General features: G+C 56.1%; 95 protein-coding genes, 6 tRNA genes and 3 rRNA genes (2 of these 104 only partly in view). 78 read left to right on the top strand and 26 right to left on the bottom strand.

The annotated features are described in order from the left end of the window. Positions 1–589, bottom strand: the 5' portion of a protein-coding gene (hdfR, locus tag L370_RS15815; protein ID WP_023333834.1) for an HTH-type transcriptional regulator HdfR. The gene continues 233 nt to the left of window position 1, outside the view; only the first 589 of its 822 coding nucleotides appear in the window; its start codon is at positions 587–589; its stop codon lies beyond the left edge, outside the window. A gap of 118 nt (positions 590–707) precedes the next feature. Here hdfR and L370_RS15820 point away from each other — a divergent pair, with 118 nt between their 5' ends. Continuing rightward, on the top strand, positions 708–1,046 hold the full coding sequence (locus L370_RS15820; RefSeq protein ID WP_023309658.1) for a MaoP family protein: 339 nt from the start codon (positions 708–710) through the stop codon (positions 1,044–1,046). A 29-nt stretch (positions 1,047–1,075) separates the two neighbouring features. Here L370_RS15820 and L370_RS15825 read toward each other — a convergent pair whose 3' ends face one another. Beyond that, entirely contained in the window at positions 1,076–2,596 is a 1,521-nt protein-coding gene (locus L370_RS15825; RefSeq protein ID WP_023333833.1) for a YifB family Mg chelatase-like AAA ATPase, read from the bottom strand. 341 nt (positions 2,597–2,937) lie between these two features. Between L370_RS15825 and ilvL the strand changes: the two genes are divergently transcribed. From ilvL to ilvA, 7 genes are all read left to right on the top strand, one after another. Next, positions 2,938–3,036, top strand: a complete 99-nt coding sequence (gene ilvL / locus L370_RS22590) for an ilv operon leader peptide (protein WP_001311244.1) — start codon at positions 2,938–2,940, stop codon at positions 3,034–3,036. Positions 3,037–3,122: 86 nt separating this feature from the next. After that, a complete protein-coding gene (ilvX, locus tag L370_RS23605; protein WP_166792073.1) occupies positions 3,123–3,173 on the top strand; it encodes a peptide IlvX in 51 nt (16 codons plus the stop codon). Positions 3,174–3,175: 2 nt separating this feature from the next. Further along, complete coding sequence (gene ilvG / locus L370_RS15830; RefSeq protein WP_023333832.1) at positions 3,176–4,822, top strand: acetolactate synthase 2 catalytic subunit; 1,647 nt, start codon at positions 3,176–3,178, stop codon at positions 4,820–4,822. Next, a complete protein-coding gene (ilvM, locus tag L370_RS15835) occupies positions 4,819–5,082 on the top strand; it encodes an acetolactate synthase 2 small subunit (RefSeq protein WP_006179206.1) in 264 nt (87 codons plus the stop codon). Before ilvG ends, ilvM begins: the two co-directional genes overlap by 4 nt. An 18-nt stretch (positions 5,083–5,100) precedes the next feature. Then, the gene (ilvE, locus tag L370_RS15840; RefSeq protein ID WP_023309654.1) at positions 5,101–6,030 is read left to right on the top strand and encodes a branched-chain-amino-acid transaminase; all 930 of its coding nucleotides are present in this window, start codon (positions 5,101–5,103) and stop codon (positions 6,028–6,030) included. Positions 6,031–6,090: 60 nt separating this feature from the next. Next, the gene (ilvD, locus tag L370_RS15845; protein ID WP_023333831.1) at positions 6,091–7,941 is read left to right on the top strand and encodes a dihydroxy-acid dehydratase; all 1,851 of its coding nucleotides are present in this window, start codon (positions 6,091–6,093) and stop codon (positions 7,939–7,941) included. Between the two features lie 2 nt (positions 7,942–7,943). Next, entirely contained in the window at positions 7,944–9,488 is a 1,545-nt protein-coding gene (gene ilvA / locus L370_RS15850) for a threonine ammonia-lyase, biosynthetic (protein WP_155858068.1), read from the top strand. A 45-nt stretch (positions 9,489–9,533) separates the two neighbouring features. On the opposite strand, the gene ilvY is transcribed toward ilvA, so the two are convergent. After that, positions 9,534–10,424, bottom strand: a complete 891-nt coding sequence (gene ilvY, locus L370_RS15855) for an HTH-type transcriptional activator IlvY (protein WP_023333829.1) — start codon at positions 10,422–10,424, stop codon at positions 9,534–9,536. Between the two features lie 152 nt (positions 10,425–10,576). Between ilvY and ilvC the strand changes: the two genes are divergently transcribed. Next, complete coding sequence (gene ilvC / locus L370_RS15860; protein ID WP_023333828.1) at positions 10,577–12,052, top strand: ketol-acid reductoisomerase; 1,476 nt, start codon at positions 10,577–10,579, stop codon at positions 12,050–12,052. A gap of 86 nt (positions 12,053–12,138) precedes the next feature. Here the strand turns inward: ilvC and ppiC (L370_RS15865) are convergent, their stop codons facing one another. Continuing rightward, positions 12,139–12,420, bottom strand: coding sequence for a peptidylprolyl isomerase PpiC (gene ppiC / locus L370_RS15865; RefSeq protein ID WP_003017999.1), 282 nt, complete (start codon positions 12,418–12,420; stop codon positions 12,139–12,141). Positions 12,421–12,470: 50 nt separating this feature from the next. Continuing rightward, positions 12,471–12,752 carry a peptidylprolyl isomerase PpiC gene (gene ppiC, locus L370_RS15870; RefSeq protein WP_023333827.1) on the bottom strand — a complete coding sequence of 94 codons (282 nt, stop codon included), beginning with the start codon at positions 12,750–12,752 and terminating at the stop codon, positions 12,471–12,473. Positions 12,753–12,864: 112 nt separating this feature from the next. Here ppiC (L370_RS15870) and rep point away from each other — a divergent pair, with 112 nt between their 5' ends. After that, a complete protein-coding gene (gene rep / locus L370_RS15875) occupies positions 12,865–14,889 on the top strand; it encodes a DNA helicase Rep (RefSeq protein WP_023333826.1) in 2,025 nt (674 codons plus the stop codon). A 114-nt stretch (positions 14,890–15,003) separates the two neighbouring features. Beyond that, entirely contained in the window at positions 15,004–16,161 is a 1,158-nt protein-coding gene (locus L370_RS15880; RefSeq protein ID WP_023332995.1) for a DDE-type integrase/transposase/recombinase, read from the top strand. Positions 16,162–16,243: 82 nt separating this feature from the next. Here L370_RS15880 and gppA read toward each other — a convergent pair whose 3' ends face one another. Next, the gene (gppA, locus tag L370_RS15885) at positions 16,244–17,728 is read right to left on the bottom strand and encodes a guanosine-5'-triphosphate,3'-diphosphate diphosphatase (protein ID WP_032641430.1); all 1,485 of its coding nucleotides are present in this window, start codon (positions 17,726–17,728) and stop codon (positions 16,244–16,246) included. A 7-nt stretch (positions 17,729–17,735) separates the two neighbouring features. Continuing rightward, positions 17,736–19,004: an ATP-dependent RNA helicase RhlB gene (rhlB, locus tag L370_RS15890; RefSeq protein WP_023309646.1), complete on the bottom strand. Its 1,269-nt coding sequence runs from the start codon at positions 19,002–19,004 to the stop codon at positions 17,736–17,738. Between the two features lie 144 nt (positions 19,005–19,148). On the opposite strand from rhlB, the gene trxA reads away from it, so the two are divergent. From trxA to L370_RS15975, 17 genes are all read left to right on the top strand, one after another. After that, positions 19,149–19,478, top strand: coding sequence for a thioredoxin TrxA (gene trxA, locus L370_RS15895; RefSeq protein ID WP_006179218.1), 330 nt, complete (start codon positions 19,149–19,151; stop codon positions 19,476–19,478). Positions 19,479–19,823: 345 nt separating this feature from the next. Beyond that, positions 19,824–21,083, top strand: coding sequence for a transcription termination factor Rho (rho, locus tag L370_RS15900; protein ID WP_008501566.1), 1,260 nt, complete (start codon positions 19,824–19,826; stop codon positions 21,081–21,083). 241 nt (positions 21,084–21,324) lie between these two features. Further along, complete coding sequence (gene wecA, locus L370_RS15905; RefSeq protein ID WP_023333824.1) at positions 21,325–22,428, top strand: UDP-N-acetylglucosamine--undecaprenyl-phosphate N-acetylglucosaminephosphotransferase; 1,104 nt, start codon at positions 21,325–21,327, stop codon at positions 22,426–22,428. Between the two features lie 13 nt (positions 22,429–22,441). Further along, positions 22,442–23,488 (top strand): ECA polysaccharide chain length modulation protein, encoded by a 1,047-nt coding sequence (gene wzzE, locus L370_RS15910; RefSeq protein WP_023333823.1) that lies wholly within the window; start codon positions 22,442–22,444, stop codon positions 23,486–23,488. Between the two features lie 56 nt (positions 23,489–23,544). Continuing rightward, positions 23,545–24,675, top strand: coding sequence for a non-hydrolyzing UDP-N-acetylglucosamine 2-epimerase (gene wecB / locus L370_RS15915; RefSeq protein ID WP_032641409.1), 1,131 nt, complete (start codon positions 23,545–23,547; stop codon positions 24,673–24,675). Further along, positions 24,672–25,934, top strand: a complete 1,263-nt coding sequence (gene wecC / locus L370_RS15920; protein WP_023333821.1) for a UDP-N-acetyl-D-mannosamine dehydrogenase — start codon at positions 24,672–24,674, stop codon at positions 25,932–25,934. Before wecB ends, wecC begins: the two co-directional genes overlap by 4 nt. Beyond that, a complete protein-coding gene (gene rffC, locus L370_RS15925) occupies positions 25,931–26,608 on the top strand; it encodes a dTDP-4-amino-4,6-dideoxy-D-galactose acyltransferase (RefSeq protein WP_023333820.1) in 678 nt (225 codons plus the stop codon). The genes wecC and rffC overlap by 4 nt, the downstream gene beginning before the upstream one ends. Before the next feature lie 4 nt (positions 26,609–26,612). Next, positions 26,613–27,743 (top strand): dTDP-4-amino-4,6-dideoxygalactose transaminase, encoded by a 1,131-nt coding sequence (gene rffA / locus L370_RS15930; protein WP_023333819.1) that lies wholly within the window; start codon positions 26,613–26,615, stop codon positions 27,741–27,743. A gap of 1 nt (position 27,744) precedes the next feature. Next, entirely contained in the window at positions 27,745–28,995 is a 1,251-nt protein-coding gene (gene wzxE, locus L370_RS15935; protein WP_023333818.1) for a lipid III flippase WzxE, read from the top strand. Next, the gene (locus L370_RS15940) at positions 28,992–30,071 is read left to right on the top strand and encodes a TDP-N-acetylfucosamine:lipid II N-acetylfucosaminyltransferase (RefSeq protein ID WP_023333817.1); all 1,080 of its coding nucleotides are present in this window, start codon (positions 28,992–28,994) and stop codon (positions 30,069–30,071) included. The genes wzxE and L370_RS15940 overlap by 4 nt, the downstream gene beginning before the upstream one ends. Beyond that, complete coding sequence (wzyE, locus tag L370_RS15945) at positions 30,068–31,420, top strand: ECA oligosaccharide polymerase (RefSeq protein ID WP_023333816.1); 1,353 nt, start codon at positions 30,068–30,070, stop codon at positions 31,418–31,420. The genes L370_RS15940 and wzyE overlap by 4 nt, the downstream gene beginning before the upstream one ends. A 12-nt stretch (positions 31,421–31,432) precedes the next feature. Continuing rightward, on the top strand, positions 31,433–32,173 hold the full coding sequence (gene wecG, locus L370_RS15950) for a lipopolysaccharide N-acetylmannosaminouronosyltransferase (RefSeq protein ID WP_023333815.1): 741 nt from the start codon (positions 31,433–31,435) through the stop codon (positions 32,171–32,173). 197 nt (positions 32,174–32,370) lie between these two features. Then, positions 32,371–33,756 carry a bifunctional threonine/serine APC transporter ThrP gene (locus tag L370_RS15955; RefSeq protein WP_023333814.1) on the top strand — a complete coding sequence of 462 codons (1,386 nt, stop codon included), beginning with the start codon at positions 32,371–32,373 and terminating at the stop codon, positions 33,754–33,756. A 102-nt stretch (positions 33,757–33,858) separates the two neighbouring features. Further along, positions 33,859–33,935, top strand: a tRNA-Arg gene (locus L370_RS15960). A 67-nt stretch (positions 33,936–34,002) separates the two neighbouring features. After that, positions 34,003–34,078 (top strand) — tRNA-His (locus L370_RS15965). Between the two features lie 22 nt (positions 34,079–34,100). Continuing rightward, positions 34,101–34,186, top strand: a tRNA-Leu gene (locus tag L370_RS15970). A gap of 46 nt (positions 34,187–34,232) precedes the next feature. Continuing rightward, positions 34,233–34,309 (top strand) — tRNA-Pro (locus tag L370_RS15975). Positions 34,310–34,814: 505 nt separating this feature from the next. On the opposite strand, the gene L370_RS15980 is transcribed toward L370_RS15975, so the two are convergent. The 5 genes from L370_RS15980 to hemC form a co-directional block, all read right to left on the bottom strand. Then, on the bottom strand, positions 34,815–36,026 hold the full coding sequence (locus L370_RS15980) for an MFS transporter (protein ID WP_023333813.1): 1,212 nt from the start codon (positions 36,024–36,026) through the stop codon (positions 34,815–34,817). 172 nt (positions 36,027–36,198) lie between these two features. Continuing rightward, positions 36,199–37,398 carry a protoheme IX biogenesis protein HemY gene (hemY, locus tag L370_RS15985; RefSeq protein WP_023333812.1) on the bottom strand — a complete coding sequence of 400 codons (1,200 nt, stop codon included), beginning with the start codon at positions 37,396–37,398 and terminating at the stop codon, positions 36,199–36,201. A 2-nt stretch (positions 37,399–37,400) separates the two neighbouring features. Continuing rightward, on the bottom strand, positions 37,401–38,597 hold the full coding sequence (gene hemX / locus L370_RS15990; RefSeq protein WP_023333811.1) for a uroporphyrinogen-III C-methyltransferase: 1,197 nt from the start codon (positions 38,595–38,597) through the stop codon (positions 37,401–37,403). Positions 38,598–38,617: 20 nt separating this feature from the next. Further along, positions 38,618–39,358: a uroporphyrinogen-III synthase gene (gene hemD, locus L370_RS15995; RefSeq protein ID WP_023333810.1), complete on the bottom strand. Its 741-nt coding sequence runs from the start codon at positions 39,356–39,358 to the stop codon at positions 38,618–38,620. Then, complete coding sequence (gene hemC, locus L370_RS16000; RefSeq protein ID WP_032666554.1) at positions 39,355–40,296, bottom strand: hydroxymethylbilane synthase; 942 nt, start codon at positions 40,294–40,296, stop codon at positions 39,355–39,357. Before hemC ends, hemD begins: the two co-directional genes overlap by 4 nt. Before the next feature lie 350 nt (positions 40,297–40,646). On the opposite strand from hemC, the gene cyaA reads away from it, so the two are divergent. After that, positions 40,647–43,190: a class I adenylate cyclase gene (cyaA, locus tag L370_RS16005; RefSeq protein WP_023333808.1), complete on the top strand. Its 2,544-nt coding sequence runs from the start codon at positions 40,647–40,649 to the stop codon at positions 43,188–43,190. 95 nt (positions 43,191–43,285) lie between these two features. Here cyaA and cyaY read toward each other — a convergent pair whose 3' ends face one another. Continuing rightward, a complete protein-coding gene (cyaY, locus tag L370_RS16010; protein ID WP_023333807.1) occupies positions 43,286–43,606 on the bottom strand; it encodes an iron donor protein CyaY in 321 nt (106 codons plus the stop codon). Positions 43,607–43,741: 135 nt separating this feature from the next. On the opposite strand from cyaY, the gene L370_RS0121825 reads away from it, so the two are divergent. The 8 genes from L370_RS0121825 to corA all read left to right on the top strand — a co-directional run bounded on the left by L370_RS0121825 (position 43,742) and on the right by corA (position 50,702). Continuing rightward, the gene (locus tag L370_RS0121825) at positions 43,742–43,945 is read left to right on the top strand and encodes an LPS translocon maturation chaperone LptM (protein ID WP_032641437.1); all 204 of its coding nucleotides are present in this window, start codon (positions 43,742–43,744) and stop codon (positions 43,943–43,945) included. Between the two features lie 35 nt (positions 43,946–43,980). Then, positions 43,981–44,805, top strand: a complete 825-nt coding sequence (gene dapF, locus L370_RS16015) for a diaminopimelate epimerase (RefSeq protein WP_008501545.1) — start codon at positions 43,981–43,983, stop codon at positions 44,803–44,805. Next, a complete protein-coding gene (locus L370_RS16020) occupies positions 44,802–45,509 on the top strand; it encodes a DUF484 domain-containing protein (protein ID WP_023309626.1) in 708 nt (235 codons plus the stop codon). The genes dapF and L370_RS16020 overlap by 4 nt, the downstream gene beginning before the upstream one ends. Then, the gene (xerC, locus tag L370_RS16025) at positions 45,506–46,408 is read left to right on the top strand and encodes a tyrosine recombinase XerC (RefSeq protein ID WP_023309625.1); all 903 of its coding nucleotides are present in this window, start codon (positions 45,506–45,508) and stop codon (positions 46,406–46,408) included. Before L370_RS16020 ends, xerC begins: the two co-directional genes overlap by 4 nt. After that, positions 46,408–47,124 carry a 5-amino-6-(5-phospho-D-ribitylamino)uracil phosphatase YigB gene (gene yigB, locus L370_RS16030; protein WP_023333806.1) on the top strand — a complete coding sequence of 239 codons (717 nt, stop codon included), beginning with the start codon at positions 46,408–46,410 and terminating at the stop codon, positions 47,122–47,124. The genes xerC and yigB overlap by 1 nt, the downstream gene beginning before the upstream one ends. 107 nt (positions 47,125–47,231) lie before the next feature. Next, on the top strand, positions 47,232–49,394 hold the full coding sequence (gene uvrD / locus L370_RS16035; RefSeq protein ID WP_023333805.1) for a DNA helicase II: 2,163 nt from the start codon (positions 47,232–47,234) through the stop codon (positions 49,392–49,394). Positions 49,395–49,543: 149 nt separating this feature from the next. Then, a complete protein-coding gene (gene ysgD / locus L370_RS23600) occupies positions 49,544–49,600 on the top strand; it encodes a YsgD/CorL family protein (RefSeq protein ID WP_212743980.1) in 57 nt (18 codons plus the stop codon). Between the two features lie 151 nt (positions 49,601–49,751). Further along, the gene (gene corA, locus L370_RS16040) at positions 49,752–50,702 is read left to right on the top strand and encodes a magnesium/cobalt transporter CorA (protein WP_008501540.1); all 951 of its coding nucleotides are present in this window, start codon (positions 49,752–49,754) and stop codon (positions 50,700–50,702) included. 84 nt (positions 50,703–50,786) lie between these two features. Here corA and rarD read toward each other — a convergent pair whose 3' ends face one another. Together rarD and yigI are read right to left on the bottom strand one after the other, a co-directional pair. Next, positions 50,787–51,683: an EamA family transporter RarD gene (rarD, locus tag L370_RS16045; protein ID WP_023333804.1), complete on the bottom strand. Its 897-nt coding sequence runs from the start codon at positions 51,681–51,683 to the stop codon at positions 50,787–50,789. A gap of 51 nt (positions 51,684–51,734) precedes the next feature. Then, entirely contained in the window at positions 51,735–52,202 is a 468-nt protein-coding gene (gene yigI, locus L370_RS16050) for an acyl-CoA thioesterase YigI (protein ID WP_008501538.1), read from the bottom strand. A 163-nt stretch (positions 52,203–52,365) separates the two neighbouring features. On the opposite strand from yigI, the gene pldA reads away from it, so the two are divergent. The 3 genes from pldA (at position 52,366) to rhtC (ending at position 55,837) form a co-directional block, all read left to right on the top strand. Further along, entirely contained in the window at positions 52,366–53,235 is an 870-nt protein-coding gene (pldA, locus tag L370_RS16055; RefSeq protein WP_023333803.1) for a phospholipase A, read from the top strand. A gap of 90 nt (positions 53,236–53,325) precedes the next feature. Beyond that, entirely contained in the window at positions 53,326–55,155 is a 1,830-nt protein-coding gene (gene recQ, locus L370_RS16060; RefSeq protein WP_032666553.1) for an ATP-dependent DNA helicase RecQ, read from the top strand. Between the two features lie 61 nt (positions 55,156–55,216). Beyond that, positions 55,217–55,837: a threonine export protein RhtC gene (rhtC, locus tag L370_RS16065; protein ID WP_023333801.1), complete on the top strand. Its 621-nt coding sequence runs from the start codon at positions 55,217–55,219 to the stop codon at positions 55,835–55,837. Here the strand turns inward: rhtC and rhtB are convergent. Beyond that, positions 55,834–56,454, bottom strand: coding sequence for a homoserine/homoserine lactone efflux protein (gene rhtB / locus L370_RS16070; protein WP_008501533.1), 621 nt, complete (start codon positions 56,452–56,454; stop codon positions 55,834–55,836). The genes rhtC and rhtB overlap by 4 nt on opposite strands. Positions 56,455–56,564: 110 nt before the next feature. On the opposite strand from rhtB, the gene pldB reads away from it, so the two are divergent. The 3 genes from pldB (at position 56,565) to L370_RS16085 (ending at position 59,371) form a co-directional block, all read left to right on the top strand. After that, positions 56,565–57,557 carry a lysophospholipase L2 gene (gene pldB, locus L370_RS16075; protein WP_023333800.1) on the top strand — a complete coding sequence of 331 codons (993 nt, stop codon included), beginning with the start codon at positions 56,565–56,567 and terminating at the stop codon, positions 57,555–57,557. 31 nt (positions 57,558–57,588) lie between these two features. Then, the gene (yigL, locus tag L370_RS16080; RefSeq protein ID WP_023333799.1) at positions 57,589–58,389 is read left to right on the top strand and encodes a sugar/pyridoxal phosphate phosphatase YigL; all 801 of its coding nucleotides are present in this window, start codon (positions 57,589–57,591) and stop codon (positions 58,387–58,389) included. Between the two features lie 82 nt (positions 58,390–58,471). Further along, the gene (locus tag L370_RS16085; protein ID WP_023333798.1) at positions 58,472–59,371 is read left to right on the top strand and encodes a carboxylate/amino acid/amine transporter; all 900 of its coding nucleotides are present in this window, start codon (positions 58,472–58,474) and stop codon (positions 59,369–59,371) included. Here the strand turns inward: L370_RS16085 and metR are convergent. Then, complete coding sequence (gene metR, locus L370_RS16090; RefSeq protein WP_023333797.1) at positions 59,259–60,212, bottom strand: HTH-type transcriptional regulator MetR; 954 nt, start codon at positions 60,210–60,212, stop codon at positions 59,259–59,261. The two genes, L370_RS16085 and metR, sit on opposite strands and share 113 nt — an antisense overlap. 115 nt (positions 60,213–60,327) lie before the next feature. Here metR and metE point away from each other — a divergent pair, with 115 nt between their 5' ends. Continuing rightward, positions 60,328–62,589, top strand: coding sequence for a 5-methyltetrahydropteroyltriglutamate--homocysteine S-methyltransferase (gene metE / locus L370_RS16095; RefSeq protein WP_023333796.1), 2,262 nt, complete (start codon positions 60,328–60,330; stop codon positions 62,587–62,589). A 46-nt stretch (positions 62,590–62,635) separates the two neighbouring features. Here the strand turns inward: metE and L370_RS16100 are convergent, their stop codons facing one another. Then, on the bottom strand, positions 62,636–63,442 hold the full coding sequence (locus L370_RS16100; RefSeq protein ID WP_023333795.1) for a dienelactone hydrolase family protein: 807 nt from the start codon (positions 63,440–63,442) through the stop codon (positions 62,636–62,638). Positions 63,443–63,697: 255 nt separating this feature from the next. Between L370_RS16100 and udp the strand changes: the two genes are divergently transcribed. The 9 genes from udp to tatD all read left to right on the top strand — a co-directional run bounded on the left by udp (position 63,698) and on the right by tatD (position 71,608). Then, a complete protein-coding gene (udp, locus tag L370_RS16105; protein ID WP_023333794.1) occupies positions 63,698–64,459 on the top strand; it encodes a uridine phosphorylase in 762 nt (253 codons plus the stop codon). A gap of 139 nt (positions 64,460–64,598) precedes the next feature. After that, a complete protein-coding gene (gene rmuC, locus L370_RS16110; protein ID WP_023333793.1) occupies positions 64,599–66,056 on the top strand; it encodes a DNA recombination protein RmuC in 1,458 nt (485 codons plus the stop codon). Positions 66,057–66,122: 66 nt separating this feature from the next. After that, complete coding sequence (gene ubiE / locus L370_RS16115) at positions 66,123–66,878, top strand: bifunctional demethylmenaquinone methyltransferase/2-methoxy-6-polyprenyl-1,4-benzoquinol methylase UbiE (protein ID WP_023309612.1); 756 nt, start codon at positions 66,123–66,125, stop codon at positions 66,876–66,878. A gap of 13 nt (positions 66,879–66,891) precedes the next feature. Next, positions 66,892–67,497 (top strand): ubiquinone biosynthesis protein UbiJ, encoded by a 606-nt coding sequence (gene ubiJ / locus L370_RS16120; RefSeq protein WP_023333792.1) that lies wholly within the window; start codon positions 66,892–66,894, stop codon positions 67,495–67,497. Continuing rightward, complete coding sequence (ubiB, locus tag L370_RS16125) at positions 67,494–69,134, top strand: ubiquinone biosynthesis regulatory protein kinase UbiB (protein ID WP_023333791.1); 1,641 nt, start codon at positions 67,494–67,496, stop codon at positions 69,132–69,134. The genes ubiJ and ubiB overlap by 4 nt, the downstream gene beginning before the upstream one ends. A 76-nt stretch (positions 69,135–69,210) precedes the next feature. After that, on the top strand, positions 69,211–69,465 hold the full coding sequence (gene tatA / locus L370_RS16130; RefSeq protein ID WP_023309609.1) for a Sec-independent protein translocase subunit TatA: 255 nt from the start codon (positions 69,211–69,213) through the stop codon (positions 69,463–69,465). 3 nt (positions 69,466–69,468) lie between these two features. Beyond that, entirely contained in the window at positions 69,469–70,011 is a 543-nt protein-coding gene (tatB, locus tag L370_RS16135) for a Sec-independent protein translocase protein TatB (RefSeq protein ID WP_023333790.1), read from the top strand. 2 nt (positions 70,012–70,013) lie between these two features. Then, positions 70,014–70,784, top strand: a complete 771-nt coding sequence (gene tatC / locus L370_RS16140) for a Sec-independent protein translocase subunit TatC (RefSeq protein ID WP_023309607.1) — start codon at positions 70,014–70,016, stop codon at positions 70,782–70,784. A 41-nt stretch (positions 70,785–70,825) separates the two neighbouring features. Continuing rightward, entirely contained in the window at positions 70,826–71,608 is a 783-nt protein-coding gene (gene tatD / locus L370_RS16145) for a 3'-5' ssDNA/RNA exonuclease TatD (protein ID WP_023333789.1), read from the top strand. Here the strand turns inward: tatD and rfaH are convergent. Continuing rightward, complete coding sequence (gene rfaH, locus L370_RS16150) at positions 71,605–72,096, bottom strand: transcription/translation regulatory transformer protein RfaH (RefSeq protein ID WP_023333788.1); 492 nt, start codon at positions 72,094–72,096, stop codon at positions 71,605–71,607. The two genes, tatD and rfaH, sit on opposite strands and share 4 nt — an antisense overlap. 173 nt (positions 72,097–72,269) lie before the next feature. Between rfaH and ubiD the strand changes: the two genes are divergently transcribed. Together ubiD and fre are read left to right on the top strand one after the other, a co-directional pair. Next, positions 72,270–73,760, top strand: coding sequence for a 4-hydroxy-3-polyprenylbenzoate decarboxylase (ubiD, locus tag L370_RS16155; protein WP_162269347.1), 1,491 nt, complete (start codon positions 72,270–72,272; stop codon positions 73,758–73,760). 42 nt (positions 73,761–73,802) lie between these two features. After that, positions 73,803–74,504 carry an NAD(P)H-flavin reductase gene (gene fre / locus L370_RS16160; protein WP_023333786.1) on the top strand — a complete coding sequence of 234 codons (702 nt, stop codon included), beginning with the start codon at positions 73,803–73,805 and terminating at the stop codon, positions 74,502–74,504. A gap of 161 nt (positions 74,505–74,665) precedes the next feature. On the opposite strand, the gene fadA is transcribed toward fre, so the two are convergent. Together fadA and fadB are read right to left on the bottom strand one after the other, a co-directional pair. Then, on the bottom strand, positions 74,666–75,829 hold the full coding sequence (gene fadA / locus L370_RS16165) for an acetyl-CoA C-acyltransferase FadA (RefSeq protein WP_023333785.1): 1,164 nt from the start codon (positions 75,827–75,829) through the stop codon (positions 74,666–74,668). A 9-nt stretch (positions 75,830–75,838) separates the two neighbouring features. Beyond that, positions 75,839–78,028 carry a fatty acid oxidation complex subunit alpha FadB gene (fadB, locus tag L370_RS16170; protein WP_023333784.1) on the bottom strand — a complete coding sequence of 730 codons (2,190 nt, stop codon included), beginning with the start codon at positions 78,026–78,028 and terminating at the stop codon, positions 75,839–75,841. Between the two features lie 190 nt (positions 78,029–78,218). Here fadB and pepQ point away from each other — a divergent pair, with 190 nt between their 5' ends. From pepQ to L370_RS16230, 12 genes are all read left to right on the top strand, one after another. Then, entirely contained in the window at positions 78,219–79,550 is a 1,332-nt protein-coding gene (gene pepQ / locus L370_RS16175) for a Xaa-Pro dipeptidase (protein WP_023333783.1), read from the top strand. Beyond that, complete coding sequence (locus tag L370_RS16180; protein ID WP_023333782.1) at positions 79,550–80,164, top strand: IMPACT family protein; 615 nt, start codon at positions 79,550–79,552, stop codon at positions 80,162–80,164. Before pepQ ends, L370_RS16180 begins: the two co-directional genes overlap by 1 nt. A 39-nt stretch (positions 80,165–80,203) precedes the next feature. Then, positions 80,204–81,655, top strand: coding sequence for a Trk system potassium transporter TrkH (gene trkH / locus L370_RS16185; RefSeq protein ID WP_023333781.1), 1,452 nt, complete (start codon positions 80,204–80,206; stop codon positions 81,653–81,655). A 10-nt stretch (positions 81,656–81,665) separates the two neighbouring features. Beyond that, positions 81,666–82,211 (top strand): menaquinone-dependent protoporphyrinogen IX dehydrogenase, encoded by a 546-nt coding sequence (hemG, locus tag L370_RS16190; protein ID WP_023333780.1) that lies wholly within the window; start codon positions 81,666–81,668, stop codon positions 82,209–82,211. Between the two features lie 377 nt (positions 82,212–82,588). Next, positions 82,589–84,128: ribosomal RNA gene (locus L370_RS16195) — 16S ribosomal RNA — on the top strand. 69 nt (positions 84,129–84,197) lie between these two features. Then, positions 84,198–84,274, top strand: a tRNA-Ile gene (locus L370_RS16200). Between the two features lie 108 nt (positions 84,275–84,382). Further along, positions 84,383–84,458: transfer RNA gene (locus L370_RS16205), tRNA-Ala, on the top strand. 180 nt (positions 84,459–84,638) lie between these two features. After that, positions 84,639–87,544 (top strand): 23S ribosomal RNA (locus L370_RS16210). A gap of 72 nt (positions 87,545–87,616) precedes the next feature. Continuing rightward, positions 87,617–87,732, top strand: a 5S ribosomal RNA gene (rrf, locus tag L370_RS16215). The 16S, 23S and 5S rRNA genes sit together here with 2 tRNA genes alongside, the layout of an rRNA operon. A 124-nt stretch (positions 87,733–87,856) precedes the next feature. Next, positions 87,857–88,885 carry a UDP-N-acetylmuramate dehydrogenase gene (murB, locus tag L370_RS16220; protein ID WP_023333779.1) on the top strand — a complete coding sequence of 343 codons (1,029 nt, stop codon included), beginning with the start codon at positions 87,857–87,859 and terminating at the stop codon, positions 88,883–88,885. Then, positions 88,882–89,844 carry a bifunctional biotin--[acetyl-CoA-carboxylase] ligase/biotin operon repressor BirA gene (gene birA / locus L370_RS16225; protein ID WP_023333778.1) on the top strand — a complete coding sequence of 321 codons (963 nt, stop codon included), beginning with the start codon at positions 88,882–88,884 and terminating at the stop codon, positions 89,842–89,844. The genes murB and birA overlap by 4 nt, the downstream gene beginning before the upstream one ends. 16 nt (positions 89,845–89,860) lie before the next feature. Further along, the gene (locus L370_RS16230) at positions 89,861–90,853 is read left to right on the top strand and encodes a glycosyl hydrolase family 8 (protein ID WP_023333777.1); all 993 of its coding nucleotides are present in this window, start codon (positions 89,861–89,863) and stop codon (positions 90,851–90,853) included. Between the two features lie 48 nt (positions 90,854–90,901). Here the strand turns inward: L370_RS16230 and bcsG are convergent, their stop codons facing one another. Genes bcsG through bcsE form a run of 3 tightly spaced genes read right to left on the bottom strand, consistent with a single transcriptional unit; the run spans position 90,902 to position 94,327 of the window. Further along, the gene (gene bcsG / locus L370_RS16235; protein ID WP_023333776.1) at positions 90,902–92,581 is read right to left on the bottom strand and encodes a cellulose biosynthesis protein BcsG; all 1,680 of its coding nucleotides are present in this window, start codon (positions 92,579–92,581) and stop codon (positions 90,902–90,904) included. Next, positions 92,574–92,771, bottom strand: coding sequence for a cellulose biosynthesis protein BcsF (bcsF, locus tag L370_RS16240; RefSeq protein WP_024908822.1), 198 nt, complete (start codon positions 92,769–92,771; stop codon positions 92,574–92,576). The genes bcsG and bcsF overlap by 8 nt, the downstream gene beginning before the upstream one ends. Further along, on the bottom strand, positions 92,765–94,327 hold the full coding sequence (gene bcsE, locus L370_RS16245) for a cellulose biosynthesis c-di-GMP-binding protein BcsE (RefSeq protein ID WP_023333775.1): 1,563 nt from the start codon (positions 94,325–94,327) through the stop codon (positions 92,765–92,767). Before bcsE ends, bcsF begins: the two co-directional genes overlap by 7 nt. A gap of 174 nt (positions 94,328–94,501) precedes the next feature. On the opposite strand from bcsE, the gene bcsR reads away from it, so the two are divergent. The 9 genes from bcsR to L370_RS16290 all read left to right on the top strand — a co-directional run bounded on the left by bcsR (position 94,502) and on the right by L370_RS16290 (position 110,367). After that, a complete protein-coding gene (bcsR, locus tag L370_RS16250) occupies positions 94,502–94,690 on the top strand; it encodes a cellulose biosynthesis protein BcsR (protein ID WP_008503237.1) in 189 nt (62 codons plus the stop codon). 11 nt (positions 94,691–94,701) lie between these two features. Beyond that, positions 94,702–95,454, top strand: a complete 753-nt coding sequence (bcsQ, locus tag L370_RS16255; protein ID WP_023333774.1) for a cellulose biosynthesis protein BcsQ — start codon at positions 94,702–94,704, stop codon at positions 95,452–95,454. Beyond that, positions 95,451–98,066, top strand: coding sequence for a UDP-forming cellulose synthase catalytic subunit (bcsA, locus tag L370_RS16260; RefSeq protein ID WP_023333773.1), 2,616 nt, complete (start codon positions 95,451–95,453; stop codon positions 98,064–98,066). Before bcsQ ends, bcsA begins: the two co-directional genes overlap by 4 nt. A gap of 10 nt (positions 98,067–98,076) precedes the next feature. Beyond that, positions 98,077–100,497, top strand: a complete 2,421-nt coding sequence (gene bcsB / locus L370_RS16265; protein ID WP_050582363.1) for a cellulose biosynthesis cyclic di-GMP-binding regulatory protein BcsB — start codon at positions 98,077–98,079, stop codon at positions 100,495–100,497. Between the two features lie 6 nt (positions 100,498–100,503). Further along, a complete protein-coding gene (gene bcsZ, locus L370_RS16270; protein ID WP_023333771.1) occupies positions 100,504–101,610 on the top strand; it encodes a cellulose synthase complex periplasmic endoglucanase BcsZ in 1,107 nt (368 codons plus the stop codon). After that, positions 101,592–105,074 carry a cellulose synthase complex outer membrane protein BcsC gene (gene bcsC, locus L370_RS16275; protein WP_023333770.1) on the top strand — a complete coding sequence of 1,161 codons (3,483 nt, stop codon included), beginning with the start codon at positions 101,592–101,594 and terminating at the stop codon, positions 105,072–105,074. Before bcsZ ends, bcsC begins: the two co-directional genes overlap by 19 nt. A gap of 119 nt (positions 105,075–105,193) precedes the next feature. After that, positions 105,194–107,200, top strand: coding sequence for a biofilm formation regulator HmsP (hmsP, locus tag L370_RS16280; RefSeq protein ID WP_023333769.1), 2,007 nt, complete (start codon positions 105,194–105,196; stop codon positions 107,198–107,200). 159 nt (positions 107,201–107,359) lie between these two features. Then, on the top strand, positions 107,360–108,646 hold the full coding sequence (locus L370_RS16285) for a dicarboxylate/amino acid:cation symporter (protein WP_023333768.1): 1,287 nt from the start codon (positions 107,360–107,362) through the stop codon (positions 108,644–108,646). A 227-nt stretch (positions 108,647–108,873) separates the two neighbouring features. Continuing rightward, the gene (locus L370_RS16290; protein WP_023333767.1) at positions 108,874–110,367 is read left to right on the top strand and encodes a M16 family metallopeptidase; all 1,494 of its coding nucleotides are present in this window, start codon (positions 108,874–108,876) and stop codon (positions 110,365–110,367) included. 63 nt (positions 110,368–110,430) lie between these two features. Here the strand turns inward: L370_RS16290 and L370_RS16295 are convergent, their stop codons facing one another. Then, positions 110,431–111,360: a 2-dehydro-3-deoxygluconokinase gene (locus tag L370_RS16295; protein WP_023333766.1), complete on the bottom strand. Its 930-nt coding sequence runs from the start codon at positions 111,358–111,360 to the stop codon at positions 110,431–110,433. 229 nt (positions 111,361–111,589) lie between these two features. Between L370_RS16295 and pdeH the strand changes: the two genes are divergently transcribed. Both pdeH and L370_RS16305 read left to right on the top strand, forming a co-directional pair. Further along, positions 111,590–112,363, top strand: a complete 774-nt coding sequence (pdeH, locus tag L370_RS16300; RefSeq protein ID WP_023333765.1) for a cyclic-guanylate-specific phosphodiesterase — start codon at positions 111,590–111,592, stop codon at positions 112,361–112,363. A 65-nt stretch (positions 112,364–112,428) separates the two neighbouring features. Beyond that, a complete protein-coding gene (locus L370_RS16305) occupies positions 112,429–114,471 on the top strand; it encodes an AsmA family protein (protein ID WP_023333764.1) in 2,043 nt (680 codons plus the stop codon). A 60-nt stretch (positions 114,472–114,531) separates the two neighbouring features. On the opposite strand, the gene L370_RS16310 is transcribed toward L370_RS16305, so the two are convergent. Further along, on the bottom strand, positions 114,532–115,343 hold the 3' portion of the coding sequence (locus L370_RS16310; RefSeq protein WP_023333763.1) for an MFS transporter. 511 nt of this gene lie beyond the right edge of the window; only the last 812 of its 1,323 coding nucleotides appear in the window; the start codon falls outside the window, past its right edge; it ends in the stop codon at positions 114,532–114,534.

Below are 115,343 nucleotides of genomic sequence, written 5' to 3'. Positions count from 1 at the left end.
CAATCAATCCCGTCTCATGCTGCTGGAAATCCGGCCCCCATTCCAGGCGTAAATAGGTCAGGTCAGCCTTCATCATCGAAGGTTCAGAGGCATAAAGCGCAAGGCCAAACTGCCCCACAATCTGGCTGCTAAATTCGTCCATCTTGGGTGCTTCGGTGGTGATCAGAAGATCAAGTTGACGCTCATGAAGTTGCTTAACCAGAGACTGCCGCTGTGCAATCCTGGCCTCAAATTGCAGGTGCCCGTGTGAGTGATATAGCCGGGTAAGCCACTGACTTAGCATGCATTCCCACAGAGAAGCGCTGGCCCCTATCGAGAACTCATTATGCCTCGAAGTATGTGCCACCTCTTTACGTGCCGCCTGCCAGGTATTCATCAGCGTTTCTGCGTACGGCAGCAGTTTCTCGCCGGCAGGCGTTAAGCGAATATTGTTGCGATGGCGGGTAAAAAGATTCACACCCAATTGATTTTCCAGCTGTCGAATACGAAAACTGACTGCTGACTGCGTCAGGTAAAGGGCTTCAGCTGCTCGCCCAAAGTGGCGTGTTCTGCTCACTTCAAGGAAAGTTTTAAGCAATTCCGTATCCACATCTTTCTCCGCAAAATTATTTGTCGTTATGATTTAAATGTTTTGTTTTACACTCTGTCAAGCGTAACTAATACTCCGCGCCATAAATAGCTCGGCCAAAGAATTAGGAGCGTGTAGGATGGCGGAAAGCTTTACGACGACTAATCGTTTTTTCGACAATAAACATTATCCGCGCGGGTTCTCTCGTCACGGCGATTTCACCATCAAAGAGGCGCAGCTGCTTGAGCGCCATGGTTATGCCTTTAACGAGCTGGATCTGGGTAAGCGTGAACCTGCTACCGAAGACGAAAAACAGTTTGTTTCTGTTTGCCGTGGTGAGCGTGAGCCGGAGTCTGAAGCGGAACGTGTATGGATCAAGTACATGGCGCGCATTAAGCGTCCAAAGCGCTTCCATACGCTGTCTGGCGGTAAGCCGCAGATGGAAGGTGCAGAAGACTACACCGAGTCTGATGATTAAAATGAAGAGAAGGGGCTACGGCCCCTTTTTTATGCCAGCAATTTCTGCAAATGCAGCAGTAAACGATCGATAGCGCGGTAGCTCAGCGCCTCCTGCAAATGTTTCCTCTCAATGTCAGTGCACCCCTCGACGTCAGCAATGGTTCTGGCCACTTTCAACAAACGCTGCCACGCACGTATGGACAGCCCGAACCGCGTCAACGTCTCCTCCAGCCATCCCGCATCCTCAACGTTAAGAGAACAAAACTGCCGGATCCCGGCATTATCCAGCCGTGCATTCAGCCTGTTCTGGCGGGCGTACTGGCGTGTCTGGGCTGCAATCACCCGCTCGCGTACATCCGCTGAGCTTTCACCTGTTATGCCTGTTTGCCTGAGCAGACCCGGCGGGGGAAGGGGTATTTCGAGGGATAAATCGAAACGGTCGAGGAACGGACCGGATAACTTACCCAGATAGCGCAACGTCTGCTCTGGCGTACAGCGGTTATGGTTGCCCTGGTAGTGACCCGTCGGGCTGGGATTCATCGCCGCAACCAGCTGAAACTGCGCGGGATAGCTTATTTTGGCCCGCGTGCGTGAGATATGTATCTCACCAGATTCAATGGGTTCCCTCAGTGCATCCAGCACGCGGCGCTCAAACTCAGGCAGCTCATCAAGAAACAGAATGCCATGGTGTGCCAGCGAGATCTCTCCCGGCCCGGGGATAGACCCTCCGCCGACCATTGCCGTTAGTGAAGCGCTATGATGCGGAGAACGAAAAGGACGGCGGCGCCACTGTTTTTGCAACGACGTAGAACTGATAAGGCTGTATATGGCGGCGCTTTCCAGCGCTTCATGATTATTGAGCGGTGGAAGCAACCCGCTCAACCTGCTTGCCAGCATCGTTTTACCCGTACCCGGCGGACCAATTAACAGAAGATTGTGTCCACCTGCAGCCGTAATCTCTAGCGCCCGTTTCCCTTGCTCCTGTCCCATAATCTCGCTGAGATCCTCTGGTGCATCCGCTATAACATCATCACACTCCTCCGGCTCGGACAGTTCATGTCGCCCTTCCAGCCAGGCACAAACTTCCTGTAAATGCCCCGCGATGAGACACCCCTTCTCGGCGATAAGACTCACTTCTGATGCGTTTTCATTGGCGACAATGATTTGCCGCCCTGCACGTATGGCTTCCAGCGCTCCCGATATCGCACCGGGAACGCCTCTTAACGCGCCTGTGAGCGCGAGTTCGCCAACGAACTCATACGAGCCTAGCCGTGTCGTATTAAGCTGCTCAGAAGCCGCGAGAAGGGCAATTGCGATAGGTAAATCGTATCGTCCCCCCTCTTTAGGCAGATCGGCAGGGGCAAGGTTGATGGTGATCTTCTTCGCGGGGAAGGTATAACCGCTATTTATTATTGCGCTGCGAACGCGATCCCTGGCCTCCTTAACCGTCGTTTCAGGTAACCCGACAAGCGTGAGGCCGGGTAGTCCATTACTCAAATGAACCTCGACGGAAATAAGCGGTGCCTTTACCCCGAGAGCCGCACGCGTATAAACAACTGACAGTGACATTTGCACTACCTCCTGGTGTGACTATGCCAGCGCCTGCTTTGTCTTTTTAGCGTCATTTTGCGGATTTACGCTGCCTGTTCAGAGATTTTAAGCGCGTAATGAAACTATTGCATAACCGTGGAAGCCTCCTCGCAGAATGCAAAAAGCCCCGTTTTGATGGTTGGAACCTCAGTAAAAAAATGAAAAATATTCATTTTCTAATTTCCGTATGTAAAACAACGGTTTTAAGAAATATGATTCGCTGCCTAATCAAATCCGTCATAAATAAATCTTGTGTTTGATTTGAAAACTGTGATAACTCTTTAGGTATTCCTTCGAACAAGATGCAAAAAGAACTGAAAATGACAGCCCTTCTACGAGTGATTAGCCTGGTCGTGATTAGCGTGGTGGTGATTATTATCCCACCGTGCGGGGCTGCACTTGGACGAGGAAAGGCTTAGAAATCAAGCCTTAACGAACTAAGACCCCCGCACCGAAAGGTCCGGGGGTTTTTTTATGACTAAAAAACGTAAATGAGGAGCAGAGAATGACGACTAGCACAAAATTCTGTTTCTCCCGATTTATGACGGGGAACTAACTATGAATGGGGCACAGTGGGTAGTACATGCGTTGCGCGCGCAGGGAGTCGAAACAGTCTTCGGTTATCCGGGTGGCGCAATTATGCCGATTTACGATGCACTGTATGACGGCGGCGTGGAACATCTCTTGTGCCGACACGAGCAGGGCGCAGCGATGGCTGCCATCGGCTATGCCAGAGCGACCGGTAAAACCGGCGTGTGTATGGCAACTTCAGGCCCGGGCGCAACGAACCTCATCACCGGCCTGGCTGACGCGTTGCTGGATTCCGTTCCCGTTGTCGCCATCACCGGGCAGGTGGCGTCTCCGTTTATCGGTACCGATGCTTTTCAGGAAGTCGACGTCCTCGGTTTATCGCTGGCCTGCACCAAACACAGCTTCCTCGTCCAGTCTCTGGAAGAGCTGCCGCGCGTAATGGCAGAAGCGTTCGAAGTGGCAAACTCAGGTCGTCCTGGTCCGGTTCTGGTCGATATCCCGAAAGATATCCAGGTTGCACTCGGCGATCTGGAGCCGCACTTCTCGACCGTTGAAAGCGACAATGCGTTTCCGGATGCGGAGGTTGAAGAGGCCCGTCAGATGCTGGCGCAGGCAAAACAGCCGATGCTGTACGTCGGCGGTGGCGTCGGCATGGCGCAGGCCGTTCCAGCTCTGCGCGAATTTATCGCAACAACGCAGATGCCAGCGACCTGCACGCTGAAAGGTCTCGGTGCTGTCGATGCGGATTACCCATACTATCTGAGCATGCTGGGGATGCACGGCACCAAAGCGGCAAACCTGGCGGTGCAGGAGTGCGACTTGCTTATCGCCGTAGGTGCCCGTTTTGACGACCGCGTCACCGGCAAGCTGAATACCTTTGCGCCAAACGCCAAAGTCATTCATATGGATATCGACCCGGCGGAGATGAACAAGCTGCGTCAGGCGCACGTTGCGCTGCAGGGCGATCTCAACGCGCTGTTACCCGCATTGCAGCAGCCGCTGGATATCAACCCATGGCGTCAGCACGCCGCAGACATGCGCGCCGAGCACGCCTGGCGTTACGACCACCCCGGCGAGGCCATCTACGCGCCGCTGCTGTTGAAGCAGTTGTCCGACCGTAAACCGGCTGACAGCGTCGTCACCACCGACGTAGGCCAGCACCAGATGTGGTCCGCGCAGCACATGACCTACACCCGCCCGGAAAACTTCATCACCTCCAGCGGGTTAGGGACGATGGGCTTCGGTCTGCCAGCTGCCGTTGGTGCGCAGGTTGCCCGCCCGAACGATACCGTTATCTGTATCTCCGGTGACGGCTCCTTCATGATGAACGTTCAGGAGCTCGGCACCGTTAAGCGTAAGCAGTTGCCGCTGAAGATCGTGTTGCTCGACAACCAGCGTTTAGGGATGGTTCGCCAGTGGCAACAGCTGTTCTTCCAGGAGCGCTACAGCGAAACGACGCTCACCGATAACCCCGACTTCCTCACCCTGGCCAGCGCCTTCGGCATCCCTGGTCAGCACATTACCCGTAAAGATCAGGTTGAAGCGGCGCTCGACACCCTGTTGAACAGCGATGGGCCTTACCTGCTTCATGTCTCAATCGACGAACTCGAGAACGTCTGGCCGTTGGTACCGCCAGGTGCCAGTAACTCACAAATGATGGAGAAATTATCATGATGCAGCATCAGGTCGCCGTACAGGCTCGCTTCAACCCGGAAACCTTAGAACGCGTTTTGCGCGTGGTGCGTCATCGTGGTTTTCAGATTTGCTCTATGAATATGGAGACGGCCACTGACGCCCAAAATATCAGTATCGAATTAACCGTTGCCAGCCCGCGGTCGGTCGACTTACTGTTTAGTCAATTATCAAAGCTGGTAGACGTTGCCCATGTTGCCATCTGCCAGAGCACAACCACATCACAACAAATCCGCGCTTAAGCGTGACAGGACGAAAAAATGACGACAAAAAAAGCTGATTACATTTGGTTCAACGGTGAGATGGTTCGCTGGGAGGACGCGAAGGTCCACGTGATGTCCCACGCGCTGCACTACGGTACCTCCGTATTTGAAGGCATCCGCTGCTACGATTCTCACAAAGGGCCAGTGGTGTTCCGCCATCGCGAACACATGCAGCGTCTGCATGACTCAGCCAAAATTTATCGTTTCCCGGTTTCTCAAAGCGTCGACGAGCTGATGGAAGCCTGCCGCGACGTGATCCGTAAAAACAACCTGACCAGCGCCTATATCCGTCCGCTGGTGTTCGTGGGCGACGTCGGTATGGGCGTGAACCCGCCTGCTGGCTATACCACCGATGTGATCATTGCCGCGTTCCCGTGGGGTGCTTATTTGGGTGCTGAAGCCCTGGAGCAGGGGATCGACGCAATGGTCTCTTCCTGGAATCGCGTGGCGCCAAACACCATCCCGACAGCCGCGAAAGCAGGCGGTAACTACCTCTCTTCACTACTGGTCGGTAGCGAAGCGCGCCGTCACGGCTATCAGGAAGGTATCGCCCTGGACGTGAATGGCTACATCTCTGAAGGTGCGGGCGAAAACCTGTTTGAAGTGAAAGACGGCATCCTCTTCACGCCGCCGTTCACCTCGTCCGCGCTGCCGGGAATTACCCGTGACGCCATCATCAAGCTGGCGAAAGATCTGGGTATCGAAGTGCGCGAGCAGGTGCTGTCCCGTGAATCCCTGTATCTGGCCGATGAAGTGTTCATGTCCGGTACCGCGGCTGAAATTACGCCGGTACGCAGCGTAGACGGCATTCAGGTGGGCGAAGGCCGCTGCGGTCCGGTCACCAAACGCATTCAGCAAGCCTTCTTTGGCCTCTTCACCGGCGAAACAGAAGATAAATACGGCTGGTTGGATCAGGTTAATCACTAAGCATAAATTTGGGACGGCACGCACCGTCCCATTAAATAGTCAGACGGGAGTCAATAAAGCATGCCTAAGTATCGTTCAGCCACCACCACCCACGGCCGTAACATGGCGGGAGCCCGCGCGCTGTGGCGCGCCACCGGAATGACCGACGCCGATTTCGGCAAGCCGATTATCGCCGTGGTGAACTCCTTCACCCAGTTTGTACCGGGCCACGTGCACCTGCGCGATCTCGGTAAGCTAGTTGCCGAGCAAATCGAAGCCTCTGGCGGCGTGGCGAAAGAGTTCAACACCATTGCGGTGGATGACGGTATCGCGATGGGTCACGGGGGCATGCTCTATTCACTGCCGTCGCGCGAGCTGATCGCCGACTCGGTTGAGTACATGGTTAATGCCCACTGCGCCGATGCGATGGTCTGCATCTCCAACTGCGACAAAATCACCCCGGGGATGCTGATGGCCTCCCTGCGCCTGAACATTCCGGTGATCTTCGTCTCCGGTGGTCCAATGGAAGCGGGGAAAACCAAGCTCTCCGACAAAATCATCAAGCTCGACCTGGTCGATGCGATGATCCAGGGCGCGGACCCGAAAGTCTCTGACGAGCAGAGCGATCAGGTGGAACGCTCCGCGTGTCCGACCTGCGGCTCCTGTTCCGGTATGTTCACCGCCAACTCCATGAACTGCCTGACCGAAGCGCTGGGTCTTTCTCAGCCGGGTAACGGCTCGCTGCTGGCGACCCACGCCGACCGTAAGCAGCTGTTCCTCAACGCCGGTAAGCGCATCGTTGAGCTGACCAAACGCTACTACGAGCAGGACGACGCCAGCGCGCTGCCGCGCAACATTGCCAGCAAAGCTGCGTTCGAAAACGCGATGACGCTGGATATCGCCATGGGCGGCTCCACTAACACCGTTCTGCACCTGCTGGCCGCCGCACAGGAAGCCGAAATCGACTTCACCATGAGCGATATCGACAAGCTGTCCCGCAAAGTCCCGCAGCTGTGTAAAGTCGCGCCGAGCACCCAGAAGTACCATATGGAAGACGTACACCGCGCGGGCGGCGTGCTGGGCATTCTGGGCGAGCTGGATCGCGCCGGGCTGCTGAACCGTGACGTGAAAAACGTGCTTGGCCTGACGCTGCCTGAGTCGCTGGACCAGTACGACGTCATGCTGACCAAAGACGACGCGGTGAAAAAAATGTTCCGCGCCGGTCCAGCGGGTATTCGCACCACCCAGGCATTCTCGCAGGATTGTCGCTGGGATACCCTGGACGATGACCGCGCCGAAGGCTGCATCCGCTCGCTGGAACACGCCTACAGCAAAGACGGCGGTCTGGCCGTGCTGTACGGTAACTTTGCGGAAAACGGCTGCATCGTGAAAACCGCAGGCGTGGACGACAGCATCCTGAAATTCACCGGTCCGGCGAAAGTGTACGAAAGCCAGGATGAAGCGGTAGAGGCAATTCTCGGCGGCAAAGTGGTGGAAGGCGACGTGGTTGTCATTCGCTACGAAGGGCCGAAAGGCGGTCCCGGCATGCAGGAGATGCTCTACCCAACCACCTTCCTGAAATCCATGGGACTCGGTAAGGCGTGTGCGCTGATCACCGACGGGCGTTTCTCCGGCGGCACCTCCGGCCTCTCTATCGGCCACGTTTCCCCGGAAGCGGCAAGCGGCGGCAATATCGCCATCATCGAAGACGGCGACCTGATCGAAATCGACATTCCGAATCGCGGCATTCAGCTCAAGCTGAGCGACCAGGAAATTGCGGCCCGTCGTGAAGCGCAGGAAGCCCGCGGTGACAAAGCCTGGACGCCGAAAGACCGCCAGCGTGAAGTCTCCTTCGCCCTGCGCGCCTACGCGAGCCTTGCCACCAGTGCAGATAAAGGCGCGGTGCGCGATAAATCTAAACTTGGGGGCTAATGATGGCCGAGTCACAACCCTTATCCGCCGCCCCTGAGGGGGCGGAATACCTGAGAGCGGTGCTGCGTGCCCCGGTCTATGAAGCCGTGCAGGTTACGCCCCTGCAGAAAATGGAAAAACTCTCTTCGCGCCTCGACAACGTAATCCTGGTGAAGCGCGAAGACCGTCAGCCGGTGCACAGCTTTAAGCTACGCGGCGCCTACGCGATGATGGCCGGGCTGACCGATGAGCAAAAAGCGCGCGGCGTGATTACCGCCTCGGCAGGTAACCATGCGCAAGGCGTGGCGTTCTCGTCTGCCCGTCTGGGACTGAAGGCACTGATCGTGATGCCGGTCGCTACCGCAGACATCAAAGTCGACGCGGTGCGCGGTTTCGGCGGCGAAGTGCTGCTCCACGGGGCTAACTTCGACGAAGCCAAAGCCAAAGCGATCGAGCTGGCGCAGCAGCAGGGTTTCACCTGGGTGCCGCCGTTTGATCATCCGATGGTGATTGCCGGGCAGGGCACGCTGGCGCTTGAACTGCTGCAGCAGGATGCCCATCTCGACCGCGTTTTCGTTCCCGTTGGCGGCGGTGGCTTAGCCGCGGGCGTGGCGGTGCTGATCAAACAGCTGATGCCGCAGATCAAAGTCATCGCCGTTGAGGCGGAAGACTCTGCCTGCCTGAAGGCGGCGCTGGATGCGGGTCATCCGGTAGACCTGCCGCGCGTCGGGCTGTTTGCCGAGGGCGTGGCGGTGAAGCGCATTGGAGATGAAACCTTCCGCCTGTGCCAGGAGTATCTCGACGATATCGTCACGGTTGATAGCGATGCTATCTGCGCGGCGATGAAAGATCTCTTCGAGGATGTACGCGCGGTGGCGGAACCTTCCGGCGCGCTGGCGCTGGCGGGGATGAAAAAATACGTCGCGCAGCACAACATTCGCGGCGAGCGTCTGGCGCACGTGCTGTCTGGTGCCAACGTGAATTTCCACGGTCTGCGCTACGTTTCCGAGCGCTGCGAGCTGGGGGAACAGCGGGAAGCGCTGCTGGCGGTGACCATTCCGGAAGAGAAGGGCAGCTTCCTGAAGTTCTGTCAGCTGCTGGGCGGTCGTTCGGTGACGGAATTTAACTACCGTTTTGCCGATGCCAAAGACGCCTGCATTTTTGTCGGCGTGCGTCTGAGCCGCGGCGTGGAGGAGCGCAAAGAGATCCTCAACCTGCTGCATGAGGGCGGCTACAGCGTGGTCGATCTCTCTGACGATGAGATGGCGAAGCTGCACGTGCGCTACATGGTCGGCGGGCGTCCATCGAAGCCGCTCAGGGAACGTCTGTTCAGCTTCGAGTTCCCGGAATCGCCGGGCGCGCTGCTCAAGTTCCTGCACACGCTGGGCACGCACTGGAACATCTCTCTGTTCCACTACCGCAGCCACGGCACCGACTACGGCCGCGTGCTGGCGGCGTTCGAACTGGGCGAGCACGAGCCCGATTTCGAAACGCGGCTGAACGAGCTGGGCTATGAGTGTCACGACGAAACTCATAACCCGGCGTTCAGGTTCTTCCTTGCGGGCTAAGGGTTGAGCTGCGTGTAGGCCGGGTAAGCGCAGCGCCACCCGGCTTTAGTGGTTCGGCAATATCGTCCAGAACGCATCAATAAGCGGCTCATGCAGCCGCTTTTTTTGTGCGCACACGCCAAGCTCAAACGGCGTCTTCTCGTCGCTGCGCTCCAGAATCATCACGCGATTGCGCACCGGCTCCGGGCTGTTCTCCAGCACCACTTCCGGCAGCAGTGCCACGCCGCAGCCCAGCGCTACCATCGACACCATCGCCTCATGGCCGCTGACCGTGGCGTAAATCGACGGGTTGCTGATTTTCTGACGGCGGAACCACAGCTCAATGCGGCGGCGCACCGGCCCCTGATCGGCCATGATAAACGGCACCGTGGACCAGTCCGGCTTTTCCACCGACACCTGGTTACGCACCGGGCAGGGCAGCGCCGGGGCAATCAGCACCACAGCAAGATTCTCCAGCATTGAGAATGCCACCGCGCCCGGCAGGGTTTCAGGTTTCCCGGCAATGGCGAGATCCGCTTCGCCCGTCACCACTTTTTCCATTGCGTCGGAGGCATCGCCGGTGGTGAGCTTAATTTCAACCGACGGATGCGCCGCGCGGAAGCGGTCGAGAATGGGCGGCAGATGGCTATAGGCGGCGGTCACGGAGCAGAAAATATGCAGTTCGCCGGAAAGTGACGGCCCCTGCTGGTCAATCGAGTGCCGCAGCTGCTGGTACTGCAACAGCGTCTGCTGGGCAAAAATGCGCAGCTCTTCACCCGCTTCCGTGAGGGTGACGGTGCGGTTATCGCGCACGAACAGCGGCTGGCCGAGGTCTTCCTCAAGGCGCTGGATCTGGCGTGAAAGCGTGGAGGGGCTAACGTGCATCGCCCGGGCGCTGCGGCCAAAATGGCGGCTTTCCGCCAGGTGCAGGAACATTTTTAGATCGCGTAAATCCACCGATTCCACTCCCTCTTTTTATATTGCAAAAATTGCAACATGACGTTGTGAATATATCAATTTCCGCAATAAATTTCCTGTTGTAATGTGGGTACATTCTCGCTGAAACGCGAACCGAACAATAAGACACACAACATCACGAGGTATCACCCATGGCTAACTACTTTAATACACTGAACTTGCGCCAGCAGCTGGCGCAGCTGGGCAAATGCCGCTTCATGGCGCGCGACGAATTTGCCGATGGTGCGAGCTACCTTCAGGGTAAAAAAGTGGTCATCGTCGGCTGTGGCGCACAGGGTCTGAACCAGGGCCTGAACATGCGTGACTCCGGTCTGGATATCTCCTACGCCCTGCGTAAAGAAGCGATTGCTGAGAAGCGTGCTTCCTGGCGCAAAGCGACCGAAAACGGCTTCAAAGTGGGTACCTACGAAGAGCTGATCCCGCAGGCGGATCTGGTGGTTAACCTGACGCCAGACAAGCAGCACTCTGACGTTGTGCGTTCCGTACAGCCGCTGATGAAAGACGGCGCCGCGCTGGGTTACTCCCACGGCTTCAACATCGTTGAAGTGGGCGAGCAGATCCGTAAAGACATCACCGTAGTGATGGTGGCACCGAAGTGTCCGGGTACAGAAGTGCGTGAAGAGTACAAACGTGGCTTCGGCGTGCCGACCCTGATCGCGGTTCACCCGGAAAACGATCCGAAAGGCGAAGGCATGGCGATTGCCAAAGCATGGGCAGCGGCGACCGGCGGCCACCGTGCAGGCGTTCTGGAATCGTCCTTCGTTGCGGAAGTGAAATCTGACCTGATGGGCGAGCAGACCATTCTGTGCGGCATGCTGCAGGCCGGTTCTCTGCTGTGCTTCGACAAGCTGGTGGAAGAAGGCACCGACCCGGCCTACGCGGAAAAACTGATTCAGTTTGGCTGGGAAACCATCACCGAAGCGCTGAAGCAGGGCGGTATTACGCTGATGATGGACCGTCTGTCCAACCCGGCCAAACTGCGTGCTTACGCGCTGTCTGAACAGCTGAAAACCATCATGGCACCGCTGTTCCAGAAACACATGGACGACATCATCTCCGGTGAATTCTCTTCCGGCATGATGGCGGACTGGGCGAACGACGATAAAAACCTGCTGACCTGGCGTGAAGAGACCGGTAAAACCGCGTTCGAAACCGCACCACAGTATGAAGGTAAAATCGGCGAGCAGGAGTACTTCGATAAAGGCGTACTGATGATCGCGATGGTGAAAGCAGGCGTTGAGCTGGCGTTCGAAACCATGGTGGATTCCGGCATCATCGAAGAGTCTGCGTACTACGAATCTCTGCACGAGCTGCCGCTGATTGCCAACACCATCGCCCGTAAGCGTCTGTACGAAATGAACGTGGTTATCTCTGATACCGCAGAATACGGTAACTACCTGTTCTCTTACGCCTGCGTACCGCTGCTGAAAGAGTTTATGACCACTCTGCAGACGGGCGATCTGGGCAAAGCGATTGCGGAAGGTGCCGTGGATAACGCGCAGCTGCGCGATGTGAACGAAGCGATTCGCAGCCACCAGATCGAGAAAGTGGGTCACAAACTGCGTGGCTACATGACCGATATGAAGCGTATTGCGGTAGCGGGTTAACAACCTTGTCGGGTGGCGCTTCGCTTACCCGACCTACAAAACCGTAAGATGTAGGCCGGGTAAGGCGTAGCCGCCACCCGGCTTTTTTAATTGCGATACAGTACCTTAATAATGTGATACCCGAACTGAGTATGCAGCGGGCCGGTTGGCTCCAGCACCGGGCAGGAGAACACCACTTTATCGAACGCCGGTACCATCTGGCCCTGACGGAACTCACCCAGATCGCCGCCGCGTTTGCCTGACGGGCAGATAGAGTGCTTCTTAGCCAGCTTGCCGAAGTCGGCTCCATTTTTAATCTGCTCCAGAAGATCTAAAGCCAGTTTCTCTTCTTTAACGAGGATGTGCACTGCTGCTGCTGTTTTTGCCATGATCTTGCCTTGAATAGGTTGAAATAAATCGGGGCGCAATATACCACGCGTCAGCGGCGATAAAGCACCTTAATGATATGGTAGCCAAATTTGGTTTTTACCGGGCCGTAGGGCTTCAGAAGGGGGCAGCTAAAGACCGCCTGATCGAACGGGCCGACCATCGCACCTTGTTGAAACTCGCCGAGATCCCCGCCATTGCGGCCGGATGGGCATTTAGAATAACGCTTCGCCAGATGATCAAAGCTGATGCCGCGCGCCAGCTTGGTCAGGATCTCCTGGGCCAGTTTCTCTTCTTTTACCAGAATATGCAGGGCTGCTGCGGTCTTTTTCATGGTTCTGCTCTACGGGTTAAACGCGATTTCTCCACTTTATCATTAGCCGGTAAATCTGCGCCCGGCTTTCTGCTACAATCCACACCCCGTTCGAAGATTGAGCAACACTCCCATGCGTTTAAACCCTGGACAACAACAAGCGGTCGAATTCGTTACTGGACCATGCCTGGTGCTGGCAGGGGCCGGTTCGGGTAAAACCCGCGTGATCACCAACAAAATCGCCCATCTGATCCACAACTGCGGGTATCAGGCGCGACACATTGCGGCGGTCACCTTTACCAATAAAGCGGCGCGCGAGATGAAAGAGCGTGTCGCTCAGACGCTGGGCCGTAAAGAGGCGCGCGGCCTGATGATCTCCACCTTCCACACGCTGGGGCTGGATATCATCAAACGCGAGTATGCGGCGCTGGGAATGAAGTCCAACTTCTCGCTCTTCGATGACACCGATCAGGTGGCGCTGCTCAAAGAGCTCACCGAGGGGCTGATCGAAGATGATAAGGTGCTGTTGCAGCAGCTGATCTCGACGATCTCGAACTGGAAAAACGATCTAATGACGCCGGCCCAGGCCGCGGCGATCGCCAAAGGCGAACGGGATCGGATCTTCGCCCACTGCTACGGTCTGTACGATGCGCATATGAAAGCGTGCAACGTGCTGGATTTTGACGACCTGATCCTGCTGCCGACGCTGCTGCTGCAGCGCAATGAAGAGGTGCGCGAGCGCTGGCAGAATAAAATCCGCTACCTGCTGGTGGATGAATATCAGGATACCAACACCAGCCAGTACGAACTGGTGAAGCTGCTGGTGGGGCAGCGCGCGCGTTTCACCGTGGTAGGCGACGACGACCAGTCGATTTACTCCTGGCGCGGTGCACGCCCACAAAATCTGGTGCTGCTGAGCAAAGATTTCCCCGCCCTGCAGGTGATTAAGCTGGAGCAGAACTACCGCTCCTCCGGGCGTATCCTGAAAGCGGCAAACATCCTGATTGCCAATAACCCGCACGTATTTGAGAAGCGTCTCTTCTCCGAGCTGGGCTACGGCACGGAGCTGAAAGTGCTCAGCGCCAACAATGAAGATCATGAAGCGGAGCGCGTGACGGGCGAACTCATCGCTCACCACTTCGTCAACAAAACCGAATATAAGGATTACGCGATCCTCTATCGCGGCAATCACCAGTCGCGCGTCTTTGAAAAGATGCTGATGCAGAACCGCATTCCGTACAAAATCTCGGGCGGCACGTCGTTCTTCTCACGACCAGAAATCAAAGATCTGCTGGCCTATCTGCGCGTGCTCACTAACCCGGATGATGACAGCGCGTTTCTGCGCATCGTGAATACGCCAAAACGCGAGATTGGCCCGGCGACGCTGCAAAAGCTTGGCGAGTGGGCGATGACCCGCAACAAAAGTATGTTTACCGCCAGCTTCGACATGGGGCTGAGCCAGACGTTAACCGGACGCGGGTATGACTCGTTAACCCGCTTCACCCACTGGCTCGGCGAAGTGCAGCGTCTCGCGGAGCGCGAGCCGGTGGCGGCAGTGCGCGATCTCATTCACGGCATCGACTATGAGTCCTGGCTGTATGAAACCTCAGCCAGCCCGAAAGCGGCTGAGATGCGCATGAAAAACGTTAACCAGCTCTTCAGCTGGATGACCGAAATGCTGGAGGGCTCTGAAATCGACGAGCCGATGACCCTGACGCAGGTGGTCACCCGCTTTACCCTGCGCGACATGATGGAGCGCGGCGAGAGCGAAGAAGAGGCCGATCAGGTTCAGCTGATGACGCTGCATGCGTCAAAAGGTCTGGAGTTCCCGTATGTGTATCTGGTCGGCATGGAGGAGGGGTTGTTGCCGCACCAGAGCAGCATTGATGAAGACAACGTCGACGAGGAGCGCCGTCTGGCCTACGTGGGGATCACCCGTGCGCAGAAAGAGCTGACGTTCACGCTGTGTAAAGAGCGCCGCCAGTATGGTGAACTGGTCCGCCCGGAGCCGAGTCGTTTCCTGCTGGAACTGCCGCAGGATGACCTGATCTGGGAACAGGAGCGTAAAGTGATTACCGCAGAAGAGCGGATGCATAAGGGACAGGCTAACGTGGCAAACATTCGCGCCATGCTGGCAAAAGCCAAAGAGAAAGGATAAGTCCGAAGGGCTTGTAGGCCGGGTAAGCGCAGGGTATGAACCGGAAACATGGGTAACACTTTAGACCGGATACATGGGTAACAGTTATAACTGGCATAGAAGAGGAGACTCGCTATGCCCTGGACTGAGACCCGACCTATGCAACGCCTTGATTTTATCCGTGCCTGCCATGCAGGTACGGATTCTTTTTCAGCCCTCTGCCGTCTCTTCGGCATCAGCCGAAAAACCGGTTACAAATGGCTTCAGCGTTTTGACCCCTCTGACCTGTCATCTCTCTCTGACCGGTCGCGTGCTCCGCACTCCCACTCCCGGACGGTTCCTGATGATATCGCCGGGCAGCTTACGGCCCTGAGGCAAAAACACCCTGACTGGGGGCCGAAAAAACTGCGGATGTGGCTGCTCAATCATCACGTCGATTTTACCGTCCCTGCTGCCAGCACTATCGGCGATATCCTCAAGCGTGAAGGCCTGGTTCCGGATAAAAAGCGAAAACGCCGAACCCCGGGCAATCGCCAGCCCCTGACCATCATCAGTGAGAACAATCAGGTCTGGAGCGCTGATTTTAAAGGCAAGTTCAGGCTGCTGAGCAGAGAGTACTGCCATCCCTTCACCCTGACCGACAATCACAGCCGGTATCTTCTGAGCTGCCGGGGAACCGACCGGGAGAGCGAGCCCTTCGTCAGACAGTGCCTGACGGATGCGTTCCTGGAGTACGGTCTGCCGGAAGTGCTCAGAACCGATAACGGGCAGCCCTTCGCGGGAACAGGGATAGGCGGACTAAGTCGTCTTGCCGTCTGGCTAATCAAGCTGGGCATCAGGCCAGAGCGTATCAGAAAGGGTCATCCGGAAGAAAACGGCCGTCATGAGCGAATGCACCGCTCCCTGAAAAGTGCGGTGAAACAGGGCAACACCTTCATGACGATGGAAGAACAACAGCGGTGGTTCAGTGACTACCGGGAGGAGTTTAACCACGAAAGGCCGCATGAAGCCCTGGCGGGTGCAACGCCCGGAACGGTGTGGAAACCCTCGAACCGGCACTGGGATGGCAGTGTTCCTGAATACGCGTATCCGGAAGGCGGTACGGTCTACAGGGTGAAATCGCGGGGGACACTTTATATGGGGAAAAAGGGGACGGTGTTCCTGAGTGAAGCGCTGACTGATGAGTACATCATGCTGGAAGAACAAGATGATGGCCTTGAGGCCATCATCTTTAACGGAATAACGCTTGCGTACTACGACCGAAAAACCCAGAGTGTGCTCCGGATAGACTAAAAAGTGTTACCTATGTTCCCGGTCTGATCTGTCACCTATGTATCCGGTCATACAGCAGCGCCACCCGGCATTTTTCACGCTCTTATTTTACTTCCAACGCCCAGTGCACATAGCTCTGCCACTGGCACTCCTGCTCGATCATCTCGGCCCCTAACGGGTGACGATCAATCCAGTTCTCCGGCAGCGTCAGTGAAAGCTTCTCGTCATCGGCCACCAGATTAATGGCAGGCAGCAAATCATCGCGGCGGCGACTGGCAAACAGGATCGCCAGACGCAGCAGGCGGCACAGATGCTCGGCTACGCGCGGCGGTACGGCGTTTTGCTGATGCAAAGAGGAGAGATCAACGGCATTCGTCTGGTTCAGAAGCAGCGTTGCCAGCAGCTTTTTCTGTGCTGGCGTGTAGCCCGGTAAATCCAGGTTTCGCACCAGATACGCTGCATGAGTTGGTGCCTGCTTAAAATCAATGCTCAGCCCCACTTCATGTAGCGCACAGGCGCTCAGCAGTAAATCCCGGCTCAGATGATCAAGATCCCAGACGTTAGCGACCTGATCGGCGAAGCGTGACGCCAGCTGCGATACGCGTCCGGCCTGATCGATATCAACCAGAAAACGACGCTGCACGTTGCGCAGAGTACGGCTGCGGATATCCTGATCGACCGACAGATGCAACATCCCGTAAACCAGACCTTCGCGCAGCGCGCCGCCGGCCAGGGTCATACACTGGATGTTCAATTCGGTGAAAATGGCGATAAGAATGGCCAGCCCGCTCGGGAAGACCAGCGCACGTTCCAGCGTCAGGCCTTCAATTTCCAGCTCTTCCAGGCGTCCGCACTGAATGGCGCGCTGTTTCAGCTGCTGAAGTTTGGCAAGCGTAATCCGCTCGTCCATTCCCTGCGCCATCATGATTTCCTGCAGAGCCTGCACGGTACCCGAGGCACCCACGCAGACTTTCCAGCCGTGATAGCGCAGCTCGTCCATCACCGGGCGTAATACCTCGCGCGCGGCGTTTTCTGCCTCGTCGAAGTTCTCTTTCCCCAGGTTGCGGTCGGTAAAGTAGCGCTCAAGCCAGGTCACGCAGCCCATTGACAGGCTGAACAGCGACGTTGCCTGCGCGCCGGTGCCGGTCACCAGTTCGGTACTGGCACCGCCGATATCCACTACCAGGCGGCGATCGTCACCCCCCGTGGTGTGTGCAACACCCTGATAAATCAGGCGAGCTTCTTCTTCACCGCTGATAACCTGAACCGGACAACCGAGAATTTCCTGCGCTCTGGCAATAAAATCCACGGCGTTAACTGCCAGACGGAGCGTCGCAGTGGCGACCACGGTGATTTGGGCATGCGGGATATCCTGCAGACGCTCGGCAAAGAGTCGCAGACACTGCCAGCCACGTTCCATGGCTTCAGGTGAGAGGTGATTGTCACTGCTCAGGCCCGCCGCGAGGCGGACCTTGCGCTTAATACGCGTCAGCGTTTGTATGCTTCCCGCCACCTCGCGCACAACCAGCATATGAAAACTATTCGAACCGAGATCGATTGCTGCATAAAGCGAGGTGGAGCTGAGCATATTTTTTTTAACCTGAACGACGACGATTACGCGGCGCGCCGCCTGAACGACGCGGACCATTGCCGGAGCGTGGGCGGGTTAGACGCTTAGGCGGCGGCAGTTCGCTTAATAGCGCTTCCGGATTGTATTTGCTCTGCGGAATAGAGTGACCGATATACGTCTCAATGGCTGGAAGATTCAGCGCATACTCTTCGCACGCAAGGCTAATCGAGTGACCGCTTGCGCCCGCACGACCGGTACGACCGATACGGTGTACGTAGTCTTCGCAGTCGTCTGGCAGATCGTAGTTAAAGACGTGCGTCACGGCTGGAATGTGCAGACCACGAGCAGCAACGTCGGTTGCGACCAGAATATCGAGATCGCCACGGGTAAACTCTTCAAGAATACGCAGGCGTTTTTTCTGCGCTACGTCGCCGGTCAACAGGCCAACACGGTGACCATCGGCAGCCAGATGGCCCCAAATGTCCTCACAACGGTGTTTGGTGTTCGCAAAGATAATGGCGCGATCTGGCCACTCTTCTTCGATCAGCGTTTGCAGCAGACGCATTTTCTCTTCATTGGAAGGATAGAAGAGCTCTTCTTTAATGCGGTGACCCGTTTTCTGCTCAGGTTCCACTTCTACATATTCGGCGTTGTTCATCTGTTCGAACGCCAGTTCGCGAACGCGGTAGGAGAGGGTTGCAGAGAACAGCATATTCAGACGCTGATTGGCCGGAGGCATACGGCGGAACAGCCAGCGAATGTCTTTAATGAAGCCCAGATCGTACATGCGATCAGCTTCATCGAGCACCACAACCTGGATTGCGCCGAGGTTAATGTGGTTCTGTTTGGCGTAGTCGATAAGGCGGCCGGTGGTACCGATCAGGATATCCACACCGCTTTCCAGCACTTTCAGCTGTTTATCGTAGCCGTCGCCACCATAGGCCAGGCCAAGCTTCAGGCCAGTAGACTGCGCCAGGGGTTCAGCGTCTGCGTGGATCTGTACCGCCAGTTCTCGCGTCGGGGCCATAATTAGCGCGCGCGGCTGGTTAACTTTGCGGTCTGCAATCGCTGGGTGAGAAAGTAAATAATGAAACGTTGACGTTAAAAACGCCATCGTTTTGCCGGTACCGGTTTGCGCCTGCCCGGCAACATCGCGACCGGCCAGCGTCAGCGGCAGCGCGAGGGCCTGAATGGGCGTGCAGTTATGAAACCCTTTATTTTCAAGGGCTTCAATCACTTTCGGGTGCAGCGCGAAGTCGGAAAACTTCTGTTCAGTTAAATGTGTTTTGCTCATAGTGTGGTAGAATATCAGCTTACTATTGCTTTACGAAAGCGTATCCGGTGAAATAAAGTCAACCTTTAGTTGGTTAATGCGACATCAACACGTCGTTGGTGGAGACAAAACCAACGTACCAGGCTTATTCCTGTGGAGTTATATATGAGCGATAAAATTATTCACCTGACTGACGACAGTTTTGACACGGACGTACTTAAAGCTGACGGGCTGATCCTCGTCGATTTCTGGGCTGAATGGTGTGGTCCTTGCAAAATGATCGCCCCGATTCTGGATGAGATCGCCGACGAATATCAGGGCAAACTGACCGTTGCCAAGCTGAACATCGACCAGAACCCGGGCACCGCACCAAAATACGGTATCCGTGGCATCCCAACCCTTCTGCTGTTCAAAAACGGCGAAGTGGCAGCGACCAAAGTGGGCGCGCTGTCCAAAGGTCAACTGAAAGAGTTCCTGGACGCTAACCTGGCGTAAGGTTTCTCCGCTGTGCGTTCAGAGCTCCCGGCTAAATGATGTGGAACTCTGGACGCCCGGCTGAAGTCGTGCTAAGTTAGCTATGACTTCGTTTTAAACATATCTTGTTGTTTGAATCTTGTTTTACCCGATACTTCCCGTTGTTGACATGAACAGTGCGTGAAGTGGCTAAATTCCGGGCTTGTCACTCAATCCGTCTTGTCGTTTCAGTTCTGCGTTCTTTCCCTGTGACCAGACAGCGAACAGACATGAGTTGATGGCCGCTAAACAGGCATGGATGACCCTGCCATACCATTCACAACATTAAGTTCGAGAATCACCCCGAGTTTAAGAACCCACACCATTATGAATCTTACCGAATTAAAGAATACGCCGGTTTCTGAGCTGATCACTCTCGGCGAAAATATGGGGCTGGAAAACCAGGCTCGTATGCGCAAGCAGGACATCATTTTCGCCATCCTGAAGCAGCACGCTAAGAGTGGCGAAGATATCTTTGGCGACGGTGTGCTGGAGATATTGCAAGACGGATTTGGTTTCCTCCGCTCTGCAGACAGCTCCTACCTCGCCGGCCCTGACGACATCTACGTATCCCCCAGCCAAATCCGCCGTTTCAACCTCCGCACTGGTGACACCATTTCAGGTAAGATTCGTCCTCCTAAAGAGGGTGAACGCTACTTTGCGCTGTTGAAAGTCAATGAAGTTAACTTCGACAAACCAGAAAACTCGCGTAACAAGATCCTCTTTGAGAACTTAACGCCGCTGCACGCGAACTCTCGCCTGCGCATGGAGCGTGGTAACGGTTCTACCGAAGACTTAACCGCGCGTGTTCTGGATCTGGCATCACCTATTGGCCGTGGCCAGCGTGGTCTGATTGTGGCACCGCCGAAAGCGGGTAAAACCATGCTGCTGCAGAACATTGCGCAGAGCATCGCTTATAACCACCCAGACTGCGTGCTGATGGTGCTGCTGATTGACGAACGTCCGGAAGAAGTGACCGAGATGCAGCGTCTGGTTAAAGGTGAAGTGGTTGCTTCTACCTTCGACGAGCCAGCATCTCGCCACGTTCAGGTTGCGGAAATGGTTATCGAGAAGGCGAAACGCCTGGTTGAGCACAAGAAAGACGTGATCATCCTGCTCGACTCCATCACCCGTCTGGCGCGTGCGTACAACACCGTGGTGCCAGCTTCCGGTAAAGTATTGACCGGTGGTGTGGATGCCAACGCCCTGCATCGTCCGAAGCGCTTCTTCGGTGCGGCACGTAACGTGGAAGAGGGCGGCAGCCTGACCATCATTGCGACCGCGCTGATTGATACCGGCTCCAAAATGGACGAAGTTATCTACGAAGAGTTTAAAGGTACAGGCAACATGGAACTGCACCTTTCTCGTAAAATCGCAGAAAAACGCGTCTTCCCGGCTATCGACTACAACCGTTCCGGTACCCGTAAAGAAGAGCTGCTTACCACTCAGGAAGAGCTGCAGAAAATGTGGATCCTGCGCAAAATCATTCATCCAATGGGTGAAATCGACGCAATGGAATTCCTCATTAACAAACTGGCGATGACCAAAACGAACGACGATTTCTTCGACATGATGAAACGCTCGTAACGCAAATAAAGCCAGCAAACGCCACGTTTTGACGTGGCGTTTTTCTTTTATGGACTATACGCTAGTACCACCAACTCCCATTTTTGACTGGTCAGTGCGACAATAAGATAATTCGCACAGTAAAAACATTAATAGCTTGAATAATAAACAAATGGAATTGAAAGAGGTTTGCTTTATAACTTCAGGCTCAGCGTCTTGATGGTTATACTTCCTTGACTAACATTTGTTGAGAACATCCATTGTGAACCTACTTGATACGTTTACTGAACTAACCAGTATTTTCTTGTTTACCACCTGCTTTTTGTTTCTGGCACGTAAGGTGGCGAAATATCTGGGGTTAGTGGATAAACCCAACTTCCGTAAGCGTCATCAAGGCATGATCCCTTTGGTCGGAGGCATCTCTGTTTTCGCGGGGATCTGCTTCACGTTCGCCATCGCGGATTACTATATTCCGCATGCCAGACTGTACCTGACCTGCGCGACGGTGCTTGTGGTAGTTGGCGCTCTTGACGATCGTTATGATATCAGCGTCAAAATCCGCGCCTTCGTTCAGGCTGCTGTGGCTATTGCTATGATGGTGTTCGCTAAGCTGCACTTGAGTAGCCTGGGCTATATTTTTGGCTCCTGGGAGATGGAACTCGGTCCGTTCGGCTATTTCCTGACGCTTTTTGCCGTGTGGGTGGCGATTAACGCGTTCAACATGGTTGACGGTATTGATGGTTTGCTGGGAGGCCTGTCCTGCGTCTCATTTGCCGCAATTGGTTTCATTTTATGGTTCGATGGGCAATACAGCCTTGCTATGTGGTGTTTTGCCATGATTGCGGCCATCCTGCCTTATATCCTGCTAAATCTCGGCGCCTTGGGCCGACGCTATAAAGTATTCATGGGTGATGCGGGTAGCACGCTTATCGGCTTTACTATCATTTGGATCTTGCTGGAAACGACTCAGGGTGATGTACACCCCATTAGCCCAGTAACGGCATTATGGATTATCGCTATCCCGTTAATGGATATGGTTGCGATTATGTATCGCCGCCTGCGTAAAGGGATGAGCCCTTTCTCTGCTGACCGTCAGCACATTCATCATTTGATCATGCGAGCCGGATTCACTTCCCGGCAGGCATTTGTGCTTATTACGCTGGCGGCTGCTATTCTAGCGGCGATTGGCGTGACGGCGGAATATACACATTTTGTACCTGAATGGGCTATGTTGGTATTGTTCTTGCTAGCTTTTTCTCTCTACGGCTACTGCATTAAGCGCGCATGGAAGGTAGCACGCTTCATTAAACGTATTAAGCGCAGGATGCGTCGTAACAGTGGCAAACATACAACATTAACTAAGTAAAACCGGGACTATGATGACTCAACCGTTGGCGGGAGCGAAATCAGTGGTAACTGAGAATGAGCTGGATATTCGGGGTTTGTTTCGCGTGTTATGGGCAGGCAAACTTTGGATTGCGGGGATCGCGCTGGGGTTTGCACTGTTAGCGCTGGCCTATACGTTCTTTGCAAAACAAGAGTGGAGCGCCACGGCAATCACGGACAGGCCAACGGTTAACATGCTCGGGGGGTACTATTCCCAGCAGCAATTCCTGCGAAATCTGGATATCAAAGCCAATCTTGCCACACCTGACCAGGCTTCCGTTATGGATGAAGCCTATAAAGAGTTTGTAATGCAGCTGGCTTCGTGGGATACGCGTCGCGACTTCTGGTCCCAGACGGATTACTACAAGCAGCGTCGGGTTGATAACACCAAGGCCGATGCCGCGATGCTGGACGATCTGATTAACAATATTCAGTTTATGCCGGGCGACGCGCTGCGTAACGTCAACGACAGCGTCAAGCTGATTGCAGAAACTGCGCCGGACGCCAACAACCTGTTGCGCCAGTACGTCGCGTTTGCCAGCCAGCGTGCCGCCAGCCATCTGAATGAAGAGCTTAAAGGTGCCTGGGCTGCTCGCACCATCCAGATGAAAGCGCAGGTGAAACGTCAGGAAGAGGTGGCGAAAACCATTTTCGGTCGCCGCGTGCATAACATTGAGCAGGCGCTGAAAATTGCGGAACAGCACAATATTTCCCGTACTGAGACGGACGTGCCGGCTGATGAACTGCCTGACTCTGAAATGTTCCTTCTTGGTCGCCCTATGCTGCAGGCGCGTCTGGAAAACCTGAAGGCCGTAGGGCCTGATTTTGACCTCGATTACGATCAAAATCGCGCGATGCTTAATACGCTTAATGTCGGCCCATCACTGGATCCGCGTTTTCAGACCTATCGTTATTTGAGAACGCCTGAAGAACCTGTAAAACGCGACAGTCCGCGCCGCGCATTCCTGATGATCATGTGGGGGATTGTGGGCGCACTCGTTGGTGCTGGCGTGGCGTTAACGCGTCGTCGTACAAACTAAGAACGCCGTTTACGATGAAGGCTACGGCCTTCATCGCCTAATCGAAGAGAATCGATGTGAAAGTACTAACCGTATTTGGCACCAGACCGGAGGCCATTAAGATGGCGCCTCTGGTTCATGCGCTGGCCAGCGATCCTGATATTGAAGCGAAAGTCTGCGTCACGGCCCAGCACCGTGAAATGCTCGACCAGGTTTTAACGCTCTTTTCCATCGTCCCGGATTACGATCTGAATATTATGAAACCGGGACAAGGTTTGACGGAAATAACCTGCCGTATACTGCAAGGACTCAAGCCCATCCTGGAGTCATTCAAGCCCGACGTCGTGCTGGTGCATGGTGATACCACAACAACGATGGCAACAAGTCTGGCCGCGTTTTACCAGCGTATTCCCGTCGGCCATGTTGAGGCGGGTCTGCGTACCGGCAACCTTTATTCTCCGTGGCCGGAAGAGGCCAACCGTACGCTGACCGGCCATCTGGCAATGTACCACTTTGCGCCAACCGAGAACTCGCGTCAGAACCTGCTGCGCGAAAATATTGTCGATAACAAAATCTTTGTGACCGGCAATACGGTCATTGATGCGTTGATTTGGGTACGTGACCGCGTCCTGGCAAACAGCGAACTGCAGGAACAACTTGCCGCCCGCTATCCATTCCTGAATAACGGCAAAAAAACCATTCTGGTTACTGGCCACCGTCGCGAAAGCTTTGGCCGGGGTTTTGAGCAAATCTGTCACGCGCTGGCTGAAATTGCCGCGCAGAACGACGATGTGCAAATTGTCTATCCGGTACACCTTAACCCTAATGTCAGCGAGCCGGTGAACCGCATCCTGGGCCATGTCGAAAATGTCCTTTTGATTGAACCTCAGGACTACATGCCGTTTGTCTGGCTGATGAACCATGCCTGGCTGATCCTCACCGATTCCGGCGGCATTCAGGAAGAAGCTCCCTCTCTTGGCAAACCGGTACTGGTGATGCGTGAAACCACTGAACGTCCGGAAGCGGTGAAAGCGGGGACGGTGCGTCTGGTTGGCACCAACGCACAGCTCATCGTCGAAGAGGTCACGCGCCTGTTGCACGACGATGAAGCGTATCAGGCGATGAGCCGGGCCCATAATCCGTATGGAGACGGGCAGGCTTGTGGTCGTATTTTGCATGCACTTAAACACAATCGGGTATTGCTATGAGTTTTACTACCATCTCTGTCATTGGTCTTGGCTATATTGGCTTGCCCACCGCAGCGGCGTTTGCCTCTCGTCAAAAACAGGTTGTCGGTGTGGATATCAACGCACGTGCGGTGGAAACCATTAACCGTGGCGAAATTCATATTGTGGAGCCCGATCTTGACCGCGTGGTGAAAGAGGCGGTGGAGGGCGGCTTCCTGCGTGCCAGCACAACCCCAGTTGAAGCGGATGCCTACCTGATTGCCGTCCCTACCCCGTTTAAAGGCGACCACGAGCCCGATATGGTTTACGTCGAGGCTGCGGCAAAATCCATTGCCCCTGTGCTGAAGAAAGGGGCGCTGGTGATCCTTGAATCGACCTCTCCGGTTGGTGCTACCGAGCAGATGGCACAGTGGCTGGCCGAGGCGCGCCCTGATTTACGTTTCCCGCAGCAGGCGGGTGAGCAGGCGGATATCAACATCGCCTACTGTCCGGAGCGCGTGCTACCGGGCCAGGTCATGGTCGAATTGATTAAAAACGACCGCGTGATTGGCGGTATGACGCCCGTCTGTTCCGAACGTGCCAGCGCGCTCTATAAGATTTTCCTCGAAGGCGAGTGTGTGGTGACCAACTCCCGCACCGCCGAGATGTGCAAGCTGACGGAAAACAGCTTCCGCGACGTCAATATCGCCTTTGCGAACGAACTGTCGCTGATTTGCGCCGATCAGGGGATTAACGTCTGGGAACTGATTAGCCTGGCGAATCGCCATCCGCGCGTCAACATTCTCCAGCCCGGCCCGGGCGTGGGCGGACACTGTATTGCCGTCGATCCGTGGTTTATCGTGGCGCAGAATCCGGCGCAGGCACGCCTGATCCGTACCGCGCGTGAAGTGAACGACAGCAAGCCTCACTGGGTGCTCAGTCAGGTTAAAGCGACGGTTGCGGATTGTCTGGCAGAGAGCGGCAAGCGCGCCAGCGAGCTGAAAATTGCCTGCTTTGGTCTGGCATTTAAACCGAACATTGACGATCTGCGTGAAAGCCCGGCGATGGAAATTGCTGAGATGATTGCCGAATGGCACAAGGGCGAAACGCTGGTGGTTGAGCCGAATATCCATGAATTACCGGCAAAACTGGCGGGGCACTGCACGCTGACTGCGCTGGAAGACTCGCTGGCGACGGCGGACGTGCTGGTACTGCTGGTGGATCATAAAGAGTTTAAAGCGACGTCCGGTGATACTGTTCGTCAGCAGTATATTGTGGATACCAAAGGTGTCTGGCGTTGAACAGCCTGAATGGGGTGCTCGAGTCCCTGCAGTGGGAGAGTGCCTTTTTCGGCCTGCCGTCAGCCATCGTGCGTCTGCGCGATGACGCGCCGGTACTGGCTGAATCGGATTTTATCGCCTGGCATCGGGTACAGGCTAAGATCCCGGCGGAGCGTGCCGATCTGCTTGACGCGCTCCAGCAACACGGTTTTCAGCTGGTTGAAGGTGAGGTAGACCTTTCCATTACCCTTACCCGGCACGATGCGTGCGGTGCGGAAACGGCAACGGAGCAGGATATCCCCGTACTGCGTCAGATGGCGGCTCAGGCGTTTGCGCAGAGCCGGTTTCGCGCGCCCTGGTATGCGCCTGACGATAGCGGACGTTTCTATGCCCAGTGGATAGAGAATGCGGTCAAAGGCACCTTTGATCACGTCTGCCTGGTTTTCCGTGCAGGTGACGGTCAGATCCAGGGGTTCGTCTCGCTGCGTAAGCTCAACGAGCGCGAGGCGCGTATTGGCTTATTAGCCGGGCGCGGTATTGGTGAAAAACTGATGCAGGCGGCGTTGCACTGGGCGCAGCAGCAGCAGCTTGTGATGCTGCGGGTCGCGACCCAACTGGGCAACACCGCCGCGCTTAAACGTTATATTGCGAGTGGTGCCAACGTCGACGCCACCGCCTACTGGTTATACAGGTGACAAGATGATTCCATTTAACGCCCCACCCGTTGTCGGCACTGAACTCGACTATATGCAGTCTGCCATGGGCAGCGGCAAACTCTGCGGTGACGGCGGTTTTACCCGTCGCTGTCAGCAGTGGATGGAACAGCGTTTCCACAGCGCCAAAGTGCTGCTAACCCCGTCCTGTACGGCATCGCTGGAAATGGCGGCGCTGCTGCTGGATATCCAGCCCGGCGATGAAGTGATCATGCCGAGCTACACCTTCGTTTCCACGGCGAATGCGTTTGTGCTGCGCGGGGCGAAAATCGTCTTTGTGGATATCCGCCCGGATACCATGAACATTGATGAGACGCTGATTGAAGCGGCGATTACCGACAAAACGCGCGCGATCGTACCGGTTCACTATGCGGGCGTGGCCTGTGAAATGGACACCATCATGGCGATCGCCAAAAAGCATAACCTGTTCGTGGTGGAAGATGCCGCACAGGGCGTGATGTCTACCTACAAGGGACGCGCGCTGGGCACGATTGGCCACATCGGCTGCTTTAGCTTCCACGAAACCAAAAACTACACGGCGGGCGGAGAAGGTGGCGCGACGCTGATTAACGACCGGGCTCTCGTGGAGCGTGCGGAAGTGATCCGCGAAAAAGGCACCAACCGCAGCCAGTTCTTCCGCGGTCAGGTAGACAAATACACCTGGCGCGATATTGGCTCAAGCTATCTGATGGCCGACCTGCAGGCCGCATACCTGTGGGCGCAGCTGGAAGCGGCGGAACGTATCAACCTGCAGCGTCTTTCCCTGTGGCAAACGTATTACGATGCGCTTGAGCCTCTGGCCAAAGCCGGGCGTATTGAACTGCCAACCATCCCGGCAGATTGCGTCCACAATGCGCATATGTTCTACATCAAGCTGCGCGATAACGACGACCGCAGCGAGCTCATCGCCTGTCTGAAAGAGGCCGACATTATGGCGGTGTTCCACTATATCCCGCTGCACTCCAGCCCGGCCGGAGAAGCGTTTGGCACGTTTGCGGGTGAAGACCGCTACACGACCAAAGAAAGTGAGCGTTTGCTTCGTCTGCCACTGTTCTACAACCTCGCGCCTGTTAACCAGCGTACGGTGATAAATACTCTTCTGAGTTATTTCGGCTGATATGTCTCTGGCAAAAGCATCGGTGTGGACCGCCGCGTCCACGCTTGTAAAAATTGGCGCCGGGCTGCTGGTCGTCAAACTGCTGGCCGTCTCATTTGGCCCCTCTGGCGTGGGGCTGGCGGGTAATTTCCGCCAGCTTGTCACCGTCCTTGGGGTTCTGGCCGGTGCCGGTATCTTCAACGGCGTGACCAAATACGTTGCGCAGTATCACGATGATGCGGCTCAGCTACGCAGGGTGGTGGGTACCTCTTCGGCGATGGTCACGGGTTTTTCGACCCTGATGGCGATTATTTTTCTGCTGGCGGCGGCACCCATCAGCCAGGGGTTGTTCGGGCACACCCATTACCAGGGGCTGGTGCGTCTGGTCGCGTTGGTTCAGATGGGTATTGCCTGGGCTAACCTGCTGCTGGCGCTGATGAAAGGATTTCGTGATGCTGCCGGTAACGCGCTTGCCTTAATCCTGGGCAGCGTCATCGGCGTGATTGCCTATTACTTTTGCTATCGTCTGGGCGGCTATGAAGGCGCACTGCTGGGGCTGGCGCTGGTCCCGGCGCTGGTTGTTGTGCCTGCGGCGTTTATGCTGATGCGTCGGGGCGTCATCCCTCTGAGCTACCTGAAACCGCAATGGGATAAGGTGCTTGCCAGCCAGCTGGGTAAATTTACCCTGATGGCGCTTATCACCTCCGTCACGCTGCCCGTGGCCTACGTGATGATGCGAAACCTGCTGGCGGCGCATTATAGCTGGGATGAAGTCGGGATCTGGCAGGGCGTGAGCAGCATTTCCGACGCCTACCTCCAGTTTATTACGGCTTCCTTTAGCGTTTATTTGCTGCCAACATTATCGCGTCTGACGTCCAGGCAGGATATTACCCGTGAGATTTTCCGATCGCTGCGCTTTGTATTGCCCGCTGTGGCGGCTGCCAGTTTGACCGTCTGGTTATTGCGCGATGTCGCCATCTGGCTGCTGTTCTCGGCGAAGTTCATTGCCATGCGCGATCTCTTTGCCTGGCAGCTGGTGGGTGATGTGCTGAAAGTGGGTGCTTACGTTTTCGGTTATCTGGTGATTGCAAAAGCGTCCCTGCGGCTGTATATCCTGGCGGAAATTAGCCAGTTTGCGTTACTGACAGCATTTTCACACTGGCTGATACCCGTGCACGGTGCGCTGGGTGCGGCTCAGGCCTACATGGCAACCTATATCGTTTATTTCGCTGCCTGTTGCGGCGTATTTTTATTGTGGCGTAAACGCGCATGACTGCACTGATTCACATCCTGGGATCGGATATCCCACACCATAACCAGACCGTTTTGCGGTTCTTCAACGACGAGCTGGCATCGGGTAATCCCGATGCGCGCGAGTTTATGGTTGCAGGTCAGGATAAGGGCCTGAGCGAGGCGTTTCCGGCGCTAACTGTTCGCTTCTGGCCGGATAAGGCCGCGCTGGCGAAGGCGGTCATTGGCAAAGCCAAAGCGGATCGTAAGCAACGTTTCTTTTTCCACGGGCAGTTCAATACCGGCCTCTGGCTGGCACTGCTCAGCGGGGGGATTAAACCCTCCCAGTGCTGCTGGCATATCTGGGGGGCCGATCTCTACGAAGTCTCCCGCGGCTGGAAATTCCGTCTTTTCTATCCGCTGCGCCGCATGGCGCAGGGGCGCGTAGGCTGTGTGTTTGCCACCCGTGGCGACCTCAACTATTTTGCTAAACAGCACCCGAACGTGCGCGGTGAGCTACTCTATTTCCCAACCCGCATGGATCCTGCGCTGAACACCATGGCGAATGACACGGTGCGTGAAGGCAAGCTGACGATCCTGGTGGGGAATTCCGGCGATCGCAGTAACGAACACGTTGCGGCGCTCAGGGCGGTGCATCAGCAGTTCGGCGACACGGTGAACGTGGTGGTGCCGATGGGCTATCCCGCCAACAACGACGCCTATATTGATGATGTTCGCCAGCAGGGACTTGCGCTGTTTAGTGCAGAAAATCTGCACATCCTGAGCGATAAACTGGAATTTGATGAATATCTTGCGCTGCTGAGAAAATGCGATCTCGGCTATTTCATCTTTGCCCGACAGCAGGGAATTGGCACACTGTGTCTGCTGATTCAGGCGGGTGTACCGTGCGTGCTCAACCGCGACAACCCGTTCTGGCAGGACATGGCCGAGCAGCACATTCCGGTGTTGTTTACCTCAGACACGCTGAATGTCGAGGTGGTACGGGAAGCTCAACGCCAGCTCACGCTGGTGGATAAAAATAGCATCGATTTTTTCAGCCCGAATTATCTCACGCCGTGGCACCGCGCGCTGCGTATCGCTTCAGGAGACAAAGCATGAGTCAGTTGCAATTCAGCGGCTTACTGGTTGTCTGGCTTCTGAGCACCCTGTTTATCGCCACGCTTACCTGGTTTGAGTTCCGCCGGGTGCGCTTCAACTTTAACGTGTTCTTCTCGTTACTGTTTCTGCTGACCTTCTTTTTCGGCTTCCCGCTCACCAGCATTCTGGTGTTCCGTTTTGACGTGAGCGTCGCGCCGCCGGAAATCCTGCTCCAGGCGCTTCTGGCGGCGACCTGCTTCTATGCGGTTTACTACGTCACCTATAAAACGCGTCTGCGTTCAGCGCAGGCTGCTGCCCCGCGTCGGCCGCTTTTTACCATGAATCGGGTGGAAACCCACCTGACGTGGGTGATGCTGATGACCATCGCCCTGGTCAGCGTCGGCATCTTCTTCATGCATAACGGCTTTCTGCTGTTTAAGCTCCACTCCTACAGCCAGATTTTTTCGGCCGAGGTTTCGGGCGTGGCGCTTAAGCGTTTCTTCTACTTCTTCATCCCGGCGATGCTGGTGATCTTCTTCCTGCGCCAGGACAGCAAAGCGTGGCTGTTCTTCCTGGTCAGTACCGTCGCGTTTGGCATCCTGACCTACATGATTGTGGGCGGTACGCGCGCGAACATTATCATCGCCTTCGCCATCTTCCTGTTTATCGGCATCATCCGCGGCTGGATCTCGCTGTGGATGCTGGTTGCGGCAGGCGTGTTTGGCATCGTGGGGATGTTCTGGCTGGCGCTAAAGCGCTACGGAATGAACGTGGCGGGTGATGAGGCGTTTTATACGTTCCTCTACCTCACGCGCGATACATTCTCGCCGTGGGAAAACCTGGCATTGCTGCTGCAAAACTACGACAAGATTGATTTCCAGGGGCTGGCGCCGATTGTTCGCGACTTCTACGTCTTTATCCCTTCCTGGCTATGGCCGGACCGGCCTGGCGTGGTGCTCAATACCGCGAACTATTTTACCTGGGAAGTGCTGAACAATCATTCCGGTCTGGCAATCTCGCCAACGCTGATTGGTTCCCTGGTGGTGATGGGAGGGGCGTGGTTCATTCTGCCCGGAGCGGTTGCCGTGGGGCTGATTATCAAGTGGTTCGACTGGCTTTACGTGCGTGGCAACGAAGAGACCAACCGCTATCAAGCGGCCATTTTGCACAGTTTCTGCTTTGGTGCCATTTTCAATATGATCGTTCTGGCGCGCGAAGGACTGGACTCGTTCGTATCGCGCGTGGTGTTCTTCATGGTCGTTTTCGGCCTCTGTCTGTTACTGGCCAAGCTGTTGTACTGGCTGTTTGACAGCGCAGGGCTTGTGCACAAGCGCGAGCGGCAGGGCAGCACAACGCTGTCGCAAGTCTGAGTAAGGATAGTAATGACTGATAAAGTTTCTGCACCGCGCTATGCGCTACGTGGGCTGCAGCTTATTGGGTGGCGCGACATGCAGCACGCGCTGGACTTTCTGTTCGCCGACGGCCAGATGAAATCCGGTACGCTGGTGGCCATCAACGCGGAAAAAATGCTGGCGGTTGAGGATAATGCGGAAGTCAAAAGCCTGATTGAAGCGGCTGAATTTAAATACGCGGATGGGATCAGCGTGGTCCGCTCTATCCGTAAAAAGTATCCTGACGCTAATGTTTCCCGCGTGGCGGGTGCCGATCTCTGGGAGCAGCTTATGGCCCGCGCCGGTGCGCAGGGCACGCCCGTGTTCCTGATTGGCGGGAAGCCAGAGATACTGGCCCAGACGGAGGAGAAACTGCGTCGTCAATGGAATGTTAATATTGTCGGCAGCCAGGACGGTTACTTCAAACCGGAAGATCGGCAGGCTCTGTTTGAGCGCGTTCGTGACAGCGGGGCGAAAATTGTCACCGTGGCGATGGGCTCCCCGCGCCAGGAGATCCTGATGCGTGACTGCCGGCTGGTCTGTCCGGATGCCCTCTACATGGGCGTTGGCGGTACGTACGACGTCTTTACCGGCCACGTTAAGCGTGCGCCAAAGGTCTGGCAAAATCTGGGGCTGGAGTGGCTGTACCGCCTGCTATCGCAACCGACGCGCATTAAACGACAGATCCGTCTGCTTCGCTACCTCGCCTGGCATTACACCGGGAAAATGTAATCAAAATGTAGCGCGATATGCTATTCGCGCTGCAACTCGCCTGCAAAACTGCTGATAATCTGTGCAATGCATTCATTTTTTTAATGCATCGTTTGCCATTTGGCAGATTTTAGGAAACCATTCGCTCCGTATTTTAGTACCCCTAAAAAACAATACCCGGTATTAAGCCGGGAAACAGCAAACACAATCGAGGATCTATGGCAGAGAAACAACCGGAGCTACAGCGTGGGCTGGAAGCTCGTCATATTGAACTGATAGCGCTGGGCGGCACTATCGGCGTGGGCCTGTTTATGGGCTCCGCAAGCACGCTCAAATGGGCAGGCCCTTCCGTATTACTGGCATATATTATCGCCGGGCTGTTTGTTTTCTTCATTATGCGTTCCATGGGCGAAATGCTCTTCCTGGAGCCGGTAACCGGCTCCTTCGCCGTTTACGCGCACCGTTATATGAGCCCGTTCTTCGGCTACCTGACGGCCTGGTCATACTGGTTTATGTGGATGGCGGTGGGCATCTCAGAGATCACCGCGATAGGGGTCTACGTCCAGTTCTGGTTCCCGGACATGGTCCAGTGGATCCCCGCGCTCATTGCCGTGGGGCTGGTGGCGCTGGCAAACCTGGCCGCCGTGCGCCTTTACGGTGAAATTGAATTCTGGTTCGCAATGATCAAAGTCACCACGATTATCGTGATGATTGTCGTCGGCCTGGGCGTGATTTTCTTCGGCTTTGGCAACGGTGGACACGCTATCGGCTTTGGCAACCTGACCGAAAACGGCGGCTTCTTCGCCGGCGGCTGGAAGGGCTTCCTGACGGCGCTGTGTATCGTTGTGGCCTCGTATCAGGGCGTGGAGCTGATCGGTATTACCGCCGGTGAAGCGAAAAACCCGCAGGTCACGCTGCGTAGCGCGGTAGGCAAAGTGCTGTGGCGTATCCTGATTTTCTATGTGGGCGCGATCTTCGTCATCGTGACCATCTTCCCGTGGAACGAAATTGGCACGACGGGTAGCCCGTTTGTATTAACCTTCGCCAAAATTGGTATCACGGCGGCGGCGGGTATCATCAACTTTGTGGTCCTGACGGCAGCGTTGTCAGGCTGTAACAGTGGGATGTACAGCTGCGGGCGTATGCTCTATGCGCTCTCGAAGAACAACCAGCTGCCTGCGGCGATGAGCAAAGTCTCACGTGCCGGGGTGCCGGTGGCGGGGGTGGCGGTCTCCATCGCGATCCTGCTGATTGGCTCTTGCCTGAATTACATCATTCCTAACCCGCAGCGCGTGTTCGTTTACGTCTACAGCGCCAGCGTACTGCCGGGCATGGTGCCGTGGTTTGTTATCCTCATCAGCCAGCTGCGTTTCCGCCATGCGCATAAAAAGGCAATTGAAAGCCATCCGTTCCGCTCAATTCTGTTCCCCTATGCGAACTATTTGACGATGGCGTTCCTTATTTGCGTATTAATCGGCATGTACTTTAATGAAGATACCCGCATGTCGCTGTTTGTCGGGATGATCTTCCTGGCGGCTGTAACGGCTGCCTATAAGCTTTTTGGCCTGGGTCGCCGTGCCACTACGCAGAAAGTGGAGGAATAAGCGGCAAAATGTGCAAACCATAACCAAACGCGCATTTTTTTCAAAAAAGCACTAGACAGCGGGGACGGAGGTACGTAATATCCAGCCCCGCAACGGCGCTAAGCGCCCGTAGCTCAGCTGGATAGAGCGCTGCCCTCCGGAGGCAGAGGTCTCAGGTTCGAATCCTGTCGGGCGCACCATTTACCCGGTGCTGGAGCTGCGGTGGTCTGAGAAGTAGTCAGTACCGCGTGAGTTAAGAATACAGTGGTGGCTATAGCTCAGTTGGTAGAGCCCTGGATTGTGATTCCAGTTGTCGTGGGTTCGAATCCCATTAGCCACCCCATTATTTGAAAGAGTTGTGAATTGCGAAGGTGGCGGAATTGGTAGACGCGCTAGCTTCAGGTGTTAGTGTCCTTTGGATGTGGGGGTTCGAGTCCCCCCCCTCGCACCACGACTTTTTAAATGAATTGAACTAAAAATTCAAAAAAGCAGTACATCGGCGAGTAGCGCAGCTTGGTAGCGCAACTGGTTTGGGACCAGTGGGTCGGAGGTTCGAATCCTCTCTCGCCGACCAATTTTGAACCCCGCTTCGGCGGGGTTTTTTGTTTTCTGCGGCTTTCCACTCCTGTAGCGATTCCCCGACAGCATCCTTTTTCATTGTCGCAATCCAGCGACATGCAACTCTTTGAAATTTAAATAAATAACTATTTATGGGTTTTGCTGTCTCCTCCTGACGACATATTTCTGCGTTTACCGATATGTTGTAGAGATTAAGACGACGCTCAACAGCATAATTTCCTTTTATCTTAAAATGTTGCGTCATGTAAAACTTCTGGATGTCATGTTGGCACGTTACGTGCAATAATATACGCGTAGATGCTCATTCCATCTCTTATGTTCGCCTTAGTGCCTCATAAACTCAGGAATGACGCAGAGCCATTTACGGTGCTTATCGTCCACTGACAGATGTCGCTTCGGCCTCATCAGACACCATGGACATAACGTTGAGTGAAGCACCAAATATGTTGTCTTACAGACCTGTTTAACGCCTGCTTTTATAGCAGGCGTTTTTTTATGCCTTATTCCCGATACAAGCACATGATCAGGGCAACCATCAGCAGGGCCGATGCAGAGACAGCATAGAGCGCCTGTACTGAGCCAAACCCTGAAGCCACCGCCGCTGCAATGCCGGTGAAAAGAGAGGCGCTGAGCGTTTGCCAGCGCCAGGCTTTACCGCTGGCAGAAGCGGTTTGCGTGAGAGGAAAACTACTGAGTACGCCAAACGTGCCCGCTGCGAAGAGAACATTCGAGGCCAGATGCGCGATAAAGATCATCCCCAGCGCATATACCGTCCACCCGGACAAAAACGGCAGCATGCCATAAGCGGCCAGAAAGATGCTCAGACAAACGATTATTCGCGGCGTGTGGGCCGCAAAGCGCGTCAGGTTCTCTTTCTTTAGCAGCAGGGGGCCACAAAGCTGCCCCAGACTCCTCGCGAAAAGCAGGGGCAAAGCAAGACCCGCCGCATCCTGAGGACGGAGCTGCTGGGCCAGTGCAGGAAGAAGCGCCATGGCCGGTGAGCCGACGGCGGCCAGCGCCGGCAGGATGAGCAGGCTGCGTTTCTGCCGAACGGTCAACGCCTGCCAGCGTAATGTTGCAGAATCCCCCTTTTCCATAGTAGTAGGGCCTGGTGCCGGAGAAAACCGGCGTCCAGCCATCCATAGCAGTAACAGTGACCCGAAAAAGCTCGCGGCATCAAGGGCCAGCAGGGTAAACACGGATGTCTTCTGAAACAGCACCACGCCGAGGCCGCTTCCTAACAACACCTGAGAAGCAAAAATCACATTTTCCAGACAGGTCGCAGCAGGCAGCTCTGCTTCGCTAAGTCCGCGCTTAAAGAGCAATGTCAGTGCGGGCCAACTCATCCCGCTGAGCAGCGCTTCGGTGGATTGCACGGCGAGCAATGCGGCAACGCTGTGGTAACCCACGCCAAGCAGGGGAAAGAGCAGGGCGAGCAAGCCCAGCCCCTCGGTCAGTATCAGCAGCGATATCGGAGAACAGCGCGAGCACAGTTTTTCGCCTAAGATGCTGCCGATGAATCCGGGTACCGTAGCGAAAAGAAAAGCGAGAGTCAGCAGAGCGGGCGGGGCTGACCATGCTAAGAGCAAACCGAAGACCACAACCTGGGTTAGACCATTCCCCAGCGAAGAAAAGATAAAAGCGCAGGCAAGCAGGCGCAGCCAGCGGTGGCAGCGCAGCGCCTGAATAAGCGCATACAAAAGCGAGTTCATTGAGATTTCCTTTCAAAAACGATTTAGTCCACGCTGCAAAATGTGCGCGTGTGTGAAAAAAGGTTAATGAAAAGACATCGTTACATTGGCGGATTCGTTTGCGGATGTGGGTGCAAAGAATGTAGCAGGAGAAAGGCGATAAAAAAAGGAGACCCGCTGGCCTCCTTTTTATTTACTGCTGCGTACCGTTATTTTGCAGCGTTAGCAGCAACCCATCACGACGCATGGCGGCTGCCTCTTCCGGCTTATGCTGCTTGTCCAGCGTATCGGCAAGCCATGCGTAATCAAAGGCATCCGGACGCTGCTTCAGCGCCGCGCGGAAGGCGAGGCTCGCCTCCTGCCATTCTCCGTGCTTCATCAGCGACTGACCGAGCGTGCTCCACAGCAGTGGGCGATCGCCGACGGTTTTAATCTGCTGACGCAGCACTTTCTCGACTTGCTCAGGGTTGTTGGTTTTCAGGCGCGGGATCACCATCACCAGACGATCGTCGTACTGGCGCTTCAGACCATCGAGGAGTATCTCCTGTGCGGTGTCGTGGTCGTCACATTCAATCAGATGTTCCGCCATTGCCACCTGCAGAGGGATCTGCTGGCGCGTTTTACGGCTCTGATTCTTCCACCACGTTTTCAGTCCGTCGCTGCCCAGGTCGGCGCGCGCCTGATCCATCAGGCCAATCCATGCCAGACGCTGAAGCTCATCACGATGTTCATCATCGCCCACCTCGGCCTTCGCCATTGACGGAATGATGTCCAGCAGTGAACCCCAGGCGCCGGTACGAATATAGGCCTGCTCGGCAAGACGCAGCACTTCCGGATGGCGTGGCGCAACTTCCAGCAGGCGGTCAATACCGTGGCGAGCCGCGTGATCCTCATTGCGCGCCAGCTGCAGACGAACGCGCGTGATTTCCACAGGAATCGGGTCGCCGTGAGCCAGCTCCGCCGCCCGCTCAAGGTGCTGATTGGCGCGGGCTTCGTCACCGCGCTGCTGCGCCGCTTCGGCAGCCAGCAGATAGTTCACCACCGGCTGTTCGGCGTGGTCGGCGTTTTTCGACATCAGCTTTTCAACCTGCTGATAATCACCCTCGGCAAGCTTAAGCAGCGCCTGTTCGGTCTGTTTACGGGCACGGCGGCGTTTACGGCCAACGAACCAGCCGCGCGTGTGGGCACCGGTGCGGAAAATACGGCGCAGGATCCACTCGATCGCAAACAGCACCACCACGCCGAGGATCAGAACGATCGTCAGGCCCGTTACGCTGGTTTCGATGTTGTAGTTATCGGTCTGGATCAGGACGTAGCCCTGATGACCCGCAAGCATCGGCCCTAGGACGATCCCGGCGATCAGCAGGATAAAGAGTAAGAGAACTTTTAGCATCATTACTCTCCCTGCGGTGCGCTTTCAGGCGCAGGAGCCGTAGCTGGAGCCGCTCCGCCCGTTTGCTCAGCCGGAACGCCCGGCTGCGCCAGCAGGTTGCGTACGCGCGTCTGCATCAGTTTTTCCAGAATCGGCTGGCTGGCCAGCTTATCCGGCACGTTCATGGTGATATTCTGCTGGCTCAGCTTATCAATGTCTTCGAGGAAGGCAGTGGTCGTCGCATCATCGGTGTTGTAGTAGGCGCGTACCCACGTTGAGACGTTATCCAGCGCCTGTTTGTAGGTCTCTTCCTGATGACGCGGCACGGCCTGAGCCGCCACCAGCAGGCGGGAACGAATGTTCTCGCGCAGATAGATATCCTGGTTCGGCGCCAGCAGCGGCACGGCGGTTTCGTCGCGACGGCGGATAGTGATGAAGCTGTCCATAAAGTTCTGCCAGCTTTTCTGCAGGTTTATGCGCCATTCGCTCAGGGAGGTGGAAAGCTCGGTCCCGTCGGAATCCATCGGGGAGTCGTCGTCGTTATTATCCGCCAGCTGCAGGTTATCAATCTGATTCGAAAGCTGGTTCACCTTGAGGATGATACCGTCGTAATCCACCTGCGAGACGGCGGAGAGGCTGGCAATATCTTCGGTGATCGCGCGACGTGCGGTAATGAGGCTCGGGTCGTTCATGTCTGCCAGGCTCGCATCGGCGCTTTTCAGCAGCGCGGCGGCAGTGGTGACATCCTGATCGCTCCAGAGCTTACGTCCGGCGAGCTTCACCAGGAAGTCCGCCTGCGAGAGCAGCCAGGTTTTGGCATCGGTGCCGGAAATCGTGGCGACTTTCTGCTGCACGTCGCCCAGCTGTTTGGTCAGCTCTTCCTGTTTGCTGTTTGCCTCGGCAAGCGCGGCGGCCTGCTGCTTAATCACCGTTTCCAGCTCGGTTTTCTGCGTCTCCTGCGCTTTTTGCAGGGCGGTGAGCTGAGTCACCAGCGCATCGCTGGTGGACGTCTGGTTAGCACCCTGTTGCTTCACCAGACCGTACAGGCCCACCCCTGCTGCCAGCGCAATGGCGATGGCAATCGCGCTCAGCGTGAGGCTCGTTTTGTTGCTGCCGTTTTTCTTCTCAGCGGTTTTCTCTGTCGTCTCTGGCTGTGGCGTCGTCTCCACAGTCTCCCTGGTCTCTTCAACCACGGCGAAGGATTTGTCGTGTTCCGTCATTATGGCTTCCCATTTGAGAGTTATTGTAATGCGCGCAGCAGCGCATCGTTGTCGGCGTTATCAGCGATCCGAATATCCTGCCAGCCCAGTTCCCGGGCCTGGTTCGCCAGACGCTCACTGACGACCAGAAGCCGACAGCGGAGTAACCAGTTTTCGCGATACCAAAGCGGTATCAGCGACCAAAGCTGTTGTAACATTTCACCGCTGGTGACCACCAGCGTATTAATGCCGCGCGCGTGCCAGCGCATCGCCTCTTCCGCGCCATCGTAATGTTTTGCACAGCGCTGATAGCACTCAACGAACGTCACGTCTGCACCACGTTCACGCAGCGTTTCGCCCAACAGTTCGCGGCCACCATTACCGCGCAAAATGAGCGCACGCTTTCCGGCAATAGTTTGTAATTCAGGTAATTGTAGCAAGACTTCGCTGATTTCCCGATCTAACGGATAACGAACGTCCGCGCTGCTTACGGTATGCAGCGCCAGTGCCGTTGTGCGGCCAATCGCGAAATAGCGGGGAGCAACTGGCCAGGTCAAACCCTGCTGTTGCAGCTGCGCGTGGGCAAATTCCACGGCATGTTGCGACAGCGCAAACAGCAGGTCGCCTTCCTGAAGGGTATTCATCTGGTCGGCGAGCGCAGAGAGCTCCCGACCGGGGGAGAATTCAATGAGCGGAAAACTCCAGGCCACCTGCCCCAGTGCGCGCAGACGGCTCACTAACTGCTCTCCTGCGGGAGAAGGGCGGGTGACGAGAATACTCATGCAGGGGGCTCTCCATTATAAACGTCAGCCAGAATCTCGCGGGCGCCGTTATCCAGCAGCTCTTCAGCCAGCGACACGCCAAGCAGCTCGGCATCTTGCGCTTTACCGCGACGTTCGCCGCGTACCATCTGCGAACCGTCCGGGGCGCCCACAAGCGCGCGCAGCCACAGTTCGCCATCTGTTAATTCAGCATAGCTGCCAATCGGTACCTGGCATCCCCCTTCGAGGCGGGTATTCATCGCACGCTCGGCTTTTACGCGAATAGCGGTCTCATCATGGTTCAGCGGCGCGAGCAGTTCGCGGGTACGCGCATCGTCCAGACGGCACTCAATGCCGACGGCACCCTGGCCCACGGCCGGCAGCGACAGCTCTGGCGGCAACGCCACGCGAATGCGCGACTCCAGCCCCAGACGCTTCAGACCGGCAACGGCAAGGATAATGGCATCGTAATCGCCGTTATCCAGCTTGCCCAGACGCGTGCCGACGTTACCGCGCAGCGAGCGAATGATCAGGTCAGGACGGCGTTCCGCCAGCTGACACTGACGGCGTAAACTGGACGTGCCAACCACGCTACCTTCGGGCAGCGCGTCGAGGGAGTCATAGTGGTTAGAGACAAACGCATCGCGCGGATCTTCGCGCTCGCAGATGGTCACCAGCCCCAGCCCTTCCGGGAACTCGACGGGCACGTCTTTCATCGAATGTACGGCGATATCGGCGCGGTTCTCAAGCAATGCCAGTTCCAGTTCTTTGACAAACAGGCCTTTACCGCCCACTTTCGCCAGAGGCGTATCGAGGATCACGTCACCGCGCGTGACCATCGGCACCAGCTCGACGCGCAATCCACTGTGGCAGGCTTCAAGGCGCTGCTTCACATAATGTGCCTGCCAGAGCGCAAGAGGGCTTTGGCGTGTGGCAATTCTCAAAACATTGTCTAACATGCTTGTTACCGTCATTATCAATCGCTAACCATCCTAACATTGTTGACTCTGGGATGGCAGTTTTACGGTTGATGAAGCGTGAGAGGGACAAGGCGGCGTATTCGTCAGCCATAGCCGTATTCAGGAATTTACACGTACAGAACGGTGCTACACTTGTATGTAGCGCATCTTTCTTTACGGTCAACCGGCAAGGTGTTAAATTGATCACGTTTTAGACCATTTTTTCGTCGCTACCACCAAAAATGATAAGGGCGAAAAAGGGTAACGGTTATCTTTTTGAAATACTGCGGGCCCGCTGTTATTCGTGTTTTGAATAGCTTGCGCCACCCGGAAACATCAGGCGATACGTCTTGTACCTCTATATTGAGACTCTGAAACAGAGACTGGATGCCATAAATCAACTGCGTGTGGATCGCGCGCTTGCTGCCATGGGCCCTGCTTTCCAGCAGGTATACAGTCTGCTGCCGACATTATTGCACTATCACCATCCGCTGATGCCTGGCTACCTTGACGGTAACGTTCCCCAGGGCATTTGCCTTTTCACGCCTGATGAAACCCAACAGCATTATCTGAACGAGCTTGAGCTCTATCGCGGCATGCCGCCACAGGAGTCTCCGAAAGGTGAACTGCCGATTACCGGCGTTTACTCTATGGGGAGCACCTCATCGGTAGGGCAAAGCTGTTCTTCGGACCTGGACATCTGGGTCTGTCATCAGTCCTGGCTCGATAACGACGAGCGTCAGCTGCTGCAGCGCAAGTGTAGCCTGCTGGAGAGCTGGGCGGCTTCGCTCGGTGTGGAAGTAAGCTTCTTCCTGATTGATGAAAACCGTTTCCGCCATAACGAAAGCGGCAGTCTGGGTGGTGAGGACTGCGGCTCGACTCAGCACATCTTACTGCTGGATGAATTTTACCGTACTGCCGTGCGTCTGGCCGGGAAGCGTATTCTGTGGAATATGGTCCCGTGCGAAGAAGAAGAGCATTACGATGACTACGTCATGTCGCTTTACGCGCAGGGCGTACTGACGCCAAACGAATGGTTGGATCTCGGCGGCCTAAGCTCTCTGTCCGCAGAAGAGTACTTTGGCGCAAGCCTCTGGCAGCTCTATAAGAGTATCGACTCGCCGTATAAAGCGGTGCTGAAAACGCTGCTGCTGGAAGCCTATTCCTGGGAATACCCCACGCCTCGCCTGCTGGCGAAAGATATCAAGCAGCGCTTGCACGACGGGGAGATCGTCTCCTTCGGGCTGGACGCCTACTGCATGATGCTGGAGCGCGTGACCGAATACCTTAAAGCCATTGATGACACCACGCGTCTGGACCTGGTGCGTCGATGTTTCTATCTCAAAGTCTGTGAGAAATTGAGCCGCGAGCGCGCCTGCGTGGGCTGGCGTCGTGAAGTGGTCAGTCAGTTAGTGAAAGAGTGGGGATGGGACGAAGCGCGTCTGTCCATGCTCGACAACCGGGCCAACTGGAAAATCGATCAGGTACGTGAAGCGCACAACGAACTGCTCGATGCGATGATGCAAAGCTATCGTAACCTGATCCGCTTTGCGCGCCGTAACAACCTCAGCGTTTCCGCCAGCCCGCAGGATATCGGTGTCTTGACCCGTAAGCTGTACGCCGCGTTTGAGGCGCTGCCGGGTAAAGTCACCCTGGTTAACCCGCAGATTTCGCCAGACCTGTCAGAACCGAACCTGACCTTTATCTATGTGCCGCCGGGCCGCGCAAACCGCACCGGGTGGTATCTGTATAACCGTGCGCCAAGCATGGATTCAATCATCAGCCATCAGCCGCTGGAATATAACCGCTACCTGAACAAGCTGGTGGCCTGGGCCTGGTTCAACGGCCTGCTGACCTCGCGCACGCGCCTGTTTATCAAAGGCAACGAGGTGGTTGATCTCGCTAAGCTGCAGGAGATGGTCGCGGATGTGTCGCACCACTTCCCGCTGCGCCTGCCTGCCCCAACGCCGAAAGCGCTCTACAGCCCGTGCGAGATTCGCCATCTGGCGATTATCGTCAACCTGGAATACGACCCGACGGCGGCCTTCCGCAATCAGGTGGTCCATTTTGACTTCCGCAAGCTGGACGTCTTTAGCTTTGGCGAGCAGCAAAACTGTCTGGTGGGCAGCGTGGATCTGCTGTACCGCAACTCGTGGAACGAAGTGCGTACCCTGCATTTCAACGGCGAGCAGGCGATGATCGAAGCGTTGAAAACCATTCTCGGCAAGATGCACCAGGATGCCGCGCCGCCGGACAGCGTTGAGGTATTTTGCTACAGCCAGCACCTGCGCGGTTTAATTCGTACCCGCGTGCAGCAGCTGGTCTCTGAGTGTATCGAACTGCGTCTCTCCAGCACCCGTCAGGAAACCGGGCGCTTTAAAGCGCTGCGCGTCTCCGGCCAGACCTGGGGCCTGTTCTTCGAGCGCCTGAACGTGTCGGTACAGAAGCTGGAAAACGCTATCGAGTTCTACGGCGCGATTTCGCACAACAAGCTGCATGGCCTGTCGGTGCAGGTGGAAACCAACCACGTTAAGCTGCCGCAGGTGGTGGACGGCTTTGCCAGCGAAGGGATTATTCAGTTCTTCTTTGAAGAGTCGGGCGAGGATGCCGGGTTCAACATCTACATTCTGGATGAAACCAACCGCGCCGAGGTATATCACCACTGTGAAGGCAGTAAAGAGGAGCTGGTGCGCGACGTCAGCCGCTTCTACTCCTCTTCGCATGACCGTTTCACCTACGGCTCAAGCTTTATCAACTTTAACCTGCCGCAGTTCTACCAGATTGTGAACGTCGACGGTCGTACGCAGGTGATCCCGTTCCGGACCCAGGCCGTAACGCCTGCCGCGCCTGCCAGTCAGGACACCGCGCCGCTGTTGCAGCAGTATTTCTCCTGAGTCTTTTCGCTCGCCCGGTGGCGGCTACGCCTTACCGGGCCTACAACAGCTCGAACCCGTAGGCCGGGTAAGCGCTGCGCCACCCGGCAACAAAACTACCTGAAACTCACAGCCTCACCCGCCTGCGCGGTCGCCGCCTGTTCCAGCAAATCCCAGAACGGTACGCCGCTGCGGTCGCAAACCCACTCCCCGTCTTTCAGATCGAAATGATAGCCACCCTGTTTCGCGGCCAGCCAGACCTGGTGAAGCGGCTCCTGGCGGTTAATAATAATTTTGCTGCCATTTTCGAAGCTCAGGGTCAGAATGCCGCCGTTGATTTCACAATCGATATCGCTGTCGCCGTCCCAGTCGTCAAGACGCTCTTCGATGGTCATCCACAGGTTGTCGGCAAGGCGATGGAATTCACTGTCGTTCATGGTTTTGTTCCTGTTTTTCGTGATGCCGGCAGTATAACCCTAAATAATTCCCGTTGCAGGAAAGCGGCAAACTCTTGCTTTTGTGTCTTCTCCTGCGATGATAGAAACAGATTTGAACTTACGGGCAACTTTATAATGAAAAACGCTTTCCGAACGCTTGCCGTTCTCATCACGCTGTTTAGCCTGACTGGCTGCGGACTGAAGGGACCACTTTATTTCCCACCTGAGGATAAAACTGCGCCGCCGCCGACAAAACCTGTGCAAAGCGGTATTGAGTCTACCACGCCAAATACTAACGATCGTGGCGACAGCGGTGGCCCGACTCAGGTTAATCTCTGACGACAACGTTCTGTACCCGCGCAATGGAGCAAATGATGCAGTTCTCTAAAATGCATGGCCTTGGCAACGATTTTATGGTCGTCGACGCGGTAACGCAGAATGTGTTTTTCTCCCCGGAACTGATCCGTCGCCTGGCGGATCGGCACCTGGGCGTGGGGTTCGATCAGCTGCTGGTGGTCGAGCCACCGTACGATCCCGACCTCGATTTTCACTACCGTATTTTTAACGCGGACGGCAGCGAAGTTAACCAGTGCGGCAACGGCGCGCGCTGTTTTGCCCGCTTTGTCCGCCTGAAAGGGCTGACCAACAAGCGTGATATTCGCGTCAGCACCGCCAATGGTCGCATGGTGCTCAGCGTCACCGATGATGAACTGGTGCGCGTGAACATGGGCGAGCCTAACTTCGAGCCCTCCGTCGTGCCGTTTCGCGCAAACAAAGCGGAAAAGACCTATATTATGCGTGCGGCCGAGCAGACAGTATTGTGCGGCGTCGTCTCAATGGGTAACCCACACTGCGTGATTCAGGTTGATGATGTGGAAACTGCCGCGGTCGAAACGCTCGGCCCGGTGCTGGAAAGCCACGAACGTTTCCCGGAGCGCGCGAACATCGGCTTTATGCAGGTGGTGAAACGCGAGCACATTCGCCTGCGGGTTTACGAGCGCGGCGCGGGCGAGACTCAGGCCTGCGGAAGCGGCGCCTGTGCTGCGGTGGCCGTGGGCATCTCCCAGGGGTTACTGGCAGAAGAGGTTCGCGTGGAATTACCGGGCGGTCGGCTTGATATCGCCTGGAAAGGACCGGGTCATCCACTGTATATGACTGGCCCGGCGGCACATGTCTATGACGGGTTTATCCATCTATGAAGCAACCAGGGGAAGAACTGCAGGAAACAGTGACGGAACTGGACGACAGAGCTGTTGTTGATTATCTGCTGCGCAATCCTGAGTTTTTTATTCGCAATGCACGCGTCGTCGAAGAGATGCGCGTGCCGCATCCGGTTCGCGGGACCGTGTCGCTGGTCGAATGGCACATGGCGCGCTCGCGCAACCACATCAATCAGCTTGAAGAGAACATGACGCTGCTGATGGAGCAGGCCAGCACCAACGAAAGCCTGTTCTATCGACTGCTGCATCTGCAGGCGCGTCTGGCGTCGGCGCACAGTCTCGACGAGTTCCTCAGCCGCTTCCACCGCTGGGCCCGGGAGCTGGGGCTGGCAGGCGCAACGATTCGTCTGTTCCCTGACCGCTGGCGCATTGGGGCACCGTCGGGGTTTACCCATCTGGCGCTCAGCCGCCAGGCGTTTGAACCGCTGCGCATTCAGCGTCTGGGCCATGAGCACCACTATCTGGGGCCGCTGAACGGACCTGAGCTGCTGGTGGTATTGCCGGAAGCCAAAGCGATTGGCTCGGTAGCGATGTCGCTGATGGGGCGCGATGGCGATCTGGGGGTCATGTTATTTACCAGTCGCGACGCGCATCACTATGAGCAGGGGCAGGCCACGCACCTGCTGCAGGAGATCGCCCTGATGCTGCCCGAGCTGCTGGAGCGCTGGATTGAGCGCGTATGACGGACGGACTGCTCGCCACTGACGTCTCGCGCTTTCTGCGCTATCTGGGCGTGGAGCGTCAGCTTAGCCCCATTACCCTGCTCAACTACCAGCGTCAGCTTGATGCCATCATGCAGATTGCCGACGAAATCGGCCTGAAAAGCTGGCAGCAATGTGACGCTGCGACGGTGCGCGGGTTCGTTGTGCGTAGCCGAAAAAAAAATCTCAGCCCGGCGAGCCTGGCACTCAGGCTCTCAGCGCTGCGCAGTTTCTTCGACTGGCTGGTCAGCCAGGGGGGCTTAAAAGCCAACCCGGCAAAAGGGATCGCCACGCCAAAAGCGCCGCGCCATCTGCCTAAAAATATCGACGTCGACGACGTAAACCGCCTGCTGGATATCGATCTTAACGATCCGCTGGCCGTGCGCGACCGCGCGATGCTGGAGGTGATGTACGGTGCCGGGCTGCGTCTCTCTGAGCTGGTTAATCTTGATATCAAACACCTCGATCTGGAGTCCGGTGAAGTGTGGGTGATGGGCAAGGGCAGCAAAGAGCGCCGCCTGCCTATTGGCCGCAACGCGGTCTCCTGGATTGAGCACTGGCTTGACCTGCGCGGGCTGTTTGGCAGCGAAGAGGATGCGTTGTTCCTGTCGAAGCTCGGCAAACGGATCTCGGCGCGTAACGTGCAGAAACGCTTTGCGGAGTGGGGCATTAAGCAGGGGCTGAACAGCCACGTTCACCCGCACAAGCTGCGCCACTCCTTTGCGACACACATGCTTGAGTCAAGCGGCGATCTGCGCGGCGTGCAGGAACTGCTTGGCCACGCGAATCTGTCGACCACTCAAATCTATACCCACTTAGACTTCCAACACCTTGCCTCGGTGTATGACGCGGCGCATCCACGCGCCAAACGGGGGAAATAATGCGTTTTTACCGCCCACTCGGTCAGATCTCAGCCCTGACGTTTGACCTTGATGACACCCTTTACGACAACCGCGAGGTGATCCTGCGTACCGAGCAGGAGTCGCTGGCGTTTGTGCAGAACTACCATCCCGCGCTGAAAGCGATGCAGAACAAAGATTTTCAGCAGCTGCGTCAGTCCCTGCGGGAGACCGAGCCGGACATCTACCACGACGTGACCGAATGGCGTCGCCGTGCGGTTGAACAGGCGATGCTCAATGCCGGCCTGAGCGCGCAGGACGCGGCCATCGGTGCCGAAGCGTCCATGGAAAACTTCGCCAAATGGCGCAGCCGTATCGACGTGCCGCAGGAGACCCACGACACGCTGGCGAAGCTTGCCGAAAAGTGGCCGCTGGTGGCGATCACCAACGGCAATGCCCAGCCCGAGCTGTTTGGCCTTAGCGATTACTTTGAATTTGTGCTGCGCGCAGGCCCGCACGGGCGCGCGAAGCCGTTCAGCGACATGTACCATCTGGCGGCGGATAAGCTTAACCTGCCGCTCGGTAAGATCCTGCACGTCGGGGACGACCTCACCACGGACGTGGCCGGGGCTATCCGCTGCGGCATGCAGGCCTGCTGGATCAAGCCGGAAAACGCCGACCTGATGACCACGCTGGACAGCCGTCTTCTGCCGCACGTGGAAATTTCACGGTTGGCATCCCTCACGACGCTGATATAATCACCAGTAATATTGTATAAATTACCAGGGTTTTGCAGTTGTAGGCCCGGTAAGCGAAGCGCCACCGGGCGTTTCGCTGTGTTCCTGAATACTATGTGACGGTGCCAATGGACGTTTCTTACCTGCTCGACAGCCTTAATGACAAACAGCGTGACGCGGTTGCCGCCTCGCGCACCAACCTGCTGGTGCTGGCTGGAGCGGGCAGTGGTAAGACGCGCGTGCTGGTTCACCGTATCGCCTGGCTGCAGAGCGTGGAAAACTGCTCACCGTACTCCATCATGGCGGTCACGTTCACCAACAAGGCGGCGGCGGAGATGCGCCACCGCATCGCGCAGCTGATGGGTACCAGCCAGGGCGGCATGTGGGTCGGTACCTTCCACGGTCTGGCGCACCGCCTGCTGCGCGCACACCATATGGACGCCAACCTGCCGCAGGATTTCCAGATCCTCGACAGCGAAGATCAGCTCCGTCTGCTGAAGCGCCTGATTAAGGCGATGAACCTCGACGAGAAGCAGTGGCCGCCGCGTCAGGCGATGTGGTACATCAACGGCCAGAAGGACGAGGGGCTGCGCCCGCACCATATCCAGAGCTTCGGCAACCCGGTCGAGCAGACCTGGCAGAACGTCTACAAGGCCTATCAGGAAGCATGCGATCGCGCCGGTCTGGTGGATTTCGCCGAGCTGCTGCTGCGCGCCCACGAGCTGTGGCTCAACAAGCCGCACATCCTGCAGCACTACCGTGAACGCTTTACCAATATCCTGGTGGACGAGTTCCAGGATACCAACAACATCCAGTACGCGTGGATACGCCTGCTGGCCGGTGATACCGGCAAGGTGATGATCGTAGGCGATGATGACCAGTCGATCTACGGCTGGCGCGGGGCGCAGGTGGAGAACATCCAGCGCTTCCTCAACGATTTCCCTGGCGCACAGACCATCCGTCTGGAGCAGAACTACCGCTCAACCAGCAACATTCTGAGTGCGGCCAACGCCCTGATTGAAAACAACAACGGGCGTCTGGGTAAAAAGCTGTGGACCGACGGCGTCGACGGCGAACCGATTTCGATTTACTGCGCCTTCAACGAGCTCGACGAAGCCCGCTTCGTGGTGAACCGCATCAAAACCTGGCAGGACAACGGCGGCGCGCTGGAGCAGTGCGCCATTCTCTACCGCAGCAACGCCCAGTCGCGCGTGCTGGAAGAGGCGCTGCTGCAGGTGAGCATGCCGTACCGCATTTATGGCGGCATGCGATTCTTCGAACGTCAGGAAATCAAAGATGCGCTTTCATATCTGCGCCTGATCGCCAACCGCAACGACGATGCGGCGTTTGAGCGCGTGGTCAACACGCCGACCCGCGGCATCGGTGACCGCACTCTGGACGTGGTGCGTCAGGCCTCGCGCGATCGCCAGCTTACGCTCTGGCAGGCATGCCGCGAGCTGCTGCAGGAAAAAGCCCTCGCCGGACGTGCCGCCAGCGCATTACAGCGCTTCCTTGAGCTGATTGACGCCCTGGCGCAGGAAACCGCCGACATGCCGCTGCACGTGCAGACCGACCGGGTGATTAAAGACTCCGGCCTGCGTACCATGTACGAGCAGGAGAAAGGCGAGAAGGGTCAGACCCGTATCGAGAACTTAGAGGAACTGGTGACGGCGACGCGCCAGTTCAGCTACAACGAAGAAGACGAAGACCTGATGCCGCTCCAGGCGTTCCTCTCTCACGCCGCGCTGGAAGCGGGGGAAGGGCAGGCGGATACCTGGCAGGATGCGGTTCAGCTCATGACCCTGCACTCTGCCAAAGGCCTCGAGTTCCCGCAGGTATTTATCGTCGGGATGGAAGAGGGGATGTTCCCGAGCCAGATGTCGCTGGATGAGGGCGGTCGGCTGGAAGAGGAGCGTCGTCTGGCCTACGTGGGCGTGACGCGCGCGATGCAAAAGCTGACGCTGACCTACGCCGAAACCCGCCGTCTGTACGGTAAAGAGGTTTATCACCGTCCGTCGCGCTTTATCGGCGAGCTGCCGGAAGAGTGCGTGGAAGAGGTGCGTCTGCGGGCGAGCATCAGCCGTCCGGTCAGTCATCAGCGCATGGGCTCGCCGATTGCGGAAACCGACACCGGCTACAAGCTGGGTCAGCGCGTGCGCCATTCGAAATTTGGCGAAGGCACCATTGTGAATCTGGAAGGCAGCGGCGAGCACAGCCGTCTGCAGGTGGCGTTCCAGGGGCAGGGGATTAAATGGCTGGTGGCGGCCTATGCGAAGCTGGAAACGGTCTAACATTCAGAAAAATATCATTATTTTGTAATAATCTGCTAGCCTTATACAGTGAAGGTCAATTAATGCCCTTCAGCGTTCCGTTGCGTGTTGACGCCACAGTTATAGCTGGCGTAACATGCGCGCACGATTACGCTAAGAGGACATTCGCCTTGGACACACCCAGTAGATACTGGCTCAATTCCCTGTCATCCAGGAACAACTCCTAAGGCTATCTCCTCTTGCTGATGGCCTTAGTGGTTGTCAGCGACCTGCATTATTCCCGTCGCGCTGAGTCAGGCTGTTTAATGGTCTGAAACCCAATTTGTTTCTGTGTGCCCACCGAACTGTCCGATATTTTTTGCATTGGGAGTCCCGGTCATGTTGAGCGCATTTCAACTCGAAAATAACCGACTGACTCGGCTTGAAGCCGAAGAGTCACAGCCCCTCATTGATGCTGTATGGGTGGATCTGGTCGAGCCGGACGACGATGAGCGCCTTCGCGTACAATCTGAGCTGGGGCAAAGCCTGGCAACCCGCCCGGAACTGGAAGACATCGAAGCATCCGCGCGTTTTTTTGAAGACGAAGACGGCCTGCACATTCACTCCTTCTTCTTCTTTGAAGATGCGGAAGATCACGCGGGTAACTCCACCGTGGCGTTTACCATTCGCGACGGCCGCCTGTTTACCCTGCGCGAGCGCGAGCTGCCGGCATTCCGCCTCTACCGCATGCGCGCCCGCAGCCAGGCGATGGTGGACGGTAACGCTTACGAGCTGCTGCTCGATCTGTTCGAGACCAAAATTGAACAGCTGGCGGACGAAATTGAAAACATCTACAGCGATCTGGAAAAGCTGAGCCGCGTGATCATGGAAGGCCATCAGGGCGATGAGTACGACGAAGCGCTCTCCACGCTGGCGGAGCTGGAAGATATCGGCTGGAAGGTGCGTTTGTGTCTTATGGATACCCAGCGCGCGCTGAACTTCCTGGTGCGCAAGGCGCGTCTGCCGGGCGGTCAGCTGGAGCAGGCGCGTGAGATCTTACGAGATATCGAATCCCTGCTGCCGCACAACGAATCTCTGTTCCAGAAGGTGAACTTCCTGATGCAGGCGGCGATGGGCTTTATCAACATCGAGCAGAACCGCATCATCAAGATCTTCTCGGTGGTGTCCGTGGTGTTCCTGCCGCCGACGCTGGTGGCGTCCAGCTATGGGATGAACTTTGAGTTTATGCCGGAACTGAAGTGGAGCTTTGGCTACCCGGGGGCGATTATCTTTATGATCCTCGCGGGGCTGGCGCCGTATCTGTACTTTAAGCGTCGTAACTGGCTTTGAGAATCCGCCCGGTGGCGCTACGCTTACCGGGCCTACAGATCTTGTAGGCCGGATAAGGCGCAGCCGCCATCCGGCAAAAAGGCACTACAGGCCTTTGCGCACCCTGCGCTGGGTATAAATCGCATCCGCAACGAAAATCGCCAGCGCCACCCAGATAAAGGCGAACGTCACCATCTTATCCGCACCCGGCACTTCGCCGTAAAACACCACTGCCAGCAGGAACATCAGCGTCGGGCCAATGTACTGGAAGAAGCCCAGCGTGGAGAGACGCAGACGCGTCGCTGCACCGGTGAAGCACAGCAGAGGAATGGTGGTCACCACGCCCGCCGCCATCAGCATCAGGTTCAGCGACCACGGGTTGCTGCCCATATGGCTGGTGGCGCTGTCGGCGATGCCGAAGAGATAAATCGCCGCCACGGGCAGCAGCCACAGGGTTTCAAACAGCATCCCCGTCTGCGCTTCCACCGCAATCTTCTTACGCACCAGACCATAGAAGGCAAAGCTAAACGCCAGGCCGAGGGCAATAATCGGCAACGAGCCGAAGGTCCATAGCTGCACCAGCACGCCGCAGAAGGCCAGAATCACCGCCACCCACTGCATCCGGCGGAAGCGTTCGCCGAGGAAAATCATCCCCAGCACGATGTTCACCAGCGGGTTAATGAAGTACCCCAGGCTCGCTTCGAGCATGTGATGGTTATTCACCGCCCAGATGAACAGCAGCCAGTTGCCGCCAATCAGCACCGCTGAGAGCGCCAGCAGGAAGACCTTTTTAGGGGTTTTGAACAGCGTTTTGACGCCCGACCACTGACGGCTGAGGCTCATCAGCGCAATCATAAAGAAGAATGACCAGATAACGCGGTGAGTCAGGATCTCATCGGCCGGAACGTAGGCGATAAGCTTGAAATACGCCGGGGCAATACCCCAAATAAAATAAGCGGCAAGGGCGAGTAAAACGCCCTGCCGCGTCTGTTTAGCATCCATCGGGAAAATCCGTTACAAATAAGTGAATTAATTTTACCCGATTTTGCCGCCTCAACCCACCATATAAGTGGCGGTTGCGCTGGCGATATACACCTGTTCTTCGTTGTGTAATTCAACGCGCGCCACAGCAACTTTGTTGCCCGCACGCAGCAGGCTGCTGGTACAGGTAAAGCGATTTCCGCGCCCCGGGCGAAGATAGTCGACGCGCAGATCAATGGTGCCCATGCGTGCCAGACGCTGGCGAAGTTCGTCTTCGTTGATGGTGTCATGGCGGGTCAGCGTACTGCCCACGCAGACCAGACCTGCCGCGACGTCCAGCGCGGAGGCAATCACGCCGCCGTGCAAAATACTTTGCGCCCAGTTACCCACCATCATCGGCTGATTGTTGAAGCTCAGCTGGGCAAAGTCTTTCTCGTAACGCTCCAGCTCCAGTCCCAGCGCACGGTTAAACGGCATATGGTAAACAAAAATCTCGCCCACGAGTTTTAACACTTCTTCGGCGGTAAGCATGGCTGACATGAGGCATCACATCCTTATTGTTAATGAAATGTTGATTTTATGCCTCGGCAACAAGGAATTCCACTTTCAGAAACGAGGATGCAGCAGTTGTCGCAGAAGTCTGTAGAATGTCCGCCACATAACTATTCAGGTAATTTTACTCTTTTGCAGGAGAACACCACCGATGCGGACGTATCTGGCCTGGTTACTGGCGGCGGTTGCGCTGCCCCTCACAGCATATGCGCAGGAAGCGACGATCAAAGAGGTGCATGATAAACCTGCCGTTCACGGCAGCATTATCGCGAACCTTCTTCAGGAGCATGACAATCCGTTCACGCTCTATCCGTATGACACCAACTACGTGATTTACACCCAGACCAGCGATCTCAACAAAGAAGCGATAAGCTCCTATAACTGGTCTGATAATGCGCGTAAAGATGAGGTGAAGTTCCAGCTCAGCCTCGCGTTCCCGTTCTGGCGCGGTATTCTGGGGCCGAACTCGGTGCTCGGGGCGTCTTACACGCAGAAATCCTGGTGGCAGCTCTCTAACAGCGGAGAGTCCTCACCGTTCCGCGAAACCAACTATGAGCCGCAGCTGTTCCTCGGTTTTGCAACGGATTATGAATTTGCGGGCTGGACGCTGCGTGACGTCGAGGTGGGCTTTAACCACGATTCCAACGGTCGTTCTGACCCTACCTCGCGCAGCTGGAACCGTGCCTATACGCGTCTGATGGCGCAGAACGGTAACTGGATGGTGGAAGTGAAGCCGTGGTATGTGGTGGGCGAAACCGATGACAACCCGGATATCACCAAATATATGGGCTATTACCAGCTCAAAGTCGGCTACCAGTTGGGTGATGCCGTGCTCAGCGCCAAAGGCCAGTACAACTGGAACACCGGCTACGGCGGTGCGGAAGTGGGCTTAAGCTATCCAATGACGAAGCATGTCCGCATCTATACTCAGGTGTACAGCGGTTACGGCGAGTCGCTTATCGATTACAACTTCAACCAGACCCGCGTCGGCGTGGGCGTGATGCTGAACGATATTCTCTAGGCTGTTCGAATGTTTTTGCGTTAAACGTTGAAGTTTCTCTCTCAGGCGCTGAAAATAGCGCCTGTTTCATTTCTGGCATATGGGGTTAACGTGGCGCAGGCGGAAGTATTGAATCAGGAGTCGCTGGCTAAACAGGTTTTGCATGAAACCTTTGGCTACCAGCAGTTCCGCCCCGGCCAGGAAACCATCATTGAAACGGTGCTGGAAGGTCGTGATTGCCTGGTGGTGATGCCAACCGGCGGCGGTAAGTCCCTCTGTTATCAGGTACCCGCGCTGGTACTTAACGGCCTGACGGTCGTGGTATCCCCTCTCATTTCTCTGATGAAAGACCAGGTTGACCAGCTGCTCGCCAACGGCGTGGCGGCAGCCTGCCTTAACTCCACGCAAACCCGGGAGCAGCAGCAAGAGGTGATGGCCGGGTGCCGCACGGGACAGATCCGCCTGCTGTATATCGCCCCGGAACGCCTGATGCTGGATAACTTCCTCGACCACCTGGCGCACTGGAACCCGGTGCTGCTGGCGGTAGATGAAGCGCACTGTATCTCTCAGTGGGGACACGATTTCCGCCCGGAATATGCCGCCCTCGGCCAGCTGCGTCAGCGCTTCCCCGAGCTGCCGTTTATGGCGCTCACCGCCACGGCGGATGATACCACGCGGCTGGATATCGTTCGTCTACTCGGGCTGAACGACCCCTATATTCAGGTCAGCAGCTTCGACCGCCCTAACATCCGCTATATGCTGATGGAAAAGTTCAAGCCGCTGGATCAGCTCCTGCGCTACGTCCAGGAGCAGCGCGGCAAGTCCGGCATCATTTACTGCAACAGCCGTGCGAAGGTCGAAGACACCGCCGCGCGTCTGCAAAATCGCGGCTTTAGCGCCGCCGCGTATCATGCCGGGTTAGAGAACCACATCCGCGCCGACGTGCAGGAAAAATTCCAGCGCGACGACCTGCAAATCGTGGTCGCGACGGTGGCGTTCGGAATGGGCATTAACAAGCCGAACGTGCGCTTTGTGGTGCATTTCGACATCCCGCGCAATATCGAATCCTACTATCAGGAAACCGGCCGCGCCGGGCGTGACGGCCTGCCTGCGGAAGCGATGCTGTTTTACGATCCGGCCGATATGGCGTGGCTGCGCCGCTGTCTGGAAGAGAAGCCGCAGGGACCGCTGCAGGATATCGAGCGCCACAAGCTCAACGCGATGGGCGCGTTTGCCGAAGCGCAAACCTGCCGCCGTCTTGTGCTGCTCAACTACTTTGGTGAAGGGCGACAGGAGCCGTGCGGCAACTGCGATATCTGCCTTGATCCGCCGAAACAGTACGATGGCCTGATGGATGCGCGTAAGGCGCTCTCGACCATTTACCGTGTGAATCAGCGCTTCGGGATGGGCTACGTGGTGGAGGTGCTGCGCGGTGCCAACAGCCAGCGTATCCGCGACATGGGCCACGACAAGCTGCCGGTCTACGGTATTGGCAAAGAGCAGAGCCACGAGCACTGGGTGAGTATCATTCGCCAGCTGATTCACCTCGGCTTTGCCACGCAGAACATTGCCCAGCACTCCGCCCTGCAGCTGACCGAAGCGGCGCGTCCGGTCCTGCGCGGTGACGTTGAACTGAAGCTCGCCGTGCCGCGCGTCATCGCCCTGAAGCCGCGCGTAATGCAAAAATCGTACGGCGGCAACTATGACCGCAAGCTGTTCGCCAAACTGCGCAAGCTGCGTAAAGCTATCGCTGACGAAGAGAACATCCCGCCGTACGTGGTGTTCAACGATGCGACGCTGATTGAGATGGCCGAGCAGATGCCGCTCAGCGCAAGTGAGATGCTCAGCGTCAACGGCGTGGGGACACGCAAGCTGGAGCGCTTCGGTAAAGAGTTTATGGCGCTCATCCGCTCTCACGCCGATGGTGATGATGAGGAGTAGTCAGCCGGGCGAAAAAGTGCCAGGATGATGACTCACTGAATTATTTCCCCGCGAGTTAATTATGTTGATGCTATTTCTCACCGTGGCGTTAGTGCACATCGTTGCGCTGATGAGCCCCGGCCCGGACTTTTTCTTCGTATCACAAACGGCCGTCAGCCGCTCCCGCAAAGAGGCGATGATGGGCGTGCTTGGTATCACCATGGGCGTTATGGTCTGGGCGGCCGTTGCGCTGCTCGGTTTGAACCTTATCCTGGCGAAGATGGCCTGGCTGCATAACATCATTATGGTCGGCGGCGGCCTGTACCTGTGCTGGATGGGCTACCAGATGCTGCGTGGGGCGCTGAAGAAAGAAGAGAAAAAGCCGGAAGAGCCAAAGGTGGAGCTGGCAACGGGCGGCCGCAGCTTTGTAAAAGGGCTGCTGACCAATCTGGCAAACCCGAAAGCCATTATCTATTTCGGCTCGGTGTTCTCGCTGTTTGTCGGGGATAACGTCGGTGCGGGCGCGCGCTGGGGCATCTTCCTGCTGATTGTCATTGAAACCTTTGCCTGGTTTACCATCGTGGCCAGCCTGTTCGCTTTACCGGCAATGCGCCGCGGCTACCAGCGTATCGCGAAGTGGATTGACGGCTTCGCCGGCGCGCTGTTCGCCGGCTTCGGTATTCATCTCATCATTTCTCGCTAAGCATGACGCGCTGACGCAAGCAGCGCGCCAACCAGCATAAACAGCGAGCCAAAGACTTTATTCAGGGCCTTCATCTGCTTAGGCCCTTTAATCCACGCCGCAATTCGCTGCGCCAGCGTCGCGTAACCAATCATCACAATGATATCGACGATAATGGTGGTCGCGCCCAGCACCACGTACTGCATCACCTGCGGCTGGTGCGGAACGATAAACTGCGGGAACAGCGCGGCGAGGAAAACGATGCTCTTCGGGTTGGTCAGATTGACGAACACCGCGCGCTTAAACAGATGGCCGCGATTTTGCGTCTGAGCCAGCGTATTCAGGTTGATGGAGCCTGCCGCGCGCCACTGCTGGATACCGAGCCAAATCAGATACGCCGCACCGGCCCATTTCAGCACCTCAAAGGCCAGCACGGAGCGGGAGAACAGGGTCCCCAGACCGATCCCGACCAGTACAATATGAATGCCCAGCCCGGTCTGCAAACCGGCAATCGACGCCGCCGCACCGCGGTAGCCGTGATTGATAGAGGTGGTCATGGTGTTAATAGCACCCGAACCTGGAGAAAGGCTGAGGATAATGGATGTCAGCAGGTAGGCGAACCACCACTCGAAGGTCATTTGAAACTCCCGAACCGTCTATTTTTATGCCACAATACGCTATTATTGAGTCATTTTGTGACCGTTGACGAAAAAAACGATATTCCCTGGATTACGTGAGTGGAAACCCAATGTTTCAGCAGAAAAAGGACTGGGAAACACGAGAAAACGCTTTTGCTGCTTTCTCTATGGGGCCGCTGACCGATTTCTGGCGGCAGCGTGAGGAAGATGAGTTTACGGGCGTCGGGGGCATCCCGGTGCGCTTCGTTCGTTTCCGCAATGAAAAAAATGACCGGGCGATCGTCGTTTGCCCCGGACGTATTGAAAGCTACGTTAAATATGCCGAACTGGCCTACGATCTGGTCCATATGGGGTTCGACGTGCTGATTATCGACCACCGTGGACAGGGGCTGTCCGGTCGTATGCTGCCGGATACGCACCGTGGGCATGTCGATAGCTTTAGCGATTACGTCGACGATTTTGCCGCGTTCTGGCAGCAGGAAGTGCAGCCTGGCCCCTGGCGCAAGCGGTATATCCTTGCGCATTCGATGGGCGGCGCCATTTCGACGCTGTTTTTGCAACGGTACGATCACCAGTGCGATGCCATTGCGCTCACCGCGCCGATGTACGGGATCGTCATCCGTTTTCCTGACTGGATGGTGCGCCATCTTCTCGACTGGGCTGAGGGCCATCAGCGCATTCGAGAAGGCTACGCCATTGGTACAGGGCGCTGGCGCGCATTGCCATTCGCCATCAACGTTCTGACCCACAGCCGACAGCGCTATCGTCGCAACCTGCGCTTTTATGCCGATGAACCGCGCTTGCGCGTGGGCGGCCCGACCTGGCACTGGGTGCGGGAGGGCATTCTGGCCGGTGAGCAGGTGCTGGCGGGCGTAGGCAATGACGACACACCAACGCTCCTGATTCAGGCTGAAGAAGAGCGTGTGGTGGATAACCGCATGCATGACCGCTATTGCGAACTGCGCGCTGCCGCCGGTCACCCTTGTGAAGGGGGAAAACCGCTGGTCATTAACGGCGCGTACCATGAGATCCTTTTTGAAAAGGACGCTATGCGCTCAGTCGCGCTTAACGCCATTGTTGAATTTTTCAACAGGCATAATTGATTCTTGTTTTCCACCAGAGGTTGAAATCCCTATGTACCAGGTTGTTGCATCTGATTTAGATGGCACGCTGCTTTCCCCCGACCACACCCTGTCGCCTTACGCGAAAGAGACCTTAAAACTCCTGACCGCCCGTGGCGTGAACTTTGTGTTCGCTACCGGCCGCCACCACGTGGACGTAGGGCAAATCCGCGATAATCTTGAGATCAAATCGTACATGATCACCTCCAACGGTGCGCGCGTGCATGATACTGACGGTAACCTGATCTTTACCCACAACCTGGATCGCGATATTGCCGCCGATCTGTTCGGCGTGGTGCACAACAACCCGGAAATCGTCACCAACGTTTATCGCAACGACGACTGGTTTATGAACCGCCACCGCCCGGAAGAGATGCGTTTCTTCAAGGAAGCCGTATTCCAGTACTCACTGTACGAGCCGGGTCTGCTGGAGCCGGAAGGGATCAGCAAGGTATTCTTCACCTGTGTAAACCATGAGGAATTGCTGCCGCTGGAACAGGCGATCAACGCCCGCTGGGGCGATCGCGTCAACGTGAGCTTCTCAACCCTGACCTGCCTGGAAGTGATGGCGGGGGGTGTCTCCAAAGGTCATGCGCTGGAGGCCGTCGCGAAACGTCTGGGCTTCGAGCTGAAAGACTGTATCGCCTTTGGCGACGGCATGAACGACGCCGAGATGCTGTCGATGGCGGGCAAGGGCTGCATCATGGAGAACGCGCACCAGCGTCTTAAAGACCTGCACCCGGAGCTGGAAGTGATCGGTACCAATGCAGACAACGCGGTGCCGAAGTATCTGCGCAAACTGTTCCTTGAATAATCTTCATTCGGTTGTTTATTGCTCAGATGTCAACTAAAGAGTTCGCTACAATGCCTCTCCTTCTTTTTGAGAGACAAGCATTGTGGCGCTACTCATTATCACCACTATCCTGTGGGCCTTCTCCTTTAGCCTGATTGGCGAATACCTTGCCGGTTCGGTCGACAGCTACTTCTCGGTGCTGATGCGCGTGGGGCTGGCGGCGCTGGTGTTCCTGCCGTTTCTGCGCACGCGCGGGCAATCGCTGAAAACGATTGTGCTCTATATGCTGGTGGGGGCGATGCAGCTCGGCATCATGTATCTGTTTAGCTTCCGGGCCTACGTCTACCTGTCTGTCTCCGAGTTCCTGCTTTTTACCGTACTGACGCCGCTCTATATCACGCTGATTTACGACCTGCTCAGCAGGCGCCGCCTGCGCTGGGGTTACCTGCTAAGCGCGGCACTGGCGGTGATCGGCGCGGCGATTATTCGCTATGACAAAGTCAGCGATCACTTCTGGACCGGGCTGATGTTCGTCCAGCTCGCTAACATCAGTTTTGCCATCGGCATGGTGGGCTACAAACGCCTGATGGAAACCCGTCCGATGCCGCAGCACAACGCGTTCGCCTGGTTTTATATGGGCGCCGCGATTGTCGCTGTGGCAGCGTGGTTTATGCTCGGTAACCCGCAAAAACTGCCGACAACCTCCGTGCAGTGGGGCGTTCTGGTCTGGCTGGGCGTAGTGGCGTCAGGGCTGGGGTACTTCATGTGGAACTACGGCGCTACTCAGGTAGACGCCGGTACGCTGGGGATCATGAACAACGTGCATGTCCCGGCAGGGCTGCTGGTCAACCTCGCCATCTGGCAGCAACAGCCGCACTGGCCGAGCTTCATTATTGGGGGAGCGGTGATCCTGGCTTCGCTGTGGGTCCATCGCCGATGGGTCGCTCCGCGCTCCGCACAAACGGAAGATGGTCGCACGCGTGGTTCCGCGCTGAGCGAATAAACGCCTCCGTGATCGGCTGACGCTGCTCGCCATCGCGCACGGCGGCGTACAGTCGGCTCCACAGTCCTTCACCCAGGGTTTTGGTCTGCACCAGACCCTGGCGTTCAAAACTCTCCACCACCCAATGCGGCAGCGCCGCGATGCCCATTCTGGCCGCCACCATCTGAATCAGCAGCAGCGTGTTATCCACGCTTTTCAGCTGCGGACTAATGCCTGCCGGCTGCAGGAAGTGACGCCAGATATCCAGACGACTGCGCTGGACCGGATAAATCAGCAGCGTTTCTGTCGCCAGGTCTTCCGGCGTAATGCGCGTTTTGGTCGCCAGCGGGTGGTCCGGCGCCAGCACCAGGCGCACTTCATAATCAAACATCGGCGAATAGTGCAGGCCGCTGCGCGGCAGGATGTCAGAGGTCATCACCAGGTCCAGCTCGCCCTGCTGCAGCGACGGCTGCGGGTCAAAGGTCACGCCGGATTTGAAGTCCATCTCCACCTGCGGCCACTTCTGACGGAAGTTCTCAAGCGCGGGGGTCAGCCACTGAATACAGCTGTGGCACTCAATGGCGATACGCAGTTTGGTCTGCTGCGGTTCGTTACACGCCTGCAGCGCGCTGGCGATTTGCGGCAGTACCTGATTCGCCAGCTGAAGAAGAATTTCACCTTGCGGCGTAAAGCGCAGGGGCTGGCTCTTGCGCACAAAAAGACGGAAGCCGAGGCGTTGTTCTAGATCGCTGAACTGGTGAGAAAGGGCGGACTGGGTCTGGTGCAGCGTGGCCGCAGCCGCCGCGAGCGAGCCGCAGTTCCGCAACGCTTGTAGCGTTTTCAGGTGTTTTATCTCGATCATGAAAGTCCTTCACTTCGCCATGAACATATTGCGCTTGAGGAATATACAGTACCTGCCAATTATAGATGTGTAAACATCTGGACGTCTAAATAACGAATTTCACAAGGGGCACACCATGACAATCCGCAATCACACTCTCGGTTTCCCTCGCGTCGGCCTGCGTCGCGAGCTGAAAAAAGCGCAAGAAAGCTACTGGGCGGGGAAAGCCACCCGTGAAGAGCTGCTGGCGGTGGGGCGCGAGCTGCGCGCCCGTCACTGGGATCAGCAAAAACAGGCGGGCATTGACCTGCTGCCGGTGGGCGATTTCGCCTGGTACGACCATGTTCTGACGACCAGCCTGCTGCTTGGCAACGTCCCGGCTCGTCATCAGAACAAAGATGGATCGGTAGATATCGATACCCTGTTCCGCATCGGCCGTGGCCGCGCGCCAACGGGGGAGCCCGCGGCAGCGGCGGAAATGACCAAGTGGTTTAACACCAACTATCACTATATGGTGCCGGAGTTTGTGAAAGGCCAGCAGTTCAGCCTGACCTGGAAGCAGCTTCTGGATGAAGTGGATGAAGCGCTGGCGCTGGGCCACCAGGTGAAGCCGGTGCTGCTCGGGCCGGTAACCTACCTGTGGCTGGGCAAAGTGAAAGGCGAGCCGTTTGACCGACTCAGCCTGCTGAAGGATATCCTGCCGGTCTACAAACAGCTGCTGATTGAGCTGGGCAAACGCGGCATTCAGTGGGTACAAATCGACGAGCCTGCGCTGGTGCTTGAGCTGCCCCAGGTTTGGCTCAATGCCTTCAAACCGGCGTATGACGCGCTCGCCGGGCAGGTAAAACTCCTGCTGACGACCTATTTTGAAGGCGTGACGCCGAACCTGAAGACTATTGCCGCGCTGCCGGTGCAGGGCCTGCACGTTGACCTCGTACACGGTAAAGATGATGTGGCGGAGCTGCACAAGCGCCTGCCGGCGGACTGGCTGCTTTCCGCCGGGCTGGTTAACGGTCGTAACGTCTGGCGCGCCGATCTCACCGAGAAATATGCACAAATCAAAGATATTGTCGGCAAACGTGAGCTATGGGTGGCATCCTCTTGCTCCCTGCTGCACAGCCCAATCGATCTGAGCGTGGAGACCCGCCTCGACCCTGAAGTGAAAAGCTGGTTTGCCTTCGCCCTGCAAAAATGTGAAGAGCTAACGCTGCTGCGAGACGCGCTGAACACCGGCGACACGGCGGCGATTACCGAATGGAGCGCGCCGATCCAGGCACGTCGTCACTCGGCACGCGTGCACAATCCGGCAGTGGAAAAACGTCTGGCGGCCATCACCGCCCAGGACAGCCAGCGCCAGAGCCCGTATGAGGTGCGCGCTGGAGCGCAACGCGCCCGTTTCAATCTGCCCGCCTGGCCAACCACGACTATCGGCTCTTTCCCGCAAACTACGGAGATCCGCGGCCTGCGTCTGGACTTCAAAAAGGGCAATCTGGATGCGAATCACTACCGCACCGGCATTGCGGAACACATCAAGCAGGCGATTATCGAGCAGGAACGCCTGGGGCTGGACGTGCTGGTGCACGGCGAGGCCGAGCGTAACGACATGGTGGAATACTTTGGTGAGCACCTGGACGGCTTTGTCTTTACCCAGAACGGCTGGGTGCAGAGCTATGGCTCCCGCTGCGTCAAGCCGCCGGTGGTCATTGGTGACGTTAGCCGCCCGGAAGCGATCACCGTGGAGTGGGCGAAGTATGCCCAGTCCCTGACCGACAAGCCGGTAAAAGGCATGCTGACCGGCCCTGTGACCATTCTCTGCTGGTCGTTCCCGCGTGAAGACGTGACCCGTGAAACCATCGCCAAACAGATAGCCCTGGCGCTGCGTGATGAAGTGGCCGATCTGGAAGCGGCAGGTATTGGCATTATCCAGATTGACGAGCCGGCGCTGCGTGAAGGCCTGCCGCTGCGCCGCAGCGACTGGGACGCCTACCTGCAGTGGGGCGTGGAGGCGTTCCGCATTAACGCCGCGGTGGCGAAGGACGACACCCAGATCCACACCCACATGTGTTACTGCGAATTTAACGACATTATGGATTCGATTGCCGCGCTGGACGCCGACGTGATCACCATCGAGACCTCGCGTTCGGATATGGAGCTGCTGGAGTCGTTTGAAGAGTTCGACTACCCGAATGAAATCGGGCCGGGCGTGTACGACATTCACTCCCCGAACGTGCCGAGCGTGGAGTGGATTGAAGCCCTGCTGAAAAAAGCGGCCCAGCGCATTCCGGCAGAGCGCCTGTGGGTGAACCCGGACTGCGGACTGAAAACCCGCGGCTGGCCAGAGACGCGTGCGGCGCTCGCCAACATGGTGAAGGCGGCGCAGAATTTACGTCAGGCTTAATGACACTTAGGCCCGGTAAGGCGTAGCCGCCACCGGGCTTTTTGCTTTATGCTTTTTTCCCGCCGTACTGGCTAAACCACGCCAGCATCCGCTGCCAGCCATCTTTGGCTGATTCTGCGTGATAGCTCGGACGATAATCGGCGTTAAATGCATGCCCGGCATCCGGGTACACCACAATCTCCGCCTTCGCATTTGCCGCACGGAGCGCATGGCGCATGGTCTCTACCGAATCAAGCGAAATACCGGTGTCCTGACCGCCGTAAAGCCCTAATACGGGGGCATTTAACTCGGTGGCAATATCGACCGGATGTTTCGGTGAATTCAGCGTTTTTTCACCTACCAGTTTGCCGTACCAGGCGACAGCGGCTTTGAGCTGCGGGTTATGCGCGGCATACAGCCAGCTTATGCGTCCGCCCCAGCAGAAACCGGTGACCAGCAGACGATGTGGATCGCCCCCGTTGCGCGCCGCCCAGCTGGCGACGTGATCGAGATCGGCCAGCACCTGCGCGTCCGGGACTTTGCTGACCAGGTTGCTGAGCAATGTTGGAATATCGCTGTAGTCGTTCGGATCGCCCTGACGGAAGTAGAGCTCTGGCGCAACGGCCAGATACCCTTCCAGCGCCAGCCGGCGGCAGAGGTCGCGAATGTGTTCGTGAACACCAAAGATCTCCTGAATCACAATCACGATGGGCAGCGGGCCGTCTGCCGATTTTGGCCGTGCGTGATAAGCAGGCATATTCTCCCCCTGCGAGGGAATGGAGGTCTCACCCGCGGTAATTGCCGCTTCTGGCGTCGACACGATGGTGGAAGCATGTGGGGCCGCAGCAGGTGCAAAACCGGTTTTTTCAGTCATGGCATTCTCCGTACCAATGAGTTAGCGCAAAGGTAAATATAGACACCAGGTTAACAACTCACAGTGCCTTAAACGGTCTATCTTTTGTGCAGCACCTGGCGATATAACTTGTTAATGTGATGTAAATCACTTTTTTATGGAAATTTAATGCAATCATTTTCATTCATGGTGAGTTGCGTCACGAAAATATGCATGCTGCTTCTGTAAAGTACCGTTTTACTTCTTCTGACTAACCGACCCACAGAGGAGTCACCTATGTCTAAGTCTGATGTTTTTCATCTCGGCCTCACCAAAAACGATTTACAAGGGGCTACGCTCGCAATCGTCCCTGGCGACCCTGAGCGTGTGGAAAAGATCGCCGCGCTGATGGATAAGCCGGTCAAGCTGGCTGCCCATCGTGAGTTCACCACCTGGCGCGCAGAGCTGGATGGCAAAGCGGTGATCGTGTGCTCTACCGGTATCGGTGGTCCGTCTACCTCTATTGCTGTTGAAGAGCTGGCCCAGCTGGGCATTCGTACTTTCCTGCGTATCGGTACCACCGGCGCTATCCAGCCGCACATCAACGTCGGCGACGTGCTGGTCACGACCGCGTCCGTCCGTCTGGACGGTGCAAGCCTGCACTTTGCGCCGATGGAATTCCCGGCAGTGGCTGATTTCGAATGCACCACCGCGCTGGTTGAAGCCGCGAAGTCCGTAGGCGCAACTACCCACGTGGGCGTAACCGCCTCTTCCGACACCTTCTATCCGGGCCAGGAGCGTTACGACACCTTCTCAGGCCGCGTGGTAAGCCGTTTCAAAGGCTCAATGGAAGAGTGGCAGTCCATGGGCGTGATGAACTATGAAATGGAATCTGCAACGCTGCTGACCATGTGCGCAAGCCAGGGTCTGCGTGCCGGTATGGTGGCGGGCGTTATCGTCAACCGTACCCAGCAGGAGATCCCGAACGCCGAAACTATGAAGCAGACCGAAAGTCATGCAGTGAAAATCGTGGTTGAAGCCGCGCATCGCCTGATCTAATTCTCTCTTCTGAAATCAAAGGCCGACACGTTCGGCCTTTATTTTTTGCGTAGCGCCTCGCAGGAAAACCCTTTCAAACTGGACGTTTATACAGCACAATTCTATTTTGTGCGGGTAATACGTTGATGCAGGGGGCATTGTGGATATCTCGATCCTGATTTACGCGGTGATTGCGCTGGCGGGCGTGGCGATAGGCTGGCTCATTTCCAGCTATCAGCATGCACAGCAGAAGGCCGACCAGCTGGCCGAGCGAGAAGAGATGGTCGCCGATTTAAGCGCGACAAAACAGCAGCTTGCTCTGAGCGAACACTGGCGCGACGAGTGCGAACTGCTCAACAACGAGCTGCGTAACCTGCGAGATATCAATACGTCACTGGAGGCCGATCTCCGCGAAGTGACCACCCGTCTTGAATCCACCCAACTGCATGCGGAAGACAAAATCCGCCAGATGATCAACAGTGAGCAGCGCCTCAGCGAACAGTTTGAGAACCTCGCCAACCGAATTTTTGAGCACAGCAACCGCCGCGTTGACGAACAGAACCGCCAGAGCCTGAACAGCCTGCTGACGCCCCTGCGCGAACAGCTGGACGGTTTTCGTCGTCAGGTGCAGGACAGCTTTGGTCAGGAAGCCCGCGAACGACACACGCTGGCGCATGAGATTCGCAATCTCCAGCAGCTGAATGCCCAGATGGCGCAGGAGGCGGTCAACCTGACCCGCGCGCTGAAAGGGGATAACAAAACCCAGGGCAACTGGGGGGAAGTGGTGCTGACCCGCGTGCTTGAAGCCTCTGGCCTGCGCGAAGGGTATGAATACGAAACGCAGGTGAGTATCGAAAACGACGCCCGCTCGCGTATGCAGCCGGATGTGATTGTACGGTTGCCGCAGGGTAAAGATGTGGTGATTGACGCCAAAATGACGCTGGTGGCCTATGAGCGCTACTTCAACGCCGAAGATGACTACACGCGCGAATCGGCGCTGCAGGAGCACATTGCCTCCGTGCGTAATCACATTCGCCTGCTCGGCAGAAAAGACTATCAGCAGCTGCCGGGTCTCCGCTCGCTGGACTATGTCCTGATGTTTATCCCGGTAGAACCCGCGTTTCTGCTGGCACTCGACAGACAGCCTGAGCTGATCACCGAAGCGCTCAAAAATAACATTATGCTGGTCAGCCCCACCACGCTGCTGGTGGCGTTACGCACCATTGCGAACCTGTGGCGCTATGAGCACCAGAGCCGCAACGCGCAGCAGATTGCCGATCGCGCCAGCAAGCTGTACGACAAAATGCGCCTCTTCGTGGACGACATGTCCTCAGTCGGGCAGAGCCTGGATCGTGCGCAGGATAACTACCGCCAGGCGATGAAAAAACTCGCCTCCGGACGCGGCAATTTGCTGGCACAGGCCGAATCATTCCGCAGCCTGGGGGTAGAGGTTAAACGCGAGATTAATCCGGAATTGGTTGAACAGGCCACCGCCCAGGACGACGAGTTTCGCCTGCGAGAAGGTGCGGACGAACAAAAGACAAACAGTGAAGACAATACGTTAGCGGTGGATTTATCACCAGACGAGACTCCAGCGCGTTTCTTTCGCGGTGGTTGAAACGTAGGGCAAACGCGCCCAATCTGTTACACTTCACGAACATTTTACTGATAAGCAGGCTCTAAGATGGCTGACGATTCACAAGACACAACGCACTTTGGCTTTCAGACTGTCGCCAAAGCGCAGAAAGCTGACATGGTGGCCCACGTATTTCATTCCGTGGCGGCGAAGTACGATGTGATGAATGACCTGATGTCGTTCGGCATTCATCGCTTGTGGAAGCGCTTCACCATTGACTGCAGCGGCGTACGCCGTGGACAAACGGTGCTGGATTTAGCCGGCGGTACGGGCGATTTAACCGCGAAATTCTCCCGTCTGGTGGGCGAAACCGGCCGCGTTGTTCTTGCCGATATTAATGACTCCATGCTGAAAATGGGACGCGAAAAGCTGCGTAACATCGGCGTGGTGGGGAATGTGGAATATGTGCAGGCAAACGCCGAAGCGCTGCCATTCCCGGATAATACCTTTGACTGCATCACGATCTCTTTCGGTCTGCGTAACGTGACCGATAAAGAAAAAGCGCTGCGCTCCATGTACCGCGTGCTGAAGCCGGGCGGACGTCTGCTGGTGCTTGAATTCTCCAAACCGATTATCGAGCCGCTGAGCAAAGCCTATGATGCCTATTCCTTCCACGTGCTGCCGCGTATTGGTGAGCTGGTGGCTAACGACGCTGAAAGCTACCGCTATCTGGCGGAATCTATCCGTATGCACCCGGATCAGGACACATTAAAAGCCATGATGCAGGACGCGGAATTTGAAAATGTTGAATATTTCAACCTGACGGCGGGCGTCGTCGCGCTGCATCGCGGTTACAAATTCTGAGTGGAGGTGTCCCGTGCCCTTTAAACCCTTAGTCTCCGCAGGCATCGAGAATGTACTGAACGCTTTTCTGTATCGTGCTCCGGCGCTGAAAGCTGCACGTCAGCGGCTAAACGGGAAGGTATTACGCGTTGTTTTAAAAGAGTTCTCGACGCCGCTTGTGCTGATATTCGGCGAACGCCAGCTTGACGTTCTGGGGGCGTGGGAAGGTGAAGCCGACTGCTCGGTCATTACGCACATGAGCGTGCTGCCAAAACTGCGCGATCGCCAGCAATTAACGGCGCTTATCCGCAGCGGTGAGCTGGAAGTGGAAGGCGACATCCAGGTTGTGCAGAACTTCGTTGCGCTCACCGACCTGGCGGAGTTCGATCCGGCAGAGCTGCTCGCGCCTTTCATCGGCGACATTGCCGCCGAAGGCATCGGGAAAGCCCTTCATGGTGGCACCTCGTTTGCGCGAAAAAGCCTCCAGCGCCAGCAACGCTATGCGGCGGAAGTGCTGACTGAGGAGTGGCGAATGGCGCCCGGGCCACTGGAAGTTGCATGGTTTGCGGAAGAGACCGCTGCTGTTGAACGTGCGGTTGATGCGTTAACCAAACGGCTGGAAAAACTGGAGGGCAAATGACGCCTGGTGAAATTCGGCGCCTCTATTTTATTATTCGCACCTTTTTGAGCTACGGGCTCGACGAGCTTATCCCCAAAATGCGTATCACGCTGCCGCTTCGTATCTGGCGGCGGATGCTGTTCTGGATGCCCAATCGCCATAAAGGTCAACCGCTGGGTGAGCGTCTGCGCCTGGCGCTGCAGGAGCTCGGTCCGGTTTGGATTAAATTCGGACAGATGCTGTCCACCCGCCGCGATCTCTTCCCGCCTCTCATTGCCGATGAGCTCGCGATGCTGCAGGATCGCGTCGCACCGTTTGACGGCGCGCGTGCGAAAAAGCAAATTGAAGAGGCGATGGGGAATGTACCCGTCGAGACCTGGTTCGACGATTTCGACATTAAGCCACTGGCGTCGGCCTCTATCGCGCAGGTGCACACCGCGCGTCTGAAAGAAAACGGCAAAGAAGTCGTTATTAAGGTCATTCGTCCGGACATCCTGCCGATCATCAAAGCGGACATGAAGCTGATTTATCGTCTGGCGCGCTGGGTGCCACGCTTGCTGCCGGACGGTCGTCGCCTTCGTCCAATGGAAGTGGTGCGGGAATATGAAAAAACGCTGATTGATGAGCTTAACCTGCTGCGCGAATCGGCAAACGCCATCCAGCTGCGTCGCAACTTTGAAAACAGCCCGATGCTCTATGTACCTGAAGTCTATTCTGACTACTGTAGCCAGAACATGATGGTGATGGAGCGTATCTACGGTATTCCGGTTTCGGATGTGGTCGCCCTGGAGAAACAGGGAACGAACATGAAGCTGCTGGCCGAACGTGGCGTACAGGTCTTCTTTACCCAGGTTTTCCGCGACAGCTTTTTCCATGCGGACATGCACCCGGGCAATATCTTCGTGAGCTACGAGCATCCTGAGGATCCGAAGTATATCGGTATCGACTGCGGGATTGTGGGGTCGCTGAACAAAGAAGATAAACGGTATCTGGCAGAGAACTTCATCGCGTTCTTCAACCGCGACTATCGTAAGGTGGCCGAGCTGCACGTCGATTCCGGCTGGGTACCGCCTGACACCAACGTCGAAGAGTTCGAGTTTGCGATCCGGACCGTTTGTGAACCGATTTTTGAAAAACCGCTGGCGGAAATCTCCTTCGGGCACGTGCTGTTAAACCTGTTCAACACGGCTCGCCGCTTTAATATGGAAGTTCAGCCACAGCTAGTTTTACTTCAGAAAACATTACTTTACGTTGAGGGTGTAGGCCGACAACTCTATCCTCAGTTAGACTTGTGGAAGACCGCGAAACCTTTCCTTGAATCCTGGATTAAGGATCAGGTTGGCATTCCTGCGCTGGTGCGCTCGCTGAAAGAGAAAGGCCCGTTCTGGATAGAAAAAATGCCTGAAATTCCTGAACTGGTTTATGACAGTTTGCGTCAGAGCAAGAACCTTCAGCACAGCATGGATAAAATCGCCCGCGAGCTTCAGTCCAGCCGTGTTCGCCAGGGACAGTCACGCTACCTCTTTGGGATTGGCGCAACGCTGCTGCTGAGCGGTACGCTGCTGCTGATCAACCGTCCGGACTGGCAGATGATGCCCGCCTGGCTGATGGCTGGCGGAGTGGTAGTCTGGTTAGCAGGCTGGCGAAAAACGCGCTGAGCGTACGTCGCTATCGACGGGTCGCATACGTATAATGCGACCTGACTCATTAATCATCTATCCCTGAGGAACATGTATGGGTGGTATCAGTATCTGGCAATTAGTCATTATTGCCGTCATCGTCGTGCTGCTGTTTGGCACCAAAAAGCTCGGTTCTATTGGTTCCGATCTGGGCGCGTCTATCAAAGGCTTCAAGAAAGCGATGAGCGATGATGAGAGCAAGCAGGATAAAACCAGCCAGGATGCTGATTTTACTGCTAAATCCATCGCCGACAAGCAAGAAGAAGCCAAAAAGGAAGACGCTAAACGCCACGATAAAGAGCAGGTGTAAGTCGTGTTCGACATTGGTTTTAGTGAGCTTCTGCTGGTCTTTGTTATTGGCCTGATTGTGCTGGGGCCGCAGCGTCTGCCGGTGGCAGTGAAAACCGTTGCGGGCTGGGTTCGTGCGCTGAGATCGCTCGCATCGACCGTTCAGAATGAACTGGCGCAGGAGCTTAAGCTGCAGGAATTTCAGGAAAGCCTGAAAAAGGTCGAGAAGGCGAGCATGGATAACCTGACGCCGGAACTGAAAGCGTCAATGGATGAGCTGCGCGAAGCGGCGGAATCGATGAAGCGCTCCTATAGCGTTAACGATCCTGAAAAAGCGAGCGATGAAGCGAACACTATCCATAACCCGGTGGTGAAGGGCAGCGAGGAGCAGCGCGAGGGCGTAACGCCTGCCAGCGCTGAACATCAGGCTGCCGCGCCAGAACAGACGCCGCAGGAAACCGAAGTGAAAAAACAGGCGCAGCCGGGAGAGCCGGTAGCACAAACGGCGGAAGTGAAGCCCGCTGCGTCCGTTTCCGAATCATCCCCCTCGTCGAGTGATAAAGCGTAAACATGGCAGTAGATGATACTCAACCGCTGATTACGCACCTTATTGAGCTGCGTAAGCGCCTGTTAAACTGCATTATTGCGGTTTTACTCATATTCCTGTGCCTGGTCTATTTTGCCAACGATATCTATCAGGTGGTCTCTGCGCCGCTGATAAAGCAGATGCCGCTGGGCGCAACGATGATTGCAACAGACGTTGCTTCTCCGTTCTTTACCCCCATCAAGCTGACCTTCTGGGTGTCGTTGATTGCCTCTGCTCCGGTCATTCTTTACCAGGTATGGGCGTTTGTCGCACCAGCGCTGTATAAGCATGAACGCAAGCTGGTGATCCCGCTGCTGGTGTCCAGCTCGCTGCTGTTCTATATCGGCATGGCGTTTGCCTATTTCGTTGTCTTCCCGCTGGCCTTCGGCTTCCTGACGCATACCGCACCGGAAGGGGTCCAGGTGTCGACGGATATCGCCAGCTACCTCAGCTTTGTGATGGCGCTGTTTATGGCGTTTGGCGTGGCATTCGAAGTGCCGGTGGCTATTGTGCTGCTTTGCTGGGTAGGGGTGACGACCCCGGATGACCTGCGTAAGAAGCGTCCATATATCCTGGTAGGCGCCTTCGTGGTCGGCATGTTGCTGACACCGCCGGATGTATTCTCGCAGACGCTGCTGGCCATACCGATGTACTGTCTGTTTGAGGTCGGCGTTTTCTTCTCGCGTTTCTACGTGGGTAAAGGACGTCGAGCGGATGACGAAGACGATACGTCCGACAAGACCACTGAAGAGTAAAACCAGCCGCCCGTCAGGGCGGTTGTTATATGGGGATTTGCATGTTTGATATCGGACTCAACCTGACCAGCTCGCAGTTTGCGAAAGATCGTGATGAGGTGGTTGCGCGCGCGTTTGCCGCCGGGGTCAAAGGACTGCTGCTGACTGGCACCAACCTGCATGAGAGCGAGCAGGCGCAGCAGCTGGCGCAACGCTACGATCGCTGTTGGTCTACTGCTGGCGTGCACCCTCACGACAGCAGCCAGTGGACCGCGGAAAGTTGCGACACCCTGTACAGGCTGGCGAAGACGCCAGACGTTGTGGCGATCGGCGAATGCGGTCTCGATTTCAACCGTAACTTTTCCACGCCTGAAGAGCAGGAAAAGGCGTTCACTGCCCAGCTTGCGCTGGCAGCAGAGCTTGGAATGCCTGTATTTATGCACTGCCGCGATGCGCATGAGCGTTTCCTGGCACTTCTGGATCCGTGGCTGGAGAAACTGCCCGGCGCAGTACTGCACTGCTTCACCGGTTCACGGCAGGAAGCGCTGGATTGCCTGCAGCGAGGGCTTTATCTGGGTATTACCGGCTGGGTGTGCGATGAGCGCCGGGGGCTTGAACTTCGTGAACTACTGCCGGTAATCCCGGCCGACCGACTGCTCCTTGAAACCGATGCGCCTTATCTGCTACCGCGCGATATGAAACCCAAACCGGCATCGCGGCGAAATGAGCCCGCGTATCTGGGGCACATTGTTGAGAGCGTCGCGAAGTGGCGCGGAGACGATCCGCACTGGCTTTCGGCGCAGACGGATGACAACGTGCGTAATCTGTTCGGAATAAACGTTTAAAGTTTGCGGAAGTCGGTGTTTTTAACGCTCTGCAGTACCTGCTTGTTCAGCAGATTGAGCAACAGCATAGAGCGCGCTTCCCCGTCCGGCTCGGCAAAAATCGCCTGCAGGCCTTCGAAAGCGCCTTCGGTAATCACGACGCTATCGCCCGTGTAAGGGGTTTCGGGGTCGGTGATCCCTTCAGGCTGCTGATAAACCGACAGCTGGTGAATGACCGTCGACGGGACCGTTGCCGGGTGGGCGCCAAAACGAACGAAGTGGCTGACGCCACGCGTTGCGCTGATGGTGGTGGTGTGGATGACTTCCGGGTCGAACTCCACGAACAGGTAGTTCGGGAACAACGGCTCGCTGACGGTTGTGCGCTTCCCGCGCTGCATTTTTTCAAGCGTGATCACGGGTGTCAGGCAATTTACAGACTGACGTTCAAGATGTTCCTGCGCGCGCTGAAGTTGCCCGCGTTTGCAATACAGTAAATACCAGGCCTGCATAATCACTCTTTCCCTTAGTTCGGGGCGCAAGCATATCAAAACCCTGGCGGGATCGCTAAGTTGATTATAATGGGGGAAAATGGAACAGAACGCATAAGTTCACGCTTATTTAACAAAATTACAGCATCAAGCAGGCTTACGCCGTATAATGAAGCGCTTACAGAGAGGCCATGATTAACTGCATGAAATACCACGATCTCCGCGACTTCCTGACGCTGCTGGAAAAGCAGGGTGAACTCAAACGTATTACACTTCCTGTCGATCCTTATCTGGAAATGACAGAAATTGCTGACCGCACCCTGCGTGCCGGTGGCCCCGCATTACTGTTTGAAAATCCGAAAGGTTACTCCATGCCGGTGCTGTGCAACCTGTTTGGTACACCGCGTCGTGTTGCACTGGGAATGGGGCAGGAAGACGTCACGGCGCTGCGTGAGGTCGGTAAACTGCTGGCGTTTCTGAAAGAGCCGGAGCCACCGAAGGGCTTCCGCGATCTGTTCGACAAACTGCCGCAGTTTAAGCAGGTGCTGAACATGCCCACCAAACGCCTGCGCGGCGCGCCATGCCAGCAGAAAGTGCTGGAAGGCGATGCGGTTGATCTGACCAAAATCCCTATCATGCAGTGCTGGCCTGAAGATGCCGCTCCGCTGATCACCTGGGGGCTGACCGTTACGCGCGGCCCGCACAAAGAGCGGCAAAACCTTGGTATTTACCGCCAGCAGTTGATTGGCAAGAATAAACTCATCATGCGCTGGCTGTCGCATCGCGGCGGCGCGCTGGATTTCCAGGAGTGGTGCGCTGCGCATCCGGGGGAACGTTTCCCGGTGTCTGTCGCCTTAGGCGCCGATCCGGCCACCATTCTGGGAGCCGTCACCCCCGTGCCGGATACCCTTTCTGAATATGCGTTTGCTGGCCTGCTGCGCGGAACGAAAACTGAAGTCGTGAAGTGTATCTCTAACGATCTTGAAGTTCCGGCCAGTGCAGAAATTGTGCTGGAAGGTTACCTTGAGCAGGGTGAAATGGCGCCAGAAGGCCCTTACGGCGACCACACCGGCTATTACAACGAAGTGGACAACTTCCCGGTGTTTACCGTGACGCACATTACGCAGCGTGAAGATGCGATTTATCACTCCACCTATACCGGACGTCCACCGGACGAACCGGCGGTGCTGGGCGTGGCGCTGAACGAAGTGTTTGTGCCGATCCTGCAAAAGCAGTTCCCGGAAATTGTTGATTTTTATCTGCCGCCTGAAGGATGCTCGTATCGCATGGCGGTGGTCACGATGAAGAAGCAGTATCCTGGCCATGCTAAACGCGTGATGATGGGCGTCTGGTCTTTCCTGCGCCAGTTTATGTATACCAAATTTGTTATTGTCTGCGATGATGACGTTAACGCCCGCGACTGGAATGACGTAATCTGGGCCATTACCACGCGAATGGACCCGGCGCGCGATACGGTGTTAGTCGAAAACACGCCGATAGATTACCTGGATTTTGCCTCGCCGGTTTCCGGTCTTGGCTCAAAGATGGGACTGGATGCCACAAATAAATGGCCTGGCGAAACCGACCGTGAATGGGGTCGCCCGATCAAAAAAGATCCTGCAGTGACCGCGCGAATTGACGCGATCTGGGACGAGCTGGCCATAATGAATAACGGTAAACCCTGAGCTGACCGTTAAGCCCTATAGACTTCCCGACAGAGAGAGCGAATGACAACCTTAAGCTGTAAAGTGACCTCGGTAGATGCCATCACCGACACCGTATATCGCGTCCGTTTAGTGCCTGAAGCGCCATTCTCTTTCCGCGCGGGTCAGTATCTGATGGTTGTGATGGATGAGCGTGATAAGCGTCCTTTCTCTATGGCCTCAACGCCAGCGGAGCAGGAATTTATTGAGCTTCATATTGGTGCGTCAGAGCTTAACCTGTATGCGATGGCGGTGATGGATCGGATCCTGAAGGAACGTGAAATCGTGGTGGATATTCCGCACGGTGATGCGTGGCTGCGCGATGACGAAGACCGTCCGCTGATCCTGATCGCGGGTGGTACGGGCTTCTCGTACGTGCGCTCTATTCTGTTGACCGCACTGGCGCGTAACCCGGACCGCAACATCACCATTTACTGGGGTGGCCGCGAAGAGAAACATCTGTACGACCTGTCTGAGCTGGAAGCGCTGAGCGTAACCCATCCTAACCTGCGCATTGAGCCGGTGGTTGAGCAGCCGGAAGAGGGCTGGCGTGGTCGTAGCGGGACGGTGCTGACGGCGGTGCTGCAGGATCATGGTACGCTGGCCGGACACGATATTTATATCGCTGGCCGTTTTGAGATGGCGAAAATTGCCCGCGACCTGTTCTGTAACGAACGTGACGCGCGTGAAGACCGCCTGTTTGGCGATGCGTTTGCCTTCATTTAAATAAAAAACCCGCCCCTGACAGGCGGGAAGAACGGCAACTAAACTCTTTCTCTTCGCCACTGACGTCAGTGGCGGTGAGATACTTCTCGTAGGCCGGGAAAGCGCAGCGCCTCCCGGCAAAAGCCCGATGGCGCGATGCTTATCGGGCCTACGTTATAGCCTTACACTCTCTCAAACACCGTCGCGATACCCTGACCCAGCCCGATACACATCGTTGCCAGACCAAACTGGGCATCTTTGCGTTCCATCAGGTTGATAAGCGTCGTGCTGATGCGCGCCCCGGAGCAGCCCAGCGGGTGACCGAGGGCGATCGCGCCGCCGTTGAGGTTAATCTTCTCGTCGATCTGCTCCATCAGCCCCAGATCCTTAATGCACGGCAGGATCTGCGCGGCGAAGGCTTCGTTCATTTCGAACAGGTCGATGTCGCTGGCGGTTAATCCCGCTTTTTTCAGCGCCAGCTTCGAGGCCGGAACCGGGCCGTAGCCCATGATTGAAGGATCGCAGCCCACGACCGCCATCGAACGTACCCGAGCGCGAGGCGTTAAGCCCAGCTCGCGGGCACGGCTTTCGCTCATCACCAGCATCGCGGCGGCACCGTCTGACAGCGCCGACGACGTACCTGCCGTGACCGTACCGGTGACCGGATCAAACGCAGGGCGCAGGGTAGAAAGCGCTTCTACGGTGGTTTCCGGGCGGATGACTTCGTCGTAGCTGAACTGCTTCAGTACGCCGTCTGCGTCGTGGCCGCCGGTTGGGATGATCTCATGCTTAAAGGCGCCGGACTGCGTCGCCGCCCATGCGCGAGCGTGGGAGCGCGCGGCAAAGGCATCCTGCATTTCACGGCTGATGCCGTGCAGACGAGAGAGCATCTCGGCGGTCAGGCCCATCATCCCCGCGGCTTTCGCCACGTTACGGCTCATGCCAGGGTGGAAATCGACCCCGTGGCTCATCGGCACGTGCCCCATGTGCTCAACGCCGCCCACCAGGCAGGCCTGCGCATCGCCGGTCATGATCATGCGTGCCGCGTCGTGCAGCGCCTGCATTGACGAACCGCACAGGCGATTCACGGTGACGGCCGGAACCGAATGCGGGATCTCCGCCAGCAGAGACGCGTTACGGGCGATGTTGAAACCTTGCTCCAGGGTCTGCTGCACGCAGCCCCAGTAGATATCGTCCAGCGCAGCAGGATCCAGCGCCGGGTTACGCGCCAGCAGGCTACGCATCAGGTGCGCGGAGAGATCTTCCGCACGCACGTTACGGAATGCACCGCCTTTTGAACGGCCCATCGGGGTGCGAATCGCATCAACAATGACAACCTTTTCCATTGTGACTCCTTAAGCCGTTTTCAGCTCGCCAACCGGACGGGCTGGCTCAACTGCTGGATAGTAGGGTTCGTTATGGCGCGCTTTGTTACGCAGCCCTTCCGGCACCTCATAAAGCGGGCCGAGGTGCTGATACTGCTGAGCCATATCGAGATAGCGGGCGCTGCCGAGCGTGTCCAGCCAGCGGAACGCGCCGCCGTGGAACGGAGGGAAGCCCAGGCCGTACACCAGCGCCATGTCGGCTTCTGCCGGGCTGGCGATGATGCCTTCTTCGAGGCAACGCACCACTTCGTTTATCATCGGAATCATCATGCGGGCGACGATCTCATCGTCGGTGAAGTCGCGTTTTGGCTGGCTAACGTCGGCCAGCAGGCCGTCCACCACGGCATCTTCTTCTTTCTTCGGTTTGCCTTTGCTGTCTTCTTTATAGCGCCAGAAGCCCAGGCCGTTTTTCTGGCCGAAGCGGTTAGCGTCGAACAGCGCGTCAATGGCGTCGCGATAATCTTTCTGCATGCGCTGCGGGAAGCCTGCCGCCATCACCGCCTGCGCGTGGTGGGCAGTGTCGATGCCGACCACGTCCAGCAGATACGCCGGGCCCATCGGCCAGCCGAACTGTTTTTCCATTACTTTGTCGATTTTGCGGAAGTCCGCACCGTCGCGCAGCAGCTGGCTGAAGCCGGCGAAGTAAGGGAACAGCACGCGGTTGACGAAGAAGCCCGGGCAGTCGTTAACCACGATCGGCGTTTTGCCCATCTTGCTTGCCCACGCCACCACTTTGGCGATGGTTTCGTCAGAGGTTTTTTCCCCACGGATCACTTCGACCAGCGGCATACGGTGTACCGGGTTGAAGAAGTGCATCCCGCAGAAGTTTTCCGGACGCTTCAGCACGCTCGCCAGTTCACTGATTGGAATGGTGGAGGTGTTAGAGGCCAGCACGGTTTCCGGGCGAACCTTATCTTCCGTTTCCGCCAGCACCGCTTTTTTGACTTTCGGGTTCTCGACGACGGCTTCGACCACCACGTCGACACGGTCGAAACCGCTGTATTCCAGTACAGGCTGAATGGTGGAAATCACACCCGCAAGCTTCAGCCCGTCAATTTTTCCGCGTTCCAGCTGTTTATTCAGCAGCTTGGCCGCTTCGGTCATGCCCAGCGTCAGGGATTTCTCGCTGATGTCTTTCATCACCACCGGCACGCCTTTCCAGGCCGACTGGTAAGCGATGCCGCCACCCATAATGCCGGCACCGAGTACCGCCGCATGTTTTGGCGTCTCAACGTTTTTGGTCAGCTGTTTGGCTTTTCCTTTCACGAACTGATCGTTGAGGAAGATACCGACCAGCGCGCGGGCTTCATTGGTGTGCGCCAGCGGAACAAAGCTCTGATTTTCGAGCTTCAGCGCTTCATCGCGACCGAGACGGGCAGCCGCTTCAATGGTTTTCACCGCCGTGATCGGCGCCGGGTAGTGTTTACCTGCCGTCTGCATCACCATGCCTTTGGCAATGGTGAAGCTCATGGTGGCTTCAATCTTGCTGAGTTTTAACGGCTCCAGCTTCGGCTGGCGCTTGGCTTTCCAGTCGAGATCGCCGTTGATGGCCTGACGCAGAATGGCGAGTGCGCCTTCAACAAGCTTCTCTGGTTTCACGATGCCGTCAACCAGGCCAATTTTCTGCGCCTGTTCTGCACCGACATCTTTACCCGCGGCAATGATCTCAAGCGCGCTGTCGGCACCCAGCATGCGCGGCATACGGACGGAGCCGCCAAAGCCCGGCATGATACCCAGCTTGGTTTCCGGCAGGCCGATGCGCAGGTCCGGCGTCGCCAGACGGTAGTCGGTCGCCAGCACGCACTCGCAGCCACCGCCCAGCGCGTAGCCGTTAACGGCGGAAAGGGTCGGGACAGGCAGATCTTCCAGACGATTAAAGACGCTGTTGGCAAAGTGCAGCCACTGGCTCAGCTGTTCTTCGGGCACCAGGAACAGCGACAGGAATTCGGTGATATCCGCGCCAACGATAAAGGCCGCTTTGTTCGAGCGCAGCAGCAGCCCTTTTAAATCTGATTGCTTTTCAAGTACATCCAGCGCCTGGCCAAGACTGGCCACCGTCGCGGTATCAAGCTTGTTCACTGAGCCGGGGGCATCGAACACCAGTTCGGCAATGCCATCTTCCAGCCAGTCTACGTACAGGGTGTCGCCTTTGTAGAGCATGTCGGTCTCCTGAATCCAGCAATTGGATCTGGTCATACCAGATGAAACGGAGTGTGGAATTTATGTTAATAAAATGCAAATTAGTCATTAAGAAATTGCTGCACTGATCACGGTTGGTGGAAATCACGCAGCCGGAGTGAGGTGTGCTAAGATGCGATGACTTGAGGTCAAAAAAACGAAAGGAAGAATGATGGACTCACTGGCTTCGCTTTATAAAAATCATATCGTTACCCTACAGGAACGTACCCGCGATGTACTGGCCCGCTTTAAGCTGGATGCGCTGTTGATCCACTCCGGCGAGCTGATGAATACCTTTCTGGATGACCATGCTTATCCGTTTAAGGTGAACCCGCAGTTTAAAGCCTGGGTACCGGTTACTCAGGTTCCAAATTGCTGGCTGCTGGTGGACGGCGTGAACAAACCGAAACTGTGGTTCTACCTGCCGGTTGATTACTGGCACAACGTAGAACCGCTGCCGACCTCTTTCTGGACCGAAGAAATTGACGTGATTGCGCTGCCGAAAGCGGACGGCATTGGCAGCCAGCTGCCTGCCGCGCGGGGCAACATCGGCTACATTGGACCTGTTCCAGAGCGCGCACTGGGTCTGGATATTCCGGCAGACAAACTCAATCCGAAAGGGGTGCTGGATTACCTGCACTATTACCGCGCGTATAAAACCGACTATGAACTTTACTGCATGCGTGAAGCGCAAAAAACGGCGGTGAACGGTCACCGTGCCGCGCATGAAGCATTCCAGTCGGGGATGAGCGAGTTCGACATCAACCAGGCCTATCTGACCGCGACAGGTCACCGCGATACCGACGTGCCGTACAGCAATATCGTCGCGCTGAATGAGCACGCATCTGTGCTTCACTACACCAAGCTGGATCACCATGTTCCGTCGGAAATGCGCAGCTTCCTGCTGGACGCAGGGGCAGAGTATAACGGTTACGCGGCCGACCTGACCCGTACCTGGGCAGCGAATGCGGATACCGATTTCGCGCAGCTGATTAAAGACGTGAACGATGAACAGCTGGCGCTGATTGGCACCATGAAAGCCGGAACCAGCTATGTGGATTACCACATCCAGTTCCATCAGCGCATCGCAAAACTGCTGCGTAAGCATCAGATTGTGAAAGACATGAGCGAAGAGGCGATGGTCGAGAACGATCTGACCGGGCCATTCATGCCGCACGGCATTGGTCACCCGCTGGGCCTGCAGGTTCACGACGTTGCGGGCTTTATGCAGGATGATACCGGTACGCACCTGGCGGCACCGTCTAAATATCCTTACCTGCGCTGCACCCGTATTCTTGAACCGCGTATGGTGCTGACGATTGAACCGGGGATCTATTTTATCGAATCCCTGCTGGCGCCGTGGCGTGAAGGCCAGTTCAGCAAACACTTCAACTGGGAAAAAATTGATGCGCTGAAGCCGTTTGGCGGTATTCGCATCGAAGATAACGTTGTGGTTCACGAAAACGGTATCGAGAACATGACGCGAGACCTGAAGCTGGCCTGATGGAAAGCTGGCTGATACCGGTTGAACCGGTCACCTTTGTTGAGGAAATCAAGAAAAGCCGCTTTATTACGCTGCTGGCGCATACCGATGGCGTAGAGGCGGCAAAGGCGTTTGTCGAATCCGTTCGGGCTGAGCATCCTGACGCGCGTCACCACTGCGTGGCGTGGGTAGCAGGACCGCCGGACGATTCGCAACAGCTGGGGTTTTCCGACGACGGTGAACCGGCGGGCACGGCCGGTAAACCCATGCTTTCCCAGCTGATGGGCAGCGGCGTGGGTGAAATTACCGCCGTGGTGGTGCGCTACTACGGTGGTATTTTGTTAGGCACGGGTGGGCTGGTTAAAGCGTACGGCGGTGGGGTTCAGCAGGCATTGAATATGCTAATAACCACCCGCAAAACGCCGCTCACCGAATATACTTTATTGTGCGATTACGCCCAGTTATCGGGCATCGAGGCGCTGCTGAGGCAGTTTAACGGCGTCATCGCGCATAGTGAATATCAGGCAGTGGTGCAATTACGCGTGGCGCTTCCTCGGGCGGAACTGGCTGCTTTTTCAGCAAAACTGGCTGATTTTAGTCGTGGTTCGTTGCAATTGCTGCCGATTGAAGAATAATCCCCACCTCACTTTTGAATACCAAAGGAAGCGGCAGAGATGCATTTTCGTGCCATAACCCGAATCGTTGGACTGCTGGTCATACTCTTTTCCGGGACGATGATTCTCCCAGGACTGGTAGCGCTTATCTACCGGGACGGCGCGGGGCGGGCATTTACCCAGACCTTCTTTGTCGCGCTGGCGATTGGCTCGCTGCTGTGGTGGCCAAACCGTCGTCAGAAAGGTGAACTGAAATCTCGCGAAGGCTTTCTGATTGTGGTCCTGTTCTGGACGGTGCTGGGAAGCGTCGGTTCGCTGCCCTTCATCTTCTCTGAACAGCCTAATCTGAGCATCACGGATGCCTTTTTTGAATCGTTCTCCGGTTTAACAACCACCGGGGCGACGACGCTGGTGGGCCTGGATTCGCTACCGCACGCCATTCTCTTTTATCGCCAGATGCTGCAGTGGTTCGGGGGGATGGGGATCATCGTCCTGGCAGTGGCTATTCTCCCTATTCTGGGCGTTGGCGGCATGCAGCTCTATCGCGCCGAAATGCCCGGGCCGCTGAAAGATAACAAAATGCGGCCGCGTATTGCCGAGACGGCGAAAACCCTCTGGCTTATCTATGTCTTGCTGACGGTGGCCTGTGCGCTGGCGCTTTGGTTTGCCGGGATGCCCGCTTTCGATGCCATCGGACACAGCTTCGCGACGATCGCGATCGGTGGGTTCTCCACCCACGATGCCAGCGTCGGCTACTTCGACAGCCCAACCATTAACACGATTATTGCCATTTTCCTGCTGATTTCAGGCTGTAACTACGGTCTGCACTTCTCTTTATTGAGCGGGCGCAGCCTGAAGGTGTACTGGCGTGACCCAGAGTTCCGCATGTTCATTGGCGTCCAGCTTACGCTGGTGATCATCTGTACCCTGGTGCTGTGGTTCCATGATGTCTACAACTCCGCGCTGACCACGCTAAATCAGGCGTTCTTCCAGGTGGTATCGATGGCGACGACCGCCGGGTTTACCACGGACAGCATCGCGCGCTGGCCGCTGTTCCTGCCGGTGCTGCTGTTATGCTCGGCATTTATCGGGGGCTGTGCGGGGTCTACGGGCGGTGGCCTGAAGGTCATTCGTATTCTGCTGCTGTTTAAGCAGGGGAACCGCGAGCTGAAGCGCCTGGTTCACCCGAACGCGGTCTACAGCATTAAGCTGGGGAACCGCGCCCTGCCGGAACGCATTCTCGAAGCGGTGTGGGGATTCTTCTCGGCGTATGCGCTGGTCTTTATCGTCAGTATGCTGGCGATTATCGCGACGGGAGTCGATGATTTCTCCGCCTTTGCGTCCGTCGTAGCAACATTGAATAACCTCGGGCCCGGTCTGGGCGTTGTGGCGGATAACTTTGCCAGCATGAACCCGGTCGCGAAATGGATCCTCATCGGCAATATGCTGTTTGGTCGTCTTGAGGTCTTTACGCTGCTGGTGCTGTTCACCCCTACATTCTGGCGCGAGTAAGGAGCCGTTGATGAAGACATTGATTCTTTTCTCTACGCGAGACGGGCAAACGCGTGAGATTGCCGCCTATCTGGCGTCGGAATTAAAAGAGCTGGGTATTTACTCGGATGTGGTGAACCTGAACCGTGCGGAGCAGATAGCCTGGCAGGAGTACGATCGTGTGGTCATTGGCGCGTCAATTCGTTACGGGCATTTCCATCCGGCGCTGGATCGCTTTGTGAAAAAGCACACGGCGGTGCTCAATAAACTGCCCGGTGCATTTTACTCGGTCAACCTGGTCGCTCGTAAAGCCGAGAAGCGTACGCCGCAGACCAACAGCTACACGCGCAAGTTTTTGCTCAGCTCGCCGTGGCAGCCAGACCTGTGCGCCGTCTTTGCCGGCGCGCTGCGCTATCCTCGCTACCGCTGGTATGACCGCTTTATGATCCGCCTGATTATGAAGATGACCGGGGGGGAAACCGATACGCGTAAAGAAGTGGTTTATACCGACTGGTCGCAGGTGGCCAGTTTTGCGCGGGAAATCGCACATTTAACGGGCGATTCGCGACTTAAATAAGCGTTAAGTTTGAAAAGTGAGCGAACGAAAAGTTTTTTGTATTTTGTGCTTGTCACTTCAGAATAACTCCCTATAATGCGCCTCCACTGACACGGAACAACGGCTTACAGGCCGCCGGGTTAGCGGGGTTCAGAGATGAACGCCAGCGGAGAAAAGCGAAAATAAACGCTTGACTCTGAAGCGGGAAAGCGTAATATGCACACCCCGCGCCGCTGCGAAAAGCGAAGCGGCACTGCTCTTTAACAATTTATCAGACAATCTGTGTGGGCACTCAAAGTGACATGGATTCTTAATGTCTTCGGACAATAAATGAATACCAAGTCTCTGAGTGAACATACGTAATTCATTACGAAGTTTAATTCACGAGCATCAAACTTAAATTGAAGAGTTTGATCATGGCTCAGATTGAACGCTGGCGGCAGGCCTAACACATGCAAGTCGAGCGGTAGCACAGAGAGCTTGCTCTCGGGTGACGAGCGGCGGACGGGTGAGTAATGTCTGGGAAACTGCCTGATGGAGGGGGATAACTACTGGAAACGGTAGCTAATACCGCATAATGTCGCAAGACCAAAGAGGGGGACCTTCGGGCCTCTTGCCATCAGATGTGCCCAGATGGGATTAGCTAGTAGGTGGGGTAACGGCTCACCTAGGCGACGATCCCTAGCTGGTCTGAGAGGATGACCAGCCACACTGGAACTGAGACACGGTCCAGACTCCTACGGGAGGCAGCAGTGGGGAATATTGCACAATGGGCGCAAGCCTGATGCAGCCATGCCGCGTGTATGAAGAAGGCCTTCGGGTTGTAAAGTACTTTCAGCGGGGAGGAAGGTGTTGAGGTTAATAACCTCAGCAATTGACGTTACCCGCAGAAGAAGCACCGGCTAACTCCGTGCCAGCAGCCGCGGTAATACGGAGGGTGCAAGCGTTAATCGGAATTACTGGGCGTAAAGCGCACGCAGGCGGTCTGTCAAGTCGGATGTGAAATCCCCGGGCTCAACCTGGGAACTGCATTCGAAACTGGCAGGCTAGAGTCTTGTAGAGGGGGGTAGAATTCCAGGTGTAGCGGTGAAATGCGTAGAGATCTGGAGGAATACCGGTGGCGAAGGCGGCCCCCTGGACAAAGACTGACGCTCAGGTGCGAAAGCGTGGGGAGCAAACAGGATTAGATACCCTGGTAGTCCACGCCGTAAACGATGTCGACTTGGAGGTTGTGCCCTTGAGGCGTGGCTTCCGGAGCTAACGCGTTAAGTCGACCGCCTGGGGAGTACGGCCGCAAGGTTAAAACTCAAATGAATTGACGGGGGCCCGCACAAGCGGTGGAGCATGTGGTTTAATTCGATGCAACGCGAAGAACCTTACCTACTCTTGACATCCAGAGAACTTTCCAGAGATGGATTGGTGCCTTCGGGAACTCTGAGACAGGTGCTGCATGGCTGTCGTCAGCTCGTGTTGTGAAATGTTGGGTTAAGTCCCGCAACGAGCGCAACCCTTATCCTTTGTTGCCAGCGGTTCGGCCGGGAACTCAAAGGAGACTGCCAGTGATAAACTGGAGGAAGGTGGGGATGACGTCAAGTCATCATGGCCCTTACGAGTAGGGCTACACACGTGCTACAATGGCGCATACAAAGAGAAGCGACCTCGCGAGAGCAAGCGGACCTCATAAAGTGCGTCGTAGTCCGGATTGGAGTCTGCAACTCGACTCCATGAAGTCGGAATCGCTAGTAATCGTAGATCAGAATGCTACGGTGAATACGTTCCCGGGCCTTGTACACACCGCCCGTCACACCATGGGAGTGGGTTGCAAAAGAAGTAGGTAGCTTAACCTTCGGGAGGGCGCTTACCACTTTGTGATTCATGACTGGGGTGAAGTCGTAACAAGGTAACCGTAGGGGAACCTGCGGTTGGATCACCTCCTTACCTTAAAGAACCTGCCTTTGCAGTGCTCACACAGATTGTCTGATGAAAAACAGCAGTAAAAATCTCTGCAGGCTTGTAGCTCAGGTGGTTAGAGCGCACCCCTGATAAGGGTGAGGTCGGTGGTTCAAGTCCACTCAGGCCTACCAAATTTTTGCTGATGCTGCGTTGCGGCGACACTCACATACTTCAGTATGCTTCGTGTCACCACGCCTTGCCTCAACAAAAATTACCGGTACAGAGGTTGGCAAAACGATGGGGCTATAGCTCAGCTGGGAGAGCGCCTGCTTTGCACGCAGGAGGTCTGCGGTTCGATCCCGCATAGCTCCACCATCTTTTACTGCGAACACAAGAAAACTTCAGAGTGAACCTGAAAAGGTGCACTGCGAAGTTTTGCTCTTTAAAAATCTGGATCAAGCTGAAAATTGAAACGACACACAGTTAATGTGTGTTCGAGTCTCTCAAATTTTCGCAAGTCGATGATGAATCGAAAGAAACATCTTCGGGTTGTGAGGTTAAGCGACTAAGCGTACACGGTGGATGCCCTGGCAGTCAGAGGCGATGAAGGACGTGCTAATCTGCGAAAAGCGCCGGCGAGGTGATATGAACCTTTGACCCGGCGATGTCCGAATGGGGAAACCCAGTGTGATTCGTCACACTATCGTTAACTGAATACATAGGTTAACGAGGCGAACCGGGGGAACTGAAACATCTAAGTACCCCGAGGAAAAGAAATCAACCGAGATTCCCCCAGTAGCGGCGAGCGAACGGGGAGCAGCCCAGAGTCTGAATCAGCTTGTGTGTTAGTGGAACGGTCTGGAAAGTCCGGCGATACAGGGTGATAGCCCCGTACACGAAAGCACACAGGTTGTGAACTCGAAGAGTAGGGCGGGACACGTGGTATCCTGTCTGAATATGGGGGGACCATCCTCCAAGGCTAAATACTCCTGACTGACCGATAGTGAACCAGTACCGTGAGGGAAAGGCGAAAAGAACCCCGGCGAGGGGAGTGAAAAAGAACCTGAAACCGTGTACGTACAAGCAGTGGGAGCACCTTCGTGGTGTGACTGCGTACCTTTTGTATAATGGGTCAGCGACTTATATTCTGTAGCAAGGTTAACCGTATAGGGGAGCCGAAGGGAAACCGAGTCTTAACTGGGCGTTAAGTTGCAGGGTATAGACCCGAAACCCGGTGATCTAGCCATGGGCAGGTTGAAGGTTGGGTAACACTAACTGGAGGACCGAACCGACTAATGTTGAAAAATTAGCGGATGACTTGTGGCTGGGGGTGAAAGGCCAATCAAACCGGGAGATAGCTGGTTCTCCCCGAAAGCTATTTAGGTAGCGCCTCGTGAACTCATCTTCGGGGGTAGAGCACTGTTTCGGCTAGGGGGCCATCCCGGCTTACCAACCCGATGCAAACTACGAATACCGAAGAATGTTATCACGGGAGACACACGGCGGGTGCTAACGTCCGTCGTGAAGAGGGAAACAACCCAGACCGCCAGCTAAGGTCCCAAAGTCATGGTTAAGTGGGAAACGATGTGGGAAGGCACAGACAGCCAGGATGTTGGCTTAGAAGCAGCCATCATTTAAAGAAAGCGTAATAGCTCACTGGTCGAGTCGGCCTGCGCGGAAGATGTAACGGGGCTAAACCATGCACCGAAGCTGCGGCAGCGACGCTTATGCGTTGTTGGGTAGGGGAGCGTTCTGTAAGCCGTTGAAGGTGTGCTGTGAGGCATGCTGGAGGTATCAGAAGTGCGAATGCTGACATAAGTAACGATAAAGCGGGTGAAAAGCCCGCTCGCCGGAAGACCAAGGGTTCCTGTCCAACGTTAATCGGGGCAGGGTGAGTCGACCCCTAAGGCGAGGCCGAAAGGCGTAGTCGATGGGAAACAGGTTAATATTCCTGTACTTGGTGTTACTGCGAAGGGGGGACGGAGAAGGCTATGTTAGCCGGGCGACGGTTGTCCCGGTTTAAGCATGTAGGCGGAACGATTAGGTAAATCCGGTCGTTTATTAACGCTGAGGTGTGATGACGAGGCACTACGGTGCTGAAGTAACAAATGCCCTGCTTCCAGGAAAAGCCTCTAAGCATCAGGTAACATCAAATCGTACCCCAAACCGACACAGGTGGTCAGGTAGAGAATACCAAGGCGCTTGAGAGAACTCGGGTGAAGGAACTAGGCAAAATGGTGCCGTAACTTCGGGAGAAGGCACGCTGATATGTAGGTGAAGCCCCTGCGGGTGGAGCTGAAATCAGTCGAAGATACCAGCTGGCTGCAACTGTTTATTAAAAACACAGCACTGTGCAAACACGAAAGTGGACGTATACGGTGTGACGCCTGCCCGGTGCCGGAAGGTTAATTGATGGGGTTAGCGGCAACGCGAAGCTCTTGATCGAAGCCCCGGTAAACGGCGGCCGTAACTATAACGGTCCTAAGGTAGCGAAATTCCTTGTCGGGTAAGTTCCGACCTGCACGAATGGCGTAATGATGGCCAGGCTGTCTCCACCCGAGACTCAGTGAAATTGAACTCGCTGTGAAGATGCAGTGTACCCGCGGCAAGACGGAAAGACCCCGTGAACCTTTACTATAGCTTGACACTGAACACTGGTCCTTGATGTGTAGGATAGGTGGGAGGCTTTGAAGCGTGGACGCCAGTCTGCGTGGAGCCAACCTTGAAATACCACCCTTTAATGGCTGGTGTTCTAACGTAGACCCGTAATCCGGGTTGCGGACAGTGTCTGGTGGGTAGTTTGACTGGGGCGGTCTCCTCCCAAAGAGTAACGGAGGAGCACGAAGGTTAGCTAATCCTGGTCGGACATCAGGAGGTTAGTGCAATGGCATAAGCTAGCTTGACTGCGAGAGTGACGGCTCGAGCAGGTGCGAAAGCAGGTCATAGTGATCCGGTGGTTCTGAATGGAAGGGCCATCGCTCAACGGATAAAAGGTACTCCGGGGATAACAGGCTGATACCGCCCAAGAGTTCATATCGACGGCGGTGTTTGGCACCTCGATGTCGGCTCATCACATCCTGGGGCTGAAGTAGGTCCCAAGGGTATGGCTGTTCGCCATTTAAAGTGGTACGCGAGCTGGGTTTAGAACGTCGTGAGACAGTTCGGTCCCTATCTGCCGTGGGCGCTGGAGAATTGAGGGGGGCTGCTCCTAGTACGAGAGGACCGGAGTGGACGCATCACTGGTGTTCGGGTTGTCATGCCAATGGCACTGCCCGGTAGCTAAATGCGGAAAAGATAAGTGCTGAAAGCATCTAAGCACGAAACTTGCCCCGAGATGAGTTCTCCCTGAGACTTTAAGTCTCCTGAAGGAACGTTGAAGACTACGACGTTGATAGGTCGGGTGTGTAAGCGCAGCGATGCGTTGAGCTAACCGATACTAATGAACCGTGAGGCTTAACCTTACAACGCCGAAGCTGTTTCGGCGGACGAGAGACAGAAGATTTTCAGCTTTGATACAGATTTAACAGAATTTGCCTGGCGGCTTTAGCGCGGTGGTCCCACCTGACCCCATGCCGAACTCAGAAGTGAAACGCCGTAGCGCCGATGGTAGTGTGGGGTCTCCCCATGTGAGAGTAGGGAACTGCCAGGCTTCAAATAAGTGAAGAGGCCATCCGGAAGGATGGCCTTTTTGCGTTTATACGCTGCACAAACTAATCCCCCAATCCCCTGCTTATACGGTAAACTACCTGCGTTTTTGCATCAGGATAGCGTCTATGAACCACTCCCTTAAGCCCTGGAATACCTTTGGCATTCAACGCAATGCTAAACAAATTGTACGTGCCGATACTGCACAGCAACTGCTGGATGCATGGCAAAGCGCAACAGAAAATAATGAACCCGTACTGATTCTGGGCGAAGGAAGTAATGTCCTGTTTCTCGATGATTTTGCGGGAACGGTGATCGTTAACCGCATCATGGGTATTGATGTTGAAGAGCGTGCCGACAGCTGGCATGTGCACGTGGGGGCCGGAGAAAACTGGCATCATTTGGTACAATTTACCCTCGAAAAAGGGATGCCGGGGCTGGAAAATCTTGCGCTTATTCCTGGCTGCGCCGGATCGTCACCTATTCAAAACATCGGCGCCTACGGCATCGAACTGAAACATGTCTGTGAATATGTCGACTGCATCGAACTGGCGACCGGAACGGCTAAGCGTTTAACGGCAGAACAGTGCCGATTTGGCTATCGTGACAGTATCTTCAAACATGAATATCAGGATCGCTACGTGATTGTTGCCGTGGGTCTGCGCCTGTTGAAGAACTGGCAGCCGGTGTTGACCTATGGAGATTTAACGCGTCTCGATCCGGCGACCGTTACCGCCCGCGACGTTTTTGACTCGGTTTGCCATATGCGAATGACCAAACTTCCCGATCCAAAAGTAAACGGAAACGCTGGCAGTTTCTTCAAAAACCCGGTTATCAGCCGCGAAAATGCAAAAGTCTTTCTTGAAGGTTGGCCAGCAGCGCCACATTACCCTCAGGCGGATGGCAGCGTGAAGCTGGCGGCGGGTTGGCTTATCGATCAATGCCAGCTAAAAGGCGCTTCAGTAGGCGGTGCTGCCGTTCATCAGCAGCAGGCTCTGGTGCTGATTAATCAACGCGATGCGACCAGCGATGATGTTATACAGCTGGCTCATTATGTTCGTCAGCGTGTGGGCGAAAAGTTTAACGTCTGGCTGGAGCCAGAAGTTCGCTTCATTGGCCGCACAGGTGAAGTCAATGCCGTGGAGGCCATCGCGTGAAGGACAATACCGTTCCCTTAACCCTGATTAGCATCCTTGCTGACGGCGAGTTTCATTCTGGCGAGCAGCTGGGTGAACAGCTTGGCATGAGCCGTGCTGCTATCAATAAACATATCCAGACGCTTCGCGACTGGGGTGTTGATGTGTTCACGGTTCCCGGAAAAGGCTACAGTCTGCCGGAGCCTATTCAATTGCTGAATGAAGAAACGATCCGCAGCCAGATTGGACACGGCAATGTTGCGGTGCTGCCGGTGATTGATTCGACGAACCAGTATCTTCTGGATCGTCTGCCTGAGCTGGAATCCGGTGATGCCTGCGTTGCAGAATATCAACAGGCCGGTCGTGGTCGCCGCGGGCGCAAATGGTTTTCGCCATTTGGCGCCAACCTCTATTTGTCCATGTACTGGCGACTCGATCAGGGCCCGGCCGCTGCCATTGGCCTGAGTCTGGTCATCGGCATCGTCATGGCGGAAGTGCTGCACGATCTGGGAGCGGATAAAGTCCGTGTTAAATGGCCTAATGACCTGTACCTCAACGATCGTAAACTTGCGGGTATTCTTGTCGAACTGACGGGGAAAACGGGCGATGCGGCGCAAATCGTCATTGGTGCAGGCCTCAATATGGTGATGCGCAATGTACAAAATGATGTGGTGAATCAGGCCTGGACTAACCTTCAGGAGGCGGGCATCGTCATCGATCGTAACACCCTCGCCGTGCGTATGATTAAAGAGTTGCGCAGCTCGCTGACGCTTTTTGAGCAGGAAGGGCTGGCACCGTTCCTGTCTCGTTGGGAAAAGCTGGATAACTTCATCAACCGCCCGGTGAAATTGCTGATTGGTGATAAAGAGATCTACGGGACTTCACGCGGTATTGACGCACAGGGCGCGCTGCTCCTGGAGCAGGATGGCGTGATCAAACCCTGGATGGGCGGTGAGATTTCCCTTCGGAGTGCCGAATAATCGGATGGAGTGAATGATGCGAAAACCCGTCTGCGCGACGCTGGCCGTCATGATGAGTCTGCTGTTCTCGCCTCTCTCTCATGCGGATCGGGCCTGGGAAAGTTACAAGGCCCGTTTTTTCAAACCGGAAGGCCGCATTGTTGATACCGGCAATGGCGGCGTGTCGCACACGGAAGGTCAGGGTTTTGCCATGCTGATGGCGGTGGCTAACGACGATAAGGCCACGTTTGATAAGCTCTGGCAGTGGACAGACAGTCAGCTAAAGAACAAAGAGAATGGTCTCTTTTACTGGCGCTATAACCCCGCAGAGGCCAACCCGGTTGCCGACAAAAACAACGCTGCAGATGGCGACGTGCTGATTGCCTGGGCGTTGCTCAAAGCCGACGCCCGCTGGCATGACAAGCGCTACAGCGCCGCATCGGATGCCATTACAAAAGCACTGATTGACCACAGCGTGATCCGCTATGCCGGTTACCGCGTGATGCTGCCCGGCGTCGAGGGGTTTAAGCTTGAGGGGGAAGTGGTCCTTAATCCTTCCTATTTCGTGTTCCCGGCCTGGCAGGCCTTCGCCGGCCGCAGTCATTTGCCGGTCTGGCGCGATTTGATTAAGGACGGGAAACGCCTGTTGGGGAAAATGGGCTCGGGTAAAGCGAATCTGCCCACTGACTGGGTTTCACTGGCATCAGGTGGCAAGCTGGCTCCTGCCAAAGGCTGGCCGCCGCGAATGAGCTATGACGCGATTCGCATTCCGCTGTATGTTGCCTGGTCTGATAAGCAAAGCCCGCTGCTGATGCCGTGGAAGGCCTGGTTCGGTCAGTTCCCCCGGGAACAAACTCCCGCCTGGGTTAACGTCACGACCAACGAGCATGCGCCCTACATGATGGAAGGCGGCCTGCTGGCAGTGAGGGATTTCACGATGGGACAGTCTTCCGGTGAACCCGAAATCACCGCTAAAGACGACTACTATTCAGCAAGTCTGAAAATGCTGGTGTGGATCGCCCAGCAATAATGTCGATATAGTCCCTCTCCCGGACGGGGAGAGGGACGTCATACCGTGTTACTGCGGATACGGTACCCAATCCCCGCCGTTCAGGCGAACGTACGGTTTGTTCTGATACTGGATCACCACCGCGTTGGCGTTCTCGGAAACTTCCGCCGTTTGCGGCAGTTTGCTGGTGAGCTGATCCCAGTTCACGCTATCTTCCACAAACAGCTTCCCATCAACGGCGCGGGCAACCAGCTCAGAGATCGCCAGATAGCTGGTTGGCTGTGTAATCTCAATCGGTGCGCCCTGATGCGGTGCCTTCATACCAAAGAATTTAATGCCTGCAGGCACGTTGGTGATGGATGGACTTGGGATGTCACGCAGACCGGACACCTGCATTCTGTCACCTTTCAGCGCACCACCGTGCTCAGGTACCACAACCACCATCACTTTACGGCCCGATTTTTCCAGCTCCGTGAAGAACGCGTCCAGCTCGTCAAAGAATTTCTGCGCACGCACTTTATAATCTGCCGTTTTGCTTACGCCCGGGAAATGGTTACCGTCGTGGAGCGGCAGGGTATTAAAGAACGTCGCGCTGCGTGGATTACTGTCTTTTTCGATGGTCTGCAGCCAGCGCTGCAGGACGGCGGTATCGTCATAAACGGGTGAACCGTCGAAGCCAAGCAGAGAGACAGGAAGACCGGTTTGGTCCATCAGCGGTGCCTGCATGCCACCTTCTTCGCGCACCTCTTTCAGGAAGTTACCGAACTGGCCGTTATGCCCCAGCATCAGATGCTGCGTAAAGCCCAGTTTTGCGAGGTTATCGAACAGATAACACTGGTTACCGGCGGGTTGATACAGGTTTTTATGCGATGTCTGACCGCAGCTTGCACGTAGCAGGCGGATCGCCGCCGGGCCGCTGTAGGAGGTGGCAGAGTTGAAATCTTTAAACTGAATATCGAAGTGTGACCACAGCGGATGAGACATCAAACCGGCAGCGTCCACGTCGGCCCAGGAGAGAGAGCAGATGTTGATTACCAGCAGTTCAAACGGCTGAGCATCCGCCGGCAGCGCATCCGGGAATTTAGTCTGTCGCTTGTCTTCCGCGGTATAGAAACTGGAGAGCCAGGCGTTTAGGTTGGTTGAAGTCGGTGGTGCGGTCTGGGTTGGGATATCACCCACCACAGGCGTATCGCCTGCCGTTGTGACGGTTGCCGCTGCGCTGCCCCCTGTGGTGGTCACCGTGGTGGTCGGTTGACCGGCAGGCCACAGCGAAAAGCTTGGCCCAGCCAGCGTCAGCACGTTAAGCCAGATCATAATCGCAACGACAAACACCGTGATGCGGATCCACTGTGACAGGAACAGCCAGGCAACCAGCAGCACGAATACCGCGCCAATCATCTGCCAGTTAATAAAGCGCTCGGTCAGGTCGAGGACATAGCTGGCGCTAAAGCCCGCCACCTGCGACCCCTGGCTCATAATGCTGTCCGGCCCCGGTAGCCAGGTATCATGCCAGAACAGCGCAAAGCCGACAGGTATAGCGACCCAGTGGCGTAAGCGATGCAGCCTGATATTCGGCAGCGGCATCAGCAGGAAGGCCATAAACACGAGGTTGAGAAGGGGATGGAAATTCAGATAGCCTGCCCACAGCAGACCAAACTTCACCAGAAAGTAGAAGTTCCAGCCGGAAAGGCCGCGCCAGTATTGCCAGAGCGGCGAGGGTGACGAAGCGGTATAGGTAGAGTTAGTCATGTTTTCGGTCTGCCTTGACGTGTGATGCCCGTGTCAGTGTTCCGGCTGGTTTTACATAGCGAGGTTTTATAAACAGCACTCTGGCCGTATCACGGATACGGCGTATGGAATGGCGCGCATAGTAGCCAAGCGGGAAAAAGATCAGCGCACAGAATATAACCAGTTGAATGATATCGCTGATATTCATGATGATGCATTCTCCGCGTTGTCTGTTAATAAGCGAAGGGGTTCCGGAACCCGACGCCAGACGTGTCCATCGTGTCTGGCATTGAGGATCGGCTTGGCATCGCTCTTGATAGCAATCGGCTTAACCCATTGTTCAGGCTGGAGCGCACGCATCTGCACCAGCTCCGCGCTGATCGTATTATCTTCGAACCAAATCATACGGTTCGAGAAAATATCCCCGGTAGGCAGGGGGAAGATGTGGTTAAGCGCCGTATCGAGATCGTTTACCCGGCAGAAGGACAAAAACAGCACCAGGCGATTGTCACCAATGGTCATAATGTCCCCTGTACGGTTCGGGCGACATAAGGTGAGAGCCTGTTCAACGCGAATACCCGGTACAGGACGCAGGGCAACCATGACCCCTTTTCCGTCAGCAGGAAGAAGCGTGTTGCTCATCATGTTGCCGACGGCGTCGCAGAAGGTATCCCATTTTTGATATCCGCGCAGCTTCATTGGCTGCGTCATGGAGAGCAGCGTGGAGATGTCTTCCGGTACATGGCGGCTAAATTGCTGGCCCTGAACGCTTTCGATAAGCGTCAGGCAGCGTGACAATGGCGCATTCCATGGAATAACCATGTTGGCGCCGCAGCCAAGAAGCAGCCGCTCATCGGTGGCGCGCAGGCTGGTATTATTTTCGCGCACGATGATTTTTAACGCACTGCCGCGCTGGCGGCGTAAGGTGTGGATTTGCCTTGCCAGCGTCTCAATCTGGTTATTCTGCATCAGCGAGAAAATAATGGTTGCCGCCTGGGTTGTGCGGGCTTCATGAAAAAGGGCTTCGTTAGATTCAAACAGTGACCAGTTTTCCGACAGGGCAGGTGCTCCCTCTAAAACCGCGATATGGCTCAGGATACGTTTTTCATCACTGCGCGGCTGCACCACGGTTTCTTCCTGCTGCGCCAGGTGCCACTCGCCTTCAATATGTTTCAGCGTAAGCTGTTGTCTGGCGCTCACGCCTTTTTCATTACACCAAAATGCAATATCGTAGAGATAGCTTCCCGCCTGGTCACGAACGCTTGCCAGACCGAAAAGGGAGCGATATTCACCCATTAAAAGTGAGAACAGCTTGTCATTATTACTGCCGGGATTGACTATCAATAGCGTGCAATTTTGAAATTTTGCCCATTTATTGATTTTTTCCAGCCACGGCAGCAGTTTTTCAGCAGGGATATTTTGCAGGACGTTATTTGCACATTTAAGAATCACTAAATAGTGATCCGGATCAATAGAGCACTGAACGTCGCGGGACAAAAAGTATAGACTATCGGCTTCCGATGTCATGGAAAATAATCGCACCGTCTGGGGGCCGCGACCACTTTCAAGCGTGATAATTTTCTTTGGATCTTCGCCCATGCTAATGACGGCCACGCGGGAATCCTTATCCTGAGCAGCAATTGTCTGGTTTACCAGACCGATAGCATCTTCATTACGGTCCGTATTAATCCACCAGACTCCTCCGACTGGCATGTGGCTCAATTCGTCCCATAATGACTGGATGCCAATAGAAAATATGGAGTCCACGGTGTCCCTCTTTTCGTCTAATTTATCTGTATCTCAGTTTACTAGCGAAAGCGTAGAAATAAACCTAACATTGAAATTAAAGAACATCAGATTTAGCATGTAAATGAAATTTCATAGGGCAGGATGCCTCGCTACTTCTGATCTGGCGATTCTACGCAAAGGGATGGAAAAAGAATGGATAATAATGAACCCGGTACCCCAGTCGATTCGACCCTGGGTTACACATTCCAAAACGATTTTCTGGCGCTGACGCAGGCCTTTTCTTTACCTGAAATAGATTACACCGATATTTCCCAGCGGGAACAGTTGGCTGCGGCTATTAAACGCTGGCCGTTATTAGCTGAATTCGCCCATCAACAATAAGGGAGCCATTGATGGCCATACTCGGATTACAGGGTGTCCGTGGCGGTGTGGGTACCACATCAGTTACCGCGGCGCTCGCGTGGTCATTACAGCTTTTAGGTGAATCGGTGCTGGTTATTGACGCCTGCGCCGATAATTTGTTGCGTATGTCGTTTAACGTCGACTTTTCTCGCGAAGAGGGCTGGGCCCGCGCGCTGCTTGATGATAAAGACTGGCAGGATGCAGGGATGCGCTATACCTCCCAGCTCGATCTGCTGCCGTTTGGTCAACTGACCACCACGGAACGCGAGAATGAAGCCGCGTATCAGCGCCTGTTTTCGCAATTCACGCTGGCGCTGCAAACCCTGAAAGAAAAGGGACACTACAAGTGGATCCTGCTGGATCTGCCGCACGGCGCCGGCACGCTGACCCGACAGCTTATCGCCCAGTGCGATCATATACTTTCCATCGTCAACGTCGATGCGAACTGCCATATCCGCCTGCATCAGCAGGGGCTGCCTCAGAACGCTCACCTTCTGATTAACGATTTGCGCATTGGCAGCCAGATCCAGGACGATCTGTATCAGGTCTGGCTGCAAAGCCAGCGCCGTCTGCTTCCCATTGTCATCCATCGTGATGAGGGAATGGCGGAATGCCTTGCGTCTAAGCAACCGCTCGGCGAATACCGCAGCGATTCACTGGCGGCAGAAGAGATCCTGACGCTGGCTAACTGGTGTCTGCTAAACTTCGCCAACAGGGCGGAGCATGCAGGGAGTTCTGTATGAGTCGTCTCGCCAGCTGGTTACTCATCCCGCCGGTCAGTTCGCGTTTGAGCGAACACTACCGGCATTTCCGCCGGCACGGTGCTTCGGCATTTAGCGCCGCGCTCGGCTGTTTCTGGATGATTCTGGCCTGGATGTTTATTCCACTCGAACACCCGCGCTGGCAGCGCATACGCGCACGGCAAAGCGAGCTCTATCCGCACATTAACCCCGACCGGCCGCGTCCTTTGGATCCGGCGCGTTATCTCATTCAGGCCATCTGGCTGGCGGTCACGTCATCCCGCTCAGAGACAATAACGCCGCACTGGCGCAGCTTCTCACGCGTGCAACAGTTACGTGAACGTTACCACCAGTGGCTGGATAAACTGCCCGACAGCGTAAGCGATAAGACCAGCCATCTGGATAACCATAAAGAGCTCGGGCATCTCCATCCGGGCCTGCGGCGTTTTATCCTCGGGGTGATCGTCGTGTTCTCGCTCATTCTGGCGCTGGTCTGTATTACGCAACCTTTTAACCCTCTGGCGCAGTTCACCTTCCTGATTCTGCTGTGGGGCGTGGCGCTGCTGGTCCGCCGCATTCCGGGCCGCTTCTCGGCGCTGATGCTGATTGTGTTGTCGTTGACCGTCTCCTGTCGCTACATCTGGTGGCGTTATACCTCAACCCTGAACTGGGACGACCCGGTCAGCCTGGTGTGCGGCCTGGTGCTGCTGTTTGCAGAAACCTACGCCTGGATCGTGCTGGTGCTGGGCTATTTCCAGGTCATTTGGCCGCTCAACCGCCAGCCGGTTCCACTGCCAAAAGACACCGCGCAGTGGCCGTCTGTCGATCTCTTTGTACCGACCTACAACGAAGATCTGAGCGTGGTGAAAAACACCATTTATGCCGCGCTGGGCATCGACTGGCCAAAAGACAAGCTCAAGGTCTGGATCCTGGATGACGGCAACCGTCCGGCGTTCCGCCAGTTCGCAGAGGAGGTGGGTGTCGAGTACATCGCTCGTCCAACTCACGAGCATGCAAAAGCCGGGAATATCAACAACGCGTTGAAGTATGCCACAGGGGAGTTTGTCTCGATCTTTGACTGTGACCACGTGCCGACGCGCTCGTTCCTGCAGATGACCATGGGCTGGTTCCTGAAGGAGAAAGAGCTGGCGATGATGCAGACGCCGCACCACTTCTTCTCGCCGGACCCGTTTGAACGTAACCTTGGCCGTTTCCGTAAAACCCCGAACGAAGGCACGCTATTCTATGGCCTGGTGCAGGACGGAAACGACATGTGGGATGCCACCTTCTTCTGCGGCTCCTGTGCGGTTATCCGCCGTAAACCGCTGGATGAAATTGGCGGTATCGCCGTCGAGACGGTGACTGAAGATGCGCACACTTCTCTTCGTCTGCACCGTCGTGGGTATACCTCAGCCTATATGCGTATTCCGCAGGCTGCCGGTCTGGCAACGGAGTCACTGTCGGCGCACATTGGCCAGCGTATTCGCTGGGCGCGCGGGATGGTGCAGATTTTCCGTCTTGATAACCCACTGATAGGGAAAGGACTCAAGCTGGCGCAACGTCTCTGCTACGTCAACGCCATGTTCCACTTCTTATCCGGTATTCCGCGGCTGATCTTCCTGACCGCGCCGCTGGCGTTCCTGCTCCTTCACGCTTATATCATTTACGCCCCGGCGCTGATGATTGCGCTGTTTGTTCTGCCGCACATGATCCATGCGAGCCTCACGAACTCGAAGATACAGGGTAAATACCGCCATTCTTTCTGGAGTGAAATCTACGAAACGGTGCTGGCCTGGTACATCGCGCCGCCGACGATGGTAGCGCTGATTAACCCGCATAAGGGGAAATTCAACGTCACCGCGAAGGGCGGCCTGGTGGAAGAGGAGTATGTCGACTGGGTGATCTCCCGTCCGTATATCTTCCTGGTACTGCTGAATATTGTGGGCGTCATCGCCGGTATCTGGCGTTACTTCTACGGCCCGGAAAACGAAATCCTGACCGTCTTCGTCAGTATGGCATGGGTCTTCTACAACCTGATTATCCTCGGCGGCGCGGTAGCCGTGTCGGTGGAGAGCAAACAGGTTCGTCGTGCGCATCGCGTGGAAATCTGCATGCCTGCGGCGATCGCCCGTGAAGATGGCCATCTCTTCTCCTGTACCGTGCACGACTTCTCTGACGGTGGTCTGGGGATCAAAATCAACGGCCAGGCGAAGGTGCTGGAAGGGCAGAAAGTCAACCTGCTGCTTAAGCGCGGTCAGCAGGAGTATGTCTTCCCGACTCAGGTGGTTCGCGTGGCGGGCAATGAAGTCGGTCTGCAGCTGATGCCGTTGACCAAAAAGCAACATATCGATTTTGTGCAGTGTACGTTTGCCCGCGCGGATACGTGGGCTCTCTGGCAGGACAGCTTCCCTGAGGATAAGCCTCTGGAAAGCCTGCTGGATATTCTTAAGCTGGGGTTCCGTGGCTATCGTCACCTTGCAGAATTTGCCCCGTCGTCGGTGAAATTAATTTTCCGGTCACTTACTTCACTGGTTTCCTGGGTCGTGTCGTTCATTCCGCGTCGACCTGAGCGAGATGAAGCGAAGCAGGCGGACCCGGTTATGGCTCAACAATGATGATAACGCGATGAAAACAAAACTTTCCTGGTTATGTGCAGTGGCAATGGGGATGAATGTCCTCCCCGCAACAATGGCTAACGCAGCTCCTGATAACGCAGCGGCAACGCCTGCGCCAACGGTACCTGTCGTCGCGCAGGCAACCGATCCGGTTGTGACCGCGGCACCTGGCCAAACAGAAAATATCACGCCGAACCAGCCAACGGAGGGGAACACCCTGCCGGCAGACGGCCAGGTCATCGGGCAGGTGATGCCCGGCGTCCGGGGGGCGAATGCGCCCGTCGTCGCGGACAATGCGCCGTCGCGGGACGTGAAGCTGACCTTCGCGCAAATCGCACCGCCTCCGGGCAGTATGGTGCTGCGCGGCATCAACCCTAACGGCGGCATTGAGTTTGGTATGCGCAGCGATGAGGTCGTCTCTAATGCGGTGCTGAACCTTGAATACACCCCGTCGCCGTCTCTGCTGCCGACACAGTCTCAGCTGAAGGTCTACCTGAATGATGAACTGATGGACGTGCTGCCGGTCACGAAAGAGCAGCTGGGCAAGAAAACCCAGGCTCAGGTGCCGATCAACCCGCTGTTCATCACTGACTTTAACCGTATTCGTCTGGAATTTGTCGGTCACTACCGCGATGTCTGCGAAAACCCGTCCAGCAACACGCTGTGGATGGACGTCGGACGTAACTCCTCGCTGCAGATGACCTACCAGTCGCTGGCGCTGAAAAACGATCTCTCGGCATTCCCGGTTCCGTTCTTTGACCCGCGTGATAACCGTCCGCTCACGCTGCCGATGGTGTTTGCCTCTTCCCCGGACGTGACCGAGCAGCTGGCGGCTACCATCGTGGCGTCCTGGTTTGGTTCACGTGCCGGGTGGCGTGGACAGAGCTTCCCGGCGATGTATGACAAACTGCCGGACAGAAATGCCATTGTGTTTGCGACCAACGCAAAACGCCCGGCCTTCCTGCGCGATCATCCGGACGTCAAAGCGCCGACCGTTGAGATGATAAGCCACCCGGAAAACCCGTACGTGAAGCTGCTGGTGGTCTTTGGCCGTGATGATAAAGATCTGGTGCAGGCCGCAAAAGCGATTGCCCAAGGCAATGTCCTTTTCCGCGGTAACAGCGTGGTGGTGGATGAGGTTAAACCGCTTCTGGCGCGTAAACCTTATGATGCGCCAAACTGGGTGCGTACCGACCGTGCGGTGACATTTGGCGAACTGAAAACCTATGAAGAACAGCTGCAGGCAACGGGGCTTGAGCCCGCGCCGATTAGCCTGTCACTGAATCTGCCGCCGGATCTGTACCTGCTGCGTACCAACGGCATTGATATCAATCTGAACTACCGCTATACCGCGCCAGCGACCAAAGACAGCTCGCGCATGGATATCAGCCTGAACAACCAGTTCCTGCAATCGTTCAGCCTGCAAAGCACCCAGGATACTAACCGCCTGATGCTTCGCCTGCCGGTATTGCAGGGGCTGCTGGACGGTAAAACGGATGTCTCCATCCCGGCACTGAAGCTGGGTGCGATAAATCAGCTGCGCTTTGACTTCCAGTACATGAACCCGATGCCTGGCGGCTCGGCGGAAAACTGCATCACCTTCCAGCCGGTCCAGAACCACGTCGTGATTGGCGATGAGTCGACCATCGACTTCTCGAAGTACTATCACTTCCTGGCGATGCCGGATCTGCGCGCCTTTGCTAACGCGGGCTTCCCATTCAGCCGCATGGCCGATCTCTCTGACTCCATTGTCGTGATGCCAAAAGCGCCAAGCGAAGGGCAGGTCACGACCCTGCTGGACACCATGGCGGCCGTTGGGGGGCAGACGGGATTACCGGCGATTAACGTCACCTTGACGGACGATGGCAGCCAGATTCAGAACAAAGACGCTGACATCATGGTGATCGGTACCATTCCGGATACGCTGAAGGATGACAAACGTATCGATCTGCTGGTGAAAGCGGCCCAGTCCTGGGTTAACACGCCGCTGCGTCAGACCGAGTTCCCGAGCATTATGCCGGATGTGAACGATCGTCAGGCCAGCGCGCAGACGACGGTAACGTCTCAGGGGGCAATGGCTGCGGTGGTGGGCTTCCAGTCACCTTACAACGACCAGCGTAGCGTGGTGGCTCTCCTGGCGGACAGCCCGCGCGGGTATGAACTGCTCAATACGGCCATGAACGACAGCGGTAAACGTGCCGCGATGTTTGGTTCTGTGTCGGTGATCCGTGAGTCCGGCGTTAATAGCCTGCGCGTAGGTGATGTGTATTACGTAGGCCATCTGCCGTGGTTCGAACGCCTGTGGTATGCGCTGGCTAACCATCCGGTTCTGCTTGCCATCCTGGCTGCGGTCAGCGTGGTCTTGCTGGCATGGGTGCTGTGGCGTCTGCTGCGTATCATCAGCCGTCGTCGCCTGAACCCGGATGAGTAAGATGTGATGAAAGCCTTTCGCTGGTGTGTATTAGCAGCGTTGATGCTGGCGGCGCTTCCTCTGCGCGCCGCCTGTAGCTGGCCTGCCTGGGAGCAGTTTAAAAAGGATTACATCAGTGAGGGCGGGCGTGTCGTTGATCCCAGCGACACGCGCAAAATTACGACCTCGGAAGGGCAAAGCTACGCCTTGTTCTTTGCCCTGGCGGCGAACGATCGCAACGCGTTTGACCAGGTGCTAACCTGGACGCGCGATAATCTTGCCAGCGGCAATCTCAACGACCATCTGCCAGCCTGGCTGTGGGGTCAGAAAGATAAAGATACGTGGGCGGTGATTGATACCAACTCCGCCTCTGATGCCGATGTCTGGATCGCCTGGTCACTGCTCGAAGCGGGTCGTTTGTGGAAACATCCGGACTATATCCGCACGGGCAAGGCGCTGCTGAAACGCATTGCCAGCGAGGAAGTGGTGAACGTGCCTGGGCTCGGCGCAATGCTGCTTCCCGGTAAAGTCGGTTTTGACGATGAACACGTCTGGCGCTTTAACCCCAGCTATCTTCCTCCGCAGTTAGCGAGTTATTTCACGCGTTTTGGTACCCCGTGGACCCAGCTTCGTGAAACCAATCTGCGCCTGCTGCTGGAGAGTGCGCCGAAAGGTTTTTCGCCGGACTGGGTGCAGTATCAGAAAAGCAAAGGCTGGCGGTTACAGCAGGATAAATCGCTGGTGGGCGGCTACGACGCCATCCGCGTTTATCTCTGGGTGGGCATGATGAGTGACAACGATCCTCAGAAAACCCGGCTGCTGACGCGCTTCCATCCGATGGCGGCAAAGACAATGAAACGGGGTGTGCCACCGGAGAAAGTGGATGTGGCGACGGGGAAACGCACCGGCGACGGCCCGGTCGGGTTCTCTGCCGCCATGCTGCCGTTTTTACAACAGCGCGATGCCCAGGCGGTTCAGCGCCAGCGCGTTGCAGACTATTTTCCCGATAACAATGCCTATTACAGCTACGTGCTGACTCTTTTTGGGCAAGGATGGGATCAGCATCGTTTTCGCTTCACCGCAAAAGGTGAATTAATACCGGATTGGGGCCAGGAATGCGCAAGTTCACAGTAAATCTACTCAGTTTATCGCTTGGCCTGGCGCTTATGCCATGGGCCCAGGCCGCCAACTCTCCGCAGCAGAAACAGCTGCTGGAGCAGGTGAGGCTGGGCGAATCGACACAGCGTGAGGATTTGGTTCGTCAGTCGCTCTATCGCCTTGAGCTGATTGACCCGAACAACCCTGACGTGATTGCCGCACGCTTTCGCTACCTGCTGCGTCAGGGCGATAACGCTGGCGCGCAAAAAGAGCTGGATCGTCTGAAAGGGATCGCGCCGGGTTCGAGTGCGTACCAGTCATCTCGCAACACGATGCTGCTTTCCACGCCGGATGGTCGCCAGCAGCTCCAGCAGGCGCGACTGCTCGCCACCACGGGGCACACGCAGGAGGCGATTGCGGCCTATGACAAGCTGTTTGACGGCAACCCGCCGGGCGGCGATGTGGCCACGGAATACTGGAACGTCGTGGCGAAAGACCCCGCTCGCCGGAATGCAGCCATTAACCAGCTTAAGAAAATAAACAGCAGCAGCCCCGGAAACACACAGCTGCAGGCGACGCTGTCCCAGCTTTTGTTCCAGAGCGGACGCCGTGACGAAGGCTTTGCGGTGTTGCAGGAGATGGCCAAATCTAACAATGGCCGTAACCAGGCGTCTGATATGTGGTATGACCAAATAAAAGGTCAGCCTGCCAGCAGCGCCAGCGTCAGCGCGCTGCAAAAATACCTGAGCGTTTTCAGCGACGGTGACAGCGTCGCTGCGGCGCGTGCCCAGCTTGAAGCGCAGCAAAAACAGCTCGCCGATCCGGCGTTCCGCGCGAAAGCGGAAGGGCTGGCGGCGGTGGATGCCGGGCAGGGAAGCAAGGCGGTGGCAGAGCTGCAAAAAGCCGTCAGCGCCAACCATGCCGACAGTGAAGCGGTGGGCGCCCTTGGCCAGGCTTATTCCCAGAAAGGCGACCGCGCCCGCGCGGTGGCGCAGTTTGAAAAGGCGATTGCTCTCGATCCCCAGAGCGATAACCGGGGTAAATGGGACAGTTTGCTGAAGGTTAACCGTTACTGGCTGCTGATCCAGCAGGGCGATGCGGCGCTGAAGGCGAATAACCCGGCGCAGGCGGAGCGTTACTATCAGCAGGCACGCGGTATCGACAATACCGACAGTTATGCCGTGCTGGGGCTGGGCGATGCCGCCGCGGCGCGTAAAGATAACGACGCGGCGGAACGTTATTATCGCCAGGCGCTGCGTATGGACAGCGGCAACAGCAATGCGGTCCGCGGCCTGGCCAATATCTACCGCGCGCAGTCCCCGGAAAAGGCCTCGCAGTTTATCCAGTCTCTCTCCGCCAGCCAGCGCCGGAGCATTGATGATATTGAACGCAGTCTGACCAACGAGCAGCTCTCCGCTCAGGCAGAACAGCTGGAAAATCAGGGGAAATACGCTCAGGCGGCAGAGATTCAGCGTCGTCGTCTGGCGCTCTCGCCCGGCGACGTTTGGATAACCTATCGTCTCTCGCGCGATCTCTACAGCGCGGGTCAGCGCAACCAGGCGGATACCCTGATGCGCCAGCTTGCCAGCCAGAAGCCGTCCGACCCGGATCAGGTATACGCCAACGGGCTTTATCTTTCGGGCAACGATCAGGATCGCGCCGCGCTGGCGCATCTGGACACGCTGCCGCGCAGCCAGTGGAACGGCAATATTCAGGAGCTTGCCGACCGCCTGCAAAGCAACCAGGTGCTGGAAACCGCCAACCGTCTGCGCGACAGCGGCAAAGAGCAGGAGGCGGAAAACCTTCTGCGTCAGCAGCCGACCTCCACCCGCATCGACCTGACGCTGGCGGACTGGGCGCAGCAGCGTGGCGATCTGGCGTCGGCGAAAACGACGTACAGCGCCGTTCTGCAGCGTGAACCGCAGAACGAAGACGCGATCCTCGGCCTGACCGAGATTTATAGTGCGCAGGGTAACAACGATGCCGCGCGGGCAGAGCTGGCAAAACTGCCCGCCGCGCAAAACGGCCAGCCGCAGTCGCTTAACATGCAGCGCCGGATCGCGATGGCGCAGGCAGGTCTGGGCGATTCCGCTGCGGCAGAACAGACCTTCAACAAAATTATTCCGCAGGCTAAATCGCAGCCCGGCTCCATGGAAAATGCGCTGGTGTTACGTGATGCCGCGCGTTTCCAGGCGCAAAACGGGCAGCCTCAGCAGGCGCTGGAAACCTATAAAGATGCGATGGTGTCGTCCGGCATCACGACGACCCGCCCGGCCGACAATGACAGTTTCACCCGGTTGACGCGTAACGATGAAAAGGACGACTGGCTGAAGCGCGGCGTGCGCAGCGATGCCGGTGACTTGTACCGTCAGCAGGATGTTAACGTCACGCTGCAGCACGACTACTGGGGCTCGAGCGGTACGGGCGGCTATTCCGACCTGAAAGCGCATACCACCATGCTGCAGGTGGATGCGCCGCTCTCTGACGGGCGAATGTTCTTCAGAAGCGATCTGGTCAATATGGATGCCGGCTCGTTTGCGACGAAAGACGGGAAGTACGATCCGAGCTGGGGGACGTGTTCTGCGACGCCGTGTAGCGGCAGCACTCACCAGTCAGACAATGGCGCGAGCGTCGCCGTCGGCTGGCAGAATAAAACCTGGGCAATGGATATTGGCACCACGCCAATGGGCTTTGACGTCGTCGACGTGGTGGGCGGCATCAGCTACAGCAGCGACCTGGGGCCTGTCGGCTATACCGTTAACGCCCATCGTCGTCCAATCTCCAGCTCTCTGCTGGCCTTTGCCGGACAAAAAGATACCAACACCGGCACCACCTGGGGCGGCGTACGTGCCACCGGTGGCGGCGTAAGCTTGAGCTATGACAAAGGGGAAGCGAACGGCGTCTGGTCAAGCCTGAACGCGGAAACGCTGACGGGTAAAAATGTGGAAGATAACTGGCGTGTCCGCTGGATGACGGGTTACTACTACAAGCTCATTAATAAAAACAATGAGCGCCTGACGGTCGGCGTCTCCAATATGCTCTGGCACTACGACAAAGACCTGAGCGGTTATACCCTGGGTCAGGGCGGTTACTACAGCCCGCAGGAGTATGTCTCCTTCGCACTGCCGGTGACCTGGCGTAAACGCACGGAGAACTGGTCCTGGGAGCTGGGTGGCTCGGTGTCCTGGTCTCATTCCAAAACCAAAGACGAGCTGCGCTACCCGATCCAGAGTCTGATCCCGACCGATGAGCCAGGTCGCTATACTGACCGGGGCGCGATGGAAACCGGCAGCAGTTCCTCAGGCACGGGTTATACCGCGCGGGCCATTATCGAACGCCGCGTAACGTCCAACTGGTTTGTGGGCATGGGCGTGGATATTCAGGAAGCGAAAGATTATACCCCAAGCCATGCGCTGATCTATGTGCGTTACTCTGCTGCAGGCTGGCAGGGTGATATGGACTTGCCGCCGCAGCCGCTCATCCCTTACGCAGACTGGTAATCGGATTTTCCTTAATCCATTTGTAAGTCTCTCTTAATAGCGCGGCAATCGGGTATACTCAGGCGCGCCAGGTTTGCACCCTGGCGAGCCCTGCGCTTCGAGTTTTGTGGAGAGTCATTTTGCGTGTCAGCCGTTCCTTAACAATCAAACAGATGGCGATGGTCTCTGGCGTCACCATGCTGTTTGTACTGCTCTTCTGCGTAATTTTGCTGTTTCATGCCGTACAGCAGAATCGCTATAACACGGCTTCACAGTTAGAAAGTATTGCCCGCTCGGTACGCGGCCCGCTTTCTGCCTCTATCCTGAAAGGGGATATTCCCGAAGCGGAAACCATTTTAAAACGCATTCAGCCTGCCGGCGTCGTTAGCCGCGCCGATGTCGTCTTGCCTAACCAGTTTCAGGCGCTGCGGATGAGCTTTATCCCGGAGCGTCCCGTCCCGATGATGGTGATGCGCCTGTTTGAACTGCCGGTACAAATTTCGCTGCCCGTTTATTCTCTTGAACGTCCTGCGAATCCGCAGCCGTTGGCCTACCTGGTTTTACAGGCGGACTCCTACCGCATGTATAAATTCGTCATGAGCTGGGTGGTTACGTTAGTGACCACTTGCTTACTTATGACGCTGATCCTCAGCGTGGCGCTCACCTGGTGTATTAACCGGTTGATTGTTCATCCGCTGCGCCGTATCGCCCGCGAGCTGAATACGCTTGCTCCGCAGGATCAGATGGGACATCAGCTTGAGCTGCCGCGTCTGCATCATGACGATGAGATAGGTATGCTGGTGCGTAGCTATAACCTCAACCAGCAGCGCATCCAGCGTCAGCAGGATGAGTTAAACAGCAGCGCCACGCGCTTTCCGGTGTCGGAGCTTCCCAATAAAGCGTTTCTGATGGCGATGCTGGAGCAGACCGTTGCCCGTCAGCAAACCACGGCGCTGATGGCAATTGCCTGTGAAACCCTGCAGGACACGGCTGGCGTGCTCAAGGAGAGCCAGCGCGAAATGCTGCTGCTGACTCTGGTGGAAAAAGTGAAGTCTGTCCTTGCCCCGCGCATGGTGCTGACCCAGGTCAGCGGTTACGACCTGGTGGTGATTGCCAATGGCGTAAAAGAGCCGTGGCATGCGATCACATTAGGTCAGCAAGTACTCACTGTCATTAATGAGCGGTTGCCCATTCAGGGTATTCAGCTTCGTCCAAGCGCCAGTATCGGTATTGCGATGTACTATGGCGATTTAACGGCGGAACAGCTTTATCGTCGCGCCTTCTCGGCGGCGTTTACCGCCCGGCGCAAAGGGAAAAATCAGATCCAGTTCTTCGACCCTGAGCAGATGGAAAAGGCGCAGCAGCGCCTGACGGAAGAAAGCGACATCCTGACCGCGCTGGATAACCGCCAGTTTGCTCTCTGGCTACAGCCGCAGGTGAATTTGCTGACGGGAGAAGTGAAAAGCGCCGAGGCGCTGCTGCGTCTGCAGCAGCCGGATGGTTCGTGGGAGCTGCCGGAAGGGCTGATTGAGCGCATTGAGTCCTGCGGCCTGATGGTTACCGTCGGCTACTGGGTGCTGGAGGAGTCCTGCCGTCAGCTTGCCGCCTGGCAGGAGCGCGGCGTGACGCTGCCGCTCTCGGTCAATTTGTCTGCCCTGCAGCTTAAGCACCCGACCATGGTTTCAGAGATGCTGGAGCTGATCCACCGTTACCGCATCAAGCCTGATACGTTAACCCTGGAAGTGACGGAAAGCCGACGCATTGACGATCCCAATGAGGCGGTCGCGATCCTGAAGCCGCTGCGTAATGCCGGCATTCGCATTGCGCTGGATGATTTTGGTATGGGCTACGCCGGGCTGCGCCAGCTTCAGCATATGAAAACCCTTCCGGTGGATGTGCTCAAAATTGACAAAGCGTTTGTTGACGGTTTGCCGGACGACAGCAGCATGGTGCAGGCGATTATCCAGATGGCGCGCAGCCTCAACCTGCATCTTATTGCCGAAGGAATTGAAACCGAAGCACAGCGCGCCTGGCTGGCAGAGGCGGGTGTGGAGAGCGGGCAAGGCTTCCTTTTTGCCCCTGCTGTTCCTTCGGATGTCTTTGAACAACGATACCTTTCTGGTGCTGACAACCACGCAAAAGTGTAATTTTGTTGCTGGCTTGTGCGAGCCAGCTCAAAGTTCTTAACATTTGTGTTTCAAATTTGAACTGAGTTTATTTCTGTCCTGTTATGTGGGTGTTATTTTAAAGCCGCAGGTTAACCATAACCTTACAAAGCCTGTGGTTTTTCTTCCCAAGGACACCTTATGAAAACCTCACTCTTCAAAAGTCTTTATTTCCAGGTCCTGACAGCCATCGCCATCGGTATTCTGCTGGGTCACTATTACCCTGAACTGGGCGCGCAAATGAAACCACTTGGCGACGCGTTCGTTAAGCTCATCAAAATGGTCATCGCTCCGGTGATCTTCTGTACCGTCGTGACGGGCATCGCTGGCATGGAAAGCATGAAGGCGGTCGGTCGTACCGGTGCAGTGGCGCTTCTCTATTTTGAAGTGGTCAGTACCCTTGCGCTGATTATTGGTCTGATCATCGTCAACGTGGTGCAGCCAGGTGCGGGGATGAACGTAGACCCGTCAACGCTGGATGCCAAAGCGGTCGCGGTGTATGCCGAGCAGGCGAAAGATCAGGGCGTGGTGGCCTTCCTGCTGGACGTGATACCGGGCAGCGTCATTGGCGCGTTCGCCAGCGGTAATATCCTGCAGGTGCTGCTGTTCGCCGTGCTGTTTGGCTTTGCCCTGCACCGTCTGGGCAGCAAAGGCCAGCTTATCTTTAATGTTATTGAAAGCTTCTCGCAGGTGATTTTCGGCATCATCAATATGATCATGCGCCTGGCGCCGATCGGTGCCTTCGGTGCGATGGCCTTCACCATCGGTAAGTATGGCGTCGGTACGCTGGTGCAACTGGGTCAGCTGATTATCTGCTTCTATATCACCTGTATCCTTTTCGTGGTCGTGGTGCTGGGTTCCATCGCCCGCGCGACAGGCTTCAACATCTTCAAATTTATCCGTTACATCCGCGAAGAGCTGCTGATTGTTCTGGGGACCTCATCTTCAGAATCGGCGCTGCCGCGTATGCTCGACAAGATGGAAAAGCTGGGATGTCGTAAATCGGTGGTCGGGCTGGTGATCCCGACGGGCTACTCCTTCAACCTGGACGGTACCTCGATATACCTGACAATGGCGGCCGTGTTTATCGCTCAGGCGACCAACAGCCATATGGATATTTTCCATCAGATTACCCTGCTGGTGGTGCTCCTGCTCTCCTCTAAAGGCGCGGCAGGCGTGACGGGCAGTGGCTTTATCGTGCTGGCTGCCACCATTTCCGCGGTGGGTCACCTGCCGGTGGCGGGTCTGGCGTTGATTCTGGGTATTGACCGCTTCATGTCAGAGGCGCGTGCGTTGACCAACCTGGTGGGTAACGGCGTGGCAACGGTGGTGGTGGCGAAATGGGTGAAAGAGCTGGATCACAAAAAGCTCGACGATACTCTGAATAACCGCTCAACTGACAGCAAAAATCCTGGCTTATCCTCTTAATCTTGTCACAAATGCCCGTATTCCCTTGTCGGGATGCGGGCTCCTGCGCATAATAACTGTTCGTACCTGTCATAATTCGACAAGATTTTTTTTGGGTATATTTCACTTCTGACCGTGACGTTTTGCCGAACACGCGGTCTAATCGACGTGTTTTCATCGTCATCTTTAAGAGTGAAGCGCGTCGCGAAACACTCTTTTTTAACCAGGAATGTTGATCAGGGGTTCACATGCAGGGCACAAAAATTCGACTCTTAACCGGCGGTTTGCTGATGATGGCAGCAGCCAGTTATGTGCAGGCAGATGCGCTCCAGCCAGACCCGGCCTGGCAACAAGGGACATTAGCGAACGGTTTTCAGTGGCAGGTGTTAGCCACTCCGCAACGTCCCAGTGACCGTATTGAAATCCGTCTGTCCATTAATACCGGTTCCCTCACGGAAAGCACTCAGCAAACCGGTTTTAGCCATTTTATTCCCCGGCTGGCGCTCACGCAGAGCGGCAGCCTGCAAGCGGTTCAGGTGCGTTCGCTTTGGCAACAGGCCATCGATCCGAAACGCCCACTCCCCCCGGCTGTTGTCTCGTATGACTACACCATGTTTAACCTGAGCCTGCCAAACAACCGTAACGACCTGCTTAAAGAAGCGCTTACGTATCTCTCCGATGCCTCTGGCAACCTGGCGATTACGCCGGACACCGTCAACTATGCGCTGAGCAACAGCGACATGGTGGCGACCTGGCCTGGAGATACCAAAGAGGGCTGGTGGCGTTACCGCCTGAAGGGCTCGACGCTGCTGGGACACGATCCGGCTGAACCGCTGAAGCAGCCGGTGGACGCCGAACAGGTAAAATCGTTCTACCAGAAGTGGTACACCCCAGACGCCATGACGCTGATCGTGGTGGGTAACGTGGACAGCCGCGCGGTGGTGGAGCAGATCAACAAAGCGTTTGGTGATTTGAAAGGCAAGCGTGAAACGCCAGCCCCTGTTCCGACGCTCTCTCCGCTGCGTGCAGAGCCTGTCAGTATTATGACGGACGCTGTGCGTCAGGATCGCCTCTCCGTCATGTGGGATAACGCCTGGCAGCCCATCCGCGAGTCCTCGGCGATGTTGCGCTACTGGCGTGCCGACCTGGCGCGTGAAGCGCTGTTCTGGCACGTTCAGCAGACGCTGAGTAAGAACAACGTGAAGAATATCGGTCTTGGCTTTGACTGCCGCGTGCTGTTCCAGCGTGCGCAGTGCGCCATTAACGTTGAATCGCCGGGCGATAAGCTGAATGCCAATCTGGGTGTGGTCGCGAAAGAGCTGGCAAAAGTGCGTAAAGAGGGGCTTTCCGAAGAGGAATTTAACGCGCTTGTGGCGCAGAAAAAACTTGAGCTGCAGAAGCTGTTTGCGACCTACGCTCGCGCCGATACCGACATTCTGATCAGCCAGCGTATTCGTTCCCTGCAGAATCAGGTGGTGGACATTGCGCCGGAACAGTATCAGAAGCTTCGTCAGGACTTCCTGAACGGTCTGACCGTCGATATGCTCAATCAGGATCTACGTCAGCAGCTGTCGCAGGAGATGGCGTTGATTCTCCTGCAACCGAAGGGCGAGCCGGAATATGACATGAAGGAACTTCAGACGACCTGGGATTCCATTATGGCTACCGCGCCGCAGCCAGCGCAGGCCGCCACGGCTGATGATTTACATCCGGACGCGACGGATATTCCGCAGGGGCAGTAATGCTTAAACATACCCTCTCCCTGTGGGAGAGGGTTAGGGTGAGGGCATCAGCCCGCACCTTACTTAAACAGGCATCGCCTTGCGCGGAATAATCGCCCCGCGATACTGAATCACCGTGCTGGCCGTCAGGTGCCCACGCTGTGCCGCCGCTTCCGGCGTTCCACCCGTCAGACGTACCGCCAGATAGCCCGCGCTGAATGAATCACCTGCCGCCGTGGTATCAATCACCTTCTCTTTGGCAAGCTTCACCGCCGGAACGTCAATCAGGGCCTCACCCGCCACCGCGACCAGGCACGACTCCGCACCGCGCTTAATCACCACTTCGCTTACGCCAGCCGCCTGCGTGCGTGCAATCACCTCATCAACCGGTTTCTGACCCCACAAGGCGTCTTCATCGTCGAGCGTCAGGAAGGCGATGTCGGTGCACTGCAGCATCTGTTGATAGACCTGCTGCGTCTCTTCGCGGCTGGCCCACAGGCGCGGGCGGTAGTTGTTATCGAAAATAACCTTACCGCCGTTTGCACGGCATTCGCGCAGCAGCGAGAGCAGCTTTTCTCGGCTGGCGGGGCTTAAAATCGCCAGGCTAATGCCGCTTAAATAGAGATAGTCAAATGTCGCCAGCTCTTCGCAGATGGCTGCGGCCGCGTCGCTCTCCAGCCAGAATTTGGCCGCGGCCTCGTTACGCCAGTAATAAAACGTGCGTTCGCCGGTACTGTCGGTTTCGATGTAATAAAGCCCCGGGAGGCGGTTTTCCATACGCTGAATCAGGGACGTTTCAACATGTTCACTCTGCCAGGCCTCCAGCATTTGCTGGCTGAAGCTGTCCGTGCCCAGAGCGGTAACGTAGTTCACGGTGAGCGCGTCAGGCGCGACCTGACGGGCAATATAAACGGACGTGTTTAACGTATCGCCACCAAATCCGCGGCTGACTTCCGCGCCTTTTTGTGACAGCTCAATCATGCATTCGCCAATCACGGCAATTTTTTTGGACATAGTCGTGAACCTGAACAGAAGAATTATCAGCAGTGTGCGCTGAGTGAATTAACCGGTCAACTATATTAAAACAACGTTCCATTATTTTATTTGAGCCAGCGCGTGTTCCCGCGCATTTCTGTCATCTTAATTTCATTTTCCCGGTGAATTGAACATAAAGTTCTCAATTGTCGCGCCGATAATCCTGTGACGAGTCCAGAAAGGCTATCCCAACAACAGGACATCTGAAATGAAGTCAGAGCAGGTTATCCAGCGGCTGAGCACTACGCCTGAGGCAAGTATTGAGAACTTGCAGGAGCATCGCTACTGGCTGCAATGTGAGCGTGTGTATACCTATCAGCCGATCTACCGAACAGATGGTCGACTGATGGCAATTGAAATTTTGACCGTCGTTACGCACCCCTCAAACCCTACTCAGCGCATCGCGCCGGATCGCTACTTTGCCGAAGTGGCCGTTCGCCAGCGTCTGGACGTGCTGGAAGAGCAGCTTCGTATGCTGGCGACGAAGCACTCCTTTTTCGAGCAGCACGATATCCTCGCCTCGGTGAACGTCGATGGCCCAACCCTGCTGGCGCTGCGCCAGAACGCGAAATTGCAGGAGCTGATCGCCACCCTGCCGTGGATGCGCTTTGAGCTGGTGGAGCATGTCCGCCTGCCGCAGGATTCCTCGTTTGCGTCGATATGCGAATACGGCCCGCTGTGGCTGGATGACTTTGGCACCGGCATGGCGAACTTCTCCGCCCTGAGTGAAGTGCGCTACGACTACATTAAAGTGGCCCGCGATCTGTTCATTATGCTGCGTCAGACCCCGGAAGGGCGGAATCTGTTTACGCTGTTATTACAGCTGATGAACCGCTATTGCCAGGGCGTGATTGTTGAAGGTGTGGAAACATTGGAAGAGTGGCGTGATGTGCAAAACTCTCCCGCAGCGGCGGCGCAAGGCTATTATCTCTCTCGCCCGGTACCCATGGATCGCCTCGATAACGTTATAACGACCCTCTGATAAGCCCGCTTCCCTTTGTCTGGACTATAGTTTTACAGAACAGGTCATCAGGAAAGGGGATAAAAATGACAAGAACAACCAGGGTAATCTCCTGGACAGCAGGGATTTTCTTGTTGTTGATCGTGGTCGTCGCCATCATTATTGCGACGTTTGACTGGAACCGTCTTAAGCCGACCATCAACCAGAAAGTCTCAACCGAACTGAACCGCCCCTTCGCCATACGCGGTGATTTAGGCGTGGTGTGGGAGCGTCAGAAAGAGGAGCCCGGCTGGCGAAGCTGGATCCCCTGGCCACACGTCCATGCCGACGACATCATTCTCGGCAACCCGCCGGATATCCCGGACGTCACAATGATCCACCTGCCGCGCGTTGAAGCCACGCTGGCTCCGCTGGCGCTCCTCACCAAAACGGTCTATCTGCCGTGGATCAAACTTCAGCAGCCCGATGCGCGTCTGATCCGACTCTCAGAAAAAAACAACAACTGGACGTTTAACCTCGCCAGCGACAGCGAAAAAGATCCGGATGCCCACCCTTCTTCCTGGTCATTCCGTCTCGACAATATTCTTTTCGATCGCGGACGGATCGCCATCGACGATAAGGTCAGCAAGGCGGATGTGGAGATCCTGGTCGATCCGCTGGGCAAACCGCTGCCGTTTAGCGAGGTCACGGGCACGAAAGCAAAAGGCGACGCGGCAAGCGTAGGTGACTATGTCTTCGGACTGACGGCAAAAGGGCGTTACAACGGCCAGCCGCTGAGCGGAAAAGGGAAAATAGGCGGCATGCTGGCGCTACGGAGCGAAGGTACGCCGTTCCCGGTGCAGGCGGACTTCCGTTCCGGTAACACCCGCGTGGCGTTCGTGGGCACGGTAAACGACCCGATGAATATGGGGGGCGTCGACCTTCAGCTTAAATTTGCCGGCGATTCGCTGGGCGAGCTGTATGACCTGACAGGCGTACTGCTGCCGGATACCCCGCCGTTCGAAACGGACGGGCATCTGGTCGCCAAAATCGACACCGAAAAATCGTCCGTTTTTGACTACCGGGATTTCAACGGCCGCATCGGCGACAGCGACATCCACGGCACGCTGACCTACACCACCGGAAAACCGCGCCCGAAACTGGAAGGGGATGTTGAGTCCCGCCAGCTGCGTCTGGCCGACCTGGGCCCGCTGATTGGCGTGGATTCGGGCAAAGGAACCAGGTCGAAAGAGGTCAAAAAGGATGTTCAGCCTGCGGGTAAAGTGCTGCCATACGATCGCTTCGAAACCGACAAATGGGACGTGATGGATGCGGATGTGCGCTTTAAAGGCGGAAAAATTGAACATGGCAGTACGCTGCCGATCAGCAATCTTTCGACCCATATCCTTCTCAAAAACGCCGACCTGCGCCTGCAGCCGCTGAAGTTCGGCATGGCGGGCGGGACGATTTCCTCGAATATTCACCTGGAAGGCGATAAGAAGCCGATGCAGGGACGGGCGGAGATCCAGGCGCGTCGATTGAAGCTGAAAGAGCTGATGCCGAACGTAGAGTTGATGCAGAAAACCCTCGGTGAAATGAACGGTGATGCCGACATTCGCGGCGTAGGGAACTCGGTGGCGGCGCTGTTGGGCAGCGGCAATGGTAACCTGAAATTGCTGATGAACGACGGGCTGGTCAGCCGCAACCTGATGGAGATCCTGGGGCTGAACGTCGGTAACTACGTCATCGGGCAAATCTTCGGTGATGACGAGGTGCGGGTGAACTGCGCGGCGGCCAATCTGGATCTGGTTAACGGCGTGGCGCGCCCGCAGATTTTTGCCTTCGATACGGAAAATGCGGTGATTAACGTGACCGGTACCGCCAGCATGGCCTCGGAGCAGCTTGATTTGACGATTGATCCGGAAAGTAAGGGGATCCGTATCATCACTCTGCGCTCGCCGCTTTACGTGCGCGGGACCTTCAAAAATCCGCAGGCGGGCGTGAAGCCCGGTCCGCTGATTGCGCGTGGTGCAGTGGCTGCAGCGCTTGCGACGCTGGTCACCCCGGCCGCGGCGCTGCTGGCGTTGATTTCCCCGTCAGAAGGCGAAGCGAATCAGTGCCGGACTATTTTGTCGCAGATGAAGAAGTAGCTCCCTTTCTCCCTCTCCCTGTGGGAGAGGGCCGGGGTGAGGGCATCAGGCCGCAATGAATTACAGAGCCTGGTGCTTAGTCTCGTGCGTCAGCAGCAGCGCAATCAGCGTCAGCGCCGCCATGGCCGCCAGATAGACGCCCACGTAGAACAGACCATAGTTCGCCTGCAGCCAGGTAGCGATATACGGCGCAACGGACGCGCCCAGAATTGAGGCAACGTTGTAGGAGAACGACGCGCCCGTATAACGCACTTCCGTCGGGAACAGCTCCGGCAGCAGCGCGCCCATCGGGCCGAAGGTCAGGCCCATCAGGCTCAGGCCAATCAGCAGATACGCCATCACCAGCGCAGGGCTACCGGACCCCAGCAGCGGCGGGAAGACGAACAGCGCGAACAGAATAATCAGTGTGGTGATCACAATCATGCTTGAGCGGCGACCAAACTTATCCGCCAGCAGGCCCGCAATCGGCACCATCACACCGAAGCCAATCACCGCCATCATCAGCATCCACAGCACTTCGTTACGCGGAAGCCCCAGCCCAACCGGCGCGGCGGCGGTGCTGTACGTCATGGAATAGACGGTCATGATGTAGAACAGCGTATAGGTTGCCAGCATGATAAACGTGCCCAGCACGGTCACGCGGACGTGTTTGGTCAGCAGCGTTCCCAGCGGTACTTTTACCTGTTTTTTCGCTGCCGCGACTTTGGCAAAGACCGGCGTTTCGTGCAGGGAGACGCGCACATACAGACCAATCAGCACCAGTACGGCAGAGAAGACAAACGGAATACGCCAGCCCCAGCTCATGAACTGTTCATCCGTCAGCAGCCAGGAGAGCAGCAGGAACGTCCCGTTGGCAAAGAAGAAGCCAATCG

Origin of the sequence: Enterobacter sp. MGH 24, assembly GCF_000493015.1 — a bacterium.
Taxonomy (GTDB): domain Bacteria; phylum Pseudomonadota; class Gammaproteobacteria; order Enterobacterales; family Enterobacteriaceae; genus Enterobacter.
This window is presented reverse-complemented; position numbering and strand designations above follow the sequence as displayed.

Excerpts from the sequence above, each read along its gene's own strand:
- ilvG (WP_023333832.1), top strand. The coding sequence starts at position 3,176 with ATGAATGGGGCACAGTGGGTAGTACATGCGTTGCGCGCGCAGGGAGTC.
- hemY (WP_023333812.1), bottom strand. The coding sequence starts at position 37,398 with ATGCTAAAAGTTCTCTTACTCTTTATCCTGCTGATCGCCGGGATCGTC.
- bcsR (WP_008503237.1), top strand. The coding sequence starts at position 94,502 with ATGGATAATAATGAACCCGGTACCCCAGTCGATTCGACCCTGGGTTAC.
- fre (WP_023333786.1), top strand. The coding sequence starts at position 73,803 with ATGACAACCTTAAGCTGTAAAGTGACCTCGGTAGATGCCATCACCGAC.
- hemC (WP_032666554.1), bottom strand. The coding sequence starts at position 40,296 with ATGTTAGACAATGTTTTGAGAATTGCCACACGCCAAAGCCCTCTTGCG.
- L370_RS15980 (WP_023333813.1), bottom strand. The coding sequence starts at position 36,026 with ATGAACTCGCTTTTGTATGCGCTTATTCAGGCGCTGCGCTGCCACCGC.
- bcsB (WP_050582363.1), top strand. The coding sequence starts at position 98,077 with ATGAAAACAAAACTTTCCTGGTTATGTGCAGTGGCAATGGGGATGAAT.
- dapF (WP_008501545.1), top strand. The coding sequence starts at position 43,981 with ATGCAGTTCTCTAAAATGCATGGCCTTGGCAACGATTTTATGGTCGTC.
- corA (WP_008501540.1), top strand. The coding sequence starts at position 49,752 with ATGTTGAGCGCATTTCAACTCGAAAATAACCGACTGACTCGGCTTGAA.
- L370_RS16180 (WP_023333782.1), top strand. The coding sequence starts at position 79,550 with ATGGAAAGCTGGCTGATACCGGTTGAACCGGTCACCTTTGTTGAGGAA.
- fadA (WP_023333785.1), bottom strand. The coding sequence starts at position 75,829 with ATGGAAAAGGTTGTCATTGTTGATGCGATTCGCACCCCGATGGGCCGT.
- wzzE (WP_023333823.1), top strand. The coding sequence starts at position 22,442 with ATGACTCAACCGTTGGCGGGAGCGAAATCAGTGGTAACTGAGAATGAG.
- ilvD (WP_023333831.1), top strand. The coding sequence starts at position 6,091 with ATGCCTAAGTATCGTTCAGCCACCACCACCCACGGCCGTAACATGGCG.
- ubiE (WP_023309612.1), top strand. The coding sequence starts at position 66,123 with ATGGCTGACGATTCACAAGACACAACGCACTTTGGCTTTCAGACTGTC.
- rfaH (WP_023333788.1), bottom strand. The coding sequence starts at position 72,096 with ATGCAGGCCTGGTATTTACTGTATTGCAAACGCGGGCAACTTCAGCGC.
- tatD (WP_023333789.1), top strand. The coding sequence starts at position 70,826 with ATGTTTGATATCGGACTCAACCTGACCAGCTCGCAGTTTGCGAAAGAT.
- L370_RS15940 (WP_023333817.1), top strand. The coding sequence starts at position 28,992 with ATGACTGCACTGATTCACATCCTGGGATCGGATATCCCACACCATAAC.
- tatC (WP_023309607.1), top strand. The coding sequence starts at position 70,014 with ATGGCAGTAGATGATACTCAACCGCTGATTACGCACCTTATTGAGCTG.
- metE (WP_023333796.1), top strand. The coding sequence starts at position 60,328 with ATGACAATCCGCAATCACACTCTCGGTTTCCCTCGCGTCGGCCTGCGT.
- ilvC (WP_023333828.1), top strand. The coding sequence starts at position 10,577 with ATGGCTAACTACTTTAATACACTGAACTTGCGCCAGCAGCTGGCGCAG.
- L370_RS16290 (WP_023333767.1), top strand. The coding sequence starts at position 108,874 with ATGCAGGGCACAAAAATTCGACTCTTAACCGGCGGTTTGCTGATGATG.
- cyaY (WP_023333807.1), bottom strand. The coding sequence starts at position 43,606 with ATGAACGACAGTGAATTCCATCGCCTTGCCGACAACCTGTGGATGACC.
- wzxE (WP_023333818.1), top strand. The coding sequence starts at position 27,745 with ATGTCTCTGGCAAAAGCATCGGTGTGGACCGCCGCGTCCACGCTTGTA.
- wzyE (WP_023333816.1), top strand. The coding sequence starts at position 30,068 with ATGAGTCAGTTGCAATTCAGCGGCTTACTGGTTGTCTGGCTTCTGAGC.
- ppiC (WP_003017999.1), bottom strand. The coding sequence starts at position 12,420 with ATGGCAAAAACAGCAGCAGCAGTGCACATCCTCGTTAAAGAAGAGAAA.
- trkH (WP_023333781.1), top strand. The coding sequence starts at position 80,204 with ATGCATTTTCGTGCCATAACCCGAATCGTTGGACTGCTGGTCATACTC.
- murB (WP_023333779.1), top strand. The coding sequence starts at position 87,857 with ATGAACCACTCCCTTAAGCCCTGGAATACCTTTGGCATTCAACGCAAT.
- L370_RS0121825 (WP_032641437.1), top strand. The coding sequence starts at position 43,742 with ATGAAAAACGCTTTCCGAACGCTTGCCGTTCTCATCACGCTGTTTAGC.
- L370_RS15825 (WP_023333833.1), bottom strand. The coding sequence starts at position 2,596 with ATGTCACTGTCAGTTGTTTATACGCGTGCGGCTCTCGGGGTAAAGGCA.
- bcsA (WP_023333773.1), top strand. The coding sequence starts at position 95,451 with ATGAGTCGTCTCGCCAGCTGGTTACTCATCCCGCCGGTCAGTTCGCGT.
- udp (WP_023333794.1), top strand. The coding sequence starts at position 63,698 with ATGTCTAAGTCTGATGTTTTTCATCTCGGCCTCACCAAAAACGATTTA.
- fadB (WP_023333784.1), bottom strand. The coding sequence starts at position 78,028 with ATGCTCTACAAAGGCGACACCCTGTACGTAGACTGGCTGGAAGATGGC.
- hemG (WP_023333780.1), top strand. The coding sequence starts at position 81,666 with ATGAAGACATTGATTCTTTTCTCTACGCGAGACGGGCAAACGCGTGAG.
- gppA (WP_032641430.1), bottom strand. The coding sequence starts at position 17,728 with ATGCTCAGCTCCACCTCGCTTTATGCAGCAATCGATCTCGGTTCGAAT.
- ilvL (WP_001311244.1), top strand. The coding sequence starts at position 2,938 with ATGACAGCCCTTCTACGAGTGATTAGCCTGGTCGTGATTAGCGTGGTG.
- rep (WP_023333826.1), top strand. The coding sequence starts at position 12,865 with ATGCGTTTAAACCCTGGACAACAACAAGCGGTCGAATTCGTTACTGGA.
- rhtB (WP_008501533.1), bottom strand. The coding sequence starts at position 56,454 with ATGACCTTCGAGTGGTGGTTCGCCTACCTGCTGACATCCATTATCCTC.
- uvrD (WP_023333805.1), top strand. The coding sequence starts at position 47,232 with ATGGACGTTTCTTACCTGCTCGACAGCCTTAATGACAAACAGCGTGAC.
- rhtC (WP_023333801.1), top strand. The coding sequence starts at position 55,217 with ATGTTGATGCTATTTCTCACCGTGGCGTTAGTGCACATCGTTGCGCTG.
- bcsZ (WP_023333771.1), top strand. The coding sequence starts at position 100,504 with ATGAAAGCCTTTCGCTGGTGTGTATTAGCAGCGTTGATGCTGGCGGCG.
- L370_RS15820 (WP_023309658.1), top strand. The coding sequence starts at position 708 with ATGGCGGAAAGCTTTACGACGACTAATCGTTTTTTCGACAATAAACAT.
- L370_RS16020 (WP_023309626.1), top strand. The coding sequence starts at position 44,802 with ATGAAGCAACCAGGGGAAGAACTGCAGGAAACAGTGACGGAACTGGAC.
- L370_RS15880 (WP_023332995.1), top strand. The coding sequence starts at position 15,004 with ATGCCCTGGACTGAGACCCGACCTATGCAACGCCTTGATTTTATCCGT.
- metR (WP_023333797.1), bottom strand. The coding sequence starts at position 60,212 with ATGATCGAGATAAAACACCTGAAAACGCTACAAGCGTTGCGGAACTGC.
- pldB (WP_023333800.1), top strand. The coding sequence starts at position 56,565 with ATGTTTCAGCAGAAAAAGGACTGGGAAACACGAGAAAACGCTTTTGCT.
- trxA (WP_006179218.1), top strand. The coding sequence starts at position 19,149 with ATGAGCGATAAAATTATTCACCTGACTGACGACAGTTTTGACACGGAC.
- bcsC (WP_023333770.1), top strand. The coding sequence starts at position 101,592 with ATGCGCAAGTTCACAGTAAATCTACTCAGTTTATCGCTTGGCCTGGCG.
- ubiB (WP_023333791.1), top strand. The coding sequence starts at position 67,494 with ATGACGCCTGGTGAAATTCGGCGCCTCTATTTTATTATTCGCACCTTT.
- pepQ (WP_023333783.1), top strand. The coding sequence starts at position 78,219 with ATGGACTCACTGGCTTCGCTTTATAAAAATCATATCGTTACCCTACAG.
- hemX (WP_023333811.1), bottom strand. The coding sequence starts at position 38,597 with ATGACGGAACACGACAAATCCTTCGCCGTGGTTGAAGAGACCAGGGAG.
- pdeH (WP_023333765.1), top strand. The coding sequence starts at position 111,590 with ATGAAGTCAGAGCAGGTTATCCAGCGGCTGAGCACTACGCCTGAGGCA.
- L370_RS16285 (WP_023333768.1), top strand. The coding sequence starts at position 107,360 with ATGAAAACCTCACTCTTCAAAAGTCTTTATTTCCAGGTCCTGACAGCC.
- pldA (WP_023333803.1), top strand. The coding sequence starts at position 52,366 with ATGCGGACGTATCTGGCCTGGTTACTGGCGGCGGTTGCGCTGCCCCTC.
- yigI (WP_008501538.1), bottom strand. The coding sequence starts at position 52,202 with ATGTCAGCCATGCTTACCGCCGAAGAAGTGTTAAAACTCGTGGGCGAG.
- ilvM (WP_006179206.1), top strand. The coding sequence starts at position 4,819 with ATGATGCAGCATCAGGTCGCCGTACAGGCTCGCTTCAACCCGGAAACC.
- L370_RS15955 (WP_023333814.1), top strand. The coding sequence starts at position 32,371 with ATGGCAGAGAAACAACCGGAGCTACAGCGTGGGCTGGAAGCTCGTCAT.
- rffA (WP_023333819.1), top strand. The coding sequence starts at position 26,613 with ATGATTCCATTTAACGCCCCACCCGTTGTCGGCACTGAACTCGACTAT.
- wecC (WP_023333821.1), top strand. The coding sequence starts at position 24,672 with ATGAGTTTTACTACCATCTCTGTCATTGGTCTTGGCTATATTGGCTTG.
- wecG (WP_023333815.1), top strand. The coding sequence starts at position 31,433 with ATGACTGATAAAGTTTCTGCACCGCGCTATGCGCTACGTGGGCTGCAG.
- yigB (WP_023333806.1), top strand. The coding sequence starts at position 46,408 with ATGCGTTTTTACCGCCCACTCGGTCAGATCTCAGCCCTGACGTTTGAC.
- L370_RS16230 (WP_023333777.1), top strand. The coding sequence starts at position 89,861 with ATGCGAAAACCCGTCTGCGCGACGCTGGCCGTCATGATGAGTCTGCTG.
- yigL (WP_023333799.1), top strand. The coding sequence starts at position 57,589 with ATGTACCAGGTTGTTGCATCTGATTTAGATGGCACGCTGCTTTCCCCC.
- bcsG (WP_023333776.1), bottom strand. The coding sequence starts at position 92,581 with ATGACTAACTCTACCTATACCGCTTCGTCACCCTCGCCGCTCTGGCAA.
- hemD (WP_023333810.1), bottom strand. The coding sequence starts at position 39,358 with ATGAGTATTCTCGTCACCCGCCCTTCTCCCGCAGGAGAGCAGTTAGTG.
- L370_RS16100 (WP_023333795.1), bottom strand. The coding sequence starts at position 63,442 with ATGACTGAAAAAACCGGTTTTGCACCTGCTGCGGCCCCACATGCTTCC.
- rarD (WP_023333804.1), bottom strand. The coding sequence starts at position 51,683 with ATGGATGCTAAACAGACGCGGCAGGGCGTTTTACTCGCCCTTGCCGCT.
- bcsQ (WP_023333774.1), top strand. The coding sequence starts at position 94,702 with ATGGCCATACTCGGATTACAGGGTGTCCGTGGCGGTGTGGGTACCACA.
- xerC (WP_023309625.1), top strand. The coding sequence starts at position 45,506 with ATGACGGACGGACTGCTCGCCACTGACGTCTCGCGCTTTCTGCGCTAT.
- ppiC (WP_023333827.1), bottom strand. The coding sequence starts at position 12,752 with ATGAAAAAGACCGCAGCAGCCCTGCATATTCTGGTAAAAGAAGAGAAA.
- L370_RS16305 (WP_023333764.1), top strand. The coding sequence starts at position 112,429 with ATGACAAGAACAACCAGGGTAATCTCCTGGACAGCAGGGATTTTCTTG.
- ilvA (WP_155858068.1), top strand. The coding sequence starts at position 7,944 with ATGGCCGAGTCACAACCCTTATCCGCCGCCCCTGAGGGGGCGGAATAC.
- rho (WP_008501566.1), top strand. The coding sequence starts at position 19,824 with ATGAATCTTACCGAATTAAAGAATACGCCGGTTTCTGAGCTGATCACT.
- tatA (WP_023309609.1), top strand. The coding sequence starts at position 69,211 with ATGGGTGGTATCAGTATCTGGCAATTAGTCATTATTGCCGTCATCGTC.
- ilvE (WP_023309654.1), top strand. The coding sequence starts at position 5,101 with ATGACGACAAAAAAAGCTGATTACATTTGGTTCAACGGTGAGATGGTT.
- L370_RS16295 (WP_023333766.1), bottom strand. The coding sequence starts at position 111,360 with ATGTCCAAAAAAATTGCCGTGATTGGCGAATGCATGATTGAGCTGTCA.
- rhlB (WP_023309646.1), bottom strand. The coding sequence starts at position 19,004 with ATGAGCAAAACACATTTAACTGAACAGAAGTTTTCCGACTTCGCGCTG.